Origin of the sequence: Duganella margarita (assembly GCF_009857535.1) — a bacterium.
Classification (GTDB): Bacteria; Pseudomonadota; Gammaproteobacteria; order Burkholderiales; family Burkholderiaceae_D; genus Rugamonas; species Rugamonas margarita.
Map to the genome: position 1 here is coordinate 285,015 of NZ_WWCS01000003.1, position 115,343 is coordinate 400,357.

94 protein-coding genes and 4 tRNA genes (2 of these 98 cut by a window edge) are annotated in these 115,343 nt (G+C 62.4%); 78 read left to right on the plus strand and 20 right to left on the minus strand.

What is annotated here, in order from left to right:
• From GTP55_RS06140 to GTP55_RS06180, 9 genes are all read left to right on the plus strand, one after another.
• Positions 1-552, plus strand: the 3' portion of a protein-coding gene (locus GTP55_RS06140) for a DUF4123 domain-containing protein (protein ID WP_161044057.1). It extends 243 nt beyond the left edge of the window; only the last 552 of its 795 coding nucleotides appear in the window; the start codon falls outside the window, past its left edge; the stop codon is at positions 550-552.
• Complete coding sequence (locus GTP55_RS06145) at positions 549-1,310, plus strand: DUF3304 domain-containing protein (protein ID WP_161044058.1); 762 nt, start codon at positions 549-551, stop codon at positions 1,308-1,310. The genes GTP55_RS06140 and GTP55_RS06145 overlap by 4 nt, the downstream gene beginning before the upstream one ends.
• A complete protein-coding gene (locus GTP55_RS06150) occupies positions 1,307-3,448 on the plus strand; it encodes a T6SS phospholipase effector Tle1-like catalytic domain-containing protein (RefSeq protein WP_161044059.1) in 2,142 nt (713 codons plus the stop codon). Before GTP55_RS06145 ends, GTP55_RS06150 begins: the two co-directional genes overlap by 4 nt.
• A gap of 110 nt (positions 3,449-3,558) precedes the next feature.
• Positions 3,559-5,022 carry a catalase gene (locus GTP55_RS06155; RefSeq protein ID WP_161044060.1) on the plus strand — a complete coding sequence of 488 codons (1,464 nt, stop codon included), beginning with the start codon at positions 3,559-3,561 and terminating at the stop codon, positions 5,020-5,022.
• A gap of 46 nt (positions 5,023-5,068) precedes the next feature.
• Positions 5,069-6,172 carry a patatin-like phospholipase family protein gene (locus GTP55_RS06160; RefSeq protein WP_229257765.1) on the plus strand — a complete coding sequence of 368 codons (1,104 nt, stop codon included), beginning with the start codon at positions 5,069-5,071 and terminating at the stop codon, positions 6,170-6,172.
• Positions 6,173-6,259: 87 nt separating this feature from the next.
• Entirely contained in the window at positions 6,260-7,756 is a 1,497-nt protein-coding gene (gene scpC / locus GTP55_RS06165; RefSeq protein WP_161044061.1) for a succinyl-CoA:acetate CoA-transferase ScpC, read from the plus strand.
• A 33-nt stretch (positions 7,757-7,789) separates the two neighbouring features.
• On the plus strand, positions 7,790-8,917 hold the full coding sequence (locus tag GTP55_RS06170; RefSeq protein WP_161044062.1) for a M14 family metallopeptidase: 1,128 nt from the start codon (positions 7,790-7,792) through the stop codon (positions 8,915-8,917).
• 2 nt (positions 8,918-8,919) lie between these two features.
• Positions 8,920-9,384, plus strand: a complete 465-nt coding sequence (locus GTP55_RS06175; RefSeq protein ID WP_161044063.1) for a CYTH domain-containing protein — start codon at positions 8,920-8,922, stop codon at positions 9,382-9,384.
• Between the two features lie 28 nt (positions 9,385-9,412).
• Entirely contained in the window at positions 9,413-9,751 is a 339-nt protein-coding gene (locus tag GTP55_RS06180; RefSeq protein WP_161044064.1) for a hypothetical protein, read from the plus strand.
• Positions 9,752-9,763: 12 nt separating this feature from the next.
• Here the strand turns inward: GTP55_RS06180 and GTP55_RS06185 are convergent, their stop codons facing one another.
• From GTP55_RS06185 to GTP55_RS06205, 5 genes are all read right to left on the minus strand, one after another.
• Positions 9,764-11,026: a DUF2863 family protein gene (locus tag GTP55_RS06185; RefSeq protein WP_161044065.1), complete on the minus strand. Its 1,263-nt coding sequence runs from the start codon at positions 11,024-11,026 to the stop codon at positions 9,764-9,766.
• 141 nt (positions 11,027-11,167) lie between these two features.
• Positions 11,168-13,876, minus strand: coding sequence for an aconitate hydratase AcnA (acnA, locus tag GTP55_RS06190; RefSeq protein WP_161044066.1), 2,709 nt, complete (start codon positions 13,874-13,876; stop codon positions 11,168-11,170).
• A 64-nt stretch (positions 13,877-13,940) separates the two neighbouring features.
• The gene (locus GTP55_RS06195) at positions 13,941-14,462 is read right to left on the minus strand and encodes a hypothetical protein (protein WP_161044067.1); all 522 of its coding nucleotides are present in this window, start codon (positions 14,460-14,462) and stop codon (positions 13,941-13,943) included.
• Entirely contained in the window at positions 14,462-15,466 is a 1,005-nt protein-coding gene (locus GTP55_RS06200; RefSeq protein ID WP_161044260.1) for an HpcH/HpaI aldolase/citrate lyase family protein, read from the minus strand. Before GTP55_RS06200 ends, GTP55_RS06195 begins: the two co-directional genes overlap by 1 nt.
• Positions 15,467-15,567: 101 nt before the next feature.
• Positions 15,568-16,560, minus strand: a complete 993-nt coding sequence (locus GTP55_RS06205; RefSeq protein WP_161044068.1) for a malate dehydrogenase — start codon at positions 16,558-16,560, stop codon at positions 15,568-15,570.
• Between the two features lie 268 nt (positions 16,561-16,828).
• On the opposite strand from GTP55_RS06205, the gene GTP55_RS06210 reads away from it, so the two are divergent.
• From GTP55_RS06210 to gltA, 7 genes are all read left to right on the plus strand, one after another.
• Positions 16,829-17,626 carry a GntR family transcriptional regulator gene (locus tag GTP55_RS06210; RefSeq protein WP_161044069.1) on the plus strand — a complete coding sequence of 266 codons (798 nt, stop codon included), beginning with the start codon at positions 16,829-16,831 and terminating at the stop codon, positions 17,624-17,626.
• Between the two features lie 196 nt (positions 17,627-17,822).
• A complete protein-coding gene (gene sdhC, locus GTP55_RS06215; RefSeq protein ID WP_161044070.1) occupies positions 17,823-18,245 on the plus strand; it encodes a succinate dehydrogenase, cytochrome b556 subunit in 423 nt (140 codons plus the stop codon).
• A 2-nt stretch (positions 18,246-18,247) separates the two neighbouring features.
• Entirely contained in the window at positions 18,248-18,619 is a 372-nt protein-coding gene (gene sdhD, locus GTP55_RS06220) for a succinate dehydrogenase, hydrophobic membrane anchor protein (protein WP_161044071.1), read from the plus strand.
• 2 nt (positions 18,620-18,621) lie between these two features.
• Positions 18,622-20,400: a succinate dehydrogenase flavoprotein subunit gene (gene sdhA / locus GTP55_RS06225; protein WP_110849105.1), complete on the plus strand. Its 1,779-nt coding sequence runs from the start codon at positions 18,622-18,624 to the stop codon at positions 20,398-20,400.
• A 10-nt stretch (positions 20,401-20,410) separates the two neighbouring features.
• Positions 20,411-21,121: a succinate dehydrogenase iron-sulfur subunit gene (locus GTP55_RS06230; protein WP_161044072.1), complete on the plus strand. Its 711-nt coding sequence runs from the start codon at positions 20,411-20,413 to the stop codon at positions 21,119-21,121.
• Between the two features lie 132 nt (positions 21,122-21,253).
• Positions 21,254-21,532 carry an FAD assembly factor SdhE gene (locus GTP55_RS06235; protein ID WP_161044073.1) on the plus strand — a complete coding sequence of 93 codons (279 nt, stop codon included), beginning with the start codon at positions 21,254-21,256 and terminating at the stop codon, positions 21,530-21,532.
• Between the two features lie 52 nt (positions 21,533-21,584).
• Positions 21,585-22,886 (plus strand): citrate synthase, encoded by a 1,302-nt coding sequence (gene gltA, locus GTP55_RS06240; RefSeq protein WP_110849102.1) that lies wholly within the window; start codon positions 21,585-21,587, stop codon positions 22,884-22,886.
• Positions 22,887-22,957: 71 nt separating this feature from the next.
• Here the strand turns inward: gltA and GTP55_RS06245 are convergent, their stop codons facing one another.
• Genes GTP55_RS06245 through GTP55_RS06255 form a run of 3 tightly spaced genes read right to left on the minus strand, consistent with a single transcriptional unit; the run spans position 22,958 to position 24,738 of the window.
• Positions 22,958-23,944, minus strand: a complete 987-nt coding sequence (locus tag GTP55_RS06245) for an alpha/beta fold hydrolase (RefSeq protein WP_229257766.1) — start codon at positions 23,942-23,944, stop codon at positions 22,958-22,960.
• Positions 23,945-23,955: 11 nt separating this feature from the next.
• On the minus strand, positions 23,956-24,294 hold the full coding sequence (locus GTP55_RS06250) for a PilZ domain-containing protein (protein WP_161044075.1): 339 nt from the start codon (positions 24,292-24,294) through the stop codon (positions 23,956-23,958).
• A gap of 33 nt (positions 24,295-24,327) precedes the next feature.
• A complete protein-coding gene (locus GTP55_RS06255; protein ID WP_161044076.1) occupies positions 24,328-24,738 on the minus strand; it encodes a hypothetical protein in 411 nt (136 codons plus the stop codon).
• A 122-nt stretch (positions 24,739-24,860) separates the two neighbouring features.
• On the opposite strand from GTP55_RS06255, the gene GTP55_RS06260 reads away from it, so the two are divergent.
• Positions 24,861-25,151, plus strand: a complete 291-nt coding sequence (locus GTP55_RS06260) for a CopG family transcriptional regulator (RefSeq protein ID WP_161044077.1) — start codon at positions 24,861-24,863, stop codon at positions 25,149-25,151.
• A 71-nt stretch (positions 25,152-25,222) separates the two neighbouring features.
• On the opposite strand, the gene GTP55_RS06265 is transcribed toward GTP55_RS06260, so the two are convergent.
• From GTP55_RS06265 to GTP55_RS06275, 3 genes are all read right to left on the minus strand, one after another.
• Positions 25,223-25,600, minus strand: coding sequence for a BlaI/MecI/CopY family transcriptional regulator (locus tag GTP55_RS06265; RefSeq protein ID WP_161044078.1), 378 nt, complete (start codon positions 25,598-25,600; stop codon positions 25,223-25,225).
• An 18-nt stretch (positions 25,601-25,618) separates the two neighbouring features.
• On the minus strand, positions 25,619-26,908 hold the full coding sequence (locus tag GTP55_RS06270; protein ID WP_161044079.1) for a leucine-rich repeat-containing protein kinase family protein: 1,290 nt from the start codon (positions 26,906-26,908) through the stop codon (positions 25,619-25,621).
• A gap of 74 nt (positions 26,909-26,982) precedes the next feature.
• Positions 26,983-27,816 carry an MBL fold metallo-hydrolase gene (locus tag GTP55_RS06275; RefSeq protein ID WP_161044080.1) on the minus strand — a complete coding sequence of 278 codons (834 nt, stop codon included), beginning with the start codon at positions 27,814-27,816 and terminating at the stop codon, positions 26,983-26,985.
• A gap of 100 nt (positions 27,817-27,916) precedes the next feature.
• On the opposite strand from GTP55_RS06275, the gene GTP55_RS06280 reads away from it, so the two are divergent.
• From GTP55_RS06280 to GTP55_RS06310, 7 genes are all read left to right on the plus strand, one after another.
• Complete coding sequence (locus GTP55_RS06280) at positions 27,917-28,834, plus strand: LysR family transcriptional regulator (RefSeq protein WP_161044081.1); 918 nt, start codon at positions 27,917-27,919, stop codon at positions 28,832-28,834.
• Between the two features lie 214 nt (positions 28,835-29,048).
• A complete protein-coding gene (locus GTP55_RS06285) occupies positions 29,049-31,904 on the plus strand; it encodes a 2-oxoglutarate dehydrogenase E1 component (RefSeq protein WP_161044082.1) in 2,856 nt (951 codons plus the stop codon).
• A gap of 72 nt (positions 31,905-31,976) precedes the next feature.
• Positions 31,977-33,230 (plus strand): 2-oxoglutarate dehydrogenase complex dihydrolipoyllysine-residue succinyltransferase, encoded by a 1,254-nt coding sequence (odhB, locus tag GTP55_RS06290; RefSeq protein WP_161044083.1) that lies wholly within the window; start codon positions 31,977-31,979, stop codon positions 33,228-33,230.
• A gap of 54 nt (positions 33,231-33,284) precedes the next feature.
• Complete coding sequence (locus GTP55_RS06295; RefSeq protein WP_161044084.1) at positions 33,285-33,614, plus strand: PspC domain-containing protein; 330 nt, start codon at positions 33,285-33,287, stop codon at positions 33,612-33,614.
• A 3-nt stretch (positions 33,615-33,617) separates the two neighbouring features.
• A complete protein-coding gene (lpdA, locus tag GTP55_RS06300; RefSeq protein WP_161044085.1) occupies positions 33,618-35,048 on the plus strand; it encodes a dihydrolipoyl dehydrogenase in 1,431 nt (476 codons plus the stop codon).
• A 69-nt stretch (positions 35,049-35,117) separates the two neighbouring features.
• Positions 35,118-36,215: a cell division protein ZapE gene (gene zapE / locus GTP55_RS06305; RefSeq protein ID WP_161044086.1), complete on the plus strand. Its 1,098-nt coding sequence runs from the start codon at positions 35,118-35,120 to the stop codon at positions 36,213-36,215.
• A gap of 17 nt (positions 36,216-36,232) precedes the next feature.
• Positions 36,233-36,892 carry a hypothetical protein gene (locus GTP55_RS06310; protein ID WP_161044087.1) on the plus strand — a complete coding sequence of 220 codons (660 nt, stop codon included), beginning with the start codon at positions 36,233-36,235 and terminating at the stop codon, positions 36,890-36,892.
• Positions 36,893-36,996: 104 nt separating this feature from the next.
• Here the strand turns inward: GTP55_RS06310 and GTP55_RS06315 are convergent, their stop codons facing one another.
• Complete coding sequence (locus tag GTP55_RS06315; protein WP_161044088.1) at positions 36,997-37,758, minus strand: PP2C family protein-serine/threonine phosphatase; 762 nt, start codon at positions 37,756-37,758, stop codon at positions 36,997-36,999.
• Positions 37,759-37,873: 115 nt separating this feature from the next.
• Between GTP55_RS06315 and GTP55_RS06320 the strand changes: the two genes are divergently transcribed.
• Both GTP55_RS06320 and yoaA read left to right on the plus strand, forming a co-directional pair.
• Entirely contained in the window at positions 37,874-38,074 is a 201-nt protein-coding gene (locus GTP55_RS06320; RefSeq protein ID WP_008450659.1) for a YdcH family protein, read from the plus strand.
• 26 nt (positions 38,075-38,100) lie between these two features.
• Entirely contained in the window at positions 38,101-40,137 is a 2,037-nt protein-coding gene (gene yoaA, locus GTP55_RS06325) for a DNA repair helicase YoaA (protein ID WP_161044089.1), read from the plus strand.
• A 77-nt stretch (positions 40,138-40,214) separates the two neighbouring features.
• Here the strand turns inward: yoaA and GTP55_RS06330 are convergent, their stop codons facing one another.
• Positions 40,215-41,192 carry an NADPH:quinone oxidoreductase family protein gene (locus tag GTP55_RS06330; RefSeq protein ID WP_161044090.1) on the minus strand — a complete coding sequence of 326 codons (978 nt, stop codon included), beginning with the start codon at positions 41,190-41,192 and terminating at the stop codon, positions 40,215-40,217.
• 158 nt (positions 41,193-41,350) lie between these two features.
• Here GTP55_RS06330 and GTP55_RS06335 point away from each other — a divergent pair, with 158 nt between their 5' ends.
• From GTP55_RS06335 to GTP55_RS06380, 10 genes are all read left to right on the plus strand, one after another.
• The gene (locus tag GTP55_RS06335) at positions 41,351-41,956 is read left to right on the plus strand and encodes a toll/interleukin-1 receptor domain-containing protein (protein WP_161044091.1); all 606 of its coding nucleotides are present in this window, start codon (positions 41,351-41,353) and stop codon (positions 41,954-41,956) included.
• A 9-nt stretch (positions 41,957-41,965) separates the two neighbouring features.
• Entirely contained in the window at positions 41,966-43,927 is a 1,962-nt protein-coding gene (locus GTP55_RS06340) for a tetratricopeptide repeat protein (RefSeq protein WP_161044092.1), read from the plus strand.
• Positions 43,928-43,997: 70 nt separating this feature from the next.
• Positions 43,998-44,735, plus strand: coding sequence for a 5'/3'-nucleotidase SurE (surE, locus tag GTP55_RS06345; RefSeq protein WP_161044093.1), 738 nt, complete (start codon positions 43,998-44,000; stop codon positions 44,733-44,735).
• Entirely contained in the window at positions 44,732-45,598 is an 867-nt protein-coding gene (locus GTP55_RS06350; RefSeq protein ID WP_161044094.1) for a protein-L-isoaspartate(D-aspartate) O-methyltransferase, read from the plus strand. The genes surE and GTP55_RS06350 overlap by 4 nt, the downstream gene beginning before the upstream one ends.
• Before the next feature lie 27 nt (positions 45,599-45,625).
• Entirely contained in the window at positions 45,626-46,576 is a 951-nt protein-coding gene (locus GTP55_RS06355) for a peptidoglycan DD-metalloendopeptidase family protein (RefSeq protein ID WP_161044095.1), read from the plus strand.
• Positions 46,577-46,615: 39 nt separating this feature from the next.
• Positions 46,616-47,611 (plus strand): RNA polymerase sigma factor RpoS, encoded by a 996-nt coding sequence (gene rpoS / locus GTP55_RS06360; RefSeq protein WP_161044096.1) that lies wholly within the window; start codon positions 46,616-46,618, stop codon positions 47,609-47,611.
• Positions 47,612-47,776: 165 nt separating this feature from the next.
• Positions 47,777-49,117 carry a 23S rRNA (uracil(1939)-C(5))-methyltransferase RlmD gene (gene rlmD, locus GTP55_RS06365; protein ID WP_161044097.1) on the plus strand — a complete coding sequence of 447 codons (1,341 nt, stop codon included), beginning with the start codon at positions 47,777-47,779 and terminating at the stop codon, positions 49,115-49,117.
• Between the two features lie 80 nt (positions 49,118-49,197).
• Complete coding sequence (locus tag GTP55_RS06370) at positions 49,198-54,882, plus strand: alpha-2-macroglobulin family protein (RefSeq protein ID WP_161044098.1); 5,685 nt, start codon at positions 49,198-49,200, stop codon at positions 54,880-54,882.
• A complete protein-coding gene (pbpC, locus tag GTP55_RS06375; protein WP_161044099.1) occupies positions 54,879-56,978 on the plus strand; it encodes a penicillin-binding protein 1C in 2,100 nt (699 codons plus the stop codon). The genes GTP55_RS06370 and pbpC overlap by 4 nt, the downstream gene beginning before the upstream one ends.
• A gap of 175 nt (positions 56,979-57,153) precedes the next feature.
• Positions 57,154-57,480 (plus strand): HigA family addiction module antitoxin, encoded by a 327-nt coding sequence (locus GTP55_RS06380; RefSeq protein ID WP_161044100.1) that lies wholly within the window; start codon positions 57,154-57,156, stop codon positions 57,478-57,480.
• On the opposite strand, the gene GTP55_RS06385 is transcribed toward GTP55_RS06380, so the two are convergent.
• Together GTP55_RS06385 and GTP55_RS06390 are read right to left on the minus strand one after the other, a co-directional pair.
• The gene (locus tag GTP55_RS06385; RefSeq protein WP_161044101.1) at positions 57,463-58,332 is read right to left on the minus strand and encodes an endonuclease/exonuclease/phosphatase family protein; all 870 of its coding nucleotides are present in this window, start codon (positions 58,330-58,332) and stop codon (positions 57,463-57,465) included. The two genes, GTP55_RS06380 and GTP55_RS06385, sit on opposite strands and share 18 nt — an antisense overlap.
• Positions 58,333-58,401: 69 nt before the next feature.
• Positions 58,402-59,082, minus strand: coding sequence for a Bax inhibitor-1/YccA family protein (locus tag GTP55_RS06390; protein WP_161044102.1), 681 nt, complete (start codon positions 59,080-59,082; stop codon positions 58,402-58,404).
• 273 nt (positions 59,083-59,355) lie between these two features.
• Between GTP55_RS06390 and ndk the strand changes: the two genes are divergently transcribed.
• The 30 genes from ndk to GTP55_RS06540 all read left to right on the plus strand — a co-directional run bounded on the left by ndk (position 59,356) and on the right by GTP55_RS06540 (position 96,507).
• The gene (gene ndk, locus GTP55_RS06395) at positions 59,356-59,763 is read left to right on the plus strand and encodes a nucleoside-diphosphate kinase (RefSeq protein WP_019920462.1); all 408 of its coding nucleotides are present in this window, start codon (positions 59,356-59,358) and stop codon (positions 59,761-59,763) included.
• 80 nt (positions 59,764-59,843) lie between these two features.
• Positions 59,844-61,016, plus strand: a complete 1,173-nt coding sequence (gene rlmN / locus GTP55_RS06400) for a dual-specificity RNA methyltransferase RlmN (RefSeq protein ID WP_503826663.1) — start codon at positions 59,844-59,846, stop codon at positions 61,014-61,016.
• Positions 61,016-61,837 (plus strand): type IV pilus biogenesis/stability protein PilW, encoded by an 822-nt coding sequence (pilW, locus tag GTP55_RS06405; protein WP_161044104.1) that lies wholly within the window; start codon positions 61,016-61,018, stop codon positions 61,835-61,837. Before rlmN ends, pilW begins: the two co-directional genes overlap by 1 nt.
• Positions 61,838-61,850: 13 nt before the next feature.
• Positions 61,851-62,834, plus strand: coding sequence for a helix-turn-helix domain-containing protein (locus tag GTP55_RS06410; protein WP_161044105.1), 984 nt, complete (start codon positions 61,851-61,853; stop codon positions 62,832-62,834).
• 16 nt (positions 62,835-62,850) lie between these two features.
• A complete protein-coding gene (ispG, locus tag GTP55_RS06415; protein ID WP_161044106.1) occupies positions 62,851-64,113 on the plus strand; it encodes a flavodoxin-dependent (E)-4-hydroxy-3-methylbut-2-enyl-diphosphate synthase in 1,263 nt (420 codons plus the stop codon).
• Between the two features lie 64 nt (positions 64,114-64,177).
• The gene (gene hisS, locus GTP55_RS06420) at positions 64,178-65,530 is read left to right on the plus strand and encodes a histidine--tRNA ligase (protein ID WP_161044107.1); all 1,353 of its coding nucleotides are present in this window, start codon (positions 64,178-64,180) and stop codon (positions 65,528-65,530) included.
• 34 nt (positions 65,531-65,564) lie between these two features.
• Positions 65,565-66,215, plus strand: coding sequence for a tetratricopeptide repeat protein (locus GTP55_RS06425; RefSeq protein ID WP_161044108.1), 651 nt, complete (start codon positions 65,565-65,567; stop codon positions 66,213-66,215).
• Positions 66,216-66,309: 94 nt separating this feature from the next.
• Entirely contained in the window at positions 66,310-67,449 is a 1,140-nt protein-coding gene (gene bamB / locus GTP55_RS06430) for an outer membrane protein assembly factor BamB (protein WP_161044109.1), read from the plus strand.
• Between the two features lie 4 nt (positions 67,450-67,453).
• Positions 67,454-68,800 (plus strand): ribosome biogenesis GTPase Der, encoded by a 1,347-nt coding sequence (gene der / locus GTP55_RS06435; RefSeq protein WP_110849065.1) that lies wholly within the window; start codon positions 67,454-67,456, stop codon positions 68,798-68,800.
• A 285-nt stretch (positions 68,801-69,085) separates the two neighbouring features.
• Positions 69,086-69,322: an RNA chaperone Hfq gene (gene hfq / locus GTP55_RS06440; RefSeq protein ID WP_072780809.1), complete on the plus strand. Its 237-nt coding sequence runs from the start codon at positions 69,086-69,088 to the stop codon at positions 69,320-69,322.
• A gap of 42 nt (positions 69,323-69,364) precedes the next feature.
• A complete protein-coding gene (gene hflX / locus GTP55_RS06445) occupies positions 69,365-70,534 on the plus strand; it encodes a GTPase HflX (RefSeq protein ID WP_161044110.1) in 1,170 nt (389 codons plus the stop codon).
• A 17-nt stretch (positions 70,535-70,551) separates the two neighbouring features.
• Positions 70,552-71,859 carry an FtsH protease activity modulator HflK gene (gene hflK, locus GTP55_RS06450; RefSeq protein ID WP_229257767.1) on the plus strand — a complete coding sequence of 436 codons (1,308 nt, stop codon included), beginning with the start codon at positions 70,552-70,554 and terminating at the stop codon, positions 71,857-71,859.
• Positions 71,859-72,767 (plus strand): protease modulator HflC, encoded by a 909-nt coding sequence (gene hflC, locus GTP55_RS06455; protein ID WP_161044112.1) that lies wholly within the window; start codon positions 71,859-71,861, stop codon positions 72,765-72,767. The genes hflK and hflC overlap by 1 nt, the downstream gene beginning before the upstream one ends.
• Before the next feature lie 199 nt (positions 72,768-72,966).
• On the plus strand, positions 72,967-74,127 hold the full coding sequence (locus tag GTP55_RS06460) for an ATP phosphoribosyltransferase regulatory subunit (RefSeq protein ID WP_161044113.1): 1,161 nt from the start codon (positions 72,967-72,969) through the stop codon (positions 74,125-74,127).
• Between the two features lie 4 nt (positions 74,128-74,131).
• Positions 74,132-75,442 (plus strand): adenylosuccinate synthase, encoded by a 1,311-nt coding sequence (locus GTP55_RS06465; protein ID WP_161044114.1) that lies wholly within the window; start codon positions 74,132-74,134, stop codon positions 75,440-75,442.
• A 12-nt stretch (positions 75,443-75,454) separates the two neighbouring features.
• The gene (locus tag GTP55_RS06470) at positions 75,455-76,000 is read left to right on the plus strand and encodes a phosphoribosyltransferase (protein WP_110849059.1); all 546 of its coding nucleotides are present in this window, start codon (positions 75,455-75,457) and stop codon (positions 75,998-76,000) included.
• A 48-nt stretch (positions 76,001-76,048) separates the two neighbouring features.
• Positions 76,049-76,645: a MarC family protein gene (locus GTP55_RS06475; RefSeq protein ID WP_161044115.1), complete on the plus strand. Its 597-nt coding sequence runs from the start codon at positions 76,049-76,051 to the stop codon at positions 76,643-76,645.
• 136 nt (positions 76,646-76,781) lie between these two features.
• Complete coding sequence (locus tag GTP55_RS06480; RefSeq protein ID WP_161044116.1) at positions 76,782-77,795, plus strand: LacI family DNA-binding transcriptional regulator; 1,014 nt, start codon at positions 76,782-76,784, stop codon at positions 77,793-77,795.
• 61 nt (positions 77,796-77,856) lie between these two features.
• Positions 77,857-80,706, plus strand: coding sequence for a TonB-dependent receptor (locus GTP55_RS06485; protein WP_161044117.1), 2,850 nt, complete (start codon positions 77,857-77,859; stop codon positions 80,704-80,706).
• A gap of 7 nt (positions 80,707-80,713) precedes the next feature.
• The gene (locus tag GTP55_RS06490; RefSeq protein WP_202423592.1) at positions 80,714-82,123 is read left to right on the plus strand and encodes a glucoamylase family protein; all 1,410 of its coding nucleotides are present in this window, start codon (positions 80,714-80,716) and stop codon (positions 82,121-82,123) included.
• Entirely contained in the window at positions 82,120-83,385 is a 1,266-nt protein-coding gene (locus GTP55_RS06495; protein ID WP_202423594.1) for a sugar ABC transporter substrate-binding protein, read from the plus strand. Before GTP55_RS06490 ends, GTP55_RS06495 begins: the two co-directional genes overlap by 4 nt.
• Positions 83,382-84,257 carry a carbohydrate ABC transporter permease gene (locus GTP55_RS06500; RefSeq protein ID WP_161044119.1) on the plus strand — a complete coding sequence of 292 codons (876 nt, stop codon included), beginning with the start codon at positions 83,382-83,384 and terminating at the stop codon, positions 84,255-84,257. The genes GTP55_RS06495 and GTP55_RS06500 overlap by 4 nt, the downstream gene beginning before the upstream one ends.
• Positions 84,254-85,069: a carbohydrate ABC transporter permease gene (locus GTP55_RS06505; RefSeq protein WP_161044120.1), complete on the plus strand. Its 816-nt coding sequence runs from the start codon at positions 84,254-84,256 to the stop codon at positions 85,067-85,069. Before GTP55_RS06500 ends, GTP55_RS06505 begins: the two co-directional genes overlap by 4 nt.
• A gap of 2 nt (positions 85,070-85,071) precedes the next feature.
• Positions 85,072-88,227, plus strand: coding sequence for a discoidin domain-containing protein (locus tag GTP55_RS06510; protein ID WP_202423596.1), 3,156 nt, complete (start codon positions 85,072-85,074; stop codon positions 88,225-88,227).
• A 19-nt stretch (positions 88,228-88,246) separates the two neighbouring features.
• A complete protein-coding gene (locus tag GTP55_RS06515) occupies positions 88,247-89,605 on the plus strand; it encodes a GH1 family beta-glucosidase (RefSeq protein ID WP_161044122.1) in 1,359 nt (452 codons plus the stop codon).
• Between the two features lie 5 nt (positions 89,606-89,610).
• The gene (locus tag GTP55_RS06520; RefSeq protein WP_202423598.1) at positions 89,611-93,465 is read left to right on the plus strand and encodes a GH36-type glycosyl hydrolase domain-containing protein; all 3,855 of its coding nucleotides are present in this window, start codon (positions 89,611-89,613) and stop codon (positions 93,463-93,465) included.
• A 10-nt stretch (positions 93,466-93,475) separates the two neighbouring features.
• A complete protein-coding gene (locus GTP55_RS06525) occupies positions 93,476-94,558 on the plus strand; it encodes an ABC transporter ATP-binding protein (RefSeq protein WP_161044123.1) in 1,083 nt (360 codons plus the stop codon).
• 75 nt (positions 94,559-94,633) lie between these two features.
• Positions 94,634-94,921, plus strand: coding sequence for an autorepressor SdpR family transcription factor (locus GTP55_RS06530; RefSeq protein ID WP_161044124.1), 288 nt, complete (start codon positions 94,634-94,636; stop codon positions 94,919-94,921).
• Entirely contained in the window at positions 94,918-95,553 is a 636-nt protein-coding gene (locus GTP55_RS06535; RefSeq protein ID WP_161044125.1) for an SdpI family protein, read from the plus strand. The genes GTP55_RS06530 and GTP55_RS06535 overlap by 4 nt, the downstream gene beginning before the upstream one ends.
• 12 nt (positions 95,554-95,565) lie before the next feature.
• Entirely contained in the window at positions 95,566-96,507 is a 942-nt protein-coding gene (locus tag GTP55_RS06540) for an alpha/beta hydrolase (RefSeq protein WP_161044126.1), read from the plus strand.
• Between the two features lie 10 nt (positions 96,508-96,517).
• Here the strand turns inward: GTP55_RS06540 and uvrB are convergent, their stop codons facing one another.
• Positions 96,518-98,626 carry an excinuclease ABC subunit UvrB gene (uvrB, locus tag GTP55_RS06545; RefSeq protein WP_371868300.1) on the minus strand — a complete coding sequence of 703 codons (2,109 nt, stop codon included), beginning with the start codon at positions 98,624-98,626 and terminating at the stop codon, positions 96,518-96,520.
• 78 nt (positions 98,627-98,704) lie between these two features.
• Between uvrB and GTP55_RS06550 the strand changes: the two genes are divergently transcribed.
• The 5 genes from GTP55_RS06550 to GTP55_RS06570 all read left to right on the plus strand — a co-directional run bounded on the left by GTP55_RS06550 (position 98,705) and on the right by GTP55_RS06570 (position 100,674).
• Positions 98,705-99,901 carry an amino acid aminotransferase gene (locus GTP55_RS06550; RefSeq protein ID WP_202423600.1) on the plus strand — a complete coding sequence of 399 codons (1,197 nt, stop codon included), beginning with the start codon at positions 98,705-98,707 and terminating at the stop codon, positions 99,899-99,901.
• Between the two features lie 117 nt (positions 99,902-100,018).
• Positions 100,019-100,094, plus strand: a tRNA-Asn gene (locus GTP55_RS06555).
• 85 nt (positions 100,095-100,179) lie between these two features.
• A complete protein-coding gene (locus tag GTP55_RS06560; RefSeq protein ID WP_161044128.1) occupies positions 100,180-100,428 on the plus strand; it encodes a hypothetical protein in 249 nt (82 codons plus the stop codon).
• 73 nt (positions 100,429-100,501) lie between these two features.
• Positions 100,502-100,577, plus strand: a tRNA-Asn gene (locus GTP55_RS06565).
• A 21-nt stretch (positions 100,578-100,598) separates the two neighbouring features.
• A tRNA-Asn gene (locus tag GTP55_RS06570) sits at positions 100,599-100,674 on the plus strand.
• Positions 100,675-100,749: 75 nt separating this feature from the next.
• Here GTP55_RS06570 and GTP55_RS06575 read toward each other — a convergent pair.
• Complete coding sequence (locus tag GTP55_RS06575) at positions 100,750-103,350, minus strand: hypothetical protein (RefSeq protein ID WP_161044129.1); 2,601 nt, start codon at positions 103,348-103,350, stop codon at positions 100,750-100,752.
• Between the two features lie 238 nt (positions 103,351-103,588).
• Between GTP55_RS06575 and GTP55_RS06580 the strand changes: the two genes are divergently transcribed.
• The 3 genes from GTP55_RS06580 (at position 103,589) to GTP55_RS06590 (ending at position 107,005) form a co-directional block, all read left to right on the plus strand.
• Complete coding sequence (locus GTP55_RS06580; protein WP_161044130.1) at positions 103,589-104,281, plus strand: DUF3334 family protein; 693 nt, start codon at positions 103,589-103,591, stop codon at positions 104,279-104,281.
• A gap of 392 nt (positions 104,282-104,673) precedes the next feature.
• Entirely contained in the window at positions 104,674-106,872 is a 2,199-nt protein-coding gene (locus GTP55_RS06585) for a TonB-dependent receptor (protein WP_161044131.1), read from the plus strand.
• A 57-nt stretch (positions 106,873-106,929) separates the two neighbouring features.
• A tRNA-Asn gene (locus tag GTP55_RS06590) sits at positions 106,930-107,005 on the plus strand.
• Positions 107,006-107,111: 106 nt separating this feature from the next.
• On the opposite strand, the gene GTP55_RS06595 is transcribed toward GTP55_RS06590, so the two are convergent.
• Both GTP55_RS06595 and GTP55_RS06600 read right to left on the minus strand, forming a co-directional pair.
• Complete coding sequence (locus GTP55_RS06595; protein WP_161044132.1) at positions 107,112-107,441, minus strand: DUF2322 family protein; 330 nt, start codon at positions 107,439-107,441, stop codon at positions 107,112-107,114.
• Between the two features lie 109 nt (positions 107,442-107,550).
• Complete coding sequence (locus tag GTP55_RS06600) at positions 107,551-108,105, minus strand: flavodoxin family protein (RefSeq protein WP_161044133.1); 555 nt, start codon at positions 108,103-108,105, stop codon at positions 107,551-107,553.
• Between the two features lie 201 nt (positions 108,106-108,306).
• On the opposite strand from GTP55_RS06600, the gene poxB reads away from it, so the two are divergent.
• Both poxB and GTP55_RS06610 read left to right on the plus strand, forming a co-directional pair.
• Complete coding sequence (gene poxB, locus GTP55_RS06605) at positions 108,307-110,028, plus strand: ubiquinone-dependent pyruvate dehydrogenase (protein ID WP_161044134.1); 1,722 nt, start codon at positions 108,307-108,309, stop codon at positions 110,026-110,028.
• 88 nt (positions 110,029-110,116) lie between these two features.
• Positions 110,117-110,821: a glutathione S-transferase N-terminal domain-containing protein gene (locus GTP55_RS06610; protein ID WP_161044135.1), complete on the plus strand. Its 705-nt coding sequence runs from the start codon at positions 110,117-110,119 to the stop codon at positions 110,819-110,821.
• On the opposite strand, the gene GTP55_RS06615 is transcribed toward GTP55_RS06610, so the two are convergent.
• Complete coding sequence (locus GTP55_RS06615) at positions 110,822-111,568, minus strand: hypothetical protein (RefSeq protein WP_371868297.1); 747 nt, start codon at positions 111,566-111,568, stop codon at positions 110,822-110,824.
• Positions 111,569-111,670: 102 nt separating this feature from the next.
• Between GTP55_RS06615 and GTP55_RS06620 the strand changes: the two genes are divergently transcribed.
• Complete coding sequence (locus GTP55_RS06620) at positions 111,671-112,510, plus strand: M15 family metallopeptidase (protein WP_161044136.1); 840 nt, start codon at positions 111,671-111,673, stop codon at positions 112,508-112,510.
• Between the two features lie 99 nt (positions 112,511-112,609).
• Positions 112,610-115,343 carry the 5' portion of a type VI secretion system membrane subunit TssM gene (gene tssM, locus GTP55_RS06625; protein WP_202423601.1) on the plus strand. Its footprint extends 989 nt past the window's final position, so the window shows 2,734 of its 3,723 coding nt (coding positions 1-2,734); the start codon lies at positions 112,610-112,612; its stop codon lies off the right edge, out of view.

Genomic DNA, 115,343 nt, shown 5'->3' on the forward strand with positions numbered 1-115,343 from the left:
CTGGAAAAATGTAGTACGTGGCCAATGCTGAGCGCGATTGAAACCGTCGAGACACTTGAACAGTTGACCCTACGACTTGCATCATGGTGCGTTATTTATGCAGATGGTCAGCGGTTTAATTTCCGTTTTCCTGACACGCGTCGCCTGCCCGGTATCTTTAGGGCACTGACTTCAGAACAGCAGGCACAGTTGGCCGGGCCTGCTTTGCGCTGGTGTTATGTAGATCGCTGTGGCCTGTGGGCAGAGCTCGACTTGAAAGGAGAGGGTTTGCCGCCCGTTAGCGATTGGCCCACTTTGGAGCCGGTTCAGTTCGGGCAAATGGTCGGCGATAGTGAAGCGGACGAAATATTGTTACGGCTATCGGACCGCGGCCTTCAATGGCCGTGGCGGCCATCGCAATGCCATGCCATTGTCGCCGACGCGCTGATGCTGGCTGACGCGGCGGCGTTGGAAGCGGGACTACGGATCGACTGGTGTGAAGCGTGCCTGATCGATGGTGATAGACCAAGTGAAGTTGGTGTGAGGCGTTGGAAAGAAATGGAGTCAGGATGAAATTTGGCCGATATGGAGCGCGGAGCACAGCACGTTTGATGACGGTGATGTTAATCGTGTTACCGATGTTGACGGCCTGTGCGAAGCCGGCCGTGCCGGTGAGCGTGCATGGGGTCAATTACGCGGGCGATGAATTCAGTTATGTGATTGAAGATCCGCTCAACAACAAAAATACTGCGGGCGGCGAGACAGTCGGTTCGTTTGCTGCGGGTGGCACGATGTGTTGCTATGAGCTGCCGCGCAAGTGGCAAAGCGGGCTGCAGATCAGGATCAAGGCCACGCATTGGTTGAAGGCCAAGCCCGACGGCAGCCTGCCCGAAGTCGCCGAAACCAAGGTGGTTGAAGTGCCACCTTACCAGAACGGCAAGGTTGGTGAACTTTGGGTCGTGCGTGCTGCGGACGGACAGCTGACCGTGGTTTCCAGCGACTTTCAGCCCGACCATCCCAACTGGCCCGGTAAAGTAAAAGGATGGCCAGTGCCATCGCTGGCGTACCAGCGAGAGCGGTCGAATCTATATATCCAGCAGGAGCAGGAGGCCATTGCTGTAGCAGATTCAGCACTGTTGAAGCTGCGTACCGAACCGCGTGCATTTACTGAAGAAGCATGGTCCCTTGCAAAAAAATATGACGCTCCCTCACTGGAGGGATTTACCGGTCCCAATGACGAAAAGTTTTCAGCGCATTTGAGGCAGGACTTCGAGACCATGAAGACTAATGCGACAAAAAAGATTGAAAAATTGAAGGAGCAGCGTCCATGAGCGCGACCTTATGTCCGATGGTCCCTATGACGTTTTTAGATGCTACCAACACCAAGGCTTTTTTCGGTGATAACGCATTTAACATTATTAAGAAAAAAAGCGAGTTGGTAGAGCAGCCGCTACTCGGTGTGCCAGGCAAGTCATGTCAGACCAACTTGTTCTTTGGCTTTTTCTTTGACGGTACCAAGAACAACTATGTACTGGCAGAAAAGCCGCAGAATCAGTCCAACGTTGCGCGTTTGTATGATTGCTATCCGGGGCAGAGCGTGCCTGGCGTGTTGCCAGGCGCTGCGGACTGGACTACTAATCCAGATCGCTATAAGCACTTCTTTAAAGTCTATGTGCCTGGTGTCGCCTCTCCATTCAAGGAGATCAACGACAGCGGAGAGGGTGCCGAACTGACGCGTGGCGCCGCCGCAGGTTATCGCGGCGAGGCGCGAATATTATGGGGACTGCTTCAGGCGATTAATAACGTGCATCGCTTTTTCCTCAAGGTACCGTTGCTGTCCCCGGCGGAAACACAATCGCTGATTTATCGTATTGAACTGGGGCGGCGCCAGCGTCGACGGATGAAACTTCAGCGCCGTTTCGGTCAACCTGCACCGAATGAGGAGGACGAGAAAACCCGGATCGAGTTTGAAAGAATTCTTAAGCGCTTGCACGCTGCCATTAAGCCGTATTGGCCGGTCAAGTCAACCGGCAAGCCGGCCAAGACCGATCCAGCTCAGGTCATGAAGATTTACGTTTCCACCTTCGGTTTTTCTCGAGGGGCAACGCAGGCACGCGCCTTCACCAATTGGCTGATGTCGCTGTGTGGGCTGGATGCGCAACTGTGCGGACGGACCGGATTGACGTTAGGTGGGTTTGATGTGCAGTTCGATTTTCTGGGACTATTTGATACCGTAGCGTCGGTTGGCGCCGGTAATACGCTGGGCAACAGCTTTCTCGGGCGCCTGTTCGACGGCCATGGCGCGTGGGCCGATGCCGAGGATAGTCTGCGTATTCCATCAGGTATTCGCTGCTTGCACTTGGTCGCGGCTCATGAAATACGTCGCAGCTTTCCATTGGACTCGATTGCAGTTGGCCAAGTGACACCGGCCAACTGCGAGGAGATCGTGGTGCCGGGTGTGCATTCCGATCTTGGCTGTGGCTACTGTCCCAAAGAGCAGGGCCGGGGAGTGGATGCATCCGGCGCCGATATGCTGTCACGGATTCCCTTGCTGCTGATGTACAAAGAGGCCCGCCTGGCAGGTGTGCCATTGAAGTTGGAACTGGCTACACCAAAAGTAAAAGAAAAGTTCCGGGTGATGCCGGAGACGATCAAAGCATTAAATCAGTACTTGGCGACCTGCAAGGTCCACACGGGTACGCTCACTGAGATCATGCGAGAACAGGGAAAACACCATATCCTCTGGCATCGTGCTCGCCGGGCAAGCGGCAAAACGCCATTGGAAAACAGTGCAAGCTTTATCCGGGCCAGCAATTTCGACAAAAATGACTTGCACAGTGCAAATCTGGAATTTGAGCAAGAGATCGCGTTGTTTGAAGCTTGGCTGAGCGGTAAAGGAAAAGGTTTTGTGCCCAAGTCGCAGATGCCGGGGTTCGACAACGAACACGAGAACGAGTGGGAAGAAATTGCCACTTGGTGGAACACTGCCGCACCGCTGGCGGTCAGCACCTTGGATTTCTTCGACAACTACGTGCACGATTCGCGCGCCTGGTTCAAACTGATTCCGGGTAATCCAGATAATGAACCTGATTTGCAAAAGCAGCTGCGAGTCAGCGAGGCCACGCGCAAGAAGATCGCGGATTACAATGCTCGAGAAGCGCAGTATCATGCAGAGCAGCAAAAACTAATCACTGCGGCTTACGGCAAAAATTCTGGCATGCAGTTGCAGCCCTACAGCCCAGTGAAGGACGAGTTGCCGGATGCGGAGCGTGCGGCCGCGCAGGAGTTTGCTAAAACAGGTATTACGCCACGCATGATTACAGCCGGCCGAGAACCGTTCAATTCAAGTTGGGCAAGTTTCGGGCTGTCTGGCAAGGCTGGGTATCTGCGCTTCCGTAAGATTTATGCTGGAGGTGACCGTATGCTTATTTCGGATGTCAGCAAGTCTTCCTCTGTGGAAATGGCTTAGAGTTATAATTGATTGGCGATCGCTATCAAAGCGATAGAAATATATAGTTTTTATATATGGAGCTCGTTGTTTAAAATAGCCTTACGCTATCAACAACGAGGAGCCATAGTATGAGCCAGCCACCTATCACCACCGCGTCCGGCATTCCAATCGCCGACAACCAGAACTCAGTTACCGCCGGCCCACGCGGCCCGGTGCTGTTGCAGGACTTTCACCTGATCGAGAAACTCCAGCACTTCAACCGCGAGCGCATTCCTGAGCGCGTGGTGCATGCCAAAGGCTCGGGCGCTTATGGCACTTTCACCGTCACACACGACATCACCAAATTCACCAAAGCCAAACTGTTCGCCGAAGTCGGCAAGCAGACCGAGACCTTCCTGCGCTTTTCCACCGTTGGCGGCGAGAAGGGCAGCGCCGATACCGAGCGCGATCCACGCGGTTTCGCTGTCCGCTTCTATACCGAAGAAGGCAACTGGGACCTGGTCGGCAATAACACGCCGGTGTTCTTCCTGAAGGACGGTATCAAGTTCCCGGACTTCATCCACACGCAAAAACGCGATCCGCAAACCAATCTGAAATCGCCGACCATGATGTTCGATTTCTGGAGCCGCACGCCTGAGAGCCTGCACCAGGTCACCACGCTGTTCTCCAGCCGCGGCACGCCGGACGGCTACCGCCACATGCACGGTTTCGGCAGCCACACCTACAGCCTGATTAACGTCGACGGCGAACGTGTCTACGTCAAGTGGCACTTCCTGACGCAGCAGGGCATCAAGAACCTGAGCGCTGAAGAAGCCACGCGTATCGCCGGTTCCGATCCGGATTACGCGCAGCGCGATCTGTTCAACGCCATCGCCGGTGGCGACTTCCCGCGCTGGGACGTGAAAGTGCAAGTTGCCACCGACGCCGAACTGGCTGCATGGGAAGCGCGCACCGGCTGGAATCCGTTCGACCTGACCAAGGTCTGGCCGCACGCCGACTTCCCGATGCTGCCGGTCGGCGTGCTGGAACTGAACCGCAACCCGGTCAACTACCATGCGGAAGTGGAGCAGGCGGCGCTGTCGCCATCGCACGTGGTGCCGGGCCTGGGCTACTCACCGGACAAGATGCTGCAGGCGCGCCTGTTCGCCTACCACGACGCACAGCTGTACCGCGTCGGCACCAACCACCAGCACCTGCCGGTGAACGCGCCACGCTGCCCGTTCCACAACCAGCAGCGTGACGGCGGCATGGCCATCGCCAACGGCGGCGCGGCGCAGAACTACGATCCGGTGCAGGGCGGCGGCAGCAATCCGCAAGGCCTGGGCCATGGCGAACCGGCGCTGGCGCTGCAAGGCGCGGCGGCCCGCTACGATGCCCGCGGCACCGAGGACGATTACACCCAGGCCGGCAACCTGTTCCGCCTGATGCCGGCGGATGAACAGCAAAACCTGTTCAACAATATGGCAGGTCCGTTGAGCCAGGTGAGCGCCGAGATCATCGCCCGCCAGCTGGGTCACCTCGACCTGGCCGATCCAGCCTACGGCGCCGGTGTGCGCGCAGCGCTGAAAGCCAAGGGCGTCAACCTGGCGTAAAGATGGCATACAATCTCCACGTTGCCGTGCATCGTGGAGGTCTGTCTTGAGCAGCAAATCAGCTAGTCCGACATCGCCCGCCTTGCCGGGCCAGATTGTTCTGGTCCTGCAGGGCGGCGGCGCGTTGGGCGCTTATCAACTGGGCGTGTACCAGGCCTTGCACGAAGCCGGCATCGAGCCGGATTGGGTGATCGGCACCTCCATCGGCGCGATCAATGGCGCCATCATCGCCGGTAATCCGCCCGAGCAGCGGCTGGACCGGCTGCGCGAGTTCTGGCATCGCATGGAGCGCAATGCCTTCGGCTTTTCCACCATGCCGCGCGCGATCGCCAATGCGATCACGGTGGGGCAGGGCATCCCGGCGTTTTTCGAACCTAACCTGGCCTCATGGTGGAATCCCGAGGCGCGCGTTGGGATCGAACACGCTTCCTTCTATCAGACCACCCCTTTGCGGAATACGCTGGAGGCGCTGGTCGATTTCGATTATCTCAATCAAAAGCAGATGCGCCTGACGGTCGGCGCGGTCAATGCGCGCAGCGGCGCGATGCGCTACTTCGACAGCAAGCAGGAGCCGCTGCGGGTCGAGCATGTGATGGCGTCGGGTGCATTGCCGCCGGCGTTTCCGGCAGTGCGCATCGACGGTCAGCCGTACTGGGATGGCGGCATCTACTCCAACACGCCGATCGAGGCAGTGCTTGACGACGAGCCGCGCCGCAGCTCGGTGATCTTCTCGGTGCAGGTGTGGAACCCGGACGGCAGCGAGCCTGAAAGCGTGCTCGATGTGCTGGACAAGCACAAGGAGATCCAGTACGCCAGCCGCGCCAGCAATATCGAACAGCAGCGCAAGCTGCACCGGCTGCGCCATGTGATCCGCGAGATGAGCAAGCATCTGTCGGCGGAGGAGGCGGCGTCGCCCGAGATGCGCGAGCTGGCGTCATGGGGCTGCGGCACCGACATGCACGTGGTGTCGCTGCGGGCGCCGCGCATCGGCAACGAAGACCACACCAAGGACATCGACTTCAGCGCCGCCGGCATCCGCGCGCGCTGGCAGGCCGGCTACGACGATACGCAGCGCTTCATTAAACTGCGGCCGTGGCAGCAGGCGGTCGATCCAATCGAGGGCATCGTGATCCACGAACTGCCATCATGAAAAAAACGACTGGAAAGTGGGAATTTAATTCATAAGCATGCAGTTTTCCTGATTCTATACTGAAACAAAAGAATGAGGAGAACCACCATGTATGAAGATCGCATTCGCCGCCCGGCGCTGATGAACAAAGTGATGAGCGCCGAACAGGCCGCCCTGTTATTCAAGGACGGCATGACGGTGGGCATGAGCGGCTTTACGCGCGCCGGAGACGCCAAGGCGCTGCCGGCAGCCCTGGTCGAACGCGCCCGCCACGGCAATCCGCTGCAACTGACGCTGCTGACCGGCGCTTCGCTCGGCAACGACAGCGACGGCCTGATGGCCAACGCCGGCGTGGTGGCGCGCCGCATGCCGTTCCAGGCCGACGCCGCGCTGCGCCGCAAGATCAATTCCGGCGAGGTGATGTTCATCGACCAGCACTTGTCGGAGACGGCCGAGCAGCTGCGTTCCGGCGACCTGAAAGGCATCGACATCGCGGTGATCGAGGCGGTGGCGATTACGGCCGATGGCGGCATCATTCCCACCATGTCGGTCGGGAACTCGGCCAACTTCGCGCAGCAGGCCGGCAAGGTGATCGTCGAGATCAACCTGAGCGCGCCGCTGGCGCTGGAAGGCTTCCACGATATTTATGTGCCGGCTGCGCGCCCGCACCGCGGCGCGATTCCTTTGACCACGCCGTGGGACCGCATCGGCGTCACCGAGATCACCGTCGATCCGGAGCGCATCGCCGCGATCGTGATTACCGATAGTCCGGACAGCCCGTCCAACGCGCTGCCGCCGGACGACGAGACCGACGCCATCGCGCGCCACATCATCACCTTCCTGGAAGGCGAAGTGAAAGCGGGGCGCATGGACCCGTCATTGCGTCCGCTGCAGGCGGGCATCGGCACCATCGCCAACGCGGTGCTGCATGGCCTGATCGATTCGCCGTTCCGCAATATGACGATGTTTTCGGAAGTGCTGCAGGACAGCGCGATCGAGCTGCTCGATTCCGGCCAGCTGATGATGGCGTCGGCATCGTCGATCACGCTGTCGGCCGCCATGCATCAGAAGTTCATCGACAATATCGAGCAGTACCGCGAACGCATCGTGCTGCGGCCGCAGGAGATCAGCAACCACCCGGAGATCGTGCGGCGGCTGGGCATCATCGCGCTGAATACGGCGCTGGAGTTCGACATTTACGGCAACGTCAATTCGACCCACGTCGGCGGCACGCACATGATGAACGGCATCGGCGGCTCGGGCGACTTTGCGCGCAATGGCCAGCTGTCGGTCTTCGTCAGCAAGTCGGTGGCCAAGGATGGCGCGATTTCCAGCGTGGTGCCGTTTGCCGCGCACGTTGACCACACCGAACATGATGTCGATATTCTGGTGACGGAGTGGGGCCTGGCCGACCTGCGTGGCCTGGCGCCACGCGAACGCGCGCCGCGCATCATCGAGAATTGCGCGCACCCGGATTACCGCCCGCAGCTGCGCGCTTATTTCGAGGAAGCGCTGCAAGGCGGCGGCCAGACGCCGCATGTGCTGGAGAAGGCATTGTCGTGGCACGCCCGCTATAAACGGGAAGGGAGCATGCTGGTAAAATAATGGTCATCTGCATTCACTTAACATTGGATCAACATGACCATCAAAATCAGCCAGAACTTCGACTCAGGTGCGATCGAAGTTGTGCGCGCGGACAGCGCAGCCTCCATCGAACTGAATCTGCGCAAGGATTCTCACGCTGACATCCATCAGTGGTTCCACTTCCGCGTGCAGGGCGCGCGTGGCCAGAAGCTGACCATGCGCTTCCTGAACGCCGGCCAGGCCACCTATGCCAAGGGCTACGAGGATTACCAGGCGGTGGCCAGCTACGACACCGAGAACTGGTTCCGCGTGCCCACCAGGTTCGATGGCGCGGTCATGACGATCGACCATACGCCGGATACCGACAGCATCTACTACGCTTACTTCGAGCCGTATTCTTTCGAGCGCCATCTGCGCCTGCTGGGCGAGGTGGGCGAGCATCCGCTGGCGCGCGTGCTGGACCTGGGTTCGACGGTCGATGGCCGCGATATGAATCTGGTGGTCATCGGCAAGCCGGAAGCGGAAAAGAAAATCTGGTTCATCGCGCGCCAGCATCCGGGCGAGTCGATGGCGGAATGGTTCATCGAAGGCCTGATCGATTCGCTGCTGGACGATGCCAACCCGATCGCCCGCAAGCTGCTGCAGCGCTGTGTGTTCTACATTGTGCCGAACATGAATCCGGACGGCTCGGTGCGCGGCAACCTGCGCACCAACGCGGCCGGCGCCAACCTGAATCGCGAGTGGATGACGCCTTCGGTGGAGCGCAGCCCGGAAGTGCTGTACGTGAAGCAGAAGATGCACGAAACCGGCATCGACATGTTCTTCGATATTCACGGTGATGAAGCGCTGCCGTACAACTTCGTGGCGGGTAACGAGATGCTGGAAAACTTCAGCGACGAGCGTCGCCAGAAGCAGCAGGCTTTCATTGATCGCTACAAGAATGCGACGCCGGACTTCCAGGATAAAGTCGGCTACGCGGCCAGCAAGTACAAGGAAGACATGCTGACGCTGGCCTCCAAGTACGTCGGTCATCACTTCGGCTGCCTGGCGCTGACGCTGGAGATGCCGTTCAAGGACAACGCCGATCTGCCGGACCCGCATGTGGGCTGGAATGGCGCGCGCAGTGCGGCGCTGGGCGCTTCGATCCTGCAGCCGATCCTGTTGTCGCTGGACGATTACTGATCGTGGGCGTCGAGATCGAACGCAAGTTCCTGCTGTCCGGCGATGGATGGATGGCGCTGGGCGAGCCGGTGTTTTTTCGCCAGGGCTATCTGTCGTCCAGCAAGGAGCGGGTGGTGCGCGTGCGCATCGAGGGCGAGCGGGCGGTGATCACGATCAAGAGCGCCAACAAGGGCGCTACGCGCGGCGAGTGGGAGTACGAGATCCCGGTCGCCGATGCGGCTGAGCTGCTGGATGGGTTGTGCGAGCGGCCGTTGATCGAGAAGTACCGCCGCCGCATTGCGTTCGCAGGCAATGTGTGGGAAGTGGATGAGTTCCTCGGCGTGAATGCCGGGCTGGTGGTGGCGGAGATCGAGTTGCGGTCGGAAGACCAGCAGTTCGACAAGCCCGACTGGATCGGCGAGGAAGTCACCGATGACCTGCGCTACCTCAACTCAAACCTGATTAAAAAGCCGTTCTCCACCTGGTAGGACGCTCGTTTTGTCCTAATCTACAGGGATGGACAACGAGGTTTCAGCGCTCAAGGCGCATATCGACGCGATCGTGCCGACGTTAGCGACGAAGGCCGACATTGAGATTTTCGGCGCCGGTCGTGGTGCAAGCGCCGCCGGCACAGGCGTTGCAGCCAGCGCAGAGCAATCAGCCGATCGTGATTTATCTATCGCCGCCGCAGTCCAAGTAAAAAGCCCCGTGAGGGGTAATGCGGTTAAGTTAAGCTGGAACTTCACATCGTCATTCCCGCGCAAGCGGGAATCCATAGGACGTCTGCCGGGCAAACGCAGCATGGATTCCCGCTTGCGCGGGAACGACGTTGCTAACTTAACGGCATTACCGTGAGGGGCTTTTGTTTTAGTGGAAGTGCTCGGTGCCAGTAGGCGCGTCTTCCGGCATTTCGGCGTGCGCCAGTTCGCCTTGCGGGTCGGCGAACAGCGGGGCGCCGCAGTCGTCGCAGAACTCGACCACATAGCGTTCGCTGATCTTCTTGACCTGCGTGACGCCGGCCTCGTTCAGGTGCGAAATGATGTCTTCCATCGGCGTCATCGGCTTCTGTTCCAGCGGGACGGCGCCGGGACCTTCGGGCGGCGTGCCTTCCTCATCTTCCTGGCCGTACAGCGGCCACACCACACCGTAGATCACATCGCTCGACGAACGCTGCGTGAAGGCCACGCGGTATTCGTCCACCTGGTTCTCGGCGCTTTCTTCGCCAAAGCCGGCGATCACCGCGCGCAGTTCGGACGGCTCCACGCCCAGCGTGTGCGTCAAATAGTGCACGGCGGCGCGGATCGACACCGGACGAATTTGCTTGTCCGCCTCGCGGCAGGCCATGTAATAGGCTTCCGGCAGCAGCAGTTCAACGCCGCAGCCCGGCAGCAGGCGGTTGACGGTTGGCGTGGCCTGCGCGCGCCATTGCTCCAGCGCGACGCCGCGTTCGACCGCGAAGTTGGCCTGGTGCGCCGGCATCTGCCAGCGGAACAGCGGGCCGCCGGCCGGCGCCACCACGGCCACCAGCAGGTAGCGGGTGTCGGCCAGGAACGGCGCGGTTTCCGGCACTTTGGTGTCCGCCTTCAGCGTCGTGCCTTTGACGGCGGCCTGCGCCAGCTTGTGCACTTTGCCGTACGTTTCCACGTGGCTGCGCGGCAGCTGGTCGATCGAGAACAGCGTCGGCGACACCGCCAGCTGCGTGCCGTCGGCCAGCAGGTGGGCGGAGAAGTGCGCCGTCAGCGTTTGCAGGATGTCGGCCGGAATGGCGCCGGAAGCGATGGCGAAGCGGGTCCAGGCCAGGATGGGCGCAGCCACCAGCAGCACGTCATACGCCTTGCTGACGCCGTCGGCGGTGTCGATGGCGATGTGGGCCGATTCGCTGGCCGCTTCCACGCTGTCCATCAGCACGTCGTAGGCGTTCAGGTCTTCCTTGAAAAGCGCGTTGAGGGTGGCGTCGACGGTGTCCTGGTGACCGGTTTTCAGGAGTTTCTGGAGCTGCGCATCGAGTGAGTGCTCCCAGGCCCGCTCTTCGATGCGACTGGCCGCCTGCCCGACTGCCTGGGCATAGGTGGCGAGGCGTTGGCTCTCGGAGGATAACTTGTGGGATGAAGCTTGTTTTGAACGACGCATCGCGCTAAGAGTCTCATAAAGGTGAATAAAACGGATCAGTCATGCAGATGATAACCCTTATGCCGTCTATTGTAGATCATTCGGCAAACGTGCATAAAAAAAGCCGGGCAAGCCCGGCTTTAGTGTGAAGCGGCTAACTTATCACGCTGCCAGCAGCTGACGCAGCACGAACGGCAGGATACCGCCGTGTTTGTAGTAGTCGACTTCGATCGGGGTGTCGATACGCAGCAGCACGGTGACGTCCTGGCTGGTGCCGTCGGCGCGGTGGATCACCAGGGTGGCCAGCTGTTGCGGCTTGATGTCGCCGTCCAGGCCCTTCAGGTCGAAGGTTTCCTTGCCGGTGATGCCCAGCGATTCGACCGAGTCGGTGCCGATGAATTGCAGCGGCAGCACGCCCATGCCGACCAGGTTGGAGCGGTGGATGCGCTCGAACGAACGCACGATCACCGCCTTCACGCCCAGCAGCTGGGTGCCCTTGGCAGCCCAGTCGCGCGACGAGCCGGTGCCGTACTCTTCGCCACCGAACACCATGGTCGGGGTGCCGGCTGCCACGTATTTCATGGCGGCGTCGTAGATCGACAACTGTTCGCCCGACGGCTGGTGAATCGTGATGCCGCCTTCGACTGCGGAACCGTCGGCTTTCGGCGGGATCATCTTGTTCTTGATGCGCACGTTGGCGAAGGTGCCGCGCATCATGATCTCGTGGTTGCCGCGGCGCGAGCCGTAGGAGTTGAAGTCGGCCTTCAGCACGCCGTTGTCCTTCAGCCACTTACCGGCCGGGCCGTCTTCCTTGATCGAGCCGGCCGGCGAGATGTGGTCGGTGGTGATCGAGTCGCCAAACACGCCCAGCGCGCGCGCGCCGCTGATGTTCGGGTTGGTCAGTTTCGGCGTCATCTCGAAGCCGTCGAAGAACGGTGGCTCGGCGATGTAGGTCGAGGCCGGCCAGTTGTAGACCTGGCCTTCGGTCGACGAGACGTGTTCCCACAGCTTGCCCGGGTTGCCCTTGACGTCGGCGTAGTTGGTCTTGAACACTTTCGAGTTCATCGCGAACTTCATCAGCTTGTCGATCTCTTTCGAGGTCGGCCAGATGTCGCCCAGGTACACGTCCTTGCCGTCCTTGCCCTTGCCAACCGGCTGGGTCATCAGGTCGACCGTCATGTTGCCGGCGATGGCGTAGGCCACCACCAGCGGTGGCGAGGCCAGGAAGTTGGAACGGATGTTCGGGTGGATCCGCGCTTCAAAGTTGCGGTTACCGGACAGCACCGCCGAAGCGACGATGTCGTTGCTGGTGATGGCGGCGTTCAGCTCCGGCGTCAGGTCGCCGGCGTTGCCGATGCAGGTGGTGCAGCCGTAGGCGGTGACGCCAAAGCCCAGTTGCTCCAGGTACGGCAGCAGGCCGGCGGCGGTCAGGTACTCGGTCACCACGCGCGAGCCGGGGGCCAGCGACGATTTGATGTGCGGCGCCACAGTCAGGCCGGCTTCCACGGCCTTCTTGGCCAGCAGGCCGGCGGCCAGCATCACGCTCGGGTTCGAGGTGTTGGTGCACGAGGTGATCGCAGCGATCAGCACGTCGCCGTTTTTCACGTTCAGGCCGTCGGTGGTGGTGTAGTTGTGGTTCAGGTCTTCCGGCTTTTTGTTGAAGCCGTTTTCGGAGGTCGGTTTCGAGAACAGTTCGGTGAAGTTGCTCTTCACGTTGCCGATTTCGATACGGTCCTGCGGACGCTTAGGGCCGGCCAGCGACGGCGTCACGCTCGACAGGTTCAGGTGCACCACGCGGGTGTAGTCGATGTCGCCGGCTTTCGGAATGCCGTACATGCCCTGGGCCTTGAAGTAGGCCTGGAAGGCGTCGATCTCGGCCTTGGTGCGGCCGGTGCCTTCGAAGTATTCGATGGTGGCGTCGTCGACCGGGAAGAAGCCCATGGTGGCGCCGTATTCCGGCGCCATGTTGCCGATGGTGGCGCGGTCGGTGACCGACAGCGTCTCGGTGCCTTCGCCGAAGAACTCGACGAACTTGCCGACGACTTTTTCCTTGCGCAGCAGTTCGGTGATGGTCAGCACCAGGTCGGTGGCGGTGCAGCCTTCGCGCAGCACGCCGGTCAGGTTGACGCCGATCACGTCCGGGGTCAGGAAGTAGACCGGCTGGCCCAGCATGCCGGCTTCCGCCTCGATGCCGCCGACGCCCCAGCCGACCACGCCGATGCCGTTGATCATGGTGGTGTGCGAGTCGGTGCCGACCAGCGAGTCAGGGTAGTACACGCCTTCGCTGTCCTTGTGGACGCCGCGCGCCAGGTATTCCAGGTTGACCTGGTGGACGATGCCGAAGCCCGGCGGCACCACGCCGAAGGTGTCGAAGGCTTGCATGCCCCATTTCATGAACTGGTAGCGCTCGTTATTGCGCGAGAATTCCAGCTTCATGTTCAGGTCCAGCGCTTGCGGCTCGCGGAAGTGGTCGATGGTGACCGAGTGGTCGACCACCAGGTCGACCGGCACCAGTGGCTCGATTTTCTTGGCGTTGATGCCCATCTTGTAGGCGACGTTGCGCATCGCGGCCAGATCGGCCAGCAGCGGCACGCCGGTGAAGTCCTGCAGCACCACGCGCGCGACCACGAACGGGATTTCATCGGTGCGCTCGCCGGTGGCGGCCCAGCTGGCGACCTGGCGCACGTGTTCTTCGGTGACTTTCTTGCCGTCGACGTTACGCAGGACGGACTCCAGCACCACGCGGATCGAAACCGGCAGGCGGGAGATTTTGGCGCCCAGGCTCTTTTCCAGGGCTGGCAGCGAGTAGAACTTCGCCTTCTTGCCCGAAATAGTGAATTCCTTCAGCGTGTTCAGAGTGTTGCGGGACATGACCTCTCCTTAGTGATGGGGTAGCGTCTATTACTATTATTGAAGTGAAGCGTGGTGCTGGTATTTACTGAATCGAGATCTTGGTGCTGGTCGGCTCGCCGGCTGCGGTCGATACCGGCTTGCGCTGTTCGGCGTCGCGGCATTCGTTGGCCAGCTGGCGGTTTTGCTTGGAGTCGAGCAGCATGCCCTTGGCCGGAATGCCGATCCAGATCAGGCCATACATCTTGTTTTCGAAGCGGTTGGCGCCGGTGGTGGTACCGACGCGGGTCAGGCGGTGCAGGCGCTTCTTCCAGCGCAGCGCGATGTGGCTGTCGTCGCTGGCGTTCTGGTAGATGGTGATCTTGTTGCCCAGTTCGCAGTCGAATTCGGTGGAGGCGGTATCGGTGATGACCGGCTCGTCTTCTTCCTCGTTCGGCGCTTTCGGCTCAGCGGCGGCCACCGGCTTGGCGGCGGCCTTCTTGGTGGACTTGGCGGCCGCCTTCTTGACGGTTTTCTTGGCTGGCGCGTCTTCGGCGTGGGCGCCGGCGGCCAGGGTCAACGAGGCCAGCGCGAGGCTGCAAGCCATGAATAATTTGGAAATGGACATCAGTGTGCTTCCTGTGGGAGATCGGTGGGTGTGCCGTTGAACAGCGCGGCCACGGATTCCGGCAAACTGAGGCCGGCCTGCCTGGCACGCTGTAAAACGGTCCAATAATATCGGTAGCTGGCGCGGTCATGCAAGCGTCCATGCTGGGCAATCGGGCCCCAGTGCGCGGCAGCGGCTTCGTGCAGGATGGCGGCGGCCTCGCTGACCTCGGACAGCCGGGGCGTAAACGTCTTGACGATCGGCTTGATCTGGTTCGGGTGGATGCTCCACATGCGCGTGTAGCCGAATTCGGCGGCGGCGCGCTGGGCATCGTTGGCGGCCACCGCCGTGTCCTTGATGTCGGTGGTGACGTTGTGCGACGGCACCTTGCCGTGTGCGTGGCAGGCGGCGGCGATTTCCAGCTTGGCGCGGGTCACCAGCGGATGGGTGAACTGGCCTGGCGTGCGCATCGCGCTGCCGGGAATCGCGCCGTAGTGGGCCGACACAAAATCCATGATGCCGAACGACAGGCACTGCACCTGCGGCAGGGCGGCGATGGCGTAGACGTCGTGCAGCGCACCGTGGGTCTCGATCAGCACGTGCACCGGCAAGTCCTTGCGGCCGGCCTTGGTGGCGTGGGTATTGATCAGCTTGATGGCGCGCGCCACTTCATCGACGCTCTGCACTTTCGGCAGGGCCAAGTAGGCCAGGCGCTGGGCGGCGGCGCAGATGATCTCGACGTCCTGCGCAAAGTAGGGGCTGTGCACATCGTGCACGCGGGCGCCGATGCGGTTGAATTTGTTGTCGTCGGATTGCAGCAGCTCGGCCACCAGGCGGGCGTGGGCCAGCTCGTTGCCGGCGCTGGCGCCGTCCTCGCAATCGAGGGTGATGTCGAACAAGGGGCCAAGTTCTTGTTGCAGGGCGATCGATTTGCGCATCAGCTTCTCGGAGCCGGCGTAGTGGTCGCAGGCCGGAAGGATGGCCGGCTGAAGATTACCCTGGAATAAAACCTCGGATGGATGCATGCTTGCTGGGTCGGCTGGCGAAATGACCGCCGCGCTGCTCTCGGCAGCGCGGCGGGTACGGCGGATCGGCGGTTTAACCGGTTCCACGTAAGGAGCGAAGCTTATGCAGGCAGCAGGTGCTTGACGCCTTCGCGCTCTTCGGTCAGTTCTTTCAGGGTCAGGTTGATGCGCTCTTGCGAGAATGCATCGATTTCCAGGCCTTGAACGATTTTGTATTCGCCGTTTTCGGTGGTGACCGGGAAGCCGAACACGATGCCTTCAGGGATGCCGTACGAACCATCCGATGGGATGCCCATGGTGGTCCACTTGCCGTTGGTGCCGACGTGCCAGTCATGGATGTGGTCGATGGCGGCGTTGGCGGCCGAAGCAGCCGACGACAGGCCACGCGCTTCGATGATGGCGGCGCCGCGTTTGCCGACGGTTGGCAGGAACACGTTGGCGTTCCATTCCTGGTCGTTGATCAGGTCTTTGACCGCCTTGCCGTTGACGGTCGCGAAGCGGTAGTCAGCGTACATGGTTGGCGAGTGGTTGCCCCAGACGGTCAATTTCTCGATGTCTTTGACGGCGGTGCCGGTCTTGGCAGCCACTTGCGACAGCGCGCGGTTGTGGTCCAGGCGCAGCATGGCGGTGAAGTTTTTGGCCGGCAGCGATGGCGCCGATTTCATGGCGATGTAGGCGTTGGTGTTGGCCGGGTTGCCGACCACCAGCACTTTGACGTTGCGCGAAGCAACTTGATCCAGGGCCTTGCCTTGGGCGGTGAAGATCTGGGCGTTGGCTTCCAGCAGGTCTTTGCGTTCCATGCCTGGGCCGCGTGGACGGGCGCCAACCAGCACGGCGTAGTCGACATCCTTGAAGGCGGTCAGCGGATCGCCGTGGGCGGTCATTTCGGTCAGCAGCGGGAATGCGCAGTCATCGATTTCCATCATGACGCCTTTCAGCGCCTTCTGTGCTTTTTCGTCAGGGATTTCCAGCAGTTGCAGGATGACCGGCTGGTCCTTGCCGAGCATGTCGCCGTTGGCGATGCGGAACAGCAGAGCGTAGCCGATTTGGCCGGCGGCGCCGGTAACAGCAACGCGCAATGGGGTTTTAGCCATGATGAATCTCCAAAGTGTGAAGTAACAAGTGCGTAACAGGTGCTTAAAAAGCGCGAACGACTTTGCGCTGGACCGTCGCCCGGTCCGGGAAAACGTAATCATACTGCAAAATTCGGCGCTTATAATCATCTGTATCCCATAAGCGTCGGCGGCGAGTGTAGGCGCGTCGCAACTATCTGTCAATCCTATCTTATGTCTTATATAAGACAGATAACTTATTGCCGTTTTTTCTGGACGGCACTGTGTATTTGTGGTGAAATCTTGGCCTATGAGTTCCGTGCCGCCAAATTCGAATAACAATCCCGCCGCCAGCAGTGCCGGCGGTGCGGCAACGGCATCGTCCAATGCGTCACCGACGTTCTCCCCGCTGTACCAGCAAATCAAGGCCTTGATCACCAAGAGTCTGCAGTCCGGCGAATGGAAGCCGGGCGAACTGATCCCTAGCGAAGTGGAACTGGCCAACCGGTTCAAGGTCAGCCAGGGCACCGTGCGTAAGGCGATCGACGAGCTGGCCGCCGAGAACCTGGTGATGCGCAAGCAGGGCAAGGGCACCTTCGTCTCCACCCACCATGAAGAACGGGCGCAGTTCCGCTTCCTGCGGCTGATGCCGGACGAAGGCGTGCCGCATCCGGGCGTCAGCCAGTTCATCGAAGTCAAGCGCATGCGCGCGCCGGCCGATGTGGCGCGCCTGCTCGATCTGAAGTCGGGCGACGCCGTGATCTTCATCAAGCGGGTGCAGCACTTCGACGGCGTGCCGACCATTGTCGAGGAAATCTGGCTGCCGGGCATCACCTTCAAGGGGCTGACGGCGGAGCGGCTGGAAGAATATAAAGGGCCGATGTACGGCCTGTTTGAATCCGAATTCGGCACGCGCATGATCCGTGCCACCGAAAAGATCCGCGCCGTGTGCGCTGCCGAAGGCGATGCCGTGCTGCTGAAGATTGCCGCCAACACGCCGCTGCTGGCGTCGGAGCGGGTGTCCTATACCTATGGCGACAAGCCGGTGGAGCTGCGCCGCGGCCTGTATTCGACCGAACGCCATCATTATCACAATGAATTGAATTGAAGGAGACAGGGCGCGCAGTCATACGCCTGTAGCATTGTTGCGCTGATAATACGTTGAGCTACGGAAAGTAGCCGCCAGCTGGTGTCGCCGACCACTATTTTTATTATATGTAACAATAGATATTGGTTGTAAGAGTGGAAATCGGCGAAAATCGCAGTCTCACCAAATTTTTGTATAAGCCTGAGGAGGTCTTGTTATGTCAGAAGCCGTAAGGGAAGCCCCTAAAAAAGAACGGCCGGAGTTCCGTAACATCCATGTTACCGAGCTGTCCAATTACCGCATGCCATTGGCATCCATCGTGTCCATCCTGCACCGCATCAGCGGCGTGTTGATGTTCGTGCTGCTGCCGTTCGTGCTGTATCTCTTGCAGAATTCGCTGCGCTCCGAGATCTCTTTCGCGTACTACGAAGGTTTCGTCACCTATCCGCTGGTTAAGCTGATCATCCTGGCCCTGAGCTGGGGCTTCCTGCACCACCTGTGCGCCGGCGTGCGCCACCTGGTGATGGACGCCCACATCGGCCTGGACAAGGATTCCGCGCGTAAATCGTCCGCCACCGTGCTGGTCATCAGCCTGGTCCTGACCGCGCTGGTCGCCCTGAAACTGTTTGGAGTGTTCTAATTATGTCGATTAACGATAACGGTATCGGTCCTAAGCGCCGCGTCGTCGGCGCCCATTACGGCATGCGCGACTGGCTGGCGCAACGCGTCACCGCCGTGCTGATGGTGTTGTACACCGCCATCCTGCTGATCTCTTTCCTGACTGGCCAGAACTTCACCTATGAAGGCTGGGCCGGCCTGTTCGCCCAGCAGTGGTTCAAACTGATCACGGCCGTGACCCTGATCGGCCTGTTCTACCACGCCTGGGTGGGCATGCGTGACGTCTGGATGGACTATGTACGCGCCCTCGGCCTGCGTCTGGCCCTGCAAATCGCCACCATGGCCTGGCTGATCGGCTGTGCCGTCTGGTCGATTCAAATTATCTGGAGTGTGTAATCGTGGCAGCTATTAAAACTGGAATTCCTACCCGCCGCTTTGACGCGGTCATCGTCGGCGCCGGCGGCTCCGGCATGCGCGCATCGCTGCAACTGGCCGAAGCCGGCCTGAACGTGGCCGTGCTGTCGAAAGTCTTCCCGACCCGCTCGCACACCGTGGCGGCGCAGGGCGGCATCGGCGCTTCGCTGGGCAATATGGCCGAAGACAACTGGTTCTGGCATATGTTCGACACCGTCAAGGGTGGCGACTACCTGGGCGACCAGGATGCGATCGAATTCATGTGCCGTGAAGCACCGAAGGTCGTCTACGAGCTGGAACACTTCGGCATGCCGTTCGACCGTAACCCGGACGGCACCATTTACCAGCGTCCGTTCGGCGGCCACACCGCCAACTTCGGCGAAAAAGCCGTGCAACGCGCTTGCGCCGCTGCCGACCGCACCGGTCACGCGCTGCTGCACACGCTGTACCAGCGTAACGTCAAGGCGCGCACCCACTTCTTCGTCGAGTGGATGGCGCTGGACCTGATCCGCGACGCCGAAGGCGACGTGGTCGGCGTGGTCGCGCTGGAAATGGAAACCGGCGAAACCATGATCCTGGAAGCCAAGACCACCATCTTCGCCACCGGCGGCGCGGGCCGTATCTTCGCCGCTTCGACCAACGCCTTCATCAACACCGGCGACGGCATGGGCATGGCGGCACGCGCCGGCCTGCCGCTGCAGGACATGGAATTCTGGCAGTTCCACCCGACCGGCGTGGCCGGCGCCGGCGTCCTCATTACCGAGGGTGTGCGCGGTGAGGGCGGTATCCTGATCAACTCGGAAGGCGAACGCTTCATGGAGCGCTATGCGCCGACGCTGAAAGACCTGGCGCCGCGCGACTTCGTGTCCCGTTCGATGGACCAGGAGATCAAGGAAGGCCGCGGGGTCGGTCCGAACAAGGATCACGTGCTGCTGGACCTGCGCCACATCGGCAAGGAAACCATCGAGAAGCGTCTGCCGTCGATTCTGGAAATCGGCCACAAGTTCGCCAACGTCGATGCGACCAAGGAACCCATCCCGGTCGTGCCAACCATCCACTACCAGATGGGCGGCATCCCGACCAACATCCACGGCCAGGTGGTCACGCCAAACGGCGACGGCACGCAGAAAGTGGTCAACGGCCTGTACGCGATCGGCGAATGCGCCTGCGTCTCGGTGCACGGCGCCAACCGTCTGGGCACCAACTCGCTGCTGGATCTGCTGGTATTCGGCCGCGCTGCCGGTAACCACGTGGTGGCATCGAACCTGAAGCAGAAGGAAAACAAGCCGCTGCCGAAAGACGCCGCCGACTTCGCGCTGAACCGTCTGAACGCGCTGGAAACCTCGACCGGCACCGAAAAAGTGCAGGGCGTCGCCAACGACATCCGCGCCACCATGCAGAAATACTGCGGCGTGTTCCGTACCGACGAGATGCTGAACAAAGGCGTGGAAGAGATCCTGAAGCTCGACGAGCGCCGCAAGCATGTTTCGTTCAAGGACAAGTCGAAAGTGTTCAACACCGCCCGCGTGGAAGCGCTGGAACTGGACAACCTGATCGAAACCGCGAAAGCCACCATGGTCTCGGCCGCCGCCCGCAAGGAATCGCGCGGCGCCCACGCCCAGGATGACCACCCGCACCGCGACGACGACAACTGGATGAAGCACACTCTGTGGTACTCGGAAGGCAACCGACTGGATTACAAAGCCGTCGTGACCAAGCCGCTGACGGTCGATACCTTCAAACCGAAACCACGTACTTTCTAAGGCTATAACCATGGCACGCACTCTGAAACTGAAAATTTACCGTTACGATCCGGACCGTGACGCCAAGCCGTACATGCAGGACGTCACCGTCGAACTGAAAGACACCGACAAGATGCTGCTGGACGCGCTGCAACGCATCAAGTCCGACGTCGATGACTCGCTGGCCCTGCGCCGCTCGTGCCGCGAAGGCGTGTGCGGTTCGGACGCGATGAACATCAACGGCAAGAACGGTCTGGCCTGCACCACCAACCTGAACGAGCTGAGCGAGCCGATCGTGCTGCGTCCGCTGCCAGGCCTGCCGGTGATCCGCGACCTGATCGTCGACATGACCCAGTTCTTCAAGCAGTACGATTCGATCAAGCCATACCTGATCAACGATTCGATCCGCCCGGAGAAGGAGCGTCTGCAGACGCCGGAACAGCGCGAAGAACTCGACGGCCTGTACGAGTGCATCCTGTGCGCCTGCTGCTCGACCTCGTGCCCGTCGTTCTGGTGGAATCCGGACAAGTTCGTCGGCCCGGCCGGCCTGCTGCAAGCCTACCGCTTCATCGCCGATTCGCGCGACGAAGCCACCGGCCAGCGCCTGGACAACCTGGAAGATCCGTACCGCCTGTTCCGCTGCCACTCGATCATGAACTGCGTCGATGTCTGCCCTAAGGGTCTGAACCCGAACAAGGCCATCGGCAAGATCAAAGAGCTGATGGTACGCCGCGCGATCTAAGTCGGCCGGTCGTCCCCGCGCAGGCGGGGACCCATGCCGAGTATGGATTCCCGCCTGCGCGGGAATGACGGCAGTGTTCCTTAGAGTAGTCGCTCCAGACGCATGGGAGCACAACGTGTAAAGTAGCAAACTATGGAAACGAATCACTCTGCGCATCAGTCCGACCCAGCCAACCGCTCGCGCCTGCGCTGGCGTGCCCGCCGCGGTCTGCTGGAAAACGACATCATCCTCACCCGTTTTCTGGATGCGCACGAAACCGAATTGACCGACGACGAAGTGGACGCATTCACGCGGCTCCTCGACTTGTCGGACAATGACCTGATGGATCTGGTACTGGCCCGTAAAGAGCCACGAGGCGACACCGACCTGCCGCACGTTCACGCGTTGTTGCAGCGGCTGCGCCTGGCGTAGTCACACACCCAGTTTCTTTTACATGCATCATCTCTCCAAGAAGGAAGAGTCCATGAATATCTCTGATAACAAAGCCACTCTCTCGTTCTCCGATGGCAGCCCATCGGTCGAATTCCCGATTTACAAAGGCACTGTCGGTCCGGACGTGATCGACATTCGCAAGCTGTACGCCGGCACCGGCAAGTTCACCTACGATCCAGGCTTCATGTCGACCGCAGCGTGCAACTCGTCGATCACCTACATCGACGGCGACAAGGGCGAACTGCAATACCGCGGCTACCCGATCGAACAGCTGGCCGTCAACGCCGACTTCATGGAATCGTGCTACCTGCTGCTGAACGGCGAACTGCCGAACGCGGTGCAGAAAGAACAATTCGTTGAGACCGTGACCAAGCACACCATGGTGCACGAGCAGATGCAATTCTTCTTCCGCGGCTTCCGTCGCGACGCGCACCCGATGTCGGTGCTGGTCGGCACCGTCGGTGCGCTGGCCTCGTTCTACCACGACTCGCTGGACATCAACGACGCCGAACAGCGTGAAATCTCGGCCATCCGTCTGATCGCCAAGATGCCAACCCTGGTGGCGATGGCGTACAAGTACTCGATGGGCCAGCCATTCATGTACCCGCGCAACGACCTGTCGTACTCGGCCAACTTCATGCGCATGATGTTCGGCAATCCGTGCGAAGAATACAAAGTCAACGACGTGCTGGTGCGCGCGCTGGACCGTATCCTGATCCTGCACGCCGACCACGAACAGAATGCTTCGACCTCGACCGTGCGTCTGGCCGGTTCGTCGGGCGCCAACCCGTTCGCCTGTATCGCTGCCGGTATCGCCTGCCTGTGGGGCCCTGCCCACGGCGGCGCCAACGAAGCGGCACTGAACATGCTGAAAGAAATCGGCTCGGTCGACAACATTCCTGCCTTCATCGCCCAGGTGAAAGACAAGAACTCCGGCGTCAAGCTGATGGGCTTCGGTCACCGCGTCTACAAGAACTTCGACCCACGCGCCAAGCTGATGCGTGAAACCTGCTACGAAGTGCTGGAAGAGCTGGGCCTGCAAGACGACCCACTGTTCAAGCTGGCGATGGAACTGGAAAAGATTGCACTGAACGACGAATACTTCGTGTCGCGCAAACTGTACCCGAACGTCGACTTCTACTCGGGCATCGTGCAATCGGCGCTGGGCATCCCGGTGTCGCTGTTCACCGGTATCTTCGCGATGGCACGCACCATCGGCTGGATCGCCCAGTGGAACGAAATGATCGCCGATCCGGAACAGAAAATCGGCCGTCCACGTCAACTGTTCGTCGGCGCTACCGTGCGCGACGTGCCACCGCTGGACAAGCGTTAATCTGCGGATTGACGTCGCAATAAAAAACGGGCTTCGGCCCGTTTTTTTTCGTCGTGCGTCGAGAGCGTTGTCTACTTGATCTGCGCCAGCACCTCGACCACCGCCTGGGTGACGGCGTCGGGTTTGTCGCCTTGGATGCCGTGCGATGCGCCGGGCACGACGCGTTGTTTACCTTTGCTGGATAAGGCGGCGAGTTCTTTGTGGATTTTCTCGTTCTCGTCTTCCAGTGCCTTGTTGTCGGCGCTTTGCGGCTTGGACGGATCCATGTAGGGACTTACACCGCGCGTCAAGACGACCAGCGGCAGGTCGCCGAACGGCTTGCGCAGGGCGCGCAACTGATTGTCGCTGGTGTCGTAGGCGTTGGCTTCGTCGACCCGCGTGCGCCAGTAGGATTTGGTCAGCATGGTCGCCTTGACCTGCTTGCCCAGGACCGGGCCGAAGTATTGCGCCGGGTCGCCGATGCAGCTGTCGGCCGCGTCGCTGCCGGGCTTCATGCCTTTGTTCGCAGCGGCCAGACACTGCTGGTCGTGCTCCTTGACCATCGCGTAGAACTTGTTGATGTTGCCTTGTGACGCTTTGTTGCTGCGCGTGGTTTCATCTTCGCTCTGCGGCTCGACCAGCACCAGGCCCTTCACCTCCCCAGGGTAGCGATAGGTGTACACCTGCACATTGCTGCCGCCTAAAGAATTGCCGACCAATAGATACGGCGGCTTGATGCCCGCCACCGACAAGGCTTTGTGCAGATCCTCGGCGGCGTTTTCCGAGGTGTTGGGACGGGGTGCAGGATCGCTGAAGCCGAAACCGGCGCGGTCATAGGTGCAGGCGCGCGTGTGCCTGGCCACCTCGGGCTGGACCTTGAACCACGCCCAGCCGGCATCGCCCGCCGGGCCGTCGAAGATCACCGTCGTGCTGCCCGTGCCGGCGCAGAAAAGATTGATGTGACGGCCGCCGATGTCGACGCGCTGATGTGGCTTGGCGAAGGCGTCGCTAGCGGGGAGTGCTGCGGCATGTGCCAGCAGCGGCAGGAAAACAGGGAACGCACAAACGAATTTCGTCATTTGAACCAGAGTCATATGCTTTGATTTTCCTGCAGCAGTTGGTGGAAGATGGCGCGGCTGTCGTCGTCGATGCGGAGAAATTGGACGCCGGTTTTGAAGCCCAGTTCGGCGTCGGGATCGCTGTAGACAATCTGGCCCATGGCCAGCACATTGTGATCGGTGTCGCCCAGCTGCACCTTGAACGACACCGCGCAGTATTGCGCCAGACGCAGCTGGCTGTCGGTTTGCAGGCTGATGCCGCCGTGGGACAGGTCCAGCGTCTGGACGGTATGACGGGTCTCGTCGGTCATGGTCAGCGTGGCCGGCTGGCGGACCGTCTGGCGTCGGGCTGTGCGGGCTTTCTGCGTCATGATGCTACTGGAAGTTTGATTATGGAAAGATTATCACACTCTTCCATTGCGGCGGTCAGGACGTAACACCAATAGCCACCAACACAACACTCCGAGCGTCAATTGGGGCAAGTTGAACAGGAATTTGTCGAGCGTGACGTCGCGCCGCTGCGGCCAGGCGCTGTTGGCGGTCTCGGCGATGATGTTGGTGTGATAGAAGCACGCCGCCAGCAGGAACAGCGCAGCGATGCCCCAGATGGCCGGCAGGCTGGTAACGCGATGACGCAGCAGCGCCGCCACCGGATAGATCAGCACGCAGCAGAACACGTAAGCGAATAGATTGGCCGGCAGGTTGGCCAGATCGAAGTGCGGCAGCACCACCGGCACTGCGCAAATCGCAACGGCCAGCATGACGGCAATGACGGGGTGGGCCAACTCAGGCCAGGAGTTGAAGCGGTTGTTCATTGTTCTAGTGATAGTAGCAAGGCTGTCATTGTAGTGCTACTTTTTTGCAGCTGGCTGAACTTGTTCGCTAGAGACTGGTCAAAGTTGAATATGCTAAGGTGGTAGGTGTCTTAGGAGGTGATATGAATAAGTCTGGCACTTCTCAACTTACTGTTTTGCTGGAAGCTGAGATTAAACAGAAACTGGAGATGCTTGCCGAGGTGAGAGGCCAGACAGCGGAACAGCTGGCTTCCGAGGCGATTGTGCGATTTCTCGGACATGCAGAAAAAATGACTGCCGCCGAGCAGGCTGCTCTGGAGAGCTGGGAGCATTACAAGGCGACCGGGCTGCACCTTACAATGGCGGAAGCCGATACTTGGCTGGCACAGCTGGAGGAGGGGCATGATGTAGAGCCGCCCCCATGTCATCGCTAATCTGGTCAGTCGCCGCACTCGCGGACGTGCAGCGGCTATGTGAGGCATCAGCGTGAGTGTCAGCCCTAGCTTTACTTTTCCTGGTCCAGCAAGGCCTGAATTTCTTCGCGTTCTTTTTTGCTGACGTGGCCGCCGCGCAGGGCGGCCAGGACCAGGGCTTTGCCGGAGCCGGCGAAGGCTTTCTGGATCAGGTCTTTCAGCAGGTTGGTCTGGACCGAGTCCTGTTCCTGCACTGGCGAGTAGACGTGGGCGCGCTGGCTTTCGTCGCGGTTCAGCAGGCCTTTGGTGTGCATCACTTGCAGCACGCGCAGCACGTTGGCGTAGCTGGTGTCCGGACGCGTCTCCACCGCAGCTTCGTGCACTTGCCGCGCCGTGGCGGGACCGAGCGCGAACAGCAGGCGCAACATCTCCAGCTCGGCAGCGGTCGGTTTGGGCAGATTGGTACTCATGGATGTAGAATAAAATATCTAGAACGGATTGTCTAGCTGTTCTTTGATGTCGTTGAAGCGCGGCTGGCCTCGCTGGCAGGCGACTTGTAATTCACGCAACGCCGGCGGCGCGCTGTCGCTGCGGTCCAGCAGTTCTTCCAGCAGGTTGCCGAAGGCGCGCACTTCCAGCGTTTCCAGCGCGGCGGCTTGCGGGCCGGCCGGGTCGTAGAACGAGGCGGCGCCGAAGTCGCCCAGCAAGGTGTTGCCGTGCTCGTCGTGCAGGATGTTGTGGCCGTACAGGTCGCCGTGCAGGATGCCGTGCGCGTGCAATTGCGCGGCGGCGGAGGCGATGCCACGCGCGATGCGCAACGCGGCGGCCAGCTGGAAGCGTTTGCCATCGGCGTAGATGTCGCGGGTACAGCTGTCCAGGCTGGGCGGCCCGGCCAGGTTGTGGAAGGCCGGCGAGATCAGCGACATCACCAGGCCGTGTGCGCCGTCGGGATGGCCTTCAACATGGCCCAGGATGGGAATCAGGTTGGCATGCGCGCCGGCGCCGAGGCAGGCGGCCATTTCGCTCAGCGGCGAGCCGTCGCTGGTCATCGCGCCTTTGAAGAGTTTGACGGCGACCGGTTCGGCGGCGTCAGTACCACGTTGCCAGTCGGCGCGGTAGATGACACCGGATGCGCCTTCGCCCAGCTTGTCGCGCAGCGTCAGCGCGGCCCAGTCGATCGCGGCCGATGGCGTGTGGACCAGCGCGTCTTCCTGCAGCTCACTGAAGGGATTGCCGGCATAAGCCAGCCACGTCAGGCGCGGCAGCGACAGCAGCCAGTCCGGCAGCGCGCTCAGCTGGTTGCTGGCGATGCGCAGCAGTTCCAGTTTGTGCAGCTGCGCCATGGCGTCGGGCAGGGCGCGCAGGCGGTTCCCGGCCAGCATCAGCTTCTGCAACTGCGGACGTTCGCCCAGCGCAGCCGGCAATTCTTCAATCTGGTTATCGGTCAGCACCAGCCAGCGCAGTTGCGGCGGCAGCGCGGCGGCCGGCACATCGCGGATCTGGTTAGCCTTGAAGCCGACCATGGTCAGCGCCGCGCAGCCGCCCACGGCCACCGGCAGTTCGGTAAATTGATTGTCCGAGCAGAACAGGATGCGCAGCTTGTGCAGCCGGTGCAAGTCGTCCGGCAGCGACGTCAGGGCATTGCCGGTCAGATCGAGGATTTCCAGCGTATCGGCTAGCGCAAAGATTTCGCGCGGGAATTCGGTGAGGCCGCAGCGCATCGACAGGCGTTGGACGCCGGCCAGCGCGCCGCTGCGCAACTGCTGCAGAGTGTGCATGAGAGGGGACGGTAAAGACGACGGCGCAGTGTATCACTTCACCGCCGTCGTTGGCGGCCGCTTAGCCCCTGGGCTTACCACTTCATTTCGCCCTTGGCGACCTTGGCGCTGATGTCCAGTGCGCTTTCCAGGCCGGCGCTCGGGTACAGCGCTTTCATGCGGGCGATCAGCGCGGCCGAGTTGGCGGCCTTGGCGGTTTCCGCTTCAAACTTGACCAGATAGTCGTGCGTGTAGCTGACCGATTCCGGCGTCAGCGGCAGGCCCGGCGCGAAGTGGCCCGGCACCACGGTCACTGGCTTCAGGGCGGCGATGCTGTCCAGCGTGGCCAGCCATTGCTTGCGCGCGGCCGGCGTCTGCGCATCGGCGGTCCACACGTGCAGGCCGTTGAACACGGCGACGCCGCCCACCACTGCCTTGATCGACGGAATCCAGACGTAGTGCTGTTCGATCTTCAGTTTCTGGCCTTCCAGCGTCAGGTCGCCTTTCAGCGGCTGCGGCACGATCACTTCTTTCGGCGCGTTGTCCTTCAGGATCGGGCCCCAGTAGGCGACCTTGGCGTCCTTCTTGGCCTGGATGCCGGCGATGACGTGCGGCAGCGCGACCACCTTGGCGTCGGGGAAGGCGGCGTGGATCACGTCCAGGCCGAAGTAGTAGTCCGGGTCGTCATGGCTGATGTAGACAGTGGTCAGGTGCTTGCCGCTGGCCTTGATCTTTTCGGCCAGTTTCACCGCCTCGGCGCGCGAGAACTGGGCGTCGACCAGCACTGCGTCCTTGTCGCCGGTCACCAGTACCGAGGCCACCGGGAAGATGGCGGCTTCGCCGGGATTGAATACTTCGAGCTTCAGCGGCGCCGCCTGGGCGCTGATGGTGGTGGCGAGGGCGGCGGTCAGCAGGGCTTGTTTGAACATGGTCACTCCGGAAAAGTAAGAATGACGCCATCTTAAATTTCTCAATCCGATAGAAAAATACGGTAATCTGGCTTTGTTAATTGCATAAATCGGACGAATCATGGATCGCATTACCGCCGCCCGCGTGTTTGTCAGCATTGCCGAGCGCGGCAGCATGATCGGCGCCGCCGACGCGCTCGACATGTCGCGCGCCATGGTCACCCGCTATCTGGCCGAGATGGAGGCCTGGGCCGGGGCGCGTCTGCTGCATCGCAGCACCCGGCGGCTAAGCCTGACCGACGCCGGCGACCTGACGCTGGCGCGTTGCCGCCGCATGCTGGACCTGGCCGACGATATGGCGGTGTCCGCCGGCGTCGATGCCGACACGCCGCACGGCTTGCTGCGCATCACCTGTTCGCAGGCGCTGGCGCAGGCCGAGCTGCTGGGCGCCGTCAGCACTTTCCTGACGCGCTACCCGCGCACCTCGGTCGACCTGCAGATGAGCAACCGTGCCGTCAACCTGATCGAGGAGCGCATCGACCTGGCGCTGCGCGTCACCAACACGCTGGAACCGAACCTGATCGCGCGCCAGCTGGGCGTGTGCGAGTCGGTGGTGTGCGCCGCACCATCGTATCTGGCGGCGCACGGCACGCCCCAACTGCCGCAAGACCTGGCCGGCCACAACTGCCTGACCTACACCTATTTCGGCAAGAGCCTGTGGCAGTTCACCGACGCCGACGGCGCGGCGCTGTCCGTACCGGTCAGCGGCAACCTGTCGGCCAACGAGGACTTCATCGTGCTGAAGGCGGCGGAGCAGGGCGGCGGGATTGCGCTGCAACCGCTGTACAGCGCCGGCCCGCTGATCCTAGAGGGCAAGCTGGTGGCGTTGCTTCCTGGATACACTCCCTTAAGCATGGGAATCTATGGTATTTACACGTCGCGCCAGCACATGTCGCCAGCCCTGCGTGCCATGCTGGACTTATTGCTAACGTGGTTTGCCAGTGGGCAGCAAAGCGAGCATCGGCGCGGCTTAAGTTAGCATTAATGCTGCAAGTTTCATCGGTATTTTTCCGCACATATGGTTGTTGGGATACAATACCGGTGCTATGCTGAAGGACCTGTTTTAGGTAACACCCGAACAAAAGCCCTTCCCCCACAACTTGATGTGCAATCCGCTAACCGGTCAGGCCGTGTCGCGGAAGGTTAGACCAACCCGCTAATTCCTCGCGAAACGCGAAGAAAGGTGAGCAAGAATGATGCAACAATATACGTCCAACTCCTACCTGTTTGGTGGGAACGCCCCGTACGTTGAAGAACTGTACGAAGCGTATCTGAACAACCCAGGCTCGGTGCCAGACAACTGGCGCGCCTACTTCGACGCCATGCAACACGTGCCGGCTGTCGATGGTTCCAATAAACCGGACGTCGCCCACGCCTCCGTCATCGCCTCTTTCGCCGAGCGCGCCAAAGCAGGTCCAATCCGCACCGTTACCGCCTCGGCTGATGCCGAAATGGGCCGCAAACGTGTCGCCGTGACCCAGCTGATCGCCGCTTACCGCTATCTGGGTTCGCGCTGGGCCAACCTGGATCCGCTGCAACGCCAGGAGCGCCCAAGCATCCCTGAGCTGGAGCCAAGCTTCTACGGCTTCACCGACGCCGACATGGACACCGTGTTCAACGTCAGCAATACCTACTTTGGGCCAGAGACCGCGACCCTTCGCGACCTGCTCAATTTCCTGCGTGATACCTACACCCGTTCGATCGGCGCAGAGTACATGTACATTTCCGACCCGGCCGAAAAACGCTGGCTGCAAGAACGTCTGGAGTCGATCCGCTCGACCCCGAACTTCACCCCGGAAAAGAAAAAACACATCCTGGAGCGTCTGACTGCGGCCGAAGGCCTGGAACGTTACCTCCACACCAAGTACGTCGGCCAGAAGCGTTTCTCGCTGGAAGGCGGCGAAACCTTCATCGCGTCGATCGACGAGATCATCCAGCGCGCCGGTGAAAAAGGCGTGCAAGAGATCGTGATCGGCATGGCCCACCGCGGCCGTCTGAACGTGCTGGTCAACACCCTGGGCAAAGCGCCTAAAGACCTGTTCGAAGAATTCGAAGGCAAGCACGGCGACGACCTGCCAGCCGGTGACGTCAAATACCACCAGGGCTTCTCGTCGGACATCTCGACTGTTGGCGGTCCGGTCCACCTGTCGCTGGCGTTCAATCCATCGCACCTGGAAATCGTCAACCCGGTGGTGGAAGGTTCGGTCAAAGCCCGTATGGATCGCCGCGGCGACCACGGCGGCAAACAAGTGTTGCCGATCCTGGTACACGGCGATGCCGCATTCGCCGGCCAGGGCGTGGTCATGGAAACGCTGAATCTGGCGCAGACCCGTGGCTACGGCACCGGCGGTACCGTGCACATCGTCATCAACAACCAGATCGGTTTCACCACCTCCGACCCACGCGACGCCCGTTCGACAATCTACTGCTCGGACGTGGTCAAGATGATCGAGGCGCCGGTGCTGCACGTCAACGCCGATGATCCGGAAGCCACCGTGCTGGCATCGCAAATCGCGATGGACTACCGCACCGAGTTCGGCAAGGACATCGTGGTCGACATCATCTGCTACCGCAAACTGGGCCACAACGAGCAGGACACCCCGGCGCTGACCCAGCCGCTGATGTACAAGAAAATCGGCCAGCACCCAGGCACCCGCAAGCTGTACGCCGACAAACTGGTGGCCCAGACCGTGATTCCGGCCGATGGCGGCGAACAGCTGCAAGCCGCCTTCCGCGACGCGATGGACGCCGGCAAGCACACCGTCGATCCAGTCATCTCCAACTTCAAGAACAAGTACGCGGTCGACTGGCTGCCGTTCCTGAACAAGAAATGGACCGACGCTGCCGACACCGCCGTGCCGCTGACCGAACTGAAACGTCTGGCCGCGCGCATCACCAGCGTGCCGGAAGGCTTCAAGGTCCACTCGCTGGTCGAGAAGGTGCTGGGCGACCGCGCTGCCATGGGCCGTGGCGAACTGAACCTGGACTGGGGCATGGGCGAACACCTGGGCTTCGCGTCGCTGGTATCGTCGGGCTACGCCATCCGCCTGACCGGTCAGGACGCCGGCCGCGGCACCTTCACCCACCGTCACGCCGTGCTGCACGATCAGAACCGTGAGCGTTGGGATGCCGGCACCTACGTGCCGCTGCAAAACGTCGCTGACGGCCAGGCGCCGTTCACCGTGATCGACTCGGTGCTGTCGGAAGAGGCAGTGCTGGGCTTCGAATACGGCTACTCGACCGCAGAACCAAACACGCTGACCATCTGGGAAGCCCAGTTCGGCGACTTCGTCAACGGCGCGCAAGTGGTGATCGACCAGTTCATCAGCTCCGGCGAAGTGAAGTGGGGCCGCGCTTCGGGTCTGGTGATGCTGCTGCCACACGGCTATGAAGGCCAGGGTCCGGAGCACTCGTCGGCACGTCCAGAGCGTTTCCTGCAACTGTGCGCAGACAACAATATGCAAGTGGTGCAGCCAACCACCGCGTCGCAGATCTTCCACGTGCTGCGTCGTCAGATGGTGCGTCAGTTCCGCAAGCCGCTGGTGGTCATGACGCCGAAATCGCTGCTGCGTAACAAGGATGCCGGTTCGCCGCTGTCGGAACTGGCCAAAGGCGCGTTCCAGACCGTGATCGGCGAAGTCGACGAGAAAATCGACGCCAAAAAAGTCAAACGCGTGATCGCCTGCTCGGGCAAGGTCTACTACGACCTGGTCAACGCGCGCAAAACCCGCGGCCAGACCGATACCGCCATCGTGCGTATTGAGCAGCTGTATCCGTTCCCGCACAAGGCCTTCGCCGCCGAACTGAAAAAGTTCCCGGCACTGGCCGAAGTGGTATGGGCGCAGGATGAGCCGCAGAATCAGGGCCCATGGTTCCAGATTCAGCACAACATCTTCGAGAGCCTGGATGCTGGTCAACGTCTGGCCTACGCCGGCCGTCCAGCTTCGGCATCGCCAGCCGTCGGTTACTACGACAAGCATTACGCTCAACAGAAAGAGCTGCTGGAAACCGCCTTCTCGAAGCTGAAGGGCTTCATCCTCACCAAGTAATCACACATTGAACGGAGCGCTCTGCTGCTACGCGGTGGAGCGCCGCAAAAACAAATAAACGGAGTTTTTCAAATGGCAAAAATCGAAGTCAAAGTTCCTCAGCTGTCGGAATCGGTCGCAGAAGCAACCATGCTGACCTGGCATAAAAAAGTCGGCGACACCATCACCCGCGACGAAAACCTGATCGACATCGAAACCGATAAAGTGGTTCTGGAACTGCCAGCACCGGCCGCTGGCGTCCTGGTGGAAATCATCAAGGGCGACGGCAGCACCGTAGTGGCTGACGAAGTGATCGCCATCATCGATACCGAAGGCACCGCCGCCGCAGTTGCGCCTGCCGCTGCCGCTGCGCCAGCCGCCGCACCTGCACCTGCACCAGCCGCTGCCCCGGCAGCCGCCACCGGTGGTTCGAAAGGCGACGTGGCCATGCCAGCCGCCGCCAAGATCCTGTCGGAAAAAGGCCTGAGCGCTGGCGATGTCGCCGGTTCGGGCAAAGACGGCCGCGTGACCAAGGGCGACGCCCTGGCCGCCGGCGCCAAAGCACCAGCCGTTGCACCACTGGCCGCACCAGCCGCCAAGCCAGCACTGGCACAAGTCGCCGCACCAGCCGCCGCCAACCTGGGCGATCGTCCGGAAGAGCGCGTGCCAATGAGCCGCCTGCGCGCCCGTATCGCCGAGCGCCTGATCCAGTCGCAATCGACCAACGCCATCCTGACCACGTTCAATGAAGTGAACATGGCCCCAGTCATGGAACTGCGCAACAAGTACAAAGACAAGTTCGAAAAAGAGCACGGCGTCAAGCTGGGCTTCATGTCGTTCTTCGTCAAAGCCGCTGTTGCCGCGCTGAAGAAATACCCAATCATCAACGCGTCGGTGGATGGCAACGACATCGTCTACCACGGCTACTTCGACATCGGTATCGCTGTCGGTTCGCCACGTGGCCTGGTAGTGCCGATCCTGCGCAACGCCGACCAAATGTCGATCGCTGACATCGAAAAGAAAATCGGCGAATTCGGCGCCAAAGCCAAAGACGGCAAGCTGACCCTGGACGACCTGACCGGCGGCACCTTCTCGATCTCGAACGGCGGCACCTTCGGTTCGATGCTGTCGACCCCGATCATCAACCCGCCACAATCGGCGATCCTGGGCGTACACGCGACCAAAGACCGCGCCGTGGTGGAAAACGGCCAGATCGTGATTCGTCCAATGAACTACCTGGCAATGTCCTACGACCACCGCATCATCGACGGCCGCGAAGCCGTGCTGGGCCTGGTGGCCATGAAGGAAGCGCTGGAAGATCCTGCACGTCTGCTGCTGGACCTGTAATTCTCGCTGGCTCCCTGGCCCGTGTGGGCCAGGGAAATTCTCAGAGGATCATGAATGAACGTTGCAGAAGAAATCAAACGTTTGCATGAGCTGCACCAGGCGGGCGCGCTGTCGGACGACGAGTTCGCGGCCGCCAAGGCCCGGCTGCTGAACAGCGGTCCCACACCGGGTCTCGGCGGCGACGCCGACCTGTGGCGCCTGCGCCGCTCGCACACCGACCGCTGGCTCGGTGGCGTCTGTGGCGGCCTGGCGCGCGTCAGCGGCGTCGAGTCATGGATCTGGCGCTTGCTGTTTGTGCTGTTCGTTTGCACCTTTGGTTTCGGTCTCGCCATCTACATTCTGCTTTGGATCTTCGTTCCAGAAGACGAACTGATTGGAAATTAAAAAATGAGTAAACAATTTGACGTAGTAGTTATCGGCGCCGGTCCTGGCGGTTACATCGCCGCGATCCGTGCTGCACAGCTGGGTTTCTCGGTTGCTTGCGTAGACGCGTGGGAAAATGAAAAGGGCGGCCCGGCGCCAGGCGGCACCTGCACCAACGTCGGCTGCATCCCGTCGAAAGCGCTGCTGCAATCGTCGGAACACTACGAGCACGCCGGTCACGCGTTCAAGGAGCACGGCATCGATGTCGCCGGCCTGTCGCTGAACCTGCCGCAGATGATCAAGCGCAAAGACAACGTCGTAAAGCAAAACAACGACGGCATCCTGTTCCTGTTCAAGAAAAACAAGGTCACGTTCTTCCACGGCCGCGCGTCGTTCGCTGGCGCCGCCACCGCTGACGGCTACCCGCTGACGATCTCGGCGCCTGCCAACGAGACCATCAACGCCAAGCAAGTCATCGTCGCCACCGGTTCCAACGCCCGTGCACTGCCCGGCGCGGAATTCGACGAGCAACTGATCCTGTCGAACACCGGCGCGCTGACCATCGGCGACGTGCCGAAGCAGCTGGGCGTGATCGGCGCCGGCGTGATCGGCCTGGAAATGGGTTCGGTATGGCGTCGTCTGGGTGCGGAAGTGACCGTGCTGGAAGGTCTGCCGACCTTCCTGGGCGCCGTGGACGAGCAGATCGCCAAGGAAGCCAACAAGCTGTTCACCAAGCAGGGCCTGAAGATCAACCTGGGCGTCAAGATCAACAAGGTCACCAAGGGCGACAACAACGTGACCGTTGAATTCGACAACGCCAAGGGCGAAGCCAACACCGCCGTGTTCGACAAGCTGATCGTCTCGATCGGCCGCACCCCGAACACCGACGGCCTGGCTGCCGACAAAGTCGGCCTGGCGCTGGACGAGCGCGGCTTCGTGGCCGTCGACGGCGACTGCAAAACCAATCTGCCAGGCGTGTGGGCGATCGGCGACGTGGTACGCGGCCCGATGCTGGCGCACAAAGCGGAAGAAGAGGGCGTTGCCGTGGCCGAGCGTATCGCCGGCCAGCACGGTCATACCAACTTCAACACCATTCCTTGGGTGATCTACACCTCGCCGGAAATCGCCTGGGTCGGCAAAACCGAACAGACGCTGAAGGCCGAAGGCGTGGCATACAAAGCCGGCACCTTCCCATTCCTGGCGAACGGCCGCGCACGCGCGCTGGGCGACACCGCCGGCATGGTCAAGTTCCTGGCCGATGCCAGCACCGACGAAATCCTGGGCGTGCACATCATCGGCCCAATGGCGTCGGAGCTGATCTCGGAAGCCGTGGTCGCGATGGAGTTCAAGGCTTCGGCTGAAGACATCGCGCGCATCTGCCACGCTCACCCATCGCTGTCGGAAGCCACCAAAGAGGCAGCGCTGGCGATCGACAAGCGTACGCTGAACTTCTAAGCTGGATTTGTAGTAGCTAGCAGGGCGGGCCACCATGGCCCGCCGTTTTTATTTGCGCAGATTGAAACCATGAACGTCGAAGAGTACTACCACCACGCGCTGGCCCAGCGCGACTACAAGGCCGATGCGGCACAACAGCGCGCGATCACCCGTCTGCAGCAATGCTATGACGAGTGGGTGGCCTACAAGGGCCAGCGGTCCAGCACCTTCAAGCGCCTGATCAACCGCCCGGCGGTGCCGAAAGGCGTGTACATGTGGGGCGGTGTGGGACGCGGCAAGTCGTTCTTGATGGACAGCTTCTACTCGGTGGTGCCGCTGGTGCGCAAGACGCGCCTGCACTTCCACGAATTCATGCGCGACGTGCACCGCCAGCTGGACGAGTTGCGCGGCGTCGCCGATCCGCTGGACGAAGTGGCCAAGCGCATCGCCAAGAAATACCGCCTGATCTGCTTCGACGAATTCCATATCTCGGACGTGGCCGACGCCATGATCATGTACAACCTGCTGAAGGCGTTGTTCGACAACGGCGTGTCCTTCATCATGACGTCGAACTACGATCCGGAGCTGCTGTACCCGGACGGCCTGCACCGCGACCGCATCCTGCCGACCATCGCGCTGCTGTACGAAAAGCTGGACGTGATGAACATCGACGCCGGCATCGACTATCGCGGCCGCGCGCTGGAGCAGGTCGAAGCGTATTACACGCCGCTCAACGCGCAGACCGACAAGGCGCTGCGCGACGCCTACGCCAGCGTGGCCGAAACCGCCGATGAAGATCCGGTGATCCGCATCGAGGCGCGCGAAATCCGCGCGCTGCGCCGCGCCGGCACCATCATCTGGTTCGACTTCAATACGCTGTGCGGCGGCCCGCGCTCGCAGAACGATTACCTGGAAATCGCCAGCCGTTTCCATACCGTGATATTGTCAGGGGTGCCGATGATGTCGGCGTCCATGTCGTCGGAAGCGCGCCGTTTCACCTGGCTGATCGACGTGTTCTACGACCAGGGCGTCAAGCTGCTGATGTCGGCGGAAGTGGCGCCGGAAGAGCTGTACACCAACGGCGCCATGGCCAACGAATTCCATCGCACCGTGTCGCGCATCGTCGAGATGCAGTCGCGCGAATACATGGACCGCGAACAGCGCGCTGCGGCCGCATCGCTGTCGTAAGTCACAGGATTTAGAATATGAAAGCAATGATTACCTTGATGGCCATGCTGGCGGCGACGATGTCGGCCGCCGTGGCCCAGAACGTCCAGACCGTGGAGCAGGCCAATGCCGCGCTGGTGAAAGTGGCGCAGGACCGGGCCGCGATCACCGACGAATATGCGGCCAGCGAGCGCGAATGCTCGGCCCGTTTCTTCGTCACCAACTGCCTGGACAAGGCCAAGGAGAAACGCCGCGCGGCGCTGGCCGAGGTGCGCGTGCGCGAAGTCGACGCCGAGCACTTCAAGCGCGCCGACTCGGTCGCCAAGCGCGACGCCGACCTGGCCGATCGTGCCCGCAAGGACGCCGACGAAGCGATGCTGCGCTCTGCCCAGCCGCCGAAAGCACCCAAGGAAGAACACGAAGCGGCGAAACCATCGTCCGGTCCGCGCCTGGCGGAGCGCGAAGCCCAGCATGATGCCAAGCTGAAACGCCAGCAGGCCGAGGACGCCGCCAACGCCGCCAAGCGCAGCGCCAATGTCGCCGCGTTCGAGCGCAAGCAAGCCGAGTCGGAGCGACGCCAGAAGGAAGTCGCGCGCAAAAAAGCGGAAAACGAAGAGAAAGCGAAACAGGCCGCCGCGCGTGCGGAAGCGGACAAGAAGAAGGCGGCTGCAGCGTCGGCGCCTGCATCAACCAAGTAGCGGCGACACCCGTCGTTGCCGCGAAAGCGGGAACCCATGCTGAGTTGATTTTGCCGATGGTGGATGGATTCCCGCTTTCGCGGGAATGACGCGATGGATTCGGGCTAACTGGCCATCGCCACCAGCTTGATGATGGCCATCGAGCAGTTGTCGCCCTTGCCCTGGGCCCGTTCGGCCGCCTTGGCGATCAGCCGTTCGGCAGCCTGGCGCGGCGTGTTGCGGGCCACGGCAGCGGCCAGTTCCTCGTGACGGAACAACTGCCACAGGCCGTCCGAGCACAGCATCAAGGAATCGCCGGCCTGCAAGCCTTGCTGCGTGCCGGTGCTGACATGCGGATCTTTCAGGCTGTTGCCGAGCGCGTTATTCAGCAGGCGCGAGCTGCGGTGTTTTCTGGCCGCATCCGGCGGCAGCTGGTCGTGGTGGACCAGGTGGTCGACGTAGTCGCTGTCGCTGGTGCGCATCAAACAGGTTTCGCCGCGGAAGTGGTAGATGCGGGCGTCGCCCACGTGGGCCCACACCAGTTGCGCTTGCGGCGTCAGCACCAGCAGCGCCAGCGCGCTGTGCGGTTCGGCCACGGCGGCAATCGGATTCATTTTGATGACGGCGTGCGCTTCCTGCGCGATATCGCGCAGCAACTCCGCCAGCCGGGGCAGGCTGGGGGCGTCGCCGACGCGGAATTCGTCAAACAAGTGCTTGCTGGTGAGCAGCGCCTGATCGGGGCCGATCGGGCTGGTATTGCCATCGGCCAGTACCGCCAGCACGTAGCCGGGCGCCCTGGCGGCGGTAAATAGCGCAACGCGGTCGTTCTGTTGCGGCCGGTTCCCGATGTGCTGGGCGGTCCCGGCTTCTATTTTATAAGTGCGCATAAGATGATTTGTTGGCGTCCGACGCGCCGTAGATTAAACTATGCACCGTGTCGCAGTTTGTTGGCAATGTGTTTGCAATGCGTGTTGTTCCGGTGAAACTATTTGACTGAGAAATATGACTGATGTACAAGATATCCAACGTCGTTTGATTGAACTCGACGTCGAACACCGCGATCTGGACGCGGTCATCGATATGCTCACCCTGGACGGACACCACGATCAACTGCAATTGCGCCGTCTCAAGAAGCGCAAACTGCAACTGAAAGACCATATCACTCTGCTGAAAATGCAACTGGTGCCGGACGTTCCGGCCTGAGCCGAAACGTTACAACGAAGTTTATTTTGACCGAACACCTCCCACCTGCGTCCGACGCGACACCCGCCATCATCGGCGCCACTCCCGACCATCCCCCCGGCAAGCACGACGCCGAGGTAGAGCGCCTGTTTGGCGCCGGCGGCCCATTGGGGCCGGCCGTGGGCGATTTCCGTCCGCGCCGCTCGCAAACCGAGATGGCCAAGGCGGTCGCGGCCGCCATCGCCAACCAGACCACGCTGATCGCCGAAGCCGGCACGGGTACGGGGAAAACCTTTGCCTATCTGGTGCCGGCGCTGCTGTGGGGCGGCAAGACCATCGTCTCGACCGGGACCAAGAACTTGCAGGATCAGCTCTTCCTGCGCGATATTCCGACCGTGCGCGCCGCCTTGCAGGCGCCGGTGTCGGTGGCGCTGCTGAAGGGCCGCTCGAATTACCTGTGCCATTATCATCTGGAGCGCACGCTGCAGAACGGCCGCATGACCTCGCGCGACGATGTCGGCTACCTGCGCGAAATCTCGCGGTTCCTGAAAATGACCAAGACCGGCGACAAGGCCGAGCTGGCCCGCGTGCCGGAAAACGCGCTGATCTGGAACCTGGTCACCTCGACCCGCGACAACTGCATGGGCGCGGAATGCCAGTATTACCAGGATTGCTTCATCATGAAGGCGCGCAAGGAAGCGCAGCAGGCCGACGTGGTGGTGGTCAATCACCACCTGTTCTTCGCCGACGTGGCGCTGAAGGATTCGGGCGTGGCCGAGTTGCTGCCGTCCGCCAACACCATCATCTTCGATGAGGCGCACCAGCTGCCGGATACCGCCACCCTGTTCTTCGGCGACACGTTTTCGACCTCGCAGGTACTGGAACTGTGCCGCGACGTGCTGGCCGAAGGCCTGTCGAACGCCCGCGACGGCGCCGACTGGGGCAAGGTGGTGACGGTGGTGGAAAAGGCCGCGCGCGACCTGCGCCTGACTTTCCCGCAAGACATCGTGCGGCTGTCGCTGCCGCAGATCGCGCCGTCGAGCGACTTTTACCCGGCGCTGCAAACGCTGAAAGACGAGCTGGACGGCATGATGGCCGTGCTCGAAACGCAAGCCGAACGGGCGGAAACGCTGGAACAGTGCCGCCAGCGTGGGCTGGATCTGGTGTCGCGGCTGGCGGCGTGGAAATTCGACCCGAAAGCCAAGGTCGCCAAGGGCGAGGAAGCGGTGTTCTGGGTCGAGGCCTATGCGTCGTCGCTGCAACTGCACAAGACGCCGTTGTCGATTGCGCCGATCTTTGCCGGCCAGCGCGAAGGCGTGCCGCGCAGCTGGATTTTCACCTCGGCGACGCTGGCGGTGAAGAAGGATTTCAGCCACTTTTCCGAGCAGATGGGCCTGACCGATGAGCCGTCAATGTCTTGGCCGAGCCCGTTCAACTACGAACAGCAGGGCATTTTGTACGTGCCGACCGGGTTGCCGGACCCGAATTCCATGGGTTATACGGATGCGGTGCTGGATCTGGCGCTGCCGATCATCGAGGCGGCGGGCGGAAAAACTTTCCTTTTGTGTACGACTTTGCGCGCCGTGAAGCGCGCTGCCGAGCGGCTGCGCGACGAATTTGAAAAACGTAATCTGCCGTTCCCGCTGTTTGTCCAAGGGGATAAGGGCCGGACCGAGTTGCTGGATCAATTCCGCAAGGCTGGTAATGGCGTGCTGATCGGATCGCAGAGCTTCTGGGAAGGCGTCGATGTGCGCGGCGATGCGCTGTCGCTGGTGATTATTGATAAATTGCCATTTGCGCCGCCTGACGATCCAGTGCTGGCCGCGCGGATTGAGGTGATGGAAAAGCAGGGCAAAAATGGCTTTATGCACCACACTTTGCCTGAGGCGATCATCAATCTGAAGCAGGGCGCCGGGCGCCTGATTCGGGATGAGACCGACCAGGGCGTGCTGATGTTGTGCGATCCACGGGTGATTTCCAAGCCGTATGGCAAGCGGATCTGGCAGAGTTTGCCGTCGTTCAAACGCACCCGCGAACAGGAAGTGGTGCTGGAATTCTTCCGAAACAAGAATTCCAATTCGTAACTTTCGGTTACCACCGTCGCTCCCGCGCAGGCGGGAGCCCATGCTGAGTATCGATTCCCGCTTGCACGGGAATGACGTTACTGCGGCAACACTACGACCTTGCCAGTCACCCGCCGCGCCGCCATATCGTCCAGCGCGCGCCACGCATCTTCCAGCGCATAACGTGCCGAAATCAGCGGCTTGATTTTGCCCTCCTGCAACCACTGCAGCACCTGCCGCATATTCTTCAAGTTGCCTTTCGGATCACGTTTGGTGAACTCGCCCCAGAACACGCCCATCAGCGACGCCCCCTTCAGCAAGGTCAAATTCAGCGGCAACTTCGGAATCTCGCCGTTGGCAAAGCCGACCACCAGATAACGCCCGCCCCAGGCGATCGACCTGAACGCCGGCTCCGCGTAGTCGCCGCCGACCGGGTCATAAATTACATCCGGCCCTTTGCCGCCGGTCGCCGCCTTCACTGCCTCGCGCAAATCCTGCTTGCTGTAATTGATCAGTACATCGGCGCCGTGCTGGCGGCAGACCTCCAGCTTCTCATCGGTCGAAGCGCAAGCAATAATGCGGGCCCCAAGGGCTTTGCCGATCTCGATCGCCGCCAGGCCCACGCCACCTGCTGCGCCAAGAATTAGCATGTTCTCACCAGCTTCTAGCTTGGCGCGATCCACAATCGCGTGGTACGAGGTGCCGTAGGTGAGGGTGATGGCGGCCGCCGTGTCGAAATCCATACCCGGCGGCATCGGCATCAGGGCTTGTGCAGGCGCTAATAACTGCTGCCCAAACCCACCGGTCGAAGTGAAGGCGATGACCTTGTCACCGACCTTGAAAGTTGTCACATCATCAGCAACCGAACGAATCACCCCCGCCACTTCGCTGCCGGGAACGAACGGCAGTTCCGGCTTGAACTGATACTTCCCTTGCACAATGAGCACGTCGGGAAAGTTGACGCCGGCAGCCTGGACATCGATCACCACCTGGCCCGGACCTGGCTGCGGGTCTGGTAATTCTTGTACTTTTAGCGACGCCGGCAAACCCCATGTTTCACACACGACAGCTTTCATCCTGGTCTCCTCTGGTTATAAAAAAGAACGCTCGTAATATTTTTATCTTACCTGAAAGCGCCAGCCGTTTGCGCAAAGTTCGGCCTGCCGCACGTTTGTTCTGCCTCAAAGTGTCACCGGAGTGGATTGTTAGAGTTGGTTAAACGAAGGGGGATATCATGACTATCCGTCACGGCTGTTTCTTCAGCTATGCACATGGCCAGCATGCTTACATGAGCAAATTCAAGGACGATCTGGTGGACGCCCTGAAATGCTATCTGGAACCTCACTTCGACAACGAGAACGAACTGTTTGTTGATAGTGAGCAACTCGGGGGCGGTGACGACCTCGACGGCAAAATCGCGCGCGCGCTGTGTGAGAGCGTGTGCATGATTGTCATTTATACACCCAAGTATGAAGCCCATGGCTACACGCGGCGCGAGTTTGCAGCAATGCAACTTATCGAGCGCGAACGCCAGCATTGGTATCCGCTGCCCAGTCATCTGATTATCCCCGTCATCATGACCCGCCACCCGGTCGGCCTGCCGCCGCAAATTACCGGGCCGGGCATGTATGTGGACTTTTCCCGCTACACGCTGGCTAGCGGGGACCTGAAGACCAATCCCGATTTCATCCCGGACATTGAAAAAATCGTCCACCGCATTGCCGAGCATTACCACTGTCTAAAACGAAGCACGCCGCCGGAGCATGACTGCAGCCGTTTTGTGTTGCCGGAGATTCCGCCGGAGTGGCGTGCCGTTCCTCCTCCACATTTTCCACGCTAAAGGTTTGCCATGGAACTCACCTCCCTGTCCCTACCGCCGCTGAGCGCCGGCGGCGAAGTCATCACTTTCTATTCTTATAAGGGCGGCACGGGTCGCACCATGGCCTTATCCAATATCGCGGTGCTGCTGGCGCGCCAGCAAAACGCCACCGCGCCGGTGCTGATGATCGACTGGGACCTGGAGGCGCCCGGCTTGCACCACTATTTCGAGCAGCCGCAGGAGCATAAACCGGGGGTGCTGGAGTTTTTCGAGGCGTGCCGCGAGCAGCTGTTGCGCCGTCGCACCGGCCCGCTGACCGTGGATGACGACGAATTGGCGCACGATGTATTGGCGGCGGTAGGCTGGGAGCAATATGTGACCCGCGTCGATCAGGGCAGCCAGCTGTACCTGATGCGCGCCGGCCGCTTCGACGACAGCTATCCCGACCGGCTGGCCGCCATGCAGTGGGAGGAGCTGTTTTACAGTTGCCCGGCGCTGTTCCGCTGCTTCGCCGAGCGCTTGTCGCGGCACTTCCGCTACGTGCTGATCGATTCCCGCAACGGCCGCAGCGACAGCGCCGGCGTCTGCACGACCCTGATGCCGCGCAAACTGGTGCTGATGTTCACGCCTGGCCGCCACAGTCTGGATGGCTTGCAGGAACTGGTCAGCCGCGCCACCACCTACCGCCGCAGCCATGAGGACGAGCAGCGGCCGTTGCTGATCTATCCCCTGCCGTCGCGGATAGACATGGCTGACTGCGGCGAGCGTCTTCAATGGCGGCGCGGTGATGCTTCGCAACAGATTACCGGTTACCAGCCGGGTTTTGAGGAACTGATACGCGACTGCTATGGCATGCAGCACGTTTCGCTGGAAAGCTATTTTGATGAAGTGCAGTTGCAGCAGACCCGTTCGCTGGCCTACGGCGAGCAGGTGGCGGTGCGGCTCGATCAGGGCGGCGACCGTTTTTCCATGACCCGCACCTTTGAGACCTTCCTGTCATGGCTGGGGCCCGGCTATTTCCCGTGGCAATCCAGCGGTGAAATCCAGTTGCTGGCCAAGATTAACGAGGCGCGCTGCGGGCTGGACGACGGCGGATCTGCCGCGCGCGCCGTGTCGCAGCCGCTGGCGCGCGAACTCAATCTGCTCGGCGAACTCTATCGACGCGAGGGCAAACTGCGGCCGGCCCTGTCCAGCTTCGAGGAAAGTCTGTCGCTGCGCCAGCGCGCGCTGGGCGAGGATCACCCGGAAACATTGGCCAGCAAGATCAATCTGGCCTGTGCGTTGCGCCAGCAGGGGCGGCTGGATGAGGCCCAATTCCTGGAAGAGTGCATCGTCGAAGCGCGCGAACGCGTGCTGGGCGGCGAACATCCCGACACGCTGGCGGCACGCGCCAACCTCGCCGCCACGTTGGGCCAGCAGGGCCGGCTGGTGGAGGCGCTGGCGTTGCAGGACAGCGTGCTCGACACCTACACCCGGCTGGTCGGCCCCGATCATCTGCAAACCCTGAACGCCAAGGCCGCCCGCGCCGAGCTGCTGCTGCAACGCGGCGACATCCAGCTGGCGCGTAGTGTGCAGGAACAGGTGTTGGCGGCCCACAAGCGCCTGTTGGGCCTCGAGCACCCCGACACGCTGCGCAGCAAGACGGCGCTGGCGCACACCTTGTTGCAAATGCAAGAACTGGACACGGCGCGCAGTTTGCTGGATGCGGTGCTGCAAGCCTATCTGCGCCGGCTGGGTCCGGATCACCCGGAGACCGGCAAGGCGCGGGAACAGTTGATAGATGTGCAACTGCAACTTGGGGTGCCGACCGACGAGACGCCGATGGTGCCGGAATTGCATCAGGATGCGGCTATGGATGACTATGGCGACGCGCTGGTGCGGCCGACGCGCCGGCGCGGCACGCTGACGGCCAACAATGCATGGTCGCGCACGGCAGACGAAATGGTGGCGCTGGACGGCGCGTTGTATGGCGGCCGGACGCCGCCGCGCTGACGAAAATTTATCCGCAAAGGGGGCGGCCGGCATGCGCAGTTGCGGCATTGCTTCAGGTAAAATCATTTGAATGAAAATCCTGATTAGCAATGACGACGGCTATTTGGCACCCGGCATCAACGCGCTGGCCAGCGCGCTGGCGCCGATCGCCGAGATCGTGGTGGTGGCGCCCGACAGCAACCGCTCGGGCGCATCGAACTCGCTGTCGCTGGACCGGCCGCTGTCGGTGCAGCAGGCAGCCAATGGTTTCTACTTTGTCAACGGTACGCCCAGCGATTGCGTGCACGTGGCGTTGACCGCCTTGCTCGATGAGCGGCCCGATCTGGTGGTCTCCGGCATCAACAACGGTCCCAATATGGGCGACGACACGTTGTATTCCGGCACCGTGGCGGCCGCCACTGAGGGTTATCTGTTCGGCATTCCCGCCATCGCCTTTTCCCAGGGCGCCTACGGCTGGGAGCATATCGACGACGCCGCCCGTCATGCGCGCGACATCATCCAGCGCTACTATGAAACGTTGCCGCGCCCGTATCTGCTGAACGTCAATATACCGAATCGTCCTTATGATCAGCTTAACCAGGTGGTTGCCACGCGGCTGGGCCGCCGCCACCAGTCCGAACCGGTGATCAAGGCCAGGGATCCGCGCGGCCGCGATATCTACTGGATCGGCCCGCCGGGAGCGTGCAAGGATGCCGGCGAGGGCACGGATTTCCACGCCTGCGCCAACGGCAGCACGTCGATCACCCCGCTGCAAATCGATTTGACGCACTCCACCCAACTCAATGCATTGGCAAAGGCCTTGGCATGACTGAAAAAAACCGTACCTTTCCCTTGCCGCTGTCCTCGGTAACCGACCAGGGGGCCAGGAAGGCAACGGTCTTCAAGCCGGTGGCAACACCGCAAACCGCCACCCAGAACGCCGCCCGCCACGCACCGCCGCCATATCCGGCGCCGCGCGCGGTGGCCACGCCGTCCAAGTCGCACAGCTACGCGCTCGAACGGGCCCAGGCGCCGGCGGCGGCGCCGCGCCAGAGCGCGCTGGTGTCGGATGGCGTGCGGCGCGCCATGGTGCAGCGGATTGCCAAACAGGGCGTCAAGGATGCGCTGGTGCTGGGGGCGATGGATACCGTGCCGCGCCACCTGTTCATGGACGAAGGGCTGGCGCCGCAGGCGTATGTGGACGCCTCGCTGCCGATCGGCCACCATCAGACCATCTCGCAGCCCTACATCGTGGCCCGCATGATCGAGGTGCTGCGCAACGGCGGCCAACTGCAGCGCGTGCTGGAGATCGGCACCGGCTGCGGCTACCAGGCGGCGGTGCTGTCCTGCGTGGCGCAAGAAGTGTATTCCATCGAGCGTATCAAGCCGTTGCATGAGCTGGCCAAGGCCAATCTGCGCCCCTTGCGCGTCCCGAACCTGCGTCTGCATTACGGAGATGGTATGCTTGGCCTGCCGCAAGCTGCTCCGTTTGACGGTATCATTCTGGCCGCGGCCGGAATGGAGGTGCCGCAAGCGCTGCTCGACCAGATGGCCATCGGCGGCCGGCTGGTCGCGCCCGTGGGCGTCCGCACCCAGCATTTGGAACTGATTACGCGCATTGGCAAGGCGGAGTGGACCAGCGAAACGCTGGAAGATTGCCACTTCGTGCCGTTGCGTCCGGGCGTGATGTAGCGCCCGAACCACTAGACAAAGATGAGAATGACGAATAAAAGCAATGTGCTCGTACTGAGCTTTGCGCTGGTTTTTTTGAGCGCCTGCCAAACCACCCCCAACCAAGCCCCGGTCGTCGACCGTACCCTCCCGCCCGCTGTCAAACCCGCCACCCCGAGCGAAACGGCGCAAATCGGCCGCGACGAGCGCGGCCTGTACACCGTGAAAAAGGGCGACACCCTGATCCGCATCGCGCTGGAATACGGCCAGAATTACCGCGATCTGGTGGCCTGGAACAACCTGGCCAACGCCAACGATATCAAGGTCGACCAGGTACTGCGCGTGCTGCCGCCGGATAGCGCGCCGAACGGCGCCGGCGTGGAAACCGCCGCCGTCATCATGCCGCCGTCCGACAAGACGCCGCCGCCGGCGCCGGTGGTCAAGAAAACCGGCCCCAAAGGCGAGAAAAAGCCGTATTCGGACGCTAACCTGGCCGAAATGCAGCGCGCCGACAATGGCAAGGACGCCGCCGCGTCGCCAGCGCCGGCCGCCGCAGCAGCGGCTCCGGCCCGCGCCTCGGCCCCGGCCGCGGCGGCCGCTCCAGCCGGTCCCACCTTGGCCGCCGACGACGCCGCCGTGACCTGGGTGTGGCCGGCCGACGGCAAGGTGATCGCCGTCTTTGACGAAGGCAAGAACAAGGGCGTGGACATCGCCGGCAAGGCCGGCCAGCAGGTCGTGGCTGCCGGGGCCGGAAAAGTGATGTTCGCCGGTAGTGGTATCCGCGGATATGGTAATCTCGTTATATTGAAGCACAGTAGTAACCTGCTGTCGGCCTACGCGCATAACCGGGCCATCCTGGTGAAGGAAGGCCAGACTGTCAGCAAGGGACAAATGATTGCGGAAATGGGCGATTCCGACACCGACTCCGTCAAGCTGCACTTTGAAATCCGGCAGCAGGGCAAGCCAGTCGATCCCTCCCGCTTCCTGCCCAATCGCTAGATTCTTCGTTGGATAACCGCTAGTTGAGCCATGTGAGCCATGACCTCTACGCCGCACGATCAGATGGACGACGACTCGCTCCCGGATGATTTCCAGGATGAGGAGGCCAGCATCGACGACGCGGACGAGGCCGGCGCGCCGGAAACCGGCGCCGTGCTGGAAACCGTCGACGAGCTGAAAAAGGTGCTGGCGGCCGAGCTGTCGACCGACACCACCCAGCACTACCTGAACCAGATCGGCACCCGGCCGCTGCTGACGGCGCCGCAGGAAGTCCACTACGCGACGCTGGCCAAGGCCGGCGACTTCAGCGCGCGCCAGACCATGATCGAGCACAACCTGCGGCTGGTGGTGTCGATCGCCAAGCACTACATCAACCGCGGCGTGGTGCTGCTGGACATGATCGAAGAGGGCAACATCGGCTTGATGCGCGCCATCGACAAGTTCGAGCCGGAGCGCGGGTTCCGTTTTTCCACCTACGCCACCTGGTGGATCCGCCAGAGCATCGAGCGCGCCATCATGAACCAGGCGCGCACGGTGCGCCTGCCGGTGCACATGGTGCGCGAGCTGAACCAGATCCTGCGCGGCAAATACCACCTCGAAGCACAGCACCACAACGGCAAGGACGCCACCGCTGAAGACATCGCCGAGCTGGTCGGCCGGCCGGTGGAAGAGGTGCAGGACATCCTGGCGCTGTCCGAACACGCCACCTCGCTCGATGCGCCGCTCGACAACGATCCGCAATCGTCGCTGATGGACATGCTGCCCGGCGACAGCGACGACAGCCCCGACGCCCGCGCCGAACACCACGAAATGACGGTGCTGGTGCGCGACTGGCTGACCAAGCTGCCGGACAAGCAGCGCATCGTCATCATGCGCCGTTTCGGTCTCGACAATGACGATCCGGCCACGCTGGAAACCCTGGCCGAAGAGATGGGCGTGACGCGGGAGCGGGTGCGCCAGATCCAGCAGGAAGCGCTGGTCAAGCTGAAACGGGCGATGGCGGCGCGCGGCGTGGTCCGCGATTCCCTGCTCTGACCGTCATTCCGGCGGACGCCGGCATCCATGCGGAGCCGGCAGGCGCGCGACGGCGGCCATGGCCTGCGGCGGCGCTCCGTCCGCCTACGCTGGAACGGCGTGCCGATTCTGGTATCATGTCGCCCCTGTACGCGGGCCGGCCGCGCTATCCTATTATTGAACGTTATGCAAGAAAATACCATCGACATCAAATCGCTCGACATGGACGCCCGTGGCGTCGGCCATATTGAAAACGAAGACGGCACGCCGGGTAAAGTGGTGTTCGTGGAAGGGGCGCTGCCAGGTGAGCGCGTCAGTTTCGAGACGTTCAAGAAGAAGAAAAACTGGGAAGCCGCGCGCATGACCGCGCTGCACCGCGAATCGTCGATGCGTGTCAAGCCGCAGTGCGAACACTTCGACTACTGCGGCGGCTGCTCGATGCAGCACCTGGAACCGAGCGCGCAGGTGGCGATCAAGCAGCGCGTGCTGGAAGACAACCTGTGGCACATCGGCAAAGTCACCGCCGACAACATCATGCGGCCGATGTACGGCCCGACCTGGGGCTACCGCTTCCGCGCGCGCCTGTCGGTGCGCTGGGTCGAGAAAAAAGGCACGGTGCTGGTCGGCTTCAAGGAAAAGCGTTCGGTGTTCGTGGCCGATATCAAGAGCTGCCAGATCCTGCCGAAGCACGTGTCGGACATGCTGCTGCCGCTGCGCGCGCTGATCGGCTCGCTGACGCTGTACAAGGAAGTGCCGCAGATCGAACTGGCGATCGGCGAAGACGTCACCGCGCTGGTGCTGCGCGTGATGGCGACCCCGAGCGCCGACGACGAAGCCAAGCTCAAGGCCTTCGCCGACGAATACAAAGTGCAGTTCTGGCTGCAGACCAAGGGGCCGGAAACCGCCGCGCCGTTCTACCCGCTGGAGCCGCAGCTGCACTACCTGCTGCCGGAATACGGCGTGCGCATGCCGTTCAAGCCGGTCGACTTCACCCAGGTCAACCACCACATCAACCGCGCGCTGGTGCACAAGGCGCTGCGCCTGCTGGACGTGCAGCCGGAAGACCGCGTGGCCGACCTGTTCTGCGGACTGGGCAACTTCACGCTGCCGCTGGCGACGCTGGCGCGCGAAGTGGTCGGCATCGAAGGCAGCCAGGCGCTGACCGACCGTTCGCTGAGCAACGCCAAGGCCAACGGCCTGGATGGCAAGACCACCTTCTACAACCGCAACCTGTTCGAAGTCACGCCGGCAGACCTGATCGCGCTGGGCAAGTTCGACCGCATGCTGATCGACCCGCCACGCGACGGCGCCATGACCCTGTGCGAGTCGCTGGGCGAACTGCGCAAGACCCATCCGGAATTTCTGCCGAAGCGCATCGTCTACGTCTCGTGCAGCCCGTCGACGCTGGCGCGCGACGCCAACGCGCTGGTCAATCTGGCCGGCTACAAGCTGGACAAGGCCGGCGTGGTCAATATGTTCCCGCACACCTCGCACGTCGAATCGATGGCCGTGTTCGATCTGACCTAATGTTTTTATTCTAATATTATTGACTTTGCAGGAGGCGTGCGCAACACTGGGCTGATTGTTAATCAGCGCCTGGAGTTGGCATGCGCCTTCTGTCCCGCATTATCGCGCTGGCTGCGTTGAGCAGCCTGCCGCTGGCCGTTCTGGCCGATACTTCCGTTACCGCGTTTTCGCCATCGGGCACCGTCAAGGGCGTGCGCCAGGCGGCGGCGCGCTTCAGCGGCCAGATGGTCTCGCTGGGCGATATGCGGCTCGGCGACCCGTTCACCGTCGATTGCCCGCAGGAGGGCAAGGGCCGCTGGATCGATGGCCAGAACTGGAGCTACGATTTTGTGCGCGATCTGCCCGGCGGCGTGGCGTGCCGCTTCACGCTCAAGGACGACGTCAGGGACATCGATGGCAAGCCGCTGACGGGCGACCGCCAGTTCAGCTTCGACACTGGCGGGCCGGCGGTTGTGGAGGCGGCGCCGCGCGACGGCTCCGGCGCCATCGACGAGCAGCAGATCTTTGTGCTGGGCCTCGACGCGCCGGCCAAAGACGAGACGATCACCGCCCACGCCTGGTGCCAGGCCGAGGGCATCAACGAGAAAATCGGCGTGCGCCTGCTGCAAGGCGCGGAGCGTCAGCGCGTGCTGGAGATGCGCAAGTCGTTCACGGAACGCTATCTGTCGCTGTACTTCAAGGCGCGCGGCGTGGTGTGGCGCGCGACCGCCAAGGTCAATAACCAGAAGCTCGACAAGCTGCCGATCGTGGTGCTGCAATGTCAGCGGCCGTTGCCGGCGGACGCCAATGTGTCGCTGGTATGGGGCGCCGGCATCGCCGCCGACAGCGGCATCGTCACCACGCAGGAGCAAAAGCTGGCCTTCAATACGCGGCCGGATTTCAAAGCGCGCTTCAGCTGCGACAGGCTGGCGGCCGATGGCGCCTGCATCCCGTTCCTGCCGATGCGCGTCCAGTTCTCGGCGCCGGTGCCGCGCGCCGACGCGCTGGCGGTCAAGATCACCGGACCAGGCGGCAAGGTGTTCAAGCCGGTGCTGAGCAAGGAAGAAGAGCAGGCCGAGTATCTGCAATGGCTCAACATCAAAGGCCCGTTCCCCGAAAGCGCCAGACTGACGCTGTCGATGCCGCTCAAGCTGAAGGACGATGCCGGCCGCCTGCTGGTCAACCAGGCCAGCTTCCCGATGACGGTGCGCACCGATGCGCAGCCGCCGCTGGTCAAGTTCCCGGCGCGCTTCGGCATCATCGAGGCGAAGGGCGACAAGCTGCTGCCGGTCACCGTGCGCAATGTCGAGGCGCGGCTGGCGGGCAGCAAGGTCGATGGCGCCGCGCTGCGCGTCAACGATGGCGCGGTGTCGAGCGAGCAGCAGGACCAGCAAGTGATCGCATGGCTCAAGCGCATGGGCACCAGCTACAGCTGGCAGCCGCAGGAGCAGTGGGGAGCTAGCCTCGGCAAGCAGCTGCTGGACCCCAAGGCCGGCAAGGTGGAACGCTTCGCCATGCCCAAGCCGAACGGCGGCCGGGCGATGGAGGTGGTCGGCGTCCCGCTACGCAAGCCGGGTTTTTATGTGGTGGAGCTGGCGAGTCCCAAGCTGGGCCAGGGACTGGGCGTCGGCAACAAGGCTTACGTCAGCGCGGCCGCGCTGGTGACCAATATGGTGGCGCACTTCAAGCACGGCGCGGAATCGTCGGTGGTGTGGGTGACCTCGCTCGACAAGGGCCAGCCGGTGCCGCAGGCGCAGGTGGCGGTGCGCGATTTTGAAGGCAATCTGCTGTGGCAGGGCATGACCGATGCCGGTGGCCTGGCGCACATCCGCAAGGAGCTGCCGACGTCGCGCAAGGCGCAGGACGGCCGCTACTTCGTCAGCGCGCGTCTCGGCGCGGACATGACGTTCACCCTGTCCGACTGGGATCGCGGCATCGAGACCTGGCGCTTCAATCTGCCGGGCGGCTACGGCGGCGCCGACAACGTCATCGCCACCACGGTGTTTGACCGCATGCTGCTGCGCGCCGGCGAGACGGTGCACATGAAGCACTTCCTGCGCCGTCACGTCGAGCAGGGCATTGTGCAGGCGTCGAAGGAACAGGACGGCACGCTGCACATCATGCACGAGGGTAGCCAGCAACAGTACGACGTGCCGGTCAAATGGAGCGCCAACGGCTCGGCCGACAGCACCTGGACCATTCCGGCGGACGCCAAGCAAGGCTGGTACCAACTGATGCTGAGCGGCCGCACGGCGGGCCGCTTCCGCGTCGAACAGTTCCGCGTGCCGACCATGAAGGCGCTGCTGCAAGGACCGAAGACGCCGGCGATTCAGGCGTCGTCGGTGGCGCTGGATATCCAGCTGGGTTATCTGTCCGGTGGCGGCGCGGGCGACGCGCCGGTACAGCTGCGCACCGTGGTGCAGGACAAGGGCGTCAGCTTTGCCGATTATCCGGACTTCAGCTTCAGTAATGGCGACGTCAAGGTCGGCGCCGAGAAGAACGCCGGCACCTTCGATGACGACGAAGGCATGTATGAAGGGGAGGGCGAAGGCGAAGACGGCGCAGTCGCCGGCCCGGCCAACATCAAGACCCGCAACCTGACGCTGGACAAGGCCGGCGGCGCGCGCGTCACGCTGGACCAGCTGCCGGAGGCGCAGACGCCGAAGGAACTGATGGCCGAGATGACCTTCCAGGACGCCAACGGCGAAACGCTGTCGGCCGCCACGCAGATTGCACTGTGGCCGTCCAGCTATGTGATCGGCATCCAGCCCGATGGCTGGGTCGCCAGCAAGGACGGGCTGAAATTCACGGTCGCGGTGCTGGACCTGCAAGGCAAGCCGGTGGCTGATGCGCCGGTCGCGGTGGACTTCTTCCAGCGCCTGTCGTACTCGCACCGTCGCCGCCTGATCGGCGGCTTCTACGCCTACGAGAACAGCAGCGAGATCAAAGCGCTGGGCGCCGCCTGCGAAGGCAGGACCGATACCAAGGGACTGTTGATCTGCAAGGTCAAGGCGCCGGCATCGGGTAACCTGATCCTGCGCGCGAAGACCCAGGATGGGCAGCAGCGCACCGCCATCGCCCATCGCGAAACCTGGGTGGCCGACGGCGCCGACTGGTGGTTCGCCGCCACCGACAACGACCGCATCGATCTGCTGCCGGAGAAGAAGCGCTACGAGCCTGGCGAGACGGCCAGCTTCCAGGTGCGCATGCCATTCCGCGAGGCGACTGCGCTGGTGACGGTGGAACGCGAAGGCGTGATCGATACGTATATTCGTCCGCTCAGCGGCAGTGAGCCGGTGTTTACCATTCCGGTCAAGAAGTCATATGCGCCGAATGTCTACGTCTCCGCGCTGGTGGTGCGCGGACGCGTGAACAGCGTGCAGCCGACGGCGCTGGTCGATCTGGGCAAGCCGGCCTACAAGCTGGGGATCGCGCCGCTGCGCGTGGGCTGGTCGGCCAATGAGCTGAAGGTGCAGGTCACGGCGGACAAGCCGGTGTACAAGGTGCGCGACAAGGCCACGGTGGCGGTCAAGGTCACGCTGCCGGATGGCTCGGCGCCGCCGGCCGGAGCGGAGGTGGCGCTGGCCGCGGTCGATGTCGGCCTGCTGGAGCTGATGCCCAACACCAGCTGGGATCTGCTGGAAACCATGATGGGCCAGCGCAGCCTGCAAGTGACCACGGCCACCGCGCAGATGCAGGTGGTCGGCAAGCGCCACTTCGGCCGCAAGGCGGTGCCGGCCGGCGGTGGCGGCGGCAAGGGCGCGGGACGGGAGCTGTTCGACACGCTGCTGTTCTGGAAGGCGCGCGTGACGCTCGATGCAAACGGCGAAGCCACGGTGCAGGTGCCGATCAACGATTCGCTGACGGCGTTCCGCATCGTCGCCATCGCCAGTGCGCAGGCGGATTTGTTCGGCACCGGCCGCACGGAGGTGCGCAGTTCGCAGGATCTGATTCTGCTTTCAGGACTGCCGGCGCTGGTGCGCGAGGGCGATCGCTTGCGCGCCGGTTTCACGCTGCGCAATACCACCGACGCTGCGGTGAGCGCCACACTGAAAGCCAGCGCCGGCGGCAAGGCGCTGTCGCCGCAATCGGTGTCGCTGGAGCCGGGGCAGGCGCGCGAGATTGGCTGGGACGTGCAGGTGCCGGCCGGCATCAGCACGCTGGACTGGGATGTCAGCGCGGCAGTGGAGGGCGGCGGCGCGGCATCGACGGACCACATCAAGATCAAGCAGAAGGTGGTGCCGGCGGTGCCGGTGACGGTAATGCAGGCCACCTTGCTGCAACTGGACCGCAAGCTGTCGATGCAGGTGGCGTTACCGGACGACGCGGTGCCGGGACGCGGCGGCGTGCAGGTGCAGTACAGCCCATCGCTGGGCGGCGACCTGCCGGGCGTGCAGGAGTACATGAAGAAGTATCCTTACCGCTGCTTCGAGCAGGTCGCCTCGCGTTCGATCGCGCTGCATGACAAGTCGATGTGGCAGTCGGCCATCGACACGCTGCCGGCGCATCTGGACAGCGATGGTCTGGTCAAGTATTTCGCCACCATGTATCAAGGCAGCGATACGCTGACGGCGTATGTGCTGTCGGCGGCAGCGGAAGCGGGCTATGTGATTCCAGATGGTCTGCGCGGACAAATGGAGTCGGGCCTGCTGGCGTTCGTGCAGGGCAAAGTGGTGCGTTACTCGGCCTTGCCGACGGCCGATCTGGCGGTGCGCAAGATCGCCGCGCTGGAAGCGTTGTCGCGCTCGCGGCCGACGCAGGCGGGCGACCTGGAGTCGTTCACGGTGCAGCCTAACTTGTGGCCGACGTCCGCAGTCCTCGATTGGTACCAGATCCTGCAACGCTCGAAGGAGCTGCCGCAGCGTGCGCAGCGCCTGAAAGAGGCGGAGCAGATCCTGCGTTCGCGCCTCAACCTGCAAGGCACGACGATGACCTTCTCCACCGAGCGCACCGACGACTGGTGGTGGCTGATGTCTTCCGCCGACGGCAATGCCAACCGGCTGTTGCTGGTCATGGCCGACAATCCGGCGTGGAAGGATGATATCGGCCGGCTGGCGCGCGGTGCGCTGGGACGGCAACAGAAAGGCCGTTGGGGCACGACGGTGGCGAATGCCTGGGGCGTGCTGGCGGTCGACAAGTTCTCGCGCCTGTTCGAGAAGGACAAGGTCACCGGTACCGCCGGCGCCACGCTGGCCAACGCCAGCAAGAGCATCGCCTTCGGCGGCGAGCCGGCCGGTGGCACGGTGATGCTGCCTTGGCCGCGTGGCGGCAGTGGTCAGCTGGCGCTGGAACATGCGGGCGCCGGCAAGCCATGGGCCACGGTGCAGACTTTATCGGCCGTGCCGCTCAAGGCGCCGCTGTCGAGCGGCTACCGCATCGCCAAGACCATCACGCCGGTTGAGCAGAAGGTCAAGGGCGTATGGTCGCGTGGCGATGTCTATCGCGTGCATCTGGATCTGGAAGCGCAGTCGGATATGACCTGGGTGGTGGTGGACGATCCGATCCCGGCCAGCGCCACGGTGCTGGGTTCCGGCCTGGGCGGCGATTCGAAGATCATGCGCAGCGGCGAGGCCAATACCGGCTGGGCCTATCCGGCCTTCCAGGAGCGCACGTTTGAGGGCTACCGCGCGTTCTACGAGTTTGTCCCGAAAGGCAAATGGAGCGTGGAGTACACTGTGCGTCTGAATAATCCGGGCCAGTTCAACCTGCCGCCAACTCGTGTCGAGGCGATGTACAGCCCCGAGATGTTTGGCGCTTCGCCTAATGCCGCCATTACCGTGAAATGAAGCTGATCGTTTTTACCCTTGCGCTGGCGCTGGCCGGCGCCGTTCACGCCGCGCCGACATTTGACGAGGTGCGCAAGGCGTATCGCTCTTCGGATGCGGAACTGCTGGACCGGCACGGCGAGGCGATCCAGTCGCTGCGCATCGACATGACGGTGCGGCGCCTGCCGTGGGTGGCGCTGAACGATATTTCGCCGGCGCTGCCGGCGGCAGTGCTGCAGGCGGAGGACCAGCGTTTCTACCAGCACGATGGCGTGGACTGGAACGCGGCGGCCAAGGCGGCGTGGGATAACCTGTTCCGCACGCGTCCGCGCGGCGCCTCGACCATCACCATGCAGCTGGCAGCCTTGCTCGATCCGGCCTTGCAGCCAGCTGCCAAGGGCCGCAGTTGGGGTCAGAAGTGGGATCAGGTGAAGGCGGCGCGCGAACTCGATACGCAGTGGACCAAGCAGCAGATTATGGAAGCGTATCTGAACATGGTGTCGTATCGCGGCGAGCTGCAAGGCGTTGGCGCGGCGGCGCGCGGTATGTTCGGCAAGGCGCCTTCCGGACTGGATTTGAGCGAGTCGGTGATTCTGGCCAGCCTGCTGCGCGGCCCGGCGGCGGGGCAGAAGGTGGTATCGCAGCGGGCCTGTGCGCTGGCGCTGGAGCTCCGCTTGCCGTCGACCTGTAGCGAGATCCAGCTACGGATTGTGGTGGCGATGAGCCGTCCGCAGCTGGCGGCCAATCTGCCGCCGGCGCCGCAGGTGGCGCAGCAGCTGCTGACGCGCAGCGGGCAAGCGGTGCGCAGCACGCTGGATGCGGGCTTGCAGCGCTACGCGCAGAATGTGCTGCGCCAGCAGTTGGCCGCGCTCCAGGGGCGCAATGTCAACGACGGTGCGGTGGTGGTGCTGGATAACGCCAGCGGCGAGATTCTGGCCTATGTCGGCAATGCCGGCGGCGGCGAGGTGGATGGCGTGGCGGCGCTGCGCCAGGCCGGGTCGACGCTCAAGCCGTTCCTGTACGAGCTGGCGCTGGAACGCAAGCAATTGACGGCGGCGTCGCTGATGGACGATACGGCGATCGATATCTCGACGCCGGGTGGCATGTACATCCCGCAGAACTACGACAAGAATTTTAAAGGCTACGTCAGCGTGCGCACCAGCCTTGCCAGTTCGCTCAACGTGCCGGCCGTGCGCACGCTGGTGATGACGGGCATGGAGCGTTTTCACGAACGCCTGCGCGAGGTGGGCTTGAGCAGTTTGACGCGGCCGGCCGAGTACTACGGCTATTCGCTGGCGCTGGGATCTGCCGAGGTGTCGCTGCTGGAGCTGAGCAATGCCTATCGCACGCTGGCCAACGGCGGGATGTATGGCGCGGTGACGCTGGCGCCGCAAGCCACCGCCGCATCACGCCGCGTGCTCGATGCGCGCGCCAGTTTCATCGTCAGCGACATCCTGGCTGACCGTGCGGCGCGCAGCATCACTTTCGGCCTGAAGAACGAACTGGCGACCACCTTCTGGGCCGCCGTCAAAACCGGTACCAGCAAGGACATGCGCGACAACTGGTGTGTGGGCTATACCGACAAATACACGGTAGGCGTCTGGGTCGGTAATTTTGACGGCCAATCGATGTGGGACGTGTCCGGCGTCAGCGGCGCCGCGCCGGTGTGGCGTGACGTGATGGATTACCTGCATCGCGGTCAGGGCAGCCGCGCACCCAAGCCGCCGGCCGGTGTGGTGCGCCAGCAGATCGCCTATCAACCGGCGCTGGAAGCTGCGCGCAACGAATGGTTCATCGCCGGCACCGAGAGCCCGGTGATCGCACTGGTTCAGGATTTGCATCGCGCACCGAAAATCCTGTATCCAGGCGAAGCCGCCATCATCGCGCTCGATCCTGATATCCCGGACGCCATCCAGCGCGTATTCTTCCAGGCGCAGGGCGGGCAGGACCTGAGCTGGCAGCTGGACGGCGAGCCGCTAGGCCAGGCCGCCAGCAGCTACAGCTGGCGCCCCACGCCCGGCCAGCACCAGCTGGCGCTGGTCGACGCCAACGCAAAACCGATCGCCACCACCCGCTTCCAGGTGCGCGGCGCCGACGATGCCAAGCGGCAAGAGTGACTATAACCGCATCGCGACTATACTATGATTGTGTCCTTCAAATGTCGGGATACAGCAGCGTTAGCCAAGGGCGCGAGGGTGCGACGATTTGCCAGCTTTGAAGATGTTGCGCGTCGGATATTGTGGGCAGTCGATGTCGAGATCGCCGACTACCATTAAAGGAAGGAGCGATCACATGCCAAAGCGCAAATTGTTAAAGCCAGTGACTGCGGGAGAGCTTCTGCTGGAGGAGTTTATTAAGCCCATGGGTATTAGCAGATATCGCCTGGCAATGGATATCGGTGTACCACCCACGCGTATCAATGAAATCGTGGCCGGACGGCGCACAGTGAGCGCGGATACTGACCTGCGGCTTTGCCGTTATCTTGGCCTATCTAACGGCTACTGGCTACGCGCGCAAGTCGCGCACGATATTGAGGTCGCCGAGCGCCAACTGCGGGCCGAACTAAACGAGATCACGCCCTGGGCGCAGCGGAGTGAGTTTTTAGTCAGTGGCGCCTGATGCGTTGAGTCCAGGGATTAAGATAGGTAGCCGCAGGCGCGTTACGACGGGGAAGTGGTCGGACGGATAGCGCGCTTCCATCGAATCGGTTAGCACCGCGTAGCGCAGCACCTGCCACTGCTGGCTGAGAAAGACGTAGTCGATGCGCTCCTGCGCCGGCTTGCTGATATCGAAGTCGTTGAATGTCTCCAGCGGTCCGTAGGCGGGCGTCTGGCTGATGGCCCTGGCGTCGCGCAGGGCGGCGCTGATGGTGGCCACAACCTCGCTGTCCGGTGTGCTATTGAAATCACCCAGCACGATCAGCGGCATTTTGCCTGCCAGCGTGCGGCTGCGCTCCACCAGCAGGCGGGCCGATTCGCGCCGCGCCACCACGCCTTCGTGGTCGAAATGCGCATTCAACACCACAAACACCTGGCCGCTCGGCTTGTCGCGCAACTTTGCCCAGGTCACGAGGCGTTTGCAGCAACGGGCGTCCCAGCCCATGGAGGGTTTGTCGGGCGTGGCGCTGAGCCAGAAATCACCATGGTCCTCCAGTGCAAAACGCTCGCGCCGGTAAAAAATGGCCGAGTGCTCGCCGGCCTGCTTGCCGTCGTCGCGGCCGACGCCGACGCGCGCATATTCGTTCAGGGTATCGAGGTCGGCCAACTGGTTTTCCAGTCCCTCCTGCGTGCCCCACAGGTCGAAGCCGTGGTAACGCACCAGCGCCCGCATGGCATCGCGGCGGTCCGGCCAGACATTTTTGCCGTCTTTCGGATTGTCGTAGCGGAGGTTGTAGGTGGCGACGTTGAAGTCGACCTGGGCGAAAGCGAATGGGGTGAGCAGCAGAAGCAGGAGCAGGACGAAGCGGCGCATGGAACTCCTGTCAAAAAAAGGGCGATAAAAAAGCCGGCGCGAGGCCGGCTTTCTGGGAATGCTTAACGCTTAGTTGCGGTTGCCGCCGAAGATGCCCAGCAGCGACAGCAGGTTGGCGAAGATGTTGTACACGTCCAGGTAGATACTCAGCGTGGCGCGGATGTAGTTGGTCTCGCCGCCGTTGACGATCTGCTGCACGTCATACAGGATGTAGGCCGAGAAGATCGCAATGGCCACCACCGAGATCACGATTGCCAGTGCCGGGATGTGCAGGAAGATGTTGGCCAGCGACGCCAGAATCAGGATCACCACGCCGGCGAACAGCCACGTGCCCATGCCCGAGAAGTCGCGCTTCGACACCGTGGCGATCGACGCCAGCGTGGCAAACACCGCCGCCGTACCGCCAAATGCGGTGGCGATCAGGAAGCCGCCGTTCGAGTAGCCCAGGATGCGCGACAGCAGTGGGGTCAGCCACAGGCCCATGAAGAAGGTGAAGCCCAGCAGCAGGGCGACGCCGACGCCGGAATCCTTGTTCTTTTCAATCCCCCAGATGAAGCCGAAGGCGACCGCCAGGAACGCCAGCGCCATCAGGCCGCCGCCCAGCGGCAGGTGCAGGGACACGCCGATGACCGCGCCAAAGATGGTTGGCACCATCGACAGGGCCAGCAGCCAGTAGGTATTGCGCAGCACGTTGTGCTGCACCAGGCGACGGCTTCCCGCCAGGTCGTAGGTGTTTTGCATGTTGTTCATAGTGCCCTCCATTAAAGGATGAAAGTTTACCGCTTTGATAAAAGCATAGCACGTCAGGGTCGGGAAATCCTTAAAACCTGCCAGAATTGCACTTAAATCGGGCTTAATCTGTCTTCATGGCCGTTTCCCAGCACCAAAAACGGGCAAATAGTAGCCGTATTGCAAGCTTATCTACGTCCATGTTTCGGCATATGGGGTGTTCTATGGTAAAATCAAAGGTTGATTGGATTATCAATTTCGTTTTAAACCTTTCTTTTTATTGGAGTTTTTCAAATGGCAATCGAACGCACCCTGTCGATCATCAAACCAGACGCAGTTGCAAAAAACGTGATCGGCCAAATCTACAGCCGCTTCGAGAACGCTGGCCTGAAGATCGTCGCTGCGCAAATGAAGCAGCTGTCGCGTGAAGAGGCTGAAGGTTTCTACGCTGCGCACAAAGAGCGCGGCTTCTTCAAAGATCTGGTGGACTTCATGGTTTCGGGTCCAGTCATGATCCAGGCACTGGAAGGCGAAAACGCCGTCCTGAAAAACCGCGAACTGATGGGCGCAACCGATCCTAAGAAGGCTGACAAAGGCACCATCCGTGCTGATTTCGCTGACTCGATCGACGCCAACGCCGTTCACGGCTCGGACGCTGTTGAAGCTGCCCAAGTTGAAATCGCTTACTTCTTCGGTAAGTAATTTGATGTAATTCTGCTTCCGCGCCTCGCGCGGAAGCGGTATCTTTTTTGTACTGTTTTGAACCTTAAATGAACACGCCCGTGAACGCACCTCTGACCAACTTGCTGGACTTCGATCCCGCGCAGCTTATCGCTTATTGCGCCGAGTTGGGGGAGAAGCCGTTCCGCGCCAAGCAGCTGCAGCGCTGGATCCACCAATTCGGCGCGTCGGATTTCGACAGCATGACGGATCTGGCCAAGTCGCTGCGCGACAAACTGAAAACCCGCGCCCACATCGCGGCGCCGGCCATCATCAGCGACCATACCTCGACCGACGGCACCCGCAAGTGGCTGGTCGACGTCGGCAGTGGCAACGCGGTCGAAACCGTGTACATCCCGGAAGAAAACCGCGGCACGCTGTGTATCTCCACCCAGGCTGGCTGCGCCGTCAACTGCCGTTTCTGCTCGACCGGCAAGCAGGGCTTCAGCCGCAACCTGAGCGTGGGCGAGATCATCGGCCAGCTGTGGATGGCGGAATTCGAACTGCGCCGCACCAAAGGCATCGAGCCCGGCCCGAAAGGCGAGCGCCAGATCACCAACGTGGTGATGATGGGCATGGGCGAGCCGCTGCTGAACTTCGATCCGACCGCCACCGCGCTCAAGCTGATGCTGGACGATAACGCCTACGGCCTGTCGCGCCGCCGCGTGACCCTGTCCACCTCGGGCGTGGTGCCGATGATCGACAAGCTGTCGCAGGAAGTGCCGGTGGCGCTGGCCGTCTCGCTGCACGCCTCCAACGATGAGCTGCGCAACGGCCTGATCCCGCTGAACAAGAAATACCCGCTGAAGGAGCTGATGGCCGCCTGCAAGCGCTACATCGAGTTTGCGCCGCGCGACTTCATCACCTTCGAGTATTGCATGCTCGACGGCGTCAACGACAGCGACGAGCACGCGCGCGAGCTGGTGGCGCTGGTGCAGCACCCCGAGTTCGGCGTCAACTGCAAATTCAACCTGATTCCATTTAATCCCTTCCCGGAATCGGGTCTGCTGCGCTCAAAGAACCCGCGCATCAGCGCCTTCGCGCAGGTGCTGCTGGATGCCGGCATCGTCACCACCATCCGCAAGACGCGCGGCGACGATATCGACGCCGCCTGCGGCCAGCTGGCCGGCGAAGTGCAGGACCGCACCAAGGTCCAGCAACGGATGGAAAAAATGGCCGAGTACCAGCAAAAATTCGGCGCCAACTTCGGCAAGATCGTGGAGATCCATTCCTGATGACCTTCCTGGCGCAGCGGAGCCGGCTCAGTCTCGTCGCCCTGTGCGCGGCAGGGACGCTGGCCGGTTGCGCCTCGCCAGGCACGCAGAACGGCAATAGCGGCAAGGCAGAGCTGACCACCGCCTCGGACCAGACGGCGTTGCAGCGCAAGGTCGACATCCGCATGCAGCTGGCGATCGGCTACTTCGAGCAGGGCCAGTATCCGGTGGCGCTGGACGAAGTCAAGCTGGCGCTGGCGGCCGATCCGGCCTACGCCGACGGTTACGGCATGCGCGGCCTGATCTACCAGCAGATGGGCGAACGCGCGCTGGCCGAAGACAACTTCGTGCGCGCCCGCAAACTGGCGCCGGCCAGCCCGGACCTGGCCAACAATTACGGCTCCTTCCTGTGTCAGGAAGGCCGCGTAAAGGAAGCGCTGCCGCTGTTTGATGCGGCGCTGGCCAGCCGCTCGTACCGTTCGCCGGCCAGCGCCGCGAACAACGCCGGCTCGTGCGCATTGAAGATCAAGGATTACGCCAGCGCGGAGCGTTATCTGCTGCAAGCCTTGCAGTTGACGCCTGACCTGCCGGCCACCAACGCCAATCTGGCGCGGGTGTATTTTGAAAAAGGCGATTATGTGCGCGCCAATTTCTTCATCACCCGTTTGAACAAGGTGGCAAAGATGGAGAGTCTCACGGCCGATGTGCTGTGGCTCGCGATTAAGGTGCAGCATAAACTGGGCGATTCGGATGCGGAGGCTGGCTGGGCGACGCAATTGCGCCGTCACCACTCCGGCTCGACCGAGTATGCTGCTTATCAACGTGGGGCGTTTGATGAGTGAAACAGGGGTACCAATGAATTCTGAGTGGGCAGAACCGCCGCAAGAGCAGGGCAGCACCAGTACCGGCAAGGCGACGCCAGGCGCGCTACTGGCGTCCCAGCGCGAGTCCATGGGCTGGACGGTCGAACAGATTGCGGATCAACTGAAGCTGGCGGTGCGCCAGGTGAAGGCATTGGAAGCCGGCGATTACGCCGCGCTGCCCAACATGGCGGTCACGCGCGGTTTTGTGCGCGCCTACGCCAAGGTATTGAAGATGGACGCGGCGCCGCTGGTCGCGATGATCGACGCCACCGCGCCTCCTGCTCCCGAGGTGGTGGTGCCGCGCAAGGATTTGTCGGCCTCGTTCTCGGAGTCGCGCTTCCCGTCGATGACCGGACGTTCGTCGGCGCCGGCCGGTTGGCTGGTGGGACTGGCGGTAGTGGTGGTGGTAGGCGCCGCCGGCGCTTATGCTTACCAGAGCGGCCTGATTCCGGCCTCGCTGTTCCAGCGCAAGGAAGCCCCTGCGGAAGAAACCAAGCCGGTCGACGCCTCGGCGCCGATCGAGACCACGCTGGTCAAGCCGGGCGAGGAAGCCTCGCCAGTGCAGTCGACCAATGTGCCGCTGATTTCCGTGCCGCCGCAAGGCGAACAGGCGGCTGCGCCAGCGCCAGCGGCGGAAGCGCCGGCAGCGGTGTCGCCGCCGGTTGCGGCGCCGGCGCCAGCGCCAGTGGCGGTTGCGCCAACGCCGACGCCAGCACCGGCCGCGCCGGCCGCCGGCGCCGGTCACGAACTGGTACTGAAAGTGAAAGAAGATTCGTGGGTGGAGATCCGCCGTCCAGGCACGACGTCGCTGATTGCACGCCTGGTCAAAGCCGGCAGCACCGAGACGTTTGACATCAAGGATCCGGCCCTGCTGATCGTCGGCAAACCAGGTGCGGTGGAAGCGACGCTGGGCGGCACGCCGCTGGCATTGCCGACCATCCCGGGCGGGACGATCTCACGCGTGAACATCAAGTAAGAACAGAGTTAAGAACATGACGCAAACTGCTATTCCATCGGGACCACTCGACCGCCGCGCCAGCCGCCGCGTGTTGATCTCGCACGGCGAGCGCAAGATCTGGGTAGGCGGCGACGCGCCGGTGGTGGTGCAGTCGATGACCAACACCGACACCGCCAACGCCATCGAGACCGCAATCCAGATCCGCGACCTGGCGCGTGCCGGCTCGGAACTGGTGCGCCTGACCGTGGACCGTCCGGAGGCCGCCGAAGCGGTGCCGTACATTCGCGAACAGCTGGACAAGATGGACGTCGACGTGCCGCTGGTCGGCGACTTCCACTACAACGGCCACACGCTGCTGAACGATTATCCGGAATGCGCCAAGGCGCTGTCGAAGTACCGCATCAATCCGGGCAACGTCGGCAAGGGCGCCAAGCGCGACACGCAGTTTGCGCAGATGATCGAAGTGGCCGCGCGCTACGACAAGCCGGTGCGCATCGGCGTCAACTGGGGCAGCCTGGATCAGGCGCTGCTGGCGCGCATCATGGACGAAAACGCCGGCCGCGAGAATCCGTGGACCGCGCAGCAGGTGATGTACGAAGCGCTGATTACCTCGGCCATCGAGAACGCCGTGCGCGCCGAAGAACTGGGTCTGGGCCGCGACAAGATCATCCTGTCGTGCAAGGTCTCGGGCGTGCAGGACCTGATCGCCGTGTACCGCGAACTGGGCAAGCGCTGCGACTATCCGCTGCATCTGGGTCTGACCGAAGCGGGCATGGGCAGCAAGGGCATCGTCGCGTCGACGGCCGCGCTGTCGGTGCTGCTGCAAGAGGGCATCGGCGACACCATCCGCATTTCGCTGACGCCGGAACCGGGCGGCGACCGCACCAGGGAAGTCGTCGTGGGGCAGGAGATTCTGCAAACCATGGGCCTGCGCAAATTCACGCCGATGGTAATCGCGTGCCCGGGCTGCGGCCGCACCACCTCGACCACCTTCCAGGAGCTGGCGGATAACATCCAGACCTTCCTGCGCGACCAGATGCCGGAATGGAAAAAGACCTATCCGGGCGTGGAGGCGATGAACGTGGCCGTGATGGGCTGCATCGTCAACGGTCCGGGCGAATCGAAGCACGCCAATATCGGCATCAGTTTGCCGGGCACCGGCGAATCGCCGGCGGCGCCGGTGTTTGTCGATGGCGCCAAATTCGCCACGCTGCGCGGTGAACGCATCGTCGAGGAATTCCAGGAAATCGTACTGAATTACGTGAAGAAGAACTACCAACCCGTCGTTCCCGCGTAAGCGGGAACCCATGCTGAGTATGGATTCCCGCTGGCGCGGGAATGACGACGAGTGAAAGAAGCTAATGTCCGAGAATAAGAAATCTGAAAAAATCGTCGCCGTTAAAGGCATGAACGACATCCTGCCGACCGATTCGCATCTGTGGCAGCTGTTCGAGAACACCGCGCAGTCGGTGGTGCAGAGCTATGGCTTCCAGCAGATCCGCACGCCGATCGTGGAAGACACCGCGCTGTTCAAACGCGCCATCGGCGCCGTCACCGACATCGTCGAGAAGGAAATGTACTCCTTCGAAGACTCGATGAACGGCGACCAGCTGACGCTGCGTCCTGAAGGCACGGCCGGCGCGGTGCGCGCGGTGATCGAGCATAATCTGGTCTACGAAGGCCCGAAGCGCCTGTGGTACACCGGCCCGATGTTCCGCCATGAGCGTCCGCAGCGCGGCCGCTATCGCCAGTTCTACCAGTTCGGTTGCGAAGCCGTGGGCTTCTCCGGTCCGGACGTGGACGCGGAAATGATCATCATGTGCCGCCGCCTGTGGGATGACCTGGGTCTGCCGGAAATTCGCCTGGAGATCAATTCGATCGGCGACGCCGAAGAGCGCGCGCGCCATCGCGTCGACCTGATCGCCTACCTGGAAAAACACGAAGACATCCTCGACGCCGAAGCCAAGCGCCGCCTGCACAGCAACCCGCTGCGCATCCTGGACACCAAGAATCCGGCGATGCAGGACATGGTCAACGCCGCGCCGAAGCTGATGGACTACCTGGGCGAAGAATCGCTGGCCCACTTCAACGGCGTGCGCAAGATTCTCGACCACGCCAACGTGCAGTACGTGATCAATACGCGCCTGGTGCGCGGCCTGGATTACTACAACCGCACCGTGTTCGAGTGGGTCACCGACGCACTGGGTTCGCAGGGCACCGTGTGCGCAGGCGGTCGTTACGATCCGCTGATCGCATCCTTCGGCGGCAAGCCGACGCCTGCCGTCGGTTTCGCCATGGGCATCGAACGCCTGCTCGAACTGATGAAGGAAGCCGGCGAGCCGGACGCGCCTAACCAGTGCGACGTCTATCTGGTGCATCAGGGTGAGGCGGCGCAGCTGCAAGCCTTCGTGCTGGGCGAGCGCCTGCGCGATGCGGGCCTGGACGTGATCATGCACGGTTCCACCGCAGCCGGTCCTGGCAGCTTCAAGTCGCAGATGAAGAAGGCCGACGGCAGCGGCGCATCGTTTGCCGTCATCATCGGCGACGATGAAGTGGCCAACAACACCGCCGCCGTCAAGGCGATGCGCGCGGCGGAAGGCGACCAGCAGCAAACCACGGTGCCGTTCGAGAACGTGGTCGACTTTGTGGTGGACCAGATCACCGACAGCGGCGACCATCACCACCACGTGCACGACGAACACTGCAACCACTAATTCAACCAAACCAACGATACGGCAGACGAATACCATGGCATACGATCTTGAAGAACAAGAACAAATCGCGTCCCTCAAAGCTTGGTGGGACAAATACGGCAACGCCACGACCTGGGTAGTGATCGCGGCGCTGGCGGCGTACTCCGGCTGGACCGGCTGGAAATACTACGAGCGTAACCAGTCCGGCCAGGCCTCGGCGCTGTACGCCGAGCTGCAATCGGCGGTGGAAGCCAAGGACAACGCCAAGGTGCTGCGCGCCGCCGGCGACATGGAAAGCAAATTTGGCAGCACCACCTATGCGCCAATGGCCGCACTGGTCGCCGCCAAGAGCGCGTTTGACGCCAATGATCTGAAATCGGCCAAGGCCCAGTTGCAGTGGGCGGCCGATCACGGCGCCGACGAATTCCGCGCGGTTGCCAAGATCCGTCTGGCCGGCGTGCTGCTGGATGAAAAAGCCTACGATGAAGCGCTGAAAGTGCTGTCCGGCGACGTGCCGGCGCAATTCGCCGGCGCCGTGGCGGACCGCAAGGGCGATGTACTGGCCGCGCAGAACAAGCTGGTCGAAGCCCGCGCCGCCTATCAGGCCGCGCTGGACGCCGACAAGAAGAACCCGGGCCGTCAGCTGATCCAGCTGAAACTGGAAGCAATCGGCGGCTCCGTGCCGGCTGAAAAAGGCGCAGCTTAACGGCAGGTCGTTCCCGCGCAAGCGGGAATCCATGCTGAGTATAGACTCCCGCATGCGCGGGAGCGACGGCTCTAACGATCAAGGTTTATAAATTATGCGTATTACCGAAAAAGTAGTTGCAGCAAGCGTGTTTGCGATGTTGGCCGGTTGTTCCTTGTTCGGATCCAAAGATGCCAAGAACCAGCCGGCGCCGCTGGTGGAGTTGAAAAACCCGACGCTGTCGCCGAAGACGGTGTGGAAGTACTCGGTCGGCAAAGCCGGCAACGCAGTCTTCACGCCGGCGGTAGTGGGTGACAGCGTCTACGTGGCCGATGCGGGCGGTGCGCTGGTACGCCTGAACGCCGCCACCGGCAAGGAAATCTGGCGCATCAAGACCGGCACCGACCTGACGGCCGGTGTGGGCAGCGACGGCGACGTGGTGGTGGTCGGCGGCGTCAAGGGTCAAATCCTGGCCTACGACACCAACGGCAAGCAGCTGTGGAAGGCGCAAGCCACCAGCGAAGTGCTGTCGTCGCCGGAAGCCGGCGGTGGCCTGGTGGTGGTGCGCAGCGTCGACAACGTCATCACCGGCTTCGATGCCAAGACCGGCGACAAGAAATGGAACGTGACCCGCACCACGCCGGCCCTGACCCTGCGCAATGCGCCGGGCATGGTGATCGCCGCGCCGAACGCCTACATCGCCCAGCCGGGCGGCAAGCTGCTGGCGCTGGCGCTGGCGGCAGGCCAGCAGCGCTTTGAGGTGGTGGTCGGCGAACCGCGCGGCGCCACCGAGCTGGAACGCGTGACCGACATCGCCGGCACGCCGGTGATCTATGAGAAAGACATCTGCGCGGTTTCCTACCAGGGCCGCGTAGCCTGCTTCGACGTCGCCACCGGCGCGCCGAAGTGGAGCAAGGCCGCATCGTCCGACAAGGGCGTGGCGGTCGACCAGCGTTTCGTTTTCGTTTCGGATGACAAGGGCGCCGTGTCCGCGTTCAGCCGCGAAAACGGCGCGAACGCCTGGAAGAACGACAAACTGACCTTCCGCGCGCTGTCGACCCCCGTGTCGTACGGCCGCGCAGTGGCAGTTGGCGACTACCAGGGTTACATCCACTTCCTGTCACGGGAAGATGGCGCATTTATTGGTCGTGTGGCGACCGACGGCAGCCCTATCCAGGCTGACCCCGTCATCGCTGGCACGAATTTGATTTTCCAAACCCAATCAGGGACAGTGACCGCACTCGCGGTCGAGTAATAAAATGAAGCCGGTAATCGCACTAGTGGGTCGACCCAATGTAGGGAAATCGACCTTGTTCAATCGTCTGACCCGCTCGCGCGATGCGCTGGTGGCGGACTTGCCTGGGTTGACGCGCGATCGTCACTATGGCGAGGGCCGTGTCGGCGAACGTCCCTTCCTCGTAATCGACACCGGCGGCTTTGAGCCGGTGGCCAAGGAAGGCATCCTCCACCAGATGGCCAAGCAAACCAAGCAGGCCGTGGCCGAAGCGGACGTTGTCATCTTCCTGGTCGACGGCCGCCAGGGCTTGACCCCGCACGACAAGACCATCACCGACTTCCTGCGTAAGAGCGGCCGTCCGGTGCTGCTGGTCGTGAACAAGGCGGAGGGCATGCGCTACAACGCAGTGGTGGCGGACTTCTACGAACTGGGACTGGGCGAACCGGCTGTCATTTCGTCGGCACACGGCGACGGCGTGCACGATCTGGTCGATCTGGCGCTGGATACGGCGTTTGAAAAACGTCCGGAAGATCCGGAAGAGCTGGAACCGACCGATCGCGGCATCAAGATCGCGCTGGTGGGCCGTCCCAACGTCGGCAAGTCGACGCTGATCAACACCCTGGTGGGTGAAGAGCGCGTCATCGCTTTCGACATGCCGGGCACCACCCGCGACTCGATCGAGATTCCGTTTGAGCGCGACGGCAAGCAGTACACGCTGATCGACACCGCCGGTATCCGCCGCCGCGGCAAAGTCTTCGAAGCCATCGAAAAATTCTCGGTGGTGAAGACGCTGCAATCGATCTCGGAAGCCAACGTGGTGGTGCTGATGCTCGACGCGCAGCAGGACATCTCCGAGCAGGATGCGCACATCGCCGGCTTCGTGCTGGAGACCGGCCGCGCGCTGGTCATCGCCGTCAACAAGTGGGACGGCCTGCGCACCGACGAACGCGACGAGATCAAGATCGACATCGACCGCAAACTGGACTTTCTCGGCTTTGCCAAGATGCACTTCATCTCGGCGCTGAAGGCGCAGGGCATCGGTCCACTGATGAAGTCGCTGGACCAGGCGTACGCCGCAGCGTTCGCCGACCTGTCGACGCCGAAGCTGACCCGCGCGCTGATCGAGGCGGTGGAGAAGCAGGAGCCGAAGCGCAAGGGCTCGATCCGTCCGAAGATGCGCTATGCGCACCAGGGCGGCATGAATCCGCCGGTGATCGTTATCCACGGCAATGCGCTCGACGCCATCAGCGATCCGTACAAGCGTTATCTGGAGAAGCATTTCCGCGAGACGTTCAATCTGGTCGGTACGCCGTTGCGGATTGAACTGCGTACGGGCAAGAACCCGTTCGCAAAAACTTCCGGAAAATAATGTCGTTCCCGCGCAGGCGGGAATCCGTGCGCAAGTAGAAAGTCCAGCGTTCATGGATTCCCGCTTTTGCGAGAATGACCGGCAATTTTTTTCGCTGTTTTTTGCAGGAACAGCCTGCAAAAAAAACCAAAACAAGGTACAGTGGCTTAGAAGCACCACTTTTGACGTGGCGAGCGGTGTTTCAGCGAAAATAGTTTGACTTTTAAAGACTTTTCGCTGGGCCACGACCTTGAAATCAAGCGTTTCGCCTCCACTTCCAACACAACAACATAAAATGGAGCTGTTATGAGCAATAAAGGGCAACTGTTACAAGACCCATTCCTGAACGCCTTGCGCAAGGAACACGTTCCTGTTTCGATCTATCTGGTCAACGGCATCAAGCTGCAAGGCCACATCGAATCGTTCGACCAGTACGTCGTACTGCTGCGTAACACCGTGACCCAGATGGTGTACAAACACGCCATCTCCACCGTGGTGCCGGCGCGCGCCGTCAACCTCAATATTGAAAACGAAGCGGAATAAGCATTTGCAGCATCGCTTCTCTCCACCTAGCGTGACCGTCGTATGCGCGCAGCTTTAGTCGGTATCGATTTCGGCCAGGGCGACTTTGCCGCCAGCGTCGAGGAACTCAACCTGCTGGCGCGTTCAGCGGGGGCGGAACCGGTGGCGGTGATCACGGCCAAGCGCTCCGCGCCGGACGCGGCTTATTTCGTCGGCAGCGGCAAGGCCGACGAAATCGGCCAGGCCGTGCTGGCCGACCGCATCGAAATCGTCATCTTCAACCACGCGCTGTCGCCGGCGCAGCAACGTAACCTGGAAAAGCGCCTGAACATCCGGGTGCTGGACCGGACCAGTTTGATCCTCGATATTTTCGCGCAGCGCGCGAAGAGCCACGAGGGCAAGCTGCAAGTTGAGCTGGCACAGCTACAGCACCTTGCGACCCGACTCATCCGCGGCTGGACTCACCTTGAGCGCCAGAAGGGCGGTATCGGCTTGCGCGGTCCCGGCGAAACGCAGCTGGAAACCGACCGCCGGCTGATCGGCGAGCGGGTCAAGGCTTTGCGCGCGCGCCTGGCCAAGCTGCGCAAGCAGCACGAGACCCAGCGCCGTTCGCGCAACCGTACCCAGACGTTCTCGATTTCGCTGGTGGGCTACACCAATGCTGGCAAATCCACCCTGTTCAACGCGGTGACCAAGGCCGGCGTGTATGCGGCCGACCAGTTGTTCGCCACGCTGGACACGACCTCGCGTCGCGTCTACATGGGCGAGGAAGTCGGCAACGTGGTGCTGTCCGATACGGTGGGTTTCGTGCGCGAGCTGCCGCACCAGCTGGTGGCGGCATTCCGCGCCACGCTGGAAGAGACCATCCATGCCGATCTGCTGCTGCACGTGGTGGATGCCGCGTCGCCGGTGCGCATGGAGCAGATCGAGCAGGTCAACCTGGTGCTCAAGGAAATCGGCGCCGATCATATTCCGCAGATTCTGGTGTGGAACAAGATCGACGCGGCCGACCTCGAACCATCGGTTGAGCGAGATGAATATGATAAGATTTCTCGCGTCTTCCTCAGTGCCCGCACTGGCGAAGGACTGGACTTGCTGCGTGGCGCCATCACCGAATGGGCCAAGGCCGCGCCGAACGCGCGCCTGCAGCAGCCATACGACACCGAAGACACACAAGAAGAATTAGAAGAAGTAGAGAGCAGTCCCACCCTCACTGACGTTGGATCACACTAATGCGTGTCTCCTCACTTATGAAACGACTCGGCTTGAAGCTGTCGCTGAACGACCCTCGCTGGGGGAAGGACAACAAGCCGCAGGCCAATGAAGGCAAGAAGCCCGGTGAAGGTCCGCCGGATATGGAGCAGCTGTGGCGCGACTTCAATCAGAAGCTGAACAACCTGTTCGGCCAGAAGCGTCCGCCCAACAATAACAACGACAACAACGGCGGCGGTGACGGCGGCGGCAATCGTCCCGACCTCGCCGGCGGCATCCGCGCCACGGCCGGCGCCATCGGCGCGGTGGTGGCGCTGATCTGGCTCGCCAGCGGTTCGTTCATCGTGCAGGAAGGCCAGACCGGCGTGGTCTACACCTTCGGCAAAGTCAGCCACACCACCGGCTCCGGTTTCAACTGGCGCTGGCCATACCCGTTCCAGAGCGACGAAACGGTGAAGGTGTCGCAGATGCGCATGGTGGAAATTGGCTACCGTGGCAATATCAAGAACAAGCAGGCGCGCGAATCGCTGATGCTGACCGATGACGAAAACATCATCGACATCCAGTTCGCCGTGCAGTTCAAGCTGAAAGATCCGGTCGCGTGGCTGATGAACAACCGCGACGAGGAAGACACCGTGCGCCAGGTCGCCGAAACGTCGATCCGCGAAATCGTCGGCAAGAACAAGATGGACTTCGTGCTGTACGAAGGCCGCGACAAAGTGGCCTTCGAAACCCAGCAGCTGATGCAGCAGATCCTCGACCGCTACGCTTCCGGCGTGCTGGTCTCCAGCGTGACGCTGCAAGCGGTGCAGCCGCCGGAGCAGGTGCAGATTGCCTTCGACGATGCGGTGAAAGCAGGGCAGGACCGCGAGCGCCAGAAGAATGAAGGCCAGGCTTACGCCAACCAGGTAATTCCTACCGCGCGCGGCGCTGCGTCGCGCCTGCTGCAGGAAGCCGAGGGCTATCGTTCGATGGTGGTGGAAAACGCCACCGGTAATGCTTCGCGCTTCAAGCAGGTGCTGGTCGAGTACCAGAAAGCGCCGGGCGTGACGCGTGACCGCATGTACCTGGACACCATGCAGCAGATCTTCTCCAGCGCCTCCAAGGTGATGGTCGATGCGAAAAACGGCAGCAACCTGCTCTATCTGCCGCTGGACAAGCTGATCGCCCAGGCCGCAGCCACCGATGCGCAAGCCACCGCCGCGCGCGCCGCTGCGGCGCAAGCGGCCGGCGGCTCGCCAGCCACCAGCGCCACGCTGCCATCCGACCTGATACCGTCGGTGGAAGTCAACCGCCTGCGCGATCCGCGCACGCGCGAGTCCTTACGTGACCGGGAGAGCCGTTAATGAATCGCATAGCTAGTACCGTTGTCCTGGCGTTCATCGCGCTGATGCTGCTGTCGTCGACCGTGTTCGTGGTCGACCAGCGCAAATATGCGATCGTGTTCGCACTGGGCCAGATCAAGGAAGTGATCCGCGAGCCGGGCCTGCACTTCAAACTGCCGCCGCCGTTCCAGAACGTGGTGTTCCTGGATAACCGCATCATGACGATCGAATCGCCGGATGCCGAGCGTTTCATCACCGCCGAGAAGATGAACATCCTGGTGGACAGCTTCGTCAAATGGCGTATCGGCCGCGGCGAAGCCCAGCCCAAGCTGTACTACGTGACCTTCGGCGGCGAAGAAAGCCGCGCGCGTGACCGTATGTCGCAGATCATCAAGGCGGCGCTGAATGAAGAAATCACCAAGCGCACGGTGGCGGAAGTGATTTCCGGCCAGCGCGGCAAGGTGATGGAAGGTATCCGCGCCAAGGTGGTGCAGGAAGCCGCCCAGATCGGCGTCGAGATCATCGACGTGCGCCTGAAACGCGTGGAGTATGTTGAGCAGATCAATAACTCGGTGTACGAACGCATGAAGGCCGAGCGCATGCGCGTGGCCAACGAGCTGCGCTCGACCGGCGCGGCGGAATCCGAGAAGATCCGCGCCGATGCCGATCGCCAGCGTTCGGTGATCCTGGCGGAAGCGTATCGGGAAGCGGAAGAAACCAAGGGTGAGGGCGATGCCAAGGCGTCGGCCATCTATGCCGACGCATTCGGCAAGAACCCTGAGTTCTACAAGTTCTATCGCAGCCTGGAAGCCTACCGCACCACCTTCAAGAACCATGGCGACGTGATGGTGATGGATTCCAGCTCGGACTTCTTCAAATACTTCAAGGGCTCTGGCGCCGGCGGCGCTGCTGCTCCAGCCAAGAAATAACGTCATTCCCGCGCAAGCGGGAATCCATGCCGAGCCGCCTGGTTCGGCGTTGTATGGGCTCCCGCCTGCGCGGGAGCGACGTGTTGGCGACTTTTTCCCCTCATTCAACGCATTTTCGCGTAAAATATCAGGTTCGGCCGTCCAGTTTGGTGGCCTCGGCCTGCGTGCCGCATTGTTCATTTCTTAAATAAATAGTCCCATGCCGAATTGGCTGCTGCCTGAGAATATCGCCGACGTTTTGCCGTCGGAAGCTCGCAAGATTGAAGAGTTGCGTCGCCTGATGCTGGATAATTTCCGCCTGTACGGCTACGAGCTGGTCATGCCGCCGTTGCTGGAGTACCTGGAATCGCTGCTGACCGGCGCCGGTGAAGACACCGACCTGCGTACCTTCAAGCTGGTCGACCAGCTGTCGGGCCGCATGCTGGGCCTGCGTCCAGACATGACCACGCAAGTGGCGCGCATCGACGCTCACCTGCTGAACCGTACGTCGGTCACGCGCCTGTGCTACGCCGGCAGTGTGTTGCATACCCGTCCGTCGGGCCTGCACGCCACCCGCGAACCGCTGCAGATCGGCTGCGAGATGTACGGCCACGCCGGCCTGGAAGCCGACGCGGAAATCCAGGAACTGGCGCTGGCCTCGCTGGCCCTGGCCGGTTTCACCGAAGTGCGGCTCGATCTGATGCACGTCGGCGTGCTGCGCGCGCTGCTGGACAATTGCCCGGCAGCCCAGCGCGACCAGGCGAAACTGTATGCCGCGCTGCGCGCCAAGGACGTGCCGGACCTTCAGGCGCTGACCCGGGATTACGCGCCGCAGGTGCGCGACGCCTTGCTGGCGCTGCCGTCGCTGTATGGCGACGTCGACGTGCTGGCGAAGGCGCGCGAGGTGCTGCCGGACCTGCCGGGCATCGCCAAGGCGCTGGCCGAACTGGCCGCGCTGGCGGCGTCGGCGCTGGGCCGGGCCCAGGTTGCCATCGACCTGGCCGACCTGCGCGGCTACCAATACGAAAGCGGCGCGATGTTCGCGCTGTATGTCCCCGGCTTGCCGAACGCGGTGGCGCGCGGCGGCCGATACGATCACGTAGGCGAGGCCTTCGGCCGGGCACGTCCCGCCACCGGCTTCTCGCTCGACCTGCGCGAACTGGCGCGCCTGTTGCCTACTGCGGAGCGCAAGCATTCGATCCGCGCGCCGTGGGGCAATGCGCCGGAATTGAAGGAAAAAATCGCCGAGCTGCGCAAGTCCGGCGAAGTGGTGATCCAGAGTATGCCGGGTCACAGCCACGAACTGGACGAGTTCGAGTGCGATCGCGCGCTGGTCCTCGAAGAGCATGGTAGTAACTGGATTCTTAAAAACTTAGGTTAATGTGATGTCAAACAAAAACGCAAAAAACGTCGTCGTCATCGGTACCCAATGGGGCGATGAAGGTAAAGGCAAAATCGTCGACTGGCTGACGGATCACGCGCAAGGCGTGGTGCGCTTCCAGGGCGGTCACAACGCCGGCCACACGCTGGTCATCGGCGGCGTCAAGACTGCGCTGCAACTGATCCCGTCGGGCATCATGCGCCCGGGCGTGGCCTGCTACATCGGTAACGGTGTGGTGGTGTCGGTGCCGGACGTGCTGCGCGAAATCGACAAGCTGGAAGCGGTCGGCGTGGAAGTCGCCTCGCGCCTGAAAGTGTCGGACGCAGCGCCGGTCATCCTGCCGTACCACGCTGCGCTGGATCACGCCCGTGAAGCCGCCCGCGGCGACGCCAAGATCGGCACCACCGGCAAGGGCATCGGCCCTGCGTACGAAGACAAAGTGGCGCGCCGCGCCATCCGTATCGCCGACCTGCTGAACGAAAAACGTTTCGCCGAAAAACTGGAAGCCAATCTGGACTACCATAACTTCGTGCTGGAAAACTATCTGAAAGCACCGAAGGTCGACTACCAGAAGACCCTGGACGACGCGCTGGCCTACGTGCCGCGCCTGCGTCCAATGGTGACCGACGTCTCGAGCGCGCTGTACAAAGCGCACAAGGCCGGCGCCAGCCTGCTGTTCGAAGGCGCCCAGGGCTCGCTGCTGGACGTCGACCACGGCACCTATCCGTTCGTGACCTCGTCGAACTGCGTGGCCGGCAATGCCGCCGCCGGCGCCGGCGTCGGCCCGAGCATGCTGCACTACGTCATGGGCATCACCAAGGCCTACACCACCCGCGTGGGTTCCGGTCCGTTCCCGTCGGAACTGCCAACCGACGCCGGCGTGGGCCACCACCTGGCGCAAGTGGGCCACGAGTTCGGCACCGTGACCGGCCGTGCCCGTCGTTGCGGCTGGTTCGACGCTGCGCTGCTGCGCCGCTCGGTCCAGATCAACGGCGTGACCGGCATGTGCATCACCAAGCTGGACGTGCTGGACGGTCTGGAAACGCTGAAGCTGTGCACCGGCTACACCATCAATGGCGTGGCCACCGACATCTTCCCGTCGGGCGCCGAAGAAGCCGCGCTGTGCGTGCCGGTGTACGAAGAAATGCCGGGCTGGACCGACACAACCGTCGGCGCCAAGTCGATGGACGCGCTGCCGGTGGCCGCCCGTAACTACATCAAGCGTATCGAAGAGTTGGTCGGCGTGCCGGTCGACATGGTATCGACCGGTCCGGATCGTGAGGAAACGATCGTGCTGCGTCATCCGTTCGCTTAATCAAGGAATCTTATGACCACTCCACAAACCAACGAAAAACACCTCTGGGTCTCCTGGGACGAATACCACCGCCTGATCGAGCGCCTGGCGCTCAAGGTGCATGAATCGGGCTGGAAGTTCGACATGGTGCTGTGCCTGGCGCGCGGCGGCGTGCGTCCGGGCGACGTGTTCTCGCGCATCTTCGACGTGCCCCTGGCGATCCTGTCGACCAGCTCGTACCGCGAAGACAAGGGCACCACCCAGGGCGACCTGGACATCGCCAAGTACATGACGATGACCAAGGGCCCGCTGTCCGGCAAGATCCTGCTGGTCGACGACCTGGCCGACTCCGGCGTGACGCTGACCAAGGTCATGCAGCACCTGAAGGACAACTTCGACGGCGTGACCGAAGTCAAGTCGGCGGTGATCTGGACCAAGGGCAGCTCGGCCTTCCGTCCGGACTACCAGATGGAAGAACTGCCGCACAACCCATGGATCCACCAGCCGTTCGAGGACTACGACGGCCTGCGCCCGCACCAGCTGGCGGCGTGGATCAAGAAAGGCGAAACGGCCGCTTAAGCCGTGTAACAAGGGAGCTGCGGCTCCCTTTTTTCTTCAAGAGAGTTTATGACTCAAGACTTCTTCCAGACCTTCATCCTGCTGGTGCTGGTGACCGACCCGTTCGGCAATGTGCCGCTGTTTGCCAGCGTGCTCAATCCGGTGCCGGTGGCGCGCCGGCCGCGCATCGTCATCCGCGAATGCGGCATCGCCTTCGTGCTGCTGCTGATCTTCATGTTCTTCGGCCGCCACTTCCTCGCAGCGCTGCACCTGTCGGAAGTGGCGCTGCGCATCGGTGGCGCCGTGATCCTGCTGCTGATCTCGATCCGCATGATCTTCCCGCATCCGGATGGGGTACTGGGCCGCACCGACGGCGCCGAGCCGTTCATCGTGCCGCTGGCGATCCCGGCGCTGGCCGGACCGTCGGCGCTGGCCACGGTGCTGCTGTTCTCGCGCGAGAGCACCGGCGAGGTGCTGGTGCACGTGGCGGCGCTGGCGGCGGTGGGGGTGGTGTGGCTGCTGGTGTTCCTCAGTGCCGAGAAGCTGCAGAAAGTCCTCGGTCCGCAGGTGATGACCGCCTTCGAGCGCCTGATGGGCCTGATCTTGACGGCAATGTCGGTCGAAATGCTGTTGAGCGGCATCCGCGAATTTGTGAAAACGTTATAAAAAAGCTTTGGTGCTCGCATGAAAATGCGAGTACACTTTATTTTAAGGTGATGTAACCGGTTACATTTATGATTGAAATGACCGGTTTTATTTTTCGACCACAATGTAATCGGTTACATTTTCAAAAGGGCGCAGCATGGCGGTAACCATCAAGGATGTAGCACAAGCGGCCGGCGTGTCGGTGGCGTCGGTGTCGCGCGCGCTCAACGGCCACGCCAGCATCACCGACGACACCCGCAAGCACGTGCTGGACGTGGTCAAGCGCATGCGCTACATGCCGCACGTTGGCGCGCGCAGCCTGACCACCAGCACCACCAACACCATCGGTGTATTACTGCCGGACCTGTACGGCGAATTCTTCTCCGAGATGATCCGCGGCATCGACGGCGCCGCGCGCCGCCACGGCCTGCACCTGATGGTCTCCAGCCTGCACGGCGATGCCGACGAAGCGGCGCTGGCGTTGCGCGCCATGCGCGGCCGCGTCGACGGCCTGCTGGTAATGTCGCCGCACGTCGATGCGGCCTTCCTGTCCGACAACCTGCCGGACGAACTGCCGATCGTGCTGATGAACACCGCCAGCGGCGGCGCCCACTATCCTTCGCTCTCGGTCGACAACTACAGCGCTGCCCACGCCATGGTGGCGCACCTGGTGGCCTGCGGCTACCAGGACATCGCCTTTCTCGCCGGCCCGGCCGGCAACTACGAAGCGCAGGAACGCCTGCGCGGCTACCACGCGGCGCTGGCGTCGCTGGCACCGGCCGCGCAGCCGCGCGTGTTCGACGGCGACTTCTCCGAGCAGTCCGGCGAAGCGGTCGGCCGCGCGCTGCTGGCCATGCCGGCCGGCCAGCGTCCCCGCGCGCTGTTCGCCGCCAACGACATGATGGCCATCGGCGCGCTGTTGACGCTGACCCAGGGCGGCCTGCAGGTGCCGCGCGACATGGCGCTGGCCGGCTTCGATGATATTCCGATCGCACGGTATGTCAGCCCGGCGCTGACCACGGTGCGCGTGCCGATCGCCGATCTGGGCTTGCAGTCGCTGGAGCGCCTGCTGGCCGCCATCGGCCATACCGGACGCAGTGAGGCCAGCATGGCAACGCTGGCCGCCGAACTGGTGCTGCGCGCCTCGACGGGAGAGTCCAGTTCACCTTAAGCAGTCCTGTCACACCACAGCTTCATGACCTAGATACATACAAAAAAATCAGGAGACACCCATGAAAACGACACACCGCATTCCCGCACTCCGCCTATCCGTCATGGCGGCCGCGCTGGCCGCCGCCTTGCTGGCCGCCCCTTACGCCAGCGCGCAATTGAGCAGCGCCACCATCCAGGGCCAGGTCACGCGCGGCAGCGCGGCCGCCGCCGGCACCCCGGTGACGGCGGTCAACCAGGCCAACGGCTACGCCTACAACGCAGTCACGCGCGCCGATGGCAGCTATGTGCTGACCGGCGTGGCGCCGGGCACTTACCAGATCAAGGTCGGCGACCAGCAATCGGAACTGGTCACCGTCAGCGTCGGCCAGACCAGCCAGGTCGACCTGCAACTGCATGACGGCATGACGCAGGTGGTGATCACCGGTTCGGCCACGCGGCGCGACGTCGCCGGCTCCGAGGTCGGTACCTCGGTGTCGCGCCAGCAGATCGAGAAGCTGCCGCAGGTCACGCGCAACTTCCTGTCGTTCGCCGACCTGGCGCCGGGCGTGCGCTTCGACGTTGACCAGAGCGGCAACGTCAAGCTGCAAAGCGGGTCGCAGAACCAGGACAACGTCAACGTCTTCATCGATGGCGTCAGCCAGAAGAACAATATCCTGCGCGGCGGCGTGTCCGGCATCGATTCGAGCCGCGGCAATCCGTTCCCGCAGTCGGCGGTGGCCGAGTACAAGGTCATCTCGCAGAACTACAAGGCCGAGTTTGACCAGGTGTCCAGCGCCGCCATCACCGCCGTCACCAAGTCGGGCGGCAACGAGCTGCATGGCGACGCCTTCTGGGACCACACCGGCACCAACCTGACCGCGCTCGATCCGTTCCAGAAGACCGCCGAAGCGCAGGGCGTGGCGCGGCCGGCATCCTCGCAGGACCAATACGGCATGACGCTGGGCGGGCCAATCAAGAAAGACGTGGCGCATTACTTCTTCGCCTACGAAGGCAAGAAGATCGACAGCCCGCGCCAGGTGATTTTGCAGCGCACCGATTTGCTGCCCAACGCCGGCATCGTGCCGTCGCTGCTGGCGCAGCAGGGCGCCACCGTGTCCACCTTCAAGGAAAACCTGTTCCTGCTGAAGATCGACGCGCAGATCGGCGACGACCAGCGCGTGGAGGCCACCGCGCGCATCCGCCGCGAGACCGACCAGATCCCGGAAGACGCGAAACTGAGCGTGGCCGAGAATACCCTCAGCCGCAGCAACGACGAAGACCGCTTCGACTTCAAACACGAATGGACCGGCAACGGCTTCCTCAACGAAGCGCGGCTGGGCTACGAGAAGTACACGTGGAATCCGCATTCGACGGCGGCCACGCCGTATATCCGCTACCAGGTCTCGCCCAGCAACAGCGACAACAACGTGGTGGACGTGATCATCACCGGCGGCTCGCCCAACAACCAGTTCCGCGAGCAGCGCGGCGAAACCGTGCAGGACGATCTGACCTACACCGGGTTCAAGGGCCACACCATGAAGGGCGGCTTCAAGGTCAAGCATATCAGCTACGACCTGTCCGGCACTGCGCGCGCGGTGGACCAGCTGTATGAACGGATCGATACCGTCACCGGCCTGGCGAGCATCATCCGCACCGATGGCGCGATTCCCGCCTCGGGCGTTGACTTCGACAACAACCAGTACGGCATCTACTTCCAGGACGACTGGCAGGTCAACAACAAGCTGCTGCTGAACCTCGGCCTGCGCTACGACTACGAAGACAATATGCTGAACGACAGCTATGTCACGCCGGCCGACCGCGTGGCCATCTTCAACAAGCAGGATCCGCGCGACGGCGCGCCGGCAGGGCAGACGTATGCGCAGTCGCTGGCCAAGGGCGGCGTCAACATCAACGACTACATCAGCACCGGCAACAGCCGCAAGCCGTTCAAGAACGCCTGGGCGCCACGGCTCGGACTTTCGTACGACATCAATGGTGACCGCGCCTCGGTGCTGTTTGCAGGCTGGGGCCGGGCGTACGACCGCACCATCGCCAACCACGCGCTGGACGAGGCACAGAAAAATGCGCAGGCCGGGGGCGAAATCTGGATGATCAAGAACGACCACAAGATGGCTTACACCGACCAGTACAGCTTCGGCCTGCGCCAGGCGCTGGGCATCTGGAACGGCGAGGCGGGCTACACCAACTCGCGCAGCCATAACCAGTTCAACTGGTTCGGCGGCAACCGCGACCCGCAGGGCGGCTGGGGCACGCAAAGCCCGATCGATCCGCTGTTCGGCTCCGTGCCGGGTTATTCGACGCTGGTGCTGGGTGACTTCATCAGCCAGGCCAAGACCGACTCGGTCTACCTGAAAATGGATAAGCCTTACAGCAAAGCCTCGACGTGGAGCCTGGGCGCGACCTATACCTACAGCCGCGGCGAGACCACCAACAAGGAATGGACCAACAATATCTTCAACTGGACCTACGGTCGCTACCCGTACGCTTGGAATCCTTCGACCGATGTCGAGCGCCACCGGCTGGTGGTGGCCGGCGTGTCGGATGGCTGGCTGCCATGGGGGCTGATGATGTCCGGGAAGCTGACGCTGGGCTCCGGCCTGCCGTACCGCATCACCGATTGCTCGACCGGCTTTAACCAGTGCGTGTCCGCCAAGGGCGAGGGCAGCGCCTTCCATCAGGTGGACGTGGGCTTGTCGAAGGAGGTGGCGTTCCGCTTCGGCCGTGTGTCGCTGCGCGCGGACGTGCTTAACCTGTTCAACAGCATCAATTACGGCGGCTACGATGGCTGGGGCGGTGGACCGGGCAATCCGCAGAACCGCCTTGGCGGTGACAATAAAAACCTTGGCACGCCAAACTCCATCGGCGGTCCGATGCGCACCGTGAAATTCAGCGCCCGTTATGCTTTCTGAGTGCCTTATGCGAAACCGTACCGTTCTGAATTGGCTGCTGGCCTCCTGCACGCTGTTGGGCGCTGGGCCGGCGCCGGCCCGCGATACCTCCCTGCCGCCGGTGTTCGACGATATCGAACAGCGTACTTTCCGGTTTTTTTGGGAGACCACCAACCCTGCCAATGGCCTGGTGCCGGACCGGTATCCGACGCCGTCTTTCTCCAGCGTGGCGGCAGTGGGCTTCGGCCTGACCGCGTATCCGATCGGCGTCGAGCGCGGCTACATCACGCGCCAGCAGGCGCGCGACAGGGTGCTGGCCACGCTGCGCTTCTTCCGCAATGCGCCGCAGAGCGATGGCAAAGGCATGGTCGCCAGCGGCTACAAGGGTTTCTTCTATCACTTCCTCGACATGAAGACCGGTCTGCGCTACAACGACAAGGTGGAATTGTCGACCGTCGACACCGCGCTGTTCCTGGCCGGGGCGTTGTTCTGCGAGTCCTATTTCGACGGCAGCGACGCCGGCGAGCAGGAAATCCGCAAGCTGGCCAAGGAGATCTACGAACGCGTCGACTGGACCTGGGCGCAGACGCGCAAGCCATCCATCGCTCTCGGATGGGAACCGGAGTCCGGCTTCCACGGCTACGACTGGAAAGGCTACAACGAAGCGATGCTGATCTATGTGCTGGCACTCGGCTCGCCAACGCATCCGGTGCAGCCGGACGCGTGGAAAGTCTGGACCAGCACTTACGACAAAAGTCTGCAAGGCCAGCGTGGTGAAGAGCATCTCGGCTTCCCGTCGTTGTTCGTGCACCAGTACAGCCATGTGTGGATCGATTTTCGCGGCATTCGCGACGAGTACATGCGCGGGCGTGGCTACGACTATTTCGAGAACAGCCGTCGCGCCACCTACGCCCAGCAGGCCTACGCGGTGGCCAATCCGCTGCGCTGCAAGGGCTATGGCCAGAACGTCTGGGGCATCACCGCCAGCGACGGCCCGGTCGACAAAGTGTTGGAGTACAACGGCACGCAGCTGCCGTTCCGCACCTATTCGGCGCGCGGCATCGGCGGCCTGAAAGCGTATGACGACTGCACGCTAGCGCCGACCGCCGCTGCCGCGTCGCTGCCGTTCGCGCCGGAGATCGTGGTGCCTGCGGTGCTGGAGATGAAGCAGCGCTATGGTGACTTTATCTACGGCGAATACGGTTTCTATGACGCCTTCAATCCCAGCTTCACCTACAACGTGCCGGTGTCGCAAGGGCAGGTAGTGGCAGGCAAAGGCTGGGTGGACAAGGATTACCTGGGTATCGACCAGGGGCCGATCATCGCCATGACGGAAAACTACCGCAGCGAGCTGGTATGGCGCGTCATGCGCAAGCATCCGGCCATCCGCCTTGGACTGCAACGCGCCGGCTTTACCGGCGGCTGGCTGGAAAAATGACGCGTCGCTTTTCCATTGCAATGCTGCTGTCGCTGGCCACGCTGCTTTCGTCCTGCACGCAGCGTCCGGAGCAGGGCGTGGTGCTGAAGTTCTGGGCGATGGGCCGCGAAGGGGAAGTGGTCACGGCGCTGATTCCGGAATTTGAACGCACGCATCCCGGCGTGCGGGTCGAAGTCCAGCAGCTGCCATGGACCGCCGCCCACGAAAAGCTGCTGACCGCTTTTGCCGGCGAGGTGATGCCGGATGTTTTCCAACTCGGGAATACCTGGATACCGGAGTTTGAAGTGCTGAACGCACTGGCGCCCCTGGACGGTCATGTCGCCGCATCGGCGGTGGTCAGGCAGGACGACTACTTCCCCGGCATCTGGGACACCAATGTGGTGAACGGCAAACTGTGGGGCCTGCCGTGGTACGTCGACACGCGCGTGATGTTCTATCGTAAGGACATGCTGAAACGCGCCGGCTTCGACACGCCGCCGCAAACCTGGGCGGCATGGATGAAGGCGATGACTGCTATCAAGCGCATCGTCGGTCCGGACAACTACGCCATCCTGCTGCCCAGCGACGAATTCGAACCGCTGCTGGCATTGGCGTTGCAGCAGGACGAGCCGCTGCTGCGCGACGGCGACCGCTATGGCAATTTCCGCAGCGCCGGCTTCCAGCGCAGCCTTCAGCTGTATGCCGATATGTATGCGCAGAAGCTGGCGCCGCTCAACCGCATCACCAATGTCTATCATGAATTTGGCATGGGCTATGTATCGTTCTACATCTCCGGCCCGTGGAATATGGGCGAGTTCAAACGCCGGCTGCCGGCAGAACAGCAGGACAACTGGATGACCGCCATCCTGCCGGGACCATCGGGGCCGGCTGCCTCGGTGGCCGGCGGCTCCAGCCTGGTGCTGGCGTCGTCCTCGCGGCACAAGGCCGAAGCATGGCAATTGATCGAATATCTTTCGCGCACCGACAGCATGGCGCGCTTCAATGAATTGACTGGCGACCTGCCGCCGCGCCGCAGCAACTGGACCATGCCCAAGCTGGCCGGCGATGTGTACGCGCGCGCCTTCGCGCAGCAATTCGAACGGGTGCGGCCAACGCCCAAAGTGCCGGAGTGGGAGCAGATCGCCACCGAGATGCGGCTGGTGGCCGAACGCGTGACGCATGGTGAACTGACTGTCGCCCAGGCTGCTGCACTGCTGGACGCCAAGGCCGACCATATACTCGAAAAGCGCCGCTGGATGCTGGCGCGGAAGGAGGCGCGATGAATTCGCAACGTGCTGCCTGGTGTTTCGTCGCGCCGGCGCTGTTGGTCATCAGCGTGTTTTTCTTCCTGCCGGTGCTGGCCGCGCTGATCATGAGCCTGACCGATTTCGACATCTACGCGCTGGCCGATCTGCGTAACCTGCGCTTTGTCGGCCTGCGCAACTACGTCCAGCTGCTGCAAACGCCGCTGTTCTGGCAGGCGCTGGGCAATACGCTGTACTTCGTGGTGGTCGGCGTGCCGCTGTCGATCGCGGCCTCGCTGGGCGCCGCGCTGCTGCTGCATTCGCGCCTGACGTGGTTCAAGGGCCTGTTCCGCACCGCGTTCTTTGCGCCGGTTGTGACTTCGCTGGTGGCGGTGGCCGTGATCTGGCGCTACCTGCTGCACACCCGCTACGGCATGATCAACTACGGCTTGCAGGAACTGGGACTGCCGGCCATCGACTGGCTCAATGATCCGCAATGGGCGATGCCGGCGATTATCCTGTTCGCGGTGTGGAAGAACTTCGGCTACAACATGATCATCTTCCTGGCGGGGCTGCAAAGCATTCCCGAGGATCTGTACGAAGCGGCAGGGCTGGACGGCGCGGGCACGTGGCAGCAGTTCCGCTACGTCACCTGGCCGATGCTGGGGCCAACGCTGCTGATGGTGAGTATCCTCAGCATGACCGGCTACTTCCAGCTGTTCGCCGAACCGTATGTGATGACGCAGGGCGGGCCGGTGCAGAGCACCGTCAGCGTGCTGTATTTCATGTATGAGCAGGGCTTCAAATGGTGGAACCTGGGCGCCGCATCGGCGGTGGCGTTCGTGCTGTTTGCGATCATGTTCTGCGTCACGCTGCTGCAACTGCGCGTTGCCAAGGGAGGCGAGGTATGAAGCCGCGCGCCTTGCTGCTCAATGGCCTGATGCTGGTCGCGGGCTTGCTGACGCTGTTCCCGTTGCTGTGGATGTTGTCGTCGTCGCTGATGACGCCCGGCGAGTCCAGTGCATTTCCGTTGCAGGTGTTGCCAAAGTCGCCGACGCTGTTTAACTATCGCGAGTTGTTCAGCCATGCAGGCATCGGCCAGTACCTGCTGAACAGCGTACTGCTGTCGTGCGCGGCGACGGTGCTGTCGCTGCTGTTCAATGTCAGCGCCGGCTATGCTTTCGCCAAGCTGCGCTTCCAGGGGCGCGAACGGATCTTCAAGGTGATGCTGGGCGCGCTGGTGATTCCGAGCCAGGTGGCGATGCTGCCGCTGTTCTTGCTGCTGAAATATATGGGACTGGTGAACACCTACGGCGCAGTGCTGGTGCCGGCGATGGCGGGCATCTTCGGCATCTTCCTGGTGCGCCAGTACGCGTTGACCATACCGGACGCCCTGCTGGAAGCGGCGCGCATGGACGGCGCCAGCGAGTTCCAGATATTCCGCATCATCGTGCTGCCGCTGCTGACGCCCATCCTGGTCACCTTGGGCATCTTTACTTTCCTCGGCACCTGGAACGATTTCATGTGGCCCCTGATCGTCTTGACCGACAAGGAACTCTACACGCTGCCGGTGGCGCTGGCGTCGCTGTCGCGCGAGCATGTGCAGGATAATGAACTGATGATGGCCGGCTCGGTGTTGACCGTGCTGCCGGTGCTGCTGCTGTTCCTCGGCCTGCAGCGCTACTACATCCAGGGTTTGCTGGTGGGGAGCGTCAAGGGATGAAGATGTTGCGCGCATTCCTGGTCTTGATGCTGGCGGTGGCAAACGTCGCCGCCGCGTCGCCGCGCATGCTGGATGACTTTTCCAATGTCGCCGCATGGCAGGCGCAGGCCTCCGACGGCGTGCAAGCCCACGCCAGCGCCGCCGGCGGCGGCCTGCGGCTGGACTTTGATTTCGCCGGCAAGGGAGGTTACGCCTTCGCGCGCCGCAGCCTGCCGTTGGATTTGCCGGACAATTACGAGATATCGTTCTACGTGCGGGCGGAGGCGCCGGTTAACCATTTCGAATTCAAGCTGACCGACGCCAGCGGCGATAACGTCTGGTGGTTCCAGCAGCAGGACTATAACTTCCCGCAGCAGTGGCAACTGGTGCGGATCAAGAAGCGCCAGATCGCTTTTGCCTGGGGGCCGACCAAGGACCGCAACCTGACCCACGCCGACAAACTGGAATTCGTGATCAGCGCCGGCAGCGGTGGTGGCAAGGGTTCGGTCTATCTGCGGCAGTTGAGCATTCGCGAATTGCCGCCGGCGCCGGCGGCCTGGCCGCAACTCACGGCGCGCGCGTCGTCCGCATTGCCGCATGGCGGCGCCGCGCTGGTAGTGGATGGCAAGCCAGGCAGCGCGTGGCTCAGCGCTGGCGGCGAGCAGCAGCTGATCATCGATTTGGGCGCACAGCGCGAGTTCGGCGGCCTTGTGCTGCACTGGCAGGGGCGCCGTTACGCCAGCCGCTATGACGTCGACCTCTCAGACGACGGCAAGCAGTGGCGCACGGTGCGCCGCGTCACCGCAGGCAATGGCGGCGACGATCCCTTGCGCTTGCCGGAGTCGGACACGCGCTACATTCGGCTGGCGATACACGCCGGCCCCGCCGCAGGCTACGCGCTGGCCGAGGTGGAATTGAAAGACCTGGCCTACGGCGCGACGCCGAACCAGTTCCTGTCGGCGGTGGCCGCCAACGCGCCGCGCGGCCTGTATCCGCGTGGCTTCAGCGGCCAGCAGCCTTACTGGACGCTGGTTGGTGTTGACGGCGGCGGCGATCACAGCGCGCTGATTTCCGAAGACGGCGCGCTGGAGGCGAAGCAGGGCGGCTTTTCGCTGGAGCCATTTGTCCTCGATGGCGGCCGGCTATTCAGCTGGGCCGACGTGCAGGCCAGCCAAAGCCTGGAAGACGGCTATCTGCCGGTACCGACGGTGACATGGCGCCATCCGGGATGGGCGCTGAACGTCACCGCTGCCGCTGCGGGCACGCCGGCGTCGTCGCAACTGCTGGCACGCTACACGCTGACCAATCTTGATGCGAAGGCGAAGAAGCTGACGCTGGTGCTGGCTACGCGGCCGTTCCAGGTCAACGCTCCGCGCCAGTTCCTCAACACGCCCGGCGGCTACAGCGCGATCCACGATCTGCAATGGGATGGCAAGGCGCTAACTATTAATGGCAGCGGCAAGGTCTATCCGCTTACGCAGCCGGCCAGCGTCGCCCTGGCCTCGTTCGATGCGGGCTTGCTGCCGACCGCGCATCGGCCGCCGACCCGCAACGCGCAATCGCAGGCGCTGCACGACGACGTCGGCATGGCGTCCGCAGCGCTCAGCTATGACGTCACGCTGCCACCGCTCGGAAGCGTCGTGCTGGGCGCCGTGTTACCGATGGCAGGCGAATCGGCCAACCCAGCATCCGCTGATCCGGCGCCACAGGGCGATCCTGCCGTCTGGCTCACCGGGCGGCAGCAGCAGGTCGCCGCTGACTGGCGCGCCAAACTCAATCACGTCAAGCTCTCGTTGCCAGCCGCCGGGCAGCACATGGCTGACACGCTGCGCTCCTCGCTGGCCCACATCCTGATGACGCGCGAGGGCGATGCACTTCAACCGGGAACACGCTCCTATCGCCGTTCCTGGATACGCGACGGCGCCATGATGTCCGAAGCGCTGCTGCGCCTCGGTCAAGCGGAAACCGCCGCCAGCTATTTGCGCTGGTACGCGCCGTACCAGTTCGACAACGGCAAGGTGCCATGCTGCGTGGACCGGCGCGGCGCCGATCCGGTGCCGGAGAACGACAGCCATGGCGAGCTGATATTCCTGGCTGCGGAATTTTATCGCTACACGCAGGACAAGGCGGCATTGGGGGCCGCATGGCCGCGCATCGAAGCGGCCGCCAATTACATGGAAACGCTGCGCCAGTCCGAACGCACGGCAGCCAACCGCGCCGCCGGCCGGGAAGCGATGTTTGGCCTGATGCCGGCGTCGATCAGCCACGAAGGCTATTCGGAAAAGCCCATGCACTCCTACTGGGACGATTTCTGGGCCATGCGCGGCTACAAGGACGCCGCCGACATCGCCGGCATCCTTGGCCACACCGGCGCCGCGCAAAGGCTGGCCGCGCAGCGTGACGAATTTCGTCACGACCTGTATGCCTCGCTGGCGGCCAGCACGCGCGCGCACGGTATCGACTACCTCCCAGGCGCCGCGGAGCTGGGCGACTTCGATCCGACATCCTCCACCATCGCGCTGACGCCGGGCGGCGAACAGCAGCACCTGCCGCCGGCAATGCTGAAAGCGACCTACGAAAAATACTGGGACTTCTTCCGCGCGCGCCGCGACGGCAGCAAAGCCTGGGAAGACTACACGCCCTATGAACTGCGCAATGTCAGCGCCTTCATCCGCCTGGGCTGGCGCGATCGCGCCGCCGAGCTGCTGGACTACTTCTACGCCGACCAGCGTCCCCGCGCCTGGAACCAGTGGGCCGAAGTGGTGGGCCGCGACCCGCGCGCGCCGCGCTTCCTGGGCGACATGCCGCACGGCTGGATCTCATCCGACTACGTCCGCGCGGCGCTCGACTCCTTTGCCTACGAGCGCGAAGCCGATCACGCGCTGCTGCTGGCAGAAGGCGTGCCCACCGCTTGGCTGGCCGGTGACGGCGTCGGCCTGCAAGGCCTGCGCACACCCTACGGGCCGCTGAGCTACACGCTGGCGCAGCAAGGTGGCCGGCTCACGCTGCGCATCGCGGCGATGCGCGAGATGCCGCCCGGCGGCTTGATTTACACCTGGCCATGGCCTGGCGCTCCAACTGCGGCAAGCCTCAACGGCCAGCCGGTGACATGGCAAGGCCGCCAGATCGCCATTACCAGTCTGCCAGCGGTCCTGCATATCGATGGCGCACCGTTTTAACTTTCAGGGATACCGACACATGAGCAAACCGATTCATTTTCCGCCTGATTTCATTTGGGGCAGCGCCACATCCGCTTACCAGATCGAAGGCTCACCGCTGGCCGATGGCGCGGGGCCAAGCATCTGGCAGCGCTTCTGCGCGGTGCCCGGCAATGTGCGTGACGGCGACAACGGCGACATCGCCTGCGACCACTACAACCGCTACAAGGAGGACGTGGCGCTGATGGCCAGACTGGGACTGAAAGCCTACCGCTTCAGCGTATCGTGGAGCCGCATCCTGCCGCAGGGGCGTGGGGCGGTCAATCAGGCCGGCCTGGATTTCTACGGCAAGCTGATTGACGAATTGCTGGCAAACGGCATCGAGCCGATGGTGACGCTGTATCACTGGGACCTGCCGGCGGCGCTGGACGATCGCGGCGGCTGGCTCAACCCCGACATTGCCGACTGGTTCACCGACTACGCGCGCATCCTGTTCCAGGCTTTCGATGGCCGCGTCAAATCCTGGGCCACGCTGAACGAACCATGGGTGGTAACGGACGGCGGCTATATGCATGGCACGCTGGCGCCGGGCCATCGCAACCTGCACGAAGCGGCGCTGGCCAGCCACAATCTGATGCGCGCACACGGCAGCGCCGTCAAGGCCTACCGCGAAATCGGGCGACATCAGATCGGCATCGTCGTCAACATCGAACCGAAGTATCCGGCCAGCCAGTCGCAGGAAGATCTTGACGCGACCCGCCGTGCCGACGCCTATATGAATCGTCAGTACCTCGATCCGATTTTCCTTGGCACCTACCCGGCGGAACTCAAGCAGATGTTCGGCGACGCCTGGCCCGACTGGCCGGCGGCCGATTTCGATCTGATCGGCCAGCAGCTTGACTTCGTCGGCATCAATTACTACACGCGTAGCGTGGTGCGCAACGAGCCGTCCAACTGGCCGCTGAAGGTGGCGCCGGTACGCCAGCCGCAAGCCACGTACACCGAAACCGGCTGGGAAGTCTTCCCGCAGGGACTCACCGACACACTGACCACTTTCACACAGCGGTATGGCTCTATGCCGGTGTACATCATGGAAAACGGTTCAGCGTTCTACGACCCGCCGAATGCGGAGAATGGCCGGGTGCACGATCCGCTGCGGGTCGATTGCCTGCGCAAGAATATGCAAGCCTTGAGCAATGCGCTGGCGCAGGGCGTGGACGTGCGCGGCTACATGGTGTGGTCGCTGCTCGACAACCTTGAGTGGTCGCTGGGCTTTGCCAAGCGCTTCGGCATCGTCCATGTGAATTTTGAAACGCAGCAGCGCACGCTGAAAGATAGCGCCTACCTGTATGCCGATATCGTCGCCAGCAATGGCGCCTGTCTGAACCCAACTGTATAACGACCATGACCAATGTACTGATGCGCCATGCGCAATTACTATCGAACGGCAGCTTTACCACCTTGCTGACCGGCGCCGGCACAGGCTTCAGCCGTGTTGGTGACACCATGCTGTCGCGCTGGAATGGCGACCGCATTGAAGACGCGGAAGGCTATTTCTTCTACCTGCGCGATGCGGAAAGCGGCCGGCATTGGTCGCTTGGTGCGCAACCCGGTTGCAGCCTCGCCACACAGCGCGCTGCAGGCGGCGATGCAGGTAGTTGCTGGATCGGCGCCACCGCCGATGGCATCGAGGCACGCCTTGAAGCGGCGGTCGACCCTGAACGGGACGTTGAGGTGCGCAGCATCCTGCTCAGCAACCTGTCGGACCGCGCGCGCAAGATTGAGCTGACCAGCTATCTGGAAGTGGTGCTGAACCGCCAGTCCGAGGAGGCGGGGCATCCTGCGTTCTCAAAATTGTTTGTGCAGACCGAGCATGATGCCGGCAGCGGGGCGCTGCTGGCGCGCCGCCGTCCACGTGGCGAGGGCGAGGCCGGACTGTGGATGGTGCACGCCGCCGCCGGTGGCGACGCCGCCGGCTTTGAAACGGACCGCACGCGCTTTGTCGGCCGTGGTCGCGATCTGCGCGCGCCGCTGGGGATGGATGGCGCCTTGTCCGGCACCGCCGGCAATGTGCTGGACCCTGCATTCAGCCTGCGCCGCAGGGTGACGCTGGCGCCGGGCGGACAGGCGCGCGTGGTGTTCGTACTCGGCGCTGCGCCCGGCCGCGATCAGGCATTGGCGCTGACCAGCGCTGCGCGCGAGGACGGCTTGCCGCTGCTGGCCGCCGCGCGCGCCGCCGCCGAAGCGCTACGCCAGCGCATTGGCCTGAGCGCAGGGCAGGCTGCATACTGCCAACGCCTGGCAGGCGCAATGCTGTATGGTCAAGCAGATCTGCGCCTGGCACCGGCGGCGATCGCCGTCGCCAGCGCGCTGATTGCTGGCCCATTGAATGGCGCCGAAATAGCCGAAGAGACCAAACATGCCGGAGGCGCCGCTGTGGCCGGCGCAGTTGGCGCGGAGGCGTTGGGCCTGCCGCCGATCGATGTGCTGCTGTGGGCCACGCGGCCCGGTGACGCTGATGTGGAACTGGTGCTGCAGGCGCGCCGCTACTGGGCCGCAATGGGGCTGCACTTCAACGTGCTGCTGATGGGTGCAGACGGCGCCTGGGCTACCGACGATGGCCTGCACGTCCGCGATCATGCCAGCCTGTCGACTGCCGATCTGGCGCACATCGAACTGAATGCGTTGCTGGTGGTGCGCGACGGCTTGCCAGCGCTTGACACTCCGGATGGCGCGGCTTTCGCCGTACCCATGGCGTCCGATGTGGCAAATACCGCGCAAGCAGCCGGTCCGGCATCGGTGGATGGCGCTGCAACCTTGCGCTTCTTTAACGGCAACGGCGGCTTTACGGAGGCAGGCGATGAATATGTGATTCGCATGGACTGGGACGCGCAGAGCGGCCTGCGTCGCCCGCCGCTGGCCTGGACCAACGCCGTCTCGAACGAACATTTCGGCTTTTTGGTCAGCGACAGCGGCGCCGGCTACACCTGGAGCCGCAACAGTCGCGTACATCGGCTGACGCCCTGGTACAACGACCCGATCCGCGATCCGCATGGCGAAGCACTGTATCTGCGCGACGAGGACAGCGGCCAATTCTGGTCGCCGGTTCCAGGCCCCGCGCCGGCATGCGCAGGCTACGAAGCGGTGCACGGCTTTGGCTATACGCTCTTCCGCCATATCAGCCATGGACTTGAGCAGGAAACTACCATGTTCGTGCCCCGCCACGATCCGGTCAAACTGGTGCGTGTGCGGGTGACCAATTACGGCGACACTACGCGCCGCCTGTCGCTGTTCTCGTATAAGCGTCTCGTATTGGGCGGCACACCAGCCGACAGCAGCCGCTTTGTCGTGACCGAACATGATCCTGCCGGCGTGCTGCTGGCGACCAATCCATTGGCTGGCGTGTTCGCCGACGGCGTGACCTTCGCTGCCGCCCTGGCCGCAGATGGCGCCGCAGTGCACCACAGCGCCGACCGCGCCGCGTTTATCGGCCTGCATGGCAGTACGGCGCAGCCGGCGGCACTGGCCGCACCCCGGCTGGATGGCGTCAGCGGTGCGGGGCTCGATCCCTGCGCGGCCTTTCAGGTAATGCAGGAGCTGGCGCCCGGGGCCACGCTGGAATGCGTCTTCCTGCTCGGCGAGACGGTGGAGCGTGGTGCCGCGCTGGAGCTGGTGCGACGCTATGCCGCGCCCGGCGCGGTGCAGCAGGCTTACGACGAAATCACCACTTTCTGGCGCAAGACCGTCGGTGCGGTGCAGGTGCGCACGCCAGCACCGGCAGTAGACCTGATGCTGAATGGGTGGCTGGCCTATCAGAACCTGAGTTGCCGCATCTGGGGACGCTCGGCCTTTTACCAGTCCGGCGGCGCGCTGGGTTACCGCGATCAATTGCAGGATTCCAGCGCCATGATTTATGCGCGTCCTGACCTGACGCGCCAGCAAATCCGCATCCACGCCGCCCACCAGTTCGTCGAAGGCGATGTACTGCACTGGTGGCACACCGCGCCGATGGAGCAGGGCCTGCGCACGCGCTTCTCGGACGATCTGCTATGGCTGCCCTACATCACCGCGTTCTACGTCCACACCACCGGCGACCGCAGCGTGCTGGATGAAGTCGAGCCGTTCCTGACCGCGCGCCAGCTGGAGGACGGCGAGGACGAAGTTTATCTGAGGCCCGAACTGTCTGGCGACAGCGCCGATATCTATGAACACTGCTGCCGCGCGCTGGACCGCTCGCTGACGCAGGGCGCTCACGGCCTGCCGTTGATGGGCACCGGCGACTGGAACGACGGCATGAACCGCGTCGGCCGCGAAGGGCGCGGCGAGAGTGTGTGGATGGGCTTTTTCCTGTCGCGCATCATCAAGGACTTCCTGCCGATCTGCGAGCAGCGCGGCGATCACGCACGCGTGACCATTTACCGCGCCTACCACGATCATCTGGATTACGCGCTGAATGCCGATGGCTGGGATGGCGACTGGTACCGCCGCGCCTTTTACGACAATGGCGCCGTCATCGGCTCGAAGGACAGCGACGAATGCCAGATTGACGCGCTGGCCCAGGCCTGGGCGGTGATCTCCGGCGCGGCGCCGGCGCAGCGCGCCAGCCAGGCGCTGGACGCGATGGAACAGCGTTTGATCTCCGAACACGATGGCCTGATCCGGTTGCTGACGCCGGCCTTCGTCAACACGCCCAATGATCCCGGCTACATCAAGGGCTACGTGGCCGGTGTGCGCGAGAACGGTGGTCAGTACACGCATGCGGCCTGTTGGGCGGTGCGCGCCATGGCCGAAGCGGGCCGCCGCGACCGTGCCGCGCGGCTGCTGGAGATGATCAGCCCTGTCAGTCACGCGCTCGATCCGGCCGCTGTCGCGGTGTATCAGGTCGAGCCGTATGTGATAGCGGCAGACGTGTACGGCGAGGCGCCGCATGTGGGACGCGGCGGCTGGACGTGGTACACCGGATCGTCCGGCTGGATGTTCCGCGTTGGACTGGAGTCGGTGCTTGGCTTCAGCATCGAAGCCGGCACGCACATCGTGTTGTCGCCGCGCGTGCCGGATGACTGGCCGGAGTTCAGCATCCAGTACACCGCGCCGGATGGCTGCAGCTATCAGATCGTGGTGCGCAATCCGCAGGGCCGCGCCGGGCAGGTCGTGGGCGTCACGCTGGACGGCATGTCGCTGGCGCCGCAAGCCGGCGCGGCGCGCATTCCGCTGTCGCAGGGCGGCGGTTCGCATCGTATCGAAGTGCTGTTGGGTTAAGGGGAAGCGCATGGCAGGACTGGAGATTCAAGGTGTCCGCAAGGGTTTCGGCCAGCCGATTTTGCGCGGCATTGATCTGAGCATCGCCGATGGCGAGTTCGTGGTGTTTGTCGGACCGTCGGGTTGCGGCAAGTCGACGCTGCTGCGCACGATCTGCGGACTGGAGACCGTCGACGAAGGCGCGGTGCGGATCGGCGGCAAGGACATGACGCATGTGCCGCCGGCGCAGCGCGGCATCGCCATGGTGTTCCAGAGTTACGCGCTGTACCCGCACATGACGGTGTACGACAACATGGGCTTTGCGCTCAAGCTGGCGGGTTTGACGCCGGAGGCCATCCGCGAAAAAGTGATGCAGGCTGCGGCGATCCTGCGCATCGAGCCGCTGTTGCTGCGCAAGCCGAAGGAGCTGTCCGGCGGCCAGCGGCAGCGCGTGGCGATTGGCCGCGCGATTGTGCGCCAGCCGGAGGTGTTCCTGTTCGATGAGCCGCTATCCAATCTGGATGCGGCGTTGCGGGTGCAGATGCGCATCGAGTTAAAGAACCTGCACCGCACGCTGCGCAGCACGATGATTTACGTGACCCATGACCAGGTAGAGGCGATGACGCTGGCCGACCGTATCGTGGTCCTGCGTGGCGGTGTGGTGGAGCAGGTCGGCGCGCCGCTGGAGTTGTACCAGAGGCCCGCCAATCTGTTTGTCGCCGGTTTTCTCGGATCGCCGGCGATGAACCTGATCAGCGGCCGGGTTGAAGAAATGGACGCCGGACGGATGATGGTGCGCGTAGCGGGCGGCGCCCTGGTGGCGGTGACGGCGCGCACCGGGTTGGCGACCGGGGCCAGCGTAACCCTAGGCGTCCGGGCCGAGCACATGACACTGGAGCCGGCCAGCGACAATGACGGCGTCCATGTGGTGGTGCAGGCCGCCGAACTGCTGGGTGACGCCAGCTATGTCTATCTGACGCCGGACGGCGGCACGACGCAGTTCATCGCCCGCGTCGATGCCGAGGCGCTGTGGCAGAACGGTCAGATGGCGCGGGTGCAAGTGGCGCCGGAGCGCTGGCATGTGTTCGATCAGGATGGCGTTGCGTTGCCTTGATTGCGCAGGCCGGGACTTGACCCGGCTTTTAAAACGGCCTATATTTAGATAACTGTCTAATTAGATGTTTGCCTAATGAATGCATCCAACAGCGCCTTCAAAGCCATTGCCGATCCCGCCCGGCGCGAGATCCTGCGCCTGCTGCGCAACGGCGAGATGACGGCGGGCGATCTGGCCGAGCAGTTCGACATGAGCAAGCCGACCATGTCGCACCATTTCTCGGTGCTGGCGGAAGCGGACCTGATCACGCGCCGGCGCGAAGGGCAGACCATCTGGTATGGACTCAACACCACCGTGCTGCAAGACGTGCTGTCCTGGATGATGGACCTGGCCGGCGCCGATACCAAGGGGAGAAAAAAATGAAGCCACGCGCGATTATGCTGTGCGTTCTGATGATCCTGGCCATGGCGGCCGTCACCGCGTATTACTATTCGTCGCTGCCCGAAATCATTCCGGTGCACTGGAACGCGGCCGGCAAGGTCAACGGCTACGGCGGACGCTGGCAACTGTGGCTGGCCGGTCCGGGCACCATGACCGGCATGCTGCTGTTTGCTATGGCGATACCGTGGCTGTCGCCCGAAAAATTTGAAGTGAAAAGCTTCCCGGAGACCTATAGCTATATCATGGCTGCAGTGGCGGCGCTATTTGGCGGCATCGAGATTATCATGCTGTGCGGCGCGCTGGGTGTGCAGCTGCCGACGGTGCGCGTACTGCTTGCCCTGATCTTGCTGGCGCAGGTTTTTATCGGCAACTCAATGGGCAAGGTACGCCGCAACTTCTTCATCGGCATCCGCACGCCGTGGACGCTGGCCAGCGAAGCGGTGTGGTACGCCACCCATCGACTGGCGGCGCGGCTGATGGTGGCCAGCGGCTTGCTTGGCCTGCTGGTCGTGTGGCTGGCCGCGCCATACTGGGTGCTGCTGGTGCTGATGAGTGCATGGGCGCCGCTGGCGGCGGCTTATTCGCTGCTGCTGTATAAACGTCTTCCTCAGTAATTGGAGAAAAGTATGCGTTTCAAATTCATGTTGCCGTTGTTGATGGTGTCGGTATCGGCGCTGGCCGCGCAACGGCCGGTGTCGCTGGAAGTGGCCGGCGGCGCCGTCTACGGCACCGAGCTGACGCCGGATGGGGTGAGCGGTAAAGTTCCGGTCGTGCTGCTGCATGCCGACGCCGGCCCCACCGACCGCGACGGCAATAGCACCACGCAGTTCGGCGCCAACGACGCGCTGCGCTTGCTGGCGGAAGCACTGGCGAAAAAGGGCATCGCCTCGATCCGCTACGACAAGCGCGGTGTCGGCGCCAGCGCGCTGCCGGTGTGGAAGGACGAGAACCTGCGCCTGGACGATTATATCGGCGACGCTACTGCGTGGCTGAAAAAGCTGCGCAGCGATGCACGCTTCTCGCGCTTGGTGATGGCCGGACATGGCGAAGGCGCATTGATCGCCTCCGAAGCCTGCGCGCAGGGCGGGGCGGATGCTTGTGTGCTGATCGCGGGCACCGGCCGTTCGGTCGAAGAACTGCTGCGCGAACAGATGAAGGAGCAATTGCCGCCACCAATGCAGGCTGAGAGCGACCGCATTCTGGATGAACTGAAGGCCGGCAACACCACCAACAACGTGCCGCCGCCACTGATGTCGGTGTATAACCCCGACGTGCAGCCCTACCTGATCTCCGCGCTACAGCACGACCCCCGCAAAGCCATCGCCGCGTTGAGGATGCCGGTGCTGATCCTGCAAGGCAGCACCGACATGCAGGTCAAGGCGGACGACGCCAAAGCGCTGGCGGAGGCTGCGCCGAAGGCCAGACTGGTGACCATCGACGGCATGAACCACATTCTGAAACTGGTGCCGGATGACGAAGCGCAGCAAATGAATTCCTACGCCACCCCGACGCTGCCAGTGGCGCCGCAGCTCGTCGACGCCTTGAGCAGCTTCGTCAAGGCGCCGTAAGCGCGGCGTATCAGGCGATATTGTCGGCGCCTGGTGCGCCGAACAGTTGCTGCTTGAGCAGGTGCAGCTGGTCGCGTACTTGCGCGGCCTTTTCGAATTCCAGATTCTTCGCGTGATCCAGCATGGCTTTCTCCAGCCGCTTGATCTCCTTGCTGATCTGCTTCTCGCTCATCGATTCGTACTTGGCCGCTTCCTGCGCCACCTCGCGCACTTCCTTCGCGTCCTTCTCGCTGTAGACGCCGTCGATCATGTCCTTGATGATCTTCTTGACGCCGCGCGGGACGATGCCGTTGGCTTCATTGAAGGCGATCTGCTTGGCGCGCCGGCGTTCGGTCTCGCCGATCGCGCGTTCCATCGAGTCGGTCATGCGGTCCGCGTACAGGATGGCGACGCCGTTCAGGTTACGCGCCGCGCGGCCGATGGTCTGGATCAGCGAGCGGTCGGAACGCAGGAAACCTTCCTTGTCGGCGTCCAGAATCGCCACCAGCGACACCTCCGGCAAGTCCAGGCCCTCGCGCAGCAGATTAATCCCGACCAGCACATCAAAGGTGCCGATGCGCAGGTCGCGCAGCAGCTCGACGCGCTCCACGGTTTCGATATCGCTGTGCAGGTAGCGCACCTTGATGCCGTGATCGCTCAGGTACTCGGTCAGCTGTTCGGACATGCGCTTGGTCAGTGTGGTCACCAGCACACGCTCGTTCTTGGCGACGCGGTCGGTGATCTCGGACATCAGGTCGTCCACTTGCGACAGGGCAGGGCGCACGATCACCAGCGGGTCGACCAGGCCGGTCGGCCGCACCACCTGTTCCACCACCTGATCGGCATGGGATTTTTCGTATTCGGCCGGCGTGGCGGAGACGAAGATGGTCTGCCGCATCTTGCCCTCGAATTCCTCGAACTTGAGCGGGCGGTTGTCCAGCGCCGACGGCAGGCGGAAGCCATAGTCCACCAGGTTGGTCTTGCGAGAACGGTCGCCGTTGTACATGGCGCTCAGCTGGCCCACCAGCACGTGCGACTCGTCCATGAACATCAGCGCGTCTTTCGGCAGATAGTCCACCAGCGTCGGCGGCGGTTCGCCCGGCATGGCGCCGCTGAGGTGACGCGAGTAGTTCTCGATGCCCTTGGTGAAGCCGATTTCCGCCATCATCTCCAGGTCGAAGCGGGTGCGCTGTTCCAGGCGCTGCTCTTCAATCAGCTTGTTCTCCTTGCGGAAGAACTCCAGGCGGTCGCGCAGTTCCAGCTTGATGGTCTCGATCGCGCGCAGCACGGTGGAGCGTGGCGTCACATAGTGCGAGCCCGGATAGACGGTGAAGCGCGGGATCTTCTGCTTGACGCGGCCGGTCAGCGGATCGAACAGCTGGATCGATTCCAGTTCATCGTCGAACAGGTCGAGGCGTACCGCGAGGTCCGCATTCTCGGCCGGGAAGATGTCGAGCGTATCGCCGCGCACGCGGAAGGTGCCGCGGCCGAAGTCCACTTCGTTGCGTGTGTACTGCATCTGGATCAGGCGCGCGATGATGTCGCGCTGCGACACGCGGTCCTTCTGGCGCAAGGTCAGGATCATCTGGTGGTATTCGTTCGGATTACCGATACCGTAGATGGCCGACACGGTCGCCACGATCACCACGTCGCGCCGCTCCATCAGCGACTTGGTGCACGACAGGCGCATTTGCTCGATGTGTTCATTGATGGATGAATCCTTTTCAATGAACAGGTCGCGCTGCGGCACGTAGGCTTCCGGCTGGTAGTAATCGTAGTAGGAGACGAAGTATTCGACCGCGTTCTTCGGGAAGAACTCGCGGAACTCCGAATACAGCTGCGCCGCCAGCGTCTTGTTCGGCGCGAACACGATGGCGGGACGGCCCTTGCGGGCGATCACGTTGGCCATCGTGTAGGTCTTGCCGGAACCGGTCACGCCCAGCAGCGTCTGGAAGAACAGGCCGTCGTCGATGCCTTCGCACAGCTGGTCGATCGCCACCGGCTGGTCGCCGGCGGGCGGGAAGGGCTGGTGCAATTTGAAGGGCGAATCGGGGAACGTCACCACGGTTGCCTTGGGGAATTCTGCTACAGGTAAATCAGCCATCGTGCTCAGACCTTTGTTAGAATAATGGCCTGCCAGCGGCCTGAAGTCGGTATTTTAGGGGCGCTGTCTATACATCTCTGCTGCGAACCGCTTCCAATCGAATCCAATCTTATCATGACGAATCCTAGCTTGTTCAGCGCCATCGACATGGCACCACGCGACCCTATCCTGGGTATTACCGAGGCGTTCAACGCCGACATCAACCAGAACAAAATCAATCTGGGTGTTGGGGTTTATTATGACGACAACGGTAAGGTGCCTCTGCTATCGTGCGTACAGAAAGCGGAAGAAATCCTGATCGCCACGCCAGCGCCGCGCACCTACCTGCCGATCGAAGGTCTGGCGGCCTACGACAAGGCAGTGCAAGAGCTGGTATTTGGCGCCGATAGCGCTGTAATTCAAGAGAAGCGCGCAGTGACCGTGCAAGCCATCGGCGGCACCGGCGCCCTGAAGATCGGCGCCGACTTCCTGAAGCGCTTCGCGCCGGACGCCGAAGTCTACATCAGCGACCCAAGCTGGGAAAACCACCGCGCGCTGTTTGAAAGCGCCGGTTTCAAGGTCAATAACTACGCGTACTTCGATGCGGCCACCCACGGCGTCAACTTCGCCGGCATGATCGCCGACCTGAAAGCCATGCCGCGCGGTTCGATCGTGCTGCTGCACGCCTGCTGCCACAACCCGACCGGCGCCGACCTGACCTCGGACCAGTGGACCGAAGTCATCGGCACCATCAGCTCGGGCGGCCTGGTGCCGTTCCTGGACATGGCTTACCAGGGCTTTGGCGCCGGCATCGCGGAAGACGGCGAAGTGGTGCGCCGCTTCGCCGCCACCGGCGGCCCGCTGCTGGTGTCGAATTCGTTCTCCAAGTCGTTCTCGCTGTATGGCGAACGCGTCGGCGCGCTGAGCGTGGTGGCGGCGTCGGCTGACGAAGCGGCCCGCCTGATGTCGCAACTGAAGCGCGTGGTGCGCACCAACTACTCCAATCCGCCGGTCCACGGCGGCAAAGTGGTGGCCACCGTGCTGACCACGCCGGAACTGCGTCAGCTGTGGGAAGACGAGCTGGCCGGCATGCGCGTGCGCATCAAGGAAATGCGCGAAGCGTTCGTGCAGAAGCTTGCTGCCAAGGGTCACGACTTCGCCTTCGTGCGCGACCAGATCGGCATGTTCTCGTACTCGGGCCTGAACAAGGGGCAAGTGGAGCAACTGCGCGCGGAATCGATCTACGCGGTGGATACCGGCCGCATCTGCGTGGCTGCGTTGAATTCGCGCAATATCGACATCGTTATTGACGCCATCGCTAAAGTGCTCTAAAATCTTGTTTCTTCGCGCTGCGTTGTTAGACGCAAAGTGAAGTAAGGGCAACATGAAATACCGCAGTAAATCGCATCTTGCTGATGTGAAAGAAACAGTATAAAATGTTGCCGCTATTCCCTGATAGCTCAGTTGGTAGAGCGACGGACTGTTAATCCGCAGGTCCCTGGTTCGAGTCCAGGTCGGGGAGCCAGAATTCCTAAAAACCACATGTGTGCTTGCAACGCTCAAGATCGTTGCAATGCCACATGTGGTTTTTTTATTTTTGAGTTATCGATATGGAAAATCTAGACCAACGTTATCTGGTTCAGCAGAACAAAATCAGCGACGGCGACATGAGGCCGCCGGTGTTCGCCAAGGTCATGCGCAGCAAAGAGGGCGTGTTCGAAGGCGTCTCCTTTATCAAGAATAAAGAAAAAGCCACCGTGATGACCATCGCCGAAGCGGAAGAGGCGATTGCCTGGGCCACCAAAAAGAAGCCTGGCGCCCAGGAATACGCCACCAAGATCATCTGCCTGGGGCAGTAAGCTGAATTGGGCTAAAAAAACCTGTTTTAGCTCTAGGCAAATCGGCTTCTGACCGATACAATTCGGCCTCAATTCCCTGATAGCTCAGTCGGTAGAGCGACGGACTGTTAATCCGCAGGTCCCTGGTTCGAGTCCAGGTCGGGGAGCCAAAAATTTAGAAGCAGCACAATTCCCTGATAGCTCAGTTGGTAGAGCGACGGACTGTTAATCCGCAGGTCCCTGGTTCGAGTCCAGGTCGGGGAGCCAGAATTTTAGTAGTACAGAAAAAGGGGTTACACGTTTCAGCGTGTAGCCCCTTTTTTTCGTTTCTAGTCTGCCAGGCTACTGCCAGGCCGCCGCAGCCCAGTCGCTCCACACTTTCAGGCGGGCCGGTTCGGCGCCCATTTGCGTGGCTTTCCAGATGCCGTACTGCTCGGTCTGCTCGGTGGTGGTTTGGTACAGCGCGTTCGACATCATGAAGTGCGTGCCGTCGCCATACGTGCCCAGCGGACTCCTGGCTTGATCCAGGCAGTAGCGGAAGCCGGCCACGTTCTCCGGCTCGCCCAGCGAGGTATTAGCCGGATCGCAGCGGCGCCAGGCGCTCAGCGGCTGCTGGGTGTACAGCCCGTTGAATTGCTGGATCGCGCCGTTCACCGTTTTCAGATACAGCCCGGGTTGCAGGTCGTCGAGGAAACGGTACTTCGACGGATTGACGCCGTCGCGGTTGGCGTTATCGAGGAAGTTGGTGGTGGTCAGGTGCTTGGCGACCTGTGCGCGGCCGTAGCGCCCCTCGTTGGCAAACAGGTCGGGCTGATTCGGATCGTACAGCACCAGATCGTTATTAACGTATTGCGCCGACTTGATGCGCGCCTGCAGCAGGCGCACGAAGTGGCTGTCCTGCAGCGCCTTGGCGGCCGGCGTGGCCGCGCCGACCTTGTTGGCGATGTATTCGTCAAACGCGGTCAGGTACGGCCAGTCCATCGGGTAATTGACCCAGCCGCTCTGGCCGCCCGGATTGACCGTCATCTGCAATTGATACCACTGGTTGCTGCGGTAGTAGGAGGCGACGATGTTGTCGGTCTCCCACGCGGTGTACCATTCGCGGGTGATCTGGCCGGAGGCGTTTTTGTCCTCCTGGTACACCATGTGCGGCGCCAGGTAGAACAGGCTGACGGTATTGAACGGCCAGCCGTGCGCCTCGCCGCGGCCTTTCCAGGCGCCGGTGGTCTTGTCCTTGTCGCCGATGAACCAGGTCTGGTTGCCTTCGAGCGAATAGTCCTGCGCCAGTTCCCATTGCTTGACCGCGTTCCAGTGCAGCATGCTGGCCACCGAGCGTTCGATGAAGGCGTTGGTGGTGAAGGCGCCGGCCTTGCCAGCTGCCATGGTGGCGCTTGATGCCAGCGACTGCAGGTGGGCCGCGCCGATCTGGGCGCCGTAGGTGCCTTTGTCGGCGATGTGATTGCCGCGGCCGCCGCCGAGGAAGGTGTAGGCGTCCCAGCCGGTGAAGGTCATCATGGCGTTGATCTGCACCCGCAGGTCGGGAATCAGGTGGCTCCAGTCGGCCAGGTTGCCGTTCGGGTTTTTGTTTTTCTGGAACCAGGCGATCAGATCGTTGTAGCGGCCGTTCGGATTTTGCAGGCCGTTGGTCGGATGCATGATGCCGTTGGTAAAGCCGCTGCCGTCGGTCTGGGTCGGCCACACGTCCAGCGGATGGATGGTCGGCAGCCAGGCGTTCCAGTCGGGAAACTGCATGGCGATCGCGGTTTCGCGGGCGTTCATGGTGGCGTTGGGATTCATCACCTTGTCGACGTCGGCTTGGGTTAGCGACAGCGGCGCGTCCAGCGGTTTGCCGAACAGCGCCTTGACGGCGTCTGCCGGCGTGTTCAGCACGGCTTCCAGGCCGGCGCCGGCCGCCCAGCGCGTGGCGCAGTCGGCGCTGTTGCAATCGAGGCCGGGGCCGGGCTGGTACGGCGGATTCCACGGCCGCGCCTTGTCGACGTAGGCCACGTTCTGCAACGACGAGCGCAGGAAGGCGGCAATTTGCTTGCCCTCGGTTTCCGTCAGGCCGTGGAAGCGGCTGCGCTGGACGATGGAATTGTTGGAATAGTTGAAGTACTGCAGGTCGCGTCCATTGTCGGCGTGGCAGGAGGCGCAGGCCGCCTGCAGTTTGCGCGTGACGATCGCCGATTTGGCGATTTTGCCATGCGCGTACCACAGCGTCTTGCCGGCGTCGACATCGGCCGCCGTGATGGCGCTGACGTCGCGCTCGCTCAGCGGATCGAAGCGCTGGATCGTGGTGCTGTCCACCTGCATCGCGCCGGCGTCCTGCAGTTGCAGGTTGAGCACGCGGTAGCCGTTCGATTCGCCATCGGTGCCGTTGAAACGGAACTGGATGCGGTTGGTGCTGGGCAGCGCCACCAGCCGCGCGCGCGTGGCGGCGTCCAGCGGCAGGGTGACGCGGGTGGTGTAGAAGCCACCGTTGACGCCGCCGTGCAGGCGCTCGTCGTCGGCCAGCGTGACATTGGCGTCGGTGATGTCGATCCATGGCGTGTTGGAGGTGGTGGCTGCGCCGCCCAGCACGCGCACGCTGGCCTTGATCTTGGTCGGCAGGGCGGTGGTTTTTTCAAATTCCGGCGCCGAGTAGAAGCCGCACCGGTGGCATTGGAACCACAGTTGCGCGACGCTGCCGAGTCGGCTGGCGTCGACGCCCAGCTGGGCTTCGGCGATGACCGGCTTGGATGGTGCGCCGTTGCCGAGCACTTCCAGCGGCAGGGTCAGGGTGTTGGCAGCGCTGGCGCTGATCCGTCCCATGCTCAGCGCGCTTTTTTTTGCGCTGGCGTCGGTGGGCGTCTCGGTGCTGCCACCGCAGGCGGCAAGGAGGGCGGCAAGGCTGATGGCGGCGGCGCGCTGGAGGCTGCGCCAATTGAGGCGAAATGGTGTCATGGCGATTCCGTGAAGTGGTTGCGCCGTTGATGCTACCGGAATTCACTTGTCAATTGTAAAGTATGGTCTCTGTCATAAGGCCATGTCGAAGTGCTCAAGGATTTTGCATTTTTGCACCGAAAGTTCACAAAACACACGATTCAGGTAGACGAGAATCTTGCACCTCGGTATTCTGGACCTGATTTCCGCCAGAGAGCGGAATGCGTTTTCATCTAAAGAAAGTAACAGAGGTAGAAATATGAGCGACGAAAACGAAGCGATTGTCTACGGCACCGAAGACTTGTTGTCCAGTCTATGCAACTCGGTGACCCGGGTGCTGAATGTGGCAACGCAGAGCAAGGTGAATTATTCCGGCATGGTGCAGCGGATTACCAAGGTCGGCCTGAAGCCCGACATCGGCTGTTTCGTGCTGTTTGACGGCGGTTTTACCGGCCTGGTGGTGCTGAACTTTGCCGCCGATACGGCGATGGAAATCTACGAGCGCTACATGTTGCACATGGGCATGCCCAAGTCGGAGCTGGCCAGCTCGCACACCTCGGACGAAGTGTCCAACATCCTCGGCGAGCTGATGAACCAGATCGTCGGCGACTTCACCGGCAAGATCCGCCGTGAGCTGCAAACCAACATCACGCAGAATCAGCCGAAGATGCTGGTGCTGAACAAGCAGATCGTGCTCAGCGTCGACACCCCGCTGGACCGCCCGGAAATGCGCCGCGTCAGCTTCTACACCGAGAAGAGCAACATCTTCTACCTGGAACTGGCGATCGACCGCACCGAGTTCATCCGTCTGCACGATTTCGACTCCAGCGAAATCAGCGATCCGGATGCGCTGCTGGATCAGGAGCGCGACAGCCAGAAGTCGGCCAGTGCGCCGGCCGTTTTGTCCGCCGATGACGAAGCCGACGAATTGCTCAAGTCGCTCGGCATGTAATAACCCCTTCCCACCACGGCCAGCCTGCGCTGGCCGTGCGTCATTTGCGCAACAGCGCAGCCGCCGTACCGCCCCGCTAAGCTTGTCGAACGCACCATACTGTGGACGACGCGACACGCGTAAACCACTGAATATTCAGTTATTGCATATGCTTAACCGAATTTCTAACAGTTAATTGGGTTTAAGATATATTCAGCTTGCAATACATGGTATCAATCAAAGAAAATATCGCCTTTCAAAAAAGTCAGTGCAATATTGCTAGCTTCCGCAACGGCGTAGAGGCCCTTGCGCTACCACGATCACGACAGATGGCCGGGTAGTGACCAAACAAAAGAGAAAGCAGGAGACAACTGTTTCTAACTCTTTGCACTACATTTAAATCGGGAAATTGAATGATCAAACTGTCGAAGATGCACAAGCGCCTGCTGGCGCTGAGCGCTGTTCTGCCTATCGGTTCCGCCCTGGCGCAGACCGATGCCGCCAGCACCACCCAGCCACAGCTGGAAACCGTGACCGTGACCGCTCAGCGTCGCGCGGAAAACATCAAGGATGTGCCGGTCTCCGTGACCATGCTGTCCGGTGAAAAACTGGACGTGCTGCTGTCCGGCGGCCAGGACATCCGCTTCCTGGCAGGCAAAGTGCCTTCGCTGAACGTGGAATCGTCGAACGGCCGTACCTTCCCGCGCTTCTACATCCGCGGCTACGGCAACACCGACTTCTCGACCTTCGCCTCGCAGCCCGTGTCGCTGATCTATGACGATGTGGTGCAAGAGAACGGTATCCTGAAAGGCTTCCCGGTGTTCGACGTGGCCGGCGTGGAAGTGCTGCGCGGCCCGCAGGGCACGCTGTTCGGCCGCAATACCCCGGCCGGTGTGGTCAAGTTTGATTCGGCCAAGCCGAACCTGGACAAGATCGAAGGCTACTACAGCGCGTCGCTGGCCACCCACAAGACTTCCAGCGTGGAAGCCGCCGCCAACATTCCGCTGTCGAGCGAATGGGCAATGCGCGTGTCGACCCTGCGCCAGCACCGCGACGACTTCGTTGACAACACCTTCACCAAGCAGAACGATTCGCTGGAAGGCTACAACGAACACGCCGAGCGCGTCCAGTTCCTGTACAAGCCAAGCACCACCTTCAACGCCCTGTTCAACGTGCACTCGCGCACCACCGACGGCAGCGCCCGTCTGTTCCGCGCCAACATCATCAAGAAGGGCACCAACGATCTGGTCGACGACTACGACTTCACCAAGATCAGCACCAACGGCCTGAACATGCAGAACCTGCGCACCAACGGCGCCAACGTTCGCCTGACCTGGGATCTGGGTTCGGTCAAGCTGTTCTCGATCACCGGTTACGAAGGCGTGGACAACTACTACAGCCGCGGCGACATCGACGGCGGCACGCCGAGCGGCCCAGGCTTCATTCCGTTCCAGGTGCAAACCGGTGGCGGGCTGAGCGGCCTGAAGCAGTACACCCAGGAATTCCGCGTGGAGTCGAAAAACCCGGGTCCGCTGAACTGGCAGACCGGCGTCTACTACTTCAAGGAAAGCGGCGACGGCTACAGCGACAACTTCGACAGCAACACCCAGCTGCAGACCTCGCACCTGGCCAGCCATCAGAACAACGAAGCCTACGCGGTGTTCGGTTCGGTATCGTATGACGTGTCGAGCGACTTCACCGTGCGCGGCGGCGTGCGCTACACCCACGACCAGAAAGACTTCCGTACCGTGTCGGCAGTCAACGTGGTCCAGGTCGGCGCCACCTCGGTGGACGAAAGCAAGAATAAGGCGAACTGGGACCTGAGCGGCACCTACAAGCTGAACAAGGATGTCAGCGCCTACGCCCGCGTGGCGACCGGTTTCCGTGCACCATCGATCGCAGCGGCGTCGGCGTCGGTGCCGATCACCGTGGCCGATGCGGAAACCATCACCTCGTATGAAGCCGGCATCAAGGCCGACCTGTTCAACCGCCGCGCCCGCGCGTCGCTGAGCGTGTTCGACTTCGAAGTCAAGAACCAGCAGCTGACCGTGGTGGGCGGTAACTCCAACGTTACCAAGCTGATCAACGCTGCCAAGAGCAAGGGCCGTGGCCTGGAAGGCGAGATCGAAGGCTTCATCACGCCTGACTTCAAGACCACGCTGAGCGGTTCGTACAACTTCACCAAGATCGAAGATCCAAACCTGTACGTGGCAAAATGCGCACAGTGCACGATCACCGATCCGATCGGCGCCAACGGCCTGGTCTCGATCAACGGCAACCCGCTGCCGCAGGCAGCCAAGTGGATCTTCAACGCCACCGCGCGTTACAACTGGCCACTGGCGAACGGCAACCTGTTCGTGCTGACCGACTGGTCGTACCGCAGCAAAGTGAACTTCTTCCTGTATGAAGCGAAAGAGTTCACCGGCAAAGCCCTGACCGAAGGCGGCCTGCGCACCGGTTACAACTGGGATGGCGGCAAGTATGAAGTCGCAGCCTTCGTGCGCAACATCACCGACAAGCAACAAGTCATCGGCGCGATCGACTTCAACAACCTGACCGGCTTCGTCAACGAGCCACGTCAGTTTGGCGTGCAATTCCGCGGCAACTTCTAAGAAATTGCCGTTCAGCCTAGACAGCTGAAAACGGGCCGTATATAATGCGGCCTCTTTTCCCTGATAGCTCAGTTGGTAGAGCGACGGACTGTTAATCCGCAGGTCCCTGGTTCGAGTCCAGGTCGGGGAGCCAGAATAAAGAAAAGCCCAATCCTTACAGGTTGGGCTTTTTGTATTTCCGGCCGGTTTTTTGCTGGGCAGGACGTCGCCGCAGACCGGCGCCGTCTGCTCAGGCGGGCTTACAGGCGTTTCACCTGCAAGGTTTGCGCCGGCGTCTGAATGGTGAACAGGCGGTCGATGTTGGGATGTTTGCCGGGATTGGCGCGGGCGTCCTGCGTGTGTTCGGCATAGATCTTCAGGCCAAGCGTTGCCGCTTCTGGGGTAATCGCGCCAAGCGTTTCGGCCAGCCAGGCATACACCCGCAGCGATCCCGCCTGGCCTGGTTTATTTTCGATCTTTGCTACTGGCGTGCCGGACTGGTCGATTAGTTCGATGGCTGCCACTGTATCCATTGCAGGAAGCAAGGCCAGGTTGTCGGAAAATTTATCGTTGAAGCTTGGTAGTTGCATAGAGACTCTTACACGTGTTCATGGGTTAAAAACGGTATTTTGTCATATGCGGAAGAAAAGAGGCCCGTGAGCATTCACGGGCCTTTTGCGTTTGGACGCGGATTACTTATTACTTGGCCAGACGGCCGGCGATGTCAGCCACGCGCTTGCCGTAGGCTTTGGCAGTGTCCAGGTCTCCTTGCGGGATTTCTTCCACACTAGCGTCCGATGGCGATTGCACCAGCAGGCCGACCGAGCCGCCCAGGTTGTTGATGTCGGTGCGTTGTGCGGCCTTGGTATTGGCCGGTGGCAGGCCCAGGCTGACCCAGATGCCACCGTGCTGCGACGCCAGCGTTTGCAGGGCGATCAGCGAGACTTGTTTGTCGCCGTTGAAGCTGGCGCTGTTGGTGAAGCCGCCGAACACCTTGTCCTGCCACGCGCGGCCGAACCACGGCTTGGAGGTGGCGTCGGCAAATTTCTTGAACTGCCAGCTCGGGCTGCCCATATAGGTCGGGGTGCCGAAGATGATGGCGTCAGCTGCCTGCAGTTTTTCCCAGCCGCCTTCCGGCAGGTTGCCTTCGGCATCGATGGCCAGCAGCTCGCCGCCGGCGCCTTCGCTCACGTACTCGGCGACCCGCTTGGTGTGGCCGTAGCCGGAATGGTAGACAACGATAGTCTTGCTCATATATGCCCTTGTGTGGATGTTGGATTCTGAAGTGTAAAGCACCAATACCGGACTCGTAAGTACGCACCCAAAAGTTAGTGCTGGCTACTGCCCATGTGAGGATTGGAGCGTGCGCCACGGATGGCTACACTCAGCAATGATACTACCCGGCAGTAATCATGCTATCTGCCTATTGTTAGACTTTTCCCTGGAGATTCGACTATGAGTGGTACGGCAGCAGACTATCTGGCACAGACTCTGGCCCAGGCCGGCGTTAAGCGCATCTACGGCGTGGTGGGTGATTCCCTGAACGGTTTTACCGATGCGCTGCGGCGCCGGAAAGAGATCGACTGGATCCATATGCGCCACGAGGAGGGCGCGGCGTTTGCCGCCGGCGCCGAAGCCCATCTGACCGGCGAACTGGCGGTTTGCGCCGGCAGTTGCGGCCCCGGCAACCTGCATCTGATTAACGGCCTGTTTGATTGCCAGCGCAGCGGCGTGCCGGTGCTGGCGATTGCCGCGCATATTCCGAGCAGCGAGATCGGCATCGATTATTTCCAGTCCACCCATCCCGAAAGCCTGTTCAAGGAGTGCAGCCACTACGTCGAGCTGGTGTCGAACCCCGCCATGCTGCCGCAAGTCCTGCAGCGGGCAATGCGGGTGGCGGTGGCCAGGCGTGGCGTGGCGGTGGTGGTGATTCCTGGCGACGTGGCCCTGAGCAAGTTGGACGCCAAGCCGCCACATTGGCTGCTGCCAGCGCCGCCGGTGGTATTGCCGGCCGCGACCGAGATCGATCAACTGGCCGCGTTGCTGAACGGCGCGGAGCGGGTAGCGCTGTTCTGCGGCGCCGGTTGTGCCGGCGCGCACGCGGAAATCATGCAACTGGCGCACACGCTGCAAGCGCCGATTGTGCATACCTTGCGCGGCAAGGAGCATCTGGAATACGACAATCCCTACGATGTCGGCATGACCGGCCTGGTCGGCTTTGCCTCCGGCTACAAGGCCATGAAGCGGTGCGACACCCTGCTGATACTCGGCGCCGATTTTCCCTATCGCCAGTTCTTCCCGGAGCAGGCGAAGATCGCCCAGGTCGACCTGCGGCCGGAAGCGCTGGGCAACCGTTGTCCGTTGACGCTGGGATTGCTTGGCGGCGTTAAGGACACGCTGGATGCGCTGCTGCCGAAGCTGGCCGTCAAGAGCGATAGCAGCTTCCTGCACAGCGCGCAGGAAGATTATGTGACGGCGCGCAAGGATCTGGACAGCCTGGCCGAGCTTGATGAAAGCACGCGCACGATTCATCCGCAGGCCGTCACCCGGCTGGTCAGCGAGCTGGCGGCGGACGATGCCATCTTTACGTGCGACGTTGGCACGCCGATCGCGTGGACGGCGCGCTATCTGAAGGTCAACGGCAAGCGGCGCATCGTCGGCTCGTTCAACCATGGTTCGATGGCCAACGCCATGCTGCACGCCATCGGCGCGCAGGTATCGCATCCCGACCGCCAGGTGATTTCCTTCTCCGGCGATGGCGGTTTTTCGATGATGATGGGCGAGTTTGTCACGCTTTTGCAGCTGGGACTGCCGGTGAAAATCATCCTGCTCAACAACGGCACGCTGGGCTTTGTTGAAATGGAGATGAAGGCCAATGGCTTCCTCGATACCGGCTGCGATTTGCATAATCCTAATTTCGCGGCAATGGCGGAGGCGATGGGCATCAAGGGCATCCGGGTCGAGCAGCCGGGCGAGCTGGAGTCGGCCATCCGGGAGGCCCTGGCGCATGACGGTCCGGCGCTGGTGGACGTGGTCAGCGCCCGCCAGGAACTGATCATGCCGCCGACTACCACAGCGGAGGAAGCCGGCAAATTCGGCCTGTTCATGCTGAAGGCGGTGATGGACGGCCGCGCCGCCGAGCTCATCGACCTGGCGAAGGTGAATCTGCTGCGCTAATGGCGGGTGGCGCGGATGGGGGGGCCTCAGCACGTTTGGCGCGCTTCGGTGATAATCGGGCTATCTTTTCTTTTGAGAGCCCGCATCCATGAGCGATCTGTCCGCATTCCCTATCACAGGCAAATGGCCTGCCCAGCATCCTGAGCGCATTCAGCTGTACTCGTTGCCGACGCCGAATGGCGTGAAGGTATCGATTGCGCTGGAGGAAACCGGGCTGGCCTACGAGCCGCATCTGGTCAGCTTTGAGAGCAACGATCAGATGTCGCCGGAATTCCTGTCGCTGAATCCGAACAACAAGATTCCCGCCATCCTCGATCCGAACGGTCCGGACGGCAAGCCGCTGGCGCTGTTCGAGTCCGGCGCGATTCTGCTGTATATCGCCGACAAGACCGGCCAGCTGATTCCGCAGGATGGGGCTGGTCGCTACGAAACCATCCAGTGGCTGATGTTCCAGATGGGCGGCGTGGGCCCGATGTTCGGCCAGGTGGGCTTCTTCCACAAGTTTGCCGGCAAGGATTACGAGGACAAGCGTCCGCGTGATCGTTACATCAACGAAGCCAGGCGTCTGCTGGGCGTGCTGGAGCAGCGCCTGGAAGGCCGTGCGTGGATCATGGGCGATACCTACACCATCGCCGACATCGCTATTTTCCCGTGGATTCGCAATCTGGTCGGCTTCTACGGCGCTGGCGATCTGGTGGAGTTCAGCAAGTTTGCCAATGTGCAGCGCGTGCTGGCGGCCTTCGTTGCCCGTCCGGCCGTGGCAAAAGGCCTGGAAATCCCCAAGCGCGGTTAATTAGTGCGCCGGCGCGCGGCACGCGGCGTCCGTGTCCCAGCGGCCGGAGCAGATGCGCGAGCGGCACAGCATGCCTTCGATTACGCCCAGTTGTTTGCAGCGCGCCAGTAGTTGCATGGTGCTGTCGCCGTCCTGGCGCTCCACCACGTCGCGGCTGCGTTCGGGCGTGACGACAGTCGGCTTGCCGGCGTGGGCCACCAGGGCGGCGAGCAGGGTGACGTCAGTGTCGGCGCTGACTGGCGGCGTGGCTGATGCGCGCGTGGCCGGCTTGCCTGCCGCCCGAGGCGTTTGAGGGGGCGCGGGAGCCGGCGCTGCATTCGCCGTCCTGGCCGGGTTGGCCGCGTTAGCGACGGCCACCGTCGCTGCCGTCGGCGTCTCGGGTTCGACCACAGCCTCGTCCGCCGCGACGTTGACGATGGCGGCTGCCTGCGGCGCCTCCGCTATCGGCTGCGCTGGCGCCGCATGGCGGGGCGCCACGTACGCAGTCGCGCCGCTGCTCTGGCTGCTGCGAAAAGTGTCCGGCGTGATGGTGCGCTCATGCAGCAGCCACGCCATGACGCACATCGACAGCAGCAACGCAAACAATCCTATCGTCCAGCCATCGATGGTCCAGCCCGGGGCGTTGACAACGCGGACCGGCGCTTTGGCGCCGTGCTCCAGATGCGCCAGGATGCGTTTGTCTTGCGCCGGGCGAGCTGAGCTGGTGGCGCCGGCCATCAGGTCCGGCTTCGGTTTCGACGTTTCCACAATATCCCCCTTGCGTTTGATCTGGCCGATATCGCCGAACTGCGAACGGCCTACGATGCAGTGTCCGGTCTGCGGCAGGGGGCCGTTTTGATGGAGCGCACCATGTTTCTCTTTTCCATGCTGTTGTTCTTTGTTTTGACGTGTTTTTGCGCCTGGCTGCTGCTGTTTCCGGCCGGCCGCGAGGTGGTGGTGCAGTCGCTTGGCCTGTTGGGTATCCGCATGGGACGGCGTTTGCGCGGCGGCTATCAGCAGGGCGTGCAGCAGGCGGCTGGCTTGGGCCGCGAGGCGGGCGGCCGGGTGCATCGTGTATTGAGTTTTTTGAAGCGGCGCTATCTGCTGTTGCTGGCCGCCATGGTGCTGCTGACGGTGCCGCCGCTGCTGGCACTGATGCTCAGCGGCCGCAGCATGCTTTCCGGCTACGACAGCGATACGCACGCCATCAACGATCAGATCGCTGGCCTGTTGCAAGGTGAACAGTTGACCGCACCCGCGCCGCCGCCACCGCTGGTGTTCACCACCGCCGAGGTGACGCTGGTGCGGCCGATGCTCGATAGCGCCAACCGCAACTGGCAGCTGCTCGACCCGGCCTTCGCGCAGCGCCTGCTGCTGGTGTTTCGCATCATGAAGGAGCGCCACGGCTACGACATGGCGATCCTGGAGGGCTACCGCAGCCCGGAGCGGCAGAATACGCTGGCCGCCGCCGGCCCCAGCGTCACCAACGCCAAGGCCTTCCAGAGCTATCACCAGTTCGGCCTGGCCGCCGACTGCGCTTTCCTGCGCGACGGCAAACTGGTGATTTCGGAAAAAGATCCCTGGGCCATGCGCGGCTACCAGCTGTACGGCGTCGCCGCCGAAGCGGCCGGCCTGACCTGGGGCGGGCGCTGGACCATGATGGACTTCGGCCACAGCGAGTTGCGCGTGGCGGGCACGGTGAAGAAGTAAGCGCCATTGTTCTTGCGCAAGAAATTCCTGCTTTGTTGGTGGCAACATTGACCGGTCCGCCCGCCGCCTGGGCGTCGCCTTCTTCGCCGGACACCGTCTATGCTGCGCAGAACCTGGAGCTTCCTCACCGATAGCCGCAATCTCACCATCCTCGGCCTGACGGCGGTGGCGGCCTTGTTCTACCTGGGCGCACAAGTGCTGGAACTGGCGCTGATGTGGGCGCTGCTGGCCATCGCCCTGATGCTGGCGCTGGTCGGCGCCGTGTGGTGGTGGCGCCGCTGGCGCGCGCGGCGCGAGTCCGAGCGGCTGGGGGAAATCATCGGCAAGCAGGAGCCGTCCGCCGATCCTTCCGCCGCCGAGGTCAAGGCCATCCGCGAGAGCATGCTGAAGGCGATCGAGACGATCAAGGGATCGAAGCTGGGCATCGTCGCCGGCGCGAGCGCGCTGTATGAGCTGCCCTGGTACATGATCATCGGCAATCCGGCGGCCGGCAAGAGCACCGCCATCACCAACTCCGGCTTGCAGTTCCCCTTCGCCGACGGCAAGGTGCTGCAGGGCGTCGGCGGCACCCGCAACTGCGATTGGTTCTTTACCACCGAAGGCATTTTGCTCGACACGGCCGGCCGCTATTCGGTGCAGGACGAGCATCGCGCCGAATGGTTCGGCTTTCTCGATCTGCTGAAGAAGTACCGGCGCCGCGCGCCGGTCAACGGCATCATCATCGCGGTGAGCATCGCGGAGCTGCGCGGCGACGATCCGGAAGCAGGCATCCAGCTGGCACGCAGCCTGCGCAAGCGGGTGCAGGATCTGATCGAGCGGCTGGAGGTATTTGCGCCGGTGTACGTGGTGTTCACCAAGGCCGATCTGATTGCGGGTTTTGGTGAATTCTTCGCCCAGGCCGAGCGCGGGGAACGTGAGCGCGTATGGGGCGCCACCATGCCGTATCAGCGCAAGACCAGCAGCCAGCAGGTAATGGCGTTCTTCGACCACGCCTTCGATGAACTGTGCGATGGCTTGAAGGCGATGAGTCTCGCCACCATGGGCCAGCAGCGGCGGGAGCGCATGGAGCCGGGCGTGTTCACCTTCCCGCTGGAGTTTTCGACCATCCGTACGCCGCTGCGTGCTTTTCTGGTGACGCTGTTTGAAGAGAATCCATTCCAGTTCAAGCCTGTGTTCCGGGGCTTCTATTTCACCAGCGCGCTACAGGAGGGTATGCCGCGCAGCGAACAGTCGCAGCGCGTCGCCCGCCGCTTTGCCTTGACCACGCCGGATGTCGCGCCGCTGTCCGGCACCGGCCATTCCGGCTTCTTCCTGCTTAACCTGTTCCGCAAGGTGATCTTTGCGGACAAGGATCTGGTATCGCAGTACGCCAGCAAGAACAAGGTGCGCCTGAAATATGCCGCCTTCTTTGCAGCGGTGCTGATGCTGGGCGCGTCGCTGGGCGGGTGGAGCTGGTCGTACATGGGCAACCGCCAGTTGATCAGCAATGTGCAGGCGGACCTCGACAAGGTGATCAAGCTGCAGGCCAGGCGGCTGGACCTGCAGTCGCGGCTGGAGGCGCTGGAGATTATCCAGGACCGCATCGAGCAGCTGGAGAAGTACCGCGCTTCCCGGCCATGGTCGTTGCGCATGGGGCTCTATCAAGGCGATCAACTGGAGCGCAAGCTGCGCGAGGAATACTTCGCCGGCGTGAAGAACGTGATGCTGATGCCGGTGGTGGCCAATCTGGAGACGCTGCTGTCCGAGATGAACGCACATGCGTCCGAATTGCAGCCCTCCGGCGCCGCCGCTGCGCCGGTGGCCGGACGCCAATTTCAGGACGCCTCGCCGACCAATGTCGATGACGCCTACAATGCGCTGAAAAGCTACCTGATGCTGGCCGATAAATCACACGCGGAGGGCAGCCATCTGAACGACCAACTACCGCGTCACTGGCGCGCATGGCTGGAGAATAATCGGGGCGCCATGCCGCGTGAGCAGATGATCCACAGCGCCGAGCGGCTGATGACGTTCTATCTGGCGCAGATTCCCGATCCGGCCTGGCCGCGCATCGATCCGAAGCTGGCGCTGGTGGACCAGGCACGCGAGAACCTGCGGCGCGTGGTGCGTGGCATGCCGGCGCGGGAGCGGGTCTACGCCGACATCCGTGCCCGCGCCAACACGCGCTTCCCTTCGATGACGGTGGCGCGCATGGTCGGCGAGCAGGATCAGGCGCTGGTGACCGGCAGCTACGCTGTCCCCGGCGCCTACACCCGCGACGCATGGGAAAAGTTCGTGCAGGATGCCTTCCGCGATGCCGCCAGCCGCGAACTGCAAAGCACCGACTGGGTGCTGAAGACCGCCGCGCGCGATGACCTGACGCTGGAAGGCAGCCCCGAACAAATCCAGAAAGGCCTGACCGATTTGTACAAGGCCGATTACGCGCGCGAATGGCAGAAGTTTGTGCAAGGCGTCAGCATCGCTAACCTGAACGGTTTTGACGCGGCGGTGGCGGCGATGAACCGCCTGGGTGATCCGCAGCTATCGCCGCTCACCAAGCTGCTGACGGCGCTGCATCAGCAAACCTCCTGGGACAATCCAACGGCAATGAGCGCGGAGGTCAAGGAAGCGCAGACGGGCTTTATCAACTGGGTCAAATACAGCGTGCTGCGGCGATCGCCGGCGCAGATCAACATCAACCTGCCGGCCAATGCGGCGGATAAGCCGATGGGACCAGTGGGGCGGGAATTTGCCGGTATCGGCAAGCTGGTGGCGGCCAAGGACAAGGACGCGTCGCTGATGCGCGCCTACATGGAGGTGCTGTCCAAGCTGCGTGGGCGGCTGAATCAACTGA

Coding starts and splice junctions, on each gene's coding strand:
- GTP55_RS06370 (WP_161044098.1), top strand. CDS start 49,198: ATGCGCCTTCTGTCCCGCATTATCGCGCTGGCTGCGTTGAGCAGCCTG.
- GTP55_RS06525 (WP_161044123.1), top strand. CDS start 93,476: ATGGCAGGACTGGAGATTCAAGGTGTCCGCAAGGGTTTCGGCCAGCCG.
- GTP55_RS06150 (WP_161044059.1), top strand. CDS start 1,307: ATGAGCGCGACCTTATGTCCGATGGTCCCTATGACGTTTTTAGATGCT.
- GTP55_RS06210 (WP_161044069.1), top strand. CDS start 16,829: ATGAGTTCCGTGCCGCCAAATTCGAATAACAATCCCGCCGCCAGCAGT.
- GTP55_RS06470 (WP_110849059.1), top strand. CDS start 75,455: ATGACCACTCCACAAACCAACGAAAAACACCTCTGGGTCTCCTGGGAC.
- GTP55_RS06620 (WP_161044136.1), top strand. CDS start 111,671: ATGTTTCTCTTTTCCATGCTGTTGTTCTTTGTTTTGACGTGTTTTTGC.
- GTP55_RS06355 (WP_161044095.1), top strand. CDS start 45,626: ATGACGAATAAAAGCAATGTGCTCGTACTGAGCTTTGCGCTGGTTTTT.
- GTP55_RS06465 (WP_161044114.1), top strand. CDS start 74,132: ATGTCAAACAAAAACGCAAAAAACGTCGTCGTCATCGGTACCCAATGG.
- GTP55_RS06145 (WP_161044058.1), top strand. CDS start 549: ATGAAATTTGGCCGATATGGAGCGCGGAGCACAGCACGTTTGATGACG.
- GTP55_RS06540 (WP_161044126.1), top strand. CDS start 95,566: ATGCGTTTCAAATTCATGTTGCCGTTGTTGATGGTGTCGGTATCGGCG.
- rlmD (WP_161044097.1), top strand. CDS start 47,777: ATGCAAGAAAATACCATCGACATCAAATCGCTCGACATGGACGCCCGT.
- GTP55_RS06480 (WP_161044116.1), top strand. CDS start 76,782: ATGGCGGTAACCATCAAGGATGTAGCACAAGCGGCCGGCGTGTCGGTG.
- lpdA (WP_161044085.1), top strand. CDS start 33,618: ATGAGTAAACAATTTGACGTAGTAGTTATCGGCGCCGGTCCTGGCGGT.
- pbpC (WP_161044099.1), top strand. CDS start 54,879: ATGAAGCTGATCGTTTTTACCCTTGCGCTGGCGCTGGCCGGCGCCGTT.
- GTP55_RS06390 (WP_161044102.1), bottom strand. CDS start 59,082: ATGAACAACATGCAAAACACCTACGACCTGGCGGGAAGCCGTCGCCTG.
- acnA (WP_161044066.1), bottom strand. CDS start 13,876: ATGTCCCGCAACACTCTGAACACGCTGAAGGAATTCACTATTTCGGGC.
- GTP55_RS06560 (WP_161044128.1), top strand. CDS start 100,180: ATGGAAAATCTAGACCAACGTTATCTGGTTCAGCAGAACAAAATCAGC.
- scpC (WP_161044061.1), top strand. CDS start 6,260: ATGTATGAAGATCGCATTCGCCGCCCGGCGCTGATGAACAAAGTGATG.
- GTP55_RS06500 (WP_161044119.1), top strand. CDS start 83,382: ATGAATTCGCAACGTGCTGCCTGGTGTTTCGTCGCGCCGGCGCTGTTG.
- GTP55_RS06170 (WP_161044062.1), top strand. CDS start 7,790: ATGACCATCAAAATCAGCCAGAACTTCGACTCAGGTGCGATCGAAGTT.
- GTP55_RS06485 (WP_161044117.1), top strand. CDS start 77,857: ATGAAAACGACACACCGCATTCCCGCACTCCGCCTATCCGTCATGGCG.
- GTP55_RS06520 (WP_202423598.1), top strand. CDS start 89,611: ATGACCAATGTACTGATGCGCCATGCGCAATTACTATCGAACGGCAGC.
- GTP55_RS06155 (WP_161044060.1), top strand. CDS start 3,559: ATGAGCCAGCCACCTATCACCACCGCGTCCGGCATTCCAATCGCCGAC.
- GTP55_RS06265 (WP_161044078.1), bottom strand. CDS start 25,600: ATGAGTACCAATCTGCCCAAACCGACCGCTGCCGAGCTGGAGATGTTG.
- GTP55_RS06495 (WP_202423594.1), top strand. CDS start 82,120: ATGACGCGTCGCTTTTCCATTGCAATGCTGCTGTCGCTGGCCACGCTG.
- GTP55_RS06425 (WP_161044108.1), top strand. CDS start 65,565: ATGGCATACGATCTTGAAGAACAAGAACAAATCGCGTCCCTCAAAGCT.
- zapE (WP_161044086.1), top strand. CDS start 35,118: ATGAACGTCGAAGAGTACTACCACCACGCGCTGGCCCAGCGCGACTAC.
- GTP55_RS06270 (WP_161044079.1), bottom strand. CDS start 26,908: ATGCACACTCTGCAGCAGTTGCGCAGCGGCGCGCTGGCCGGCGTCCAA.
- ndk (WP_019920462.1), top strand. CDS start 59,356: ATGGCAATCGAACGCACCCTGTCGATCATCAAACCAGACGCAGTTGCA.
- GTP55_RS06475 (WP_161044115.1), top strand. CDS start 76,049: ATGACTCAAGACTTCTTCCAGACCTTCATCCTGCTGGTGCTGGTGACC.
- GTP55_RS06330 (WP_161044090.1), bottom strand. CDS start 41,192: ATGAAAGCTGTCGTGTGTGAAACATGGGGTTTGCCGGCGTCGCTAAAA.
- hflX (WP_161044110.1), top strand. CDS start 69,365: ATGCGCGCAGCTTTAGTCGGTATCGATTTCGGCCAGGGCGACTTTGCC.
- GTP55_RS06335 (WP_161044091.1), top strand. CDS start 41,351: ATGACTATCCGTCACGGCTGTTTCTTCAGCTATGCACATGGCCAGCAT.
- hfq (WP_072780809.1), top strand. CDS start 69,086: ATGAGCAATAAAGGGCAACTGTTACAAGACCCATTCCTGAACGCCTTG.
- GTP55_RS06180 (WP_161044064.1), top strand. CDS start 9,413: ATGGACAACGAGGTTTCAGCGCTCAAGGCGCATATCGACGCGATCGTG.
- GTP55_RS06245 (WP_229257766.1), bottom strand. CDS start 23,944: ATGACGAAATTCGTTTGTGCGTTCCCTGTTTTCCTGCCGCTGCTGGCA.
- GTP55_RS06260 (WP_161044077.1), top strand. CDS start 24,861: ATGAATAAGTCTGGCACTTCTCAACTTACTGTTTTGCTGGAAGCTGAG.
- GTP55_RS06610 (WP_161044135.1), top strand. CDS start 110,117: ATGAGCGATCTGTCCGCATTCCCTATCACAGGCAAATGGCCTGCCCAG.
- GTP55_RS06195 (WP_161044067.1), bottom strand. CDS start 14,462: ATGTCCATTTCCAAATTATTCATGGCTTGCAGCCTCGCGCTGGCCTCG.
- GTP55_RS06295 (WP_161044084.1), top strand. CDS start 33,285: ATGAACGTTGCAGAAGAAATCAAACGTTTGCATGAGCTGCACCAGGCG.
- GTP55_RS06580 (WP_161044130.1), top strand. CDS start 103,589: ATGAGCGACGAAAACGAAGCGATTGTCTACGGCACCGAAGACTTGTTG.
- GTP55_RS06550 (WP_202423600.1), top strand. CDS start 98,705: ATGACGAATCCTAGCTTGTTCAGCGCCATCGACATGGCACCACGCGAC.
- GTP55_RS06205 (WP_161044068.1), bottom strand. CDS start 16,560: ATGGCTAAAACCCCATTGCGCGTTGCTGTTACCGGCGCCGCCGGCCAA.
- GTP55_RS06185 (WP_161044065.1), bottom strand. CDS start 11,026: ATGCGTCGTTCAAAACAAGCTTCATCCCACAAGTTATCCTCCGAGAGC.
- GTP55_RS06410 (WP_161044105.1), top strand. CDS start 61,851: ATGAATTCTGAGTGGGCAGAACCGCCGCAAGAGCAGGGCAGCACCAGT.
- sdhD (WP_161044071.1), top strand. CDS start 18,248: ATGTCGATTAACGATAACGGTATCGGTCCTAAGCGCCGCGTCGTCGGC.
- GTP55_RS06200 (WP_161044260.1), bottom strand. CDS start 15,466: ATGCATCCATCCGAGGTTTTATTCCAGGGTAATCTTCAGCCGGCCATC.
- GTP55_RS06315 (WP_161044088.1), bottom strand. CDS start 37,758: ATGCGCACTTATAAAATAGAAGCCGGGACCGCCCAGCACATCGGGAAC.
- ispG (WP_161044106.1), top strand. CDS start 62,851: ATGACGCAAACTGCTATTCCATCGGGACCACTCGACCGCCGCGCCAGC.
- GTP55_RS06235 (WP_161044073.1), top strand. CDS start 21,254: ATGGAAACGAATCACTCTGCGCATCAGTCCGACCCAGCCAACCGCTCG.
- GTP55_RS06280 (WP_161044081.1), top strand. CDS start 27,917: ATGGATCGCATTACCGCCGCCCGCGTGTTTGTCAGCATTGCCGAGCGC.
- surE (WP_161044093.1), top strand. CDS start 43,998: ATGAAAATCCTGATTAGCAATGACGACGGCTATTTGGCACCCGGCATC.
- GTP55_RS06575 (WP_161044129.1), bottom strand. CDS start 103,350: ATGACACCATTTCGCCTCAATTGGCGCAGCCTCCAGCGCGCCGCCGCC.
- GTP55_RS06595 (WP_161044132.1), bottom strand. CDS start 107,441: ATGCAACTACCAAGCTTCAACGATAAATTTTCCGACAACCTGGCCTTG.
- bamB (WP_161044109.1), top strand. CDS start 66,310: ATGCGTATTACCGAAAAAGTAGTTGCAGCAAGCGTGTTTGCGATGTTG.
- GTP55_RS06510 (WP_202423596.1), top strand. CDS start 85,072: ATGTTGCGCGCATTCCTGGTCTTGATGCTGGCGGTGGCAAACGTCGCC.
- der (WP_110849065.1), top strand. CDS start 67,454: ATGAAGCCGGTAATCGCACTAGTGGGTCGACCCAATGTAGGGAAATCG.
- GTP55_RS06515 (WP_161044122.1), top strand. CDS start 88,247: ATGAGCAAACCGATTCATTTTCCGCCTGATTTCATTTGGGGCAGCGCC.
- GTP55_RS06230 (WP_161044072.1), top strand. CDS start 20,411: ATGGCACGCACTCTGAAACTGAAAATTTACCGTTACGATCCGGACCGT.
- gltA (WP_110849102.1), top strand. CDS start 21,585: ATGAATATCTCTGATAACAAAGCCACTCTCTCGTTCTCCGATGGCAGC.
- GTP55_RS06285 (WP_161044082.1), top strand. CDS start 29,049: ATGATGCAACAATATACGTCCAACTCCTACCTGTTTGGTGGGAACGCC.
- rpoS (WP_161044096.1), top strand. CDS start 46,616: ATGACCTCTACGCCGCACGATCAGATGGACGACGACTCGCTCCCGGAT.
- GTP55_RS06275 (WP_161044080.1), bottom strand. CDS start 27,816: ATGTTCAAACAAGCCCTGCTGACCGCCGCCCTCGCCACCACCATCAGC.
- sdhC (WP_161044070.1), top strand. CDS start 17,823: ATGTCAGAAGCCGTAAGGGAAGCCCCTAAAAAAGAACGGCCGGAGTTC.
- poxB (WP_161044134.1), top strand. CDS start 108,307: ATGAGTGGTACGGCAGCAGACTATCTGGCACAGACTCTGGCCCAGGCC.
- GTP55_RS06530 (WP_161044124.1), top strand. CDS start 94,634: ATGAATGCATCCAACAGCGCCTTCAAAGCCATTGCCGATCCCGCCCGG.
- pilW (WP_161044104.1), top strand. CDS start 61,016: ATGACCTTCCTGGCGCAGCGGAGCCGGCTCAGTCTCGTCGCCCTGTGC.
- hflK (WP_229257767.1), top strand. CDS start 70,552: ATGAAACGACTCGGCTTGAAGCTGTCGCTGAACGACCCTCGCTGGGGG.
- odhB (WP_161044083.1), top strand. CDS start 31,977: ATGGCAAAAATCGAAGTCAAAGTTCCTCAGCTGTCGGAATCGGTCGCA.
- GTP55_RS06535 (WP_161044125.1), top strand. CDS start 94,918: ATGAAGCCACGCGCGATTATGCTGTGCGTTCTGATGATCCTGGCCATG.
- GTP55_RS06320 (WP_008450659.1), top strand. CDS start 37,874: ATGACTGATGTACAAGATATCCAACGTCGTTTGATTGAACTCGACGTC.
- GTP55_RS06460 (WP_161044113.1), top strand. CDS start 72,967: ATGCCGAATTGGCTGCTGCCTGAGAATATCGCCGACGTTTTGCCGTCG.
- GTP55_RS06490 (WP_202423592.1), top strand. CDS start 80,714: ATGCGAAACCGTACCGTTCTGAATTGGCTGCTGGCCTCCTGCACGCTG.
- GTP55_RS06585 (WP_161044131.1), top strand. CDS start 104,674: ATGATCAAACTGTCGAAGATGCACAAGCGCCTGCTGGCGCTGAGCGCT.
- GTP55_RS06380 (WP_161044100.1), top strand. CDS start 57,154: ATGCCAAAGCGCAAATTGTTAAAGCCAGTGACTGCGGGAGAGCTTCTG.
- GTP55_RS06350 (WP_161044094.1), top strand. CDS start 44,732: ATGACTGAAAAAAACCGTACCTTTCCCTTGCCGCTGTCCTCGGTAACC.
- GTP55_RS06310 (WP_161044087.1), top strand. CDS start 36,233: ATGAAAGCAATGATTACCTTGATGGCCATGCTGGCGGCGACGATGTCG.
- GTP55_RS06505 (WP_161044120.1), top strand. CDS start 84,254: ATGAAGCCGCGCGCCTTGCTGCTCAATGGCCTGATGCTGGTCGCGGGC.
- GTP55_RS06250 (WP_161044075.1), bottom strand. CDS start 24,294: ATGACGCAGAAAGCCCGCACAGCCCGACGCCAGACGGTCCGCCAGCCG.
- GTP55_RS06600 (WP_161044133.1), bottom strand. CDS start 108,105: ATGAGCAAGACTATCGTTGTCTACCATTCCGGCTACGGCCACACCAAG.
- GTP55_RS06340 (WP_161044092.1), top strand. CDS start 41,966: ATGGAACTCACCTCCCTGTCCCTACCGCCGCTGAGCGCCGGCGGCGAA.
- hflC (WP_161044112.1), top strand. CDS start 71,859: ATGAATCGCATAGCTAGTACCGTTGTCCTGGCGTTCATCGCGCTGATG.
- hisS (WP_161044107.1), top strand. CDS start 64,178: ATGTCCGAGAATAAGAAATCTGAAAAAATCGTCGCCGTTAAAGGCATG.
- GTP55_RS06385 (WP_161044101.1), bottom strand. CDS start 58,332: ATGCGCCGCTTCGTCCTGCTCCTGCTTCTGCTGCTCACCCCATTCGCT.
- GTP55_RS06255 (WP_161044076.1), bottom strand. CDS start 24,738: ATGAACAACCGCTTCAACTCCTGGCCTGAGTTGGCCCACCCCGTCATT.